This window comes from Shewanella sp. FeAMO (assembly GCF_053653955.1).
The window spans coordinates 4,200,144-4,315,486 of the sequence record NZ_CM132201.1 but is presented as its reverse complement, the minus strand read 5'-3'; the positions used below and the strand labels follow the sequence as shown (position 1 = coordinate 4,315,486).

94 protein-coding genes, 1 tRNA gene, 4 pseudogenes and 1 riboswitch (2 of these 100 cut by a window edge) are annotated in these 115,343 nt (G+C 55.6%); of the genes and pseudogenes, 52 read left to right on the top strand and 47 right to left on the bottom strand.

Going from position 1 to position 115,343, the window contains the following annotated elements:
- On the top strand, positions 1 to 1,114 hold the 3' portion of the coding sequence (locus ACWAU4_RS19340) for an ABC transporter permease (RefSeq protein WP_071238673.1). The gene continues 50 nt to the left of window position 1, outside the view; only the last 1,114 of its 1,164 coding nucleotides appear in the window; its start codon lies beyond the left edge, outside the window; it ends in the stop codon at positions 1,112 to 1,114.
- Here the strand turns inward: ACWAU4_RS19340 and hydF are convergent.
- The 9 genes from hydF to yjgA all read right to left on the bottom strand — a co-directional run bounded on the left by hydF (position 1,074) and on the right by yjgA (position 9,293).
- Positions 1,074 to 2,306: a [FeFe] hydrogenase H-cluster maturation GTPase HydF gene (gene hydF / locus ACWAU4_RS19335; protein WP_454290351.1), complete on the bottom strand. Its 1,233-nt coding sequence runs from the start codon at positions 2,304 to 2,306 to the stop codon at positions 1,074 to 1,076. The genes ACWAU4_RS19340 and hydF overlap by 41 nt on opposite strands.
- Positions 2,299 to 3,312 (bottom strand): [FeFe] hydrogenase H-cluster radical SAM maturase HydE, encoded by a 1,014-nt coding sequence (gene hydE / locus ACWAU4_RS19330; RefSeq protein WP_144220653.1) that lies wholly within the window; start codon positions 3,310 to 3,312, stop codon positions 2,299 to 2,301. The genes hydF and hydE overlap by 8 nt, the downstream gene beginning before the upstream one ends.
- The gene (locus tag ACWAU4_RS19325) at positions 3,309 to 3,920 is read right to left on the bottom strand and encodes a hypothetical protein (RefSeq protein WP_144161380.1); all 612 of its coding nucleotides are present in this window, start codon (positions 3,918 to 3,920) and stop codon (positions 3,309 to 3,311) included. The genes hydE and ACWAU4_RS19325 overlap by 4 nt, the downstream gene beginning before the upstream one ends.
- Positions 3,917 to 5,371 (bottom strand): [FeFe] hydrogenase H-cluster radical SAM maturase HydG, encoded by a 1,455-nt coding sequence (gene hydG, locus ACWAU4_RS19320; RefSeq protein WP_144380490.1) that lies wholly within the window; start codon positions 5,369 to 5,371, stop codon positions 3,917 to 3,919. Before hydG ends, ACWAU4_RS19325 begins: the two co-directional genes overlap by 4 nt.
- Before the next feature lie 69 nt (positions 5,372 to 5,440).
- Positions 5,441 to 6,106: a cytochrome b/b6 domain-containing protein gene (locus tag ACWAU4_RS19315; protein ID WP_025010222.1), complete on the bottom strand. Its 666-nt coding sequence runs from the start codon at positions 6,104 to 6,106 to the stop codon at positions 5,441 to 5,443.
- Positions 6,107 to 6,116: 10 nt separating this feature from the next.
- Positions 6,117 to 6,434: an iron hydrogenase small subunit gene (locus ACWAU4_RS19310; protein ID WP_025010221.1), complete on the bottom strand. Its 318-nt coding sequence runs from the start codon at positions 6,432 to 6,434 to the stop codon at positions 6,117 to 6,119.
- Positions 6,435 to 6,444: 10 nt separating this feature from the next.
- A complete protein-coding gene (locus tag ACWAU4_RS19305; protein WP_025888294.1) occupies positions 6,445 to 7,677 on the bottom strand; it encodes a [FeFe] hydrogenase, group A in 1,233 nt (410 codons plus the stop codon).
- 545 nt (positions 7,678 to 8,222) lie between these two features.
- Positions 8,223 to 8,627 (bottom strand): putative periplasmic lipoprotein, encoded by a 405-nt coding sequence (locus ACWAU4_RS19300; RefSeq protein WP_025010220.1) that lies wholly within the window; start codon positions 8,625 to 8,627, stop codon positions 8,223 to 8,225.
- A gap of 132 nt (positions 8,628 to 8,759) precedes the next feature.
- Positions 8,760 to 9,293, bottom strand: coding sequence for a ribosome biogenesis factor YjgA (gene yjgA, locus ACWAU4_RS19295; protein ID WP_093983809.1), 534 nt, complete (start codon positions 9,291 to 9,293; stop codon positions 8,760 to 8,762).
- 148 nt (positions 9,294 to 9,441) lie between these two features.
- On the opposite strand from yjgA, the gene pmbA reads away from it, so the two are divergent.
- Entirely contained in the window at positions 9,442 to 10,785 is a 1,344-nt protein-coding gene (gene pmbA / locus ACWAU4_RS19290; protein WP_082052621.1) for a metalloprotease PmbA, read from the top strand.
- Positions 10,786 to 10,856: 71 nt separating this feature from the next.
- Here the strand turns inward: pmbA and ACWAU4_RS19285 are convergent, their stop codons facing one another.
- The 3 genes from ACWAU4_RS19285 to ACWAU4_RS19275 form a co-directional block, all read right to left on the bottom strand.
- The gene (locus ACWAU4_RS19285) at positions 10,857 to 11,462 is read right to left on the bottom strand and encodes a hypothetical protein (protein ID WP_071238682.1); all 606 of its coding nucleotides are present in this window, start codon (positions 11,460 to 11,462) and stop codon (positions 10,857 to 10,859) included.
- Positions 11,462 to 11,809, bottom strand: coding sequence for a hypothetical protein (locus ACWAU4_RS19280; RefSeq protein ID WP_028780651.1), 348 nt, complete (start codon positions 11,807 to 11,809; stop codon positions 11,462 to 11,464). Before ACWAU4_RS19280 ends, ACWAU4_RS19285 begins: the two co-directional genes overlap by 1 nt.
- A gap of 119 nt (positions 11,810 to 11,928) precedes the next feature.
- Positions 11,929 to 12,777 carry a substrate-binding periplasmic protein gene (locus ACWAU4_RS19275; protein ID WP_071238683.1) on the bottom strand — a complete coding sequence of 283 codons (849 nt, stop codon included), beginning with the start codon at positions 12,775 to 12,777 and terminating at the stop codon, positions 11,929 to 11,931.
- A gap of 196 nt (positions 12,778 to 12,973) precedes the next feature.
- On the opposite strand from ACWAU4_RS19275, the gene ACWAU4_RS19270 reads away from it, so the two are divergent.
- Positions 12,974 to 13,198 (top strand): ribosome alternative rescue factor ArfA, encoded by a 225-nt coding sequence (locus ACWAU4_RS19270; RefSeq protein ID WP_025010215.1) that lies wholly within the window; start codon positions 12,974 to 12,976, stop codon positions 13,196 to 13,198.
- A gap of 37 nt (positions 13,199 to 13,235) precedes the next feature.
- Here the strand turns inward: ACWAU4_RS19270 and rimO are convergent, their stop codons facing one another.
- Positions 13,236 to 14,660: a 30S ribosomal protein S12 methylthiotransferase RimO gene (gene rimO / locus ACWAU4_RS19265; RefSeq protein WP_039033558.1), complete on the bottom strand. Its 1,425-nt coding sequence runs from the start codon at positions 14,658 to 14,660 to the stop codon at positions 13,236 to 13,238.
- Positions 14,661 to 14,895: 235 nt separating this feature from the next.
- On the opposite strand from rimO, the gene ACWAU4_RS19260 reads away from it, so the two are divergent.
- Entirely contained in the window at positions 14,896 to 15,603 is a 708-nt protein-coding gene (locus ACWAU4_RS19260) for an oxidative stress defense protein (RefSeq protein WP_025889598.1), read from the top strand.
- Positions 15,604 to 15,816: 213 nt separating this feature from the next.
- Positions 15,817 to 16,260, top strand: a complete 444-nt coding sequence (locus ACWAU4_RS19255) for a hypothetical protein (RefSeq protein ID WP_025889600.1) — start codon at positions 15,817 to 15,819, stop codon at positions 16,258 to 16,260.
- A gap of 73 nt (positions 16,261 to 16,333) precedes the next feature.
- Here ACWAU4_RS19255 and ACWAU4_RS19250 read toward each other — a convergent pair whose 3' ends face one another.
- Positions 16,334 to 17,161, bottom strand: a complete 828-nt coding sequence (locus tag ACWAU4_RS19250; protein ID WP_454290350.1) for a 5'-methylthioadenosine/S-adenosylhomocysteine nucleosidase — start codon at positions 17,159 to 17,161, stop codon at positions 16,334 to 16,336.
- A gap of 212 nt (positions 17,162 to 17,373) precedes the next feature.
- Positions 17,374 to 17,545, top strand: a riboswitch (Lysine riboswitch).
- 88 nt (positions 17,546 to 17,633) lie between these two features.
- On the opposite strand from ACWAU4_RS19250, the gene ACWAU4_RS19245 reads away from it, so the two are divergent.
- Positions 17,634 to 19,214 (top strand): Na+/H+ antiporter NhaC family protein, encoded by a 1,581-nt coding sequence (locus tag ACWAU4_RS19245; protein ID WP_454290349.1) that lies wholly within the window; start codon positions 17,634 to 17,636, stop codon positions 19,212 to 19,214.
- An 84-nt stretch (positions 19,215 to 19,298) separates the two neighbouring features.
- On the opposite strand, the gene ACWAU4_RS19240 is transcribed toward ACWAU4_RS19245, so the two are convergent.
- From ACWAU4_RS19240 to ACWAU4_RS19230, 3 genes and pseudogenes are all read right to left on the bottom strand, one after another.
- Complete coding sequence (locus tag ACWAU4_RS19240) at positions 19,299 to 20,429, bottom strand: HlyD family secretion protein (RefSeq protein ID WP_044735277.1); 1,131 nt, start codon at positions 20,427 to 20,429, stop codon at positions 19,299 to 19,301.
- Between the two features lie 314 nt (positions 20,430 to 20,743).
- Positions 20,744 to 20,978: pseudogene (locus tag ACWAU4_RS19235) on the bottom strand (DUF3302 domain-containing protein); the annotation flags it as partial.
- 123 nt (positions 20,979 to 21,101) lie between these two features.
- A complete protein-coding gene (locus ACWAU4_RS19230; RefSeq protein ID WP_025010209.1) occupies positions 21,102 to 21,623 on the bottom strand; it encodes a GNAT family N-acetyltransferase in 522 nt (173 codons plus the stop codon).
- A 208-nt stretch (positions 21,624 to 21,831) separates the two neighbouring features.
- Between ACWAU4_RS19230 and ACWAU4_RS19225 the strand changes: the two genes are divergently transcribed.
- Complete coding sequence (locus ACWAU4_RS19225) at positions 21,832 to 22,215, top strand: hypothetical protein (RefSeq protein WP_025010208.1); 384 nt, start codon at positions 21,832 to 21,834, stop codon at positions 22,213 to 22,215.
- A gap of 7 nt (positions 22,216 to 22,222) precedes the next feature.
- Here the strand turns inward: ACWAU4_RS19225 and ACWAU4_RS19220 are convergent, their stop codons facing one another.
- Positions 22,223 to 24,115 (bottom strand): alkaline phosphatase D family protein, encoded by a 1,893-nt coding sequence (locus ACWAU4_RS19220; protein WP_454290348.1) that lies wholly within the window; start codon positions 24,113 to 24,115, stop codon positions 22,223 to 22,225.
- 225 nt (positions 24,116 to 24,340) lie between these two features.
- Between ACWAU4_RS19220 and ACWAU4_RS19215 the strand changes: the two genes are divergently transcribed.
- Positions 24,341 to 25,633, top strand: coding sequence for an ATP-binding protein (locus ACWAU4_RS19215; protein WP_371873755.1), 1,293 nt, complete (start codon positions 24,341 to 24,343; stop codon positions 25,631 to 25,633).
- Positions 25,630 to 26,160: a response regulator transcription factor gene (locus tag ACWAU4_RS19210; RefSeq protein WP_025010206.1), complete on the top strand. Its 531-nt coding sequence runs from the start codon at positions 25,630 to 25,632 to the stop codon at positions 26,158 to 26,160. The genes ACWAU4_RS19215 and ACWAU4_RS19210 overlap by 4 nt, the downstream gene beginning before the upstream one ends.
- Before the next feature lie 118 nt (positions 26,161 to 26,278).
- Here the strand turns inward: ACWAU4_RS19210 and ACWAU4_RS19205 are convergent, their stop codons facing one another.
- Together ACWAU4_RS19205 and ACWAU4_RS19200 are read right to left on the bottom strand one after the other, a co-directional pair.
- Positions 26,279 to 28,324, bottom strand: a complete 2,046-nt coding sequence (locus ACWAU4_RS19205) for a TonB-dependent receptor (protein ID WP_144134090.1) — start codon at positions 28,322 to 28,324, stop codon at positions 26,279 to 26,281.
- Between the two features lie 106 nt (positions 28,325 to 28,430).
- Entirely contained in the window at positions 28,431 to 29,048 is a 618-nt protein-coding gene (locus tag ACWAU4_RS19200; RefSeq protein ID WP_454290347.1) for a response regulator transcription factor, read from the bottom strand.
- Between the two features lie 236 nt (positions 29,049 to 29,284).
- Here ACWAU4_RS19200 and ACWAU4_RS19195 point away from each other — a divergent pair, with 236 nt between their 5' ends.
- On the top strand, positions 29,285 to 31,051 hold the full coding sequence (locus tag ACWAU4_RS19195) for a sensor histidine kinase (protein ID WP_129586083.1): 1,767 nt from the start codon (positions 29,285 to 29,287) through the stop codon (positions 31,049 to 31,051).
- Positions 31,052 to 31,115: 64 nt separating this feature from the next.
- Here ACWAU4_RS19195 and ACWAU4_RS19190 read toward each other — a convergent pair whose 3' ends face one another.
- Positions 31,116 to 32,027, bottom strand: coding sequence for a LysR family transcriptional regulator (locus ACWAU4_RS19190; RefSeq protein ID WP_025889612.1), 912 nt, complete (start codon positions 32,025 to 32,027; stop codon positions 31,116 to 31,118).
- 119 nt (positions 32,028 to 32,146) lie between these two features.
- Between ACWAU4_RS19190 and ACWAU4_RS19185 the strand changes: the two genes are divergently transcribed.
- Genes ACWAU4_RS19185 through ACWAU4_RS19175 form a run of 3 tightly spaced genes read left to right on the top strand, consistent with a single transcriptional unit; the run spans position 32,147 to position 34,854 of the window.
- A complete protein-coding gene (locus ACWAU4_RS19185) occupies positions 32,147 to 33,253 on the top strand; it encodes an alkene reductase (RefSeq protein ID WP_454290346.1) in 1,107 nt (368 codons plus the stop codon).
- Entirely contained in the window at positions 33,250 to 33,831 is a 582-nt protein-coding gene (locus ACWAU4_RS19180; protein ID WP_454290345.1) for an ester cyclase, read from the top strand. Before ACWAU4_RS19185 ends, ACWAU4_RS19180 begins: the two co-directional genes overlap by 4 nt.
- Before the next feature lie 12 nt (positions 33,832 to 33,843).
- Complete coding sequence (locus tag ACWAU4_RS19175) at positions 33,844 to 34,854, top strand: polysaccharide deacetylase family protein (RefSeq protein ID WP_454290344.1); 1,011 nt, start codon at positions 33,844 to 33,846, stop codon at positions 34,852 to 34,854.
- A gap of 88 nt (positions 34,855 to 34,942) precedes the next feature.
- Here the strand turns inward: ACWAU4_RS19175 and ACWAU4_RS19170 are convergent, their stop codons facing one another.
- From ACWAU4_RS19170 to ACWAU4_RS19155, 4 genes are all read right to left on the bottom strand, one after another.
- Positions 34,943 to 36,085 (bottom strand): putative sulfate/molybdate transporter, encoded by a 1,143-nt coding sequence (locus ACWAU4_RS19170; RefSeq protein WP_071238692.1) that lies wholly within the window; start codon positions 36,083 to 36,085, stop codon positions 34,943 to 34,945.
- Positions 36,086 to 36,376: 291 nt separating this feature from the next.
- Entirely contained in the window at positions 36,377 to 37,777 is a 1,401-nt protein-coding gene (locus ACWAU4_RS19165; RefSeq protein WP_234520539.1) for a tetrathionate reductase family octaheme c-type cytochrome, read from the bottom strand.
- A gap of 12 nt (positions 37,778 to 37,789) precedes the next feature.
- A complete protein-coding gene (locus ACWAU4_RS19160) occupies positions 37,790 to 39,517 on the bottom strand; it encodes a DUF3373 domain-containing protein (RefSeq protein ID WP_221055495.1) in 1,728 nt (575 codons plus the stop codon).
- A 120-nt stretch (positions 39,518 to 39,637) separates the two neighbouring features.
- Entirely contained in the window at positions 39,638 to 39,964 is a 327-nt protein-coding gene (locus ACWAU4_RS19155) for a c-type cytochrome (protein WP_025010197.1), read from the bottom strand.
- A gap of 569 nt (positions 39,965 to 40,533) precedes the next feature.
- On the opposite strand from ACWAU4_RS19155, the pseudogene phsA reads away from it, so the two are divergent.
- The 6 genes and pseudogenes from phsA to ACWAU4_RS19125 all read left to right on the top strand — a co-directional run.
- Positions 40,534 to 42,303 (top strand): annotated as a pseudogene (phsA, locus tag ACWAU4_RS19150) (thiosulfate reductase PhsA); the annotation flags it as partial.
- An 89-nt stretch (positions 42,304 to 42,392) separates the two neighbouring features.
- Entirely contained in the window at positions 42,393 to 43,409 is a 1,017-nt protein-coding gene (locus tag ACWAU4_RS19145; RefSeq protein ID WP_039034405.1) for an IS110 family RNA-guided transposase, read from the top strand.
- Between the two features lie 270 nt (positions 43,410 to 43,679).
- A pseudogene (locus ACWAU4_RS19140) lies at positions 43,680 to 44,189 on the top strand (molybdopterin dinucleotide binding domain-containing protein); the annotation flags it as partial.
- A gap of 12 nt (positions 44,190 to 44,201) precedes the next feature.
- On the top strand, positions 44,202 to 44,774 hold the full coding sequence (locus tag ACWAU4_RS19135) for a 4Fe-4S dicluster domain-containing protein (RefSeq protein WP_129979947.1): 573 nt from the start codon (positions 44,202 to 44,204) through the stop codon (positions 44,772 to 44,774).
- Positions 44,771 to 45,715 (top strand): NrfD/PsrC family molybdoenzyme membrane anchor subunit, encoded by a 945-nt coding sequence (nrfD, locus tag ACWAU4_RS19130; RefSeq protein ID WP_025889627.1) that lies wholly within the window; start codon positions 44,771 to 44,773, stop codon positions 45,713 to 45,715. The genes ACWAU4_RS19135 and nrfD overlap by 4 nt, the downstream gene beginning before the upstream one ends.
- Positions 45,716 to 45,866: 151 nt before the next feature.
- Entirely contained in the window at positions 45,867 to 47,060 is a 1,194-nt protein-coding gene (locus tag ACWAU4_RS19125; protein WP_454290343.1) for a conjugal transfer protein TraF, read from the top strand.
- A gap of 2 nt (positions 47,061 to 47,062) precedes the next feature.
- Here the strand turns inward: ACWAU4_RS19125 and ACWAU4_RS19120 are convergent, their stop codons facing one another.
- A complete protein-coding gene (locus ACWAU4_RS19120) occupies positions 47,063 to 47,806 on the bottom strand; it encodes a sulfite exporter TauE/SafE family protein (RefSeq protein ID WP_144161324.1) in 744 nt (247 codons plus the stop codon).
- A 76-nt stretch (positions 47,807 to 47,882) separates the two neighbouring features.
- Positions 47,883 to 48,197, bottom strand: a complete 315-nt coding sequence (gene metJ / locus ACWAU4_RS19115) for a met regulon transcriptional regulator MetJ (RefSeq protein WP_025889629.1) — start codon at positions 48,195 to 48,197, stop codon at positions 47,883 to 47,885.
- A 215-nt stretch (positions 48,198 to 48,412) separates the two neighbouring features.
- Here metJ and metB point away from each other — a divergent pair, with 215 nt between their 5' ends.
- From metB to metF, 3 genes are all read left to right on the top strand, one after another.
- A complete protein-coding gene (gene metB / locus ACWAU4_RS19110; RefSeq protein ID WP_071238695.1) occupies positions 48,413 to 49,573 on the top strand; it encodes a cystathionine gamma-synthase in 1,161 nt (386 codons plus the stop codon).
- A gap of 16 nt (positions 49,574 to 49,589) precedes the next feature.
- Complete coding sequence (locus tag ACWAU4_RS19105) at positions 49,590 to 51,983, top strand: bifunctional aspartate kinase/homoserine dehydrogenase II (protein ID WP_107110486.1); 2,394 nt, start codon at positions 49,590 to 49,592, stop codon at positions 51,981 to 51,983.
- A 1,251-nt stretch (positions 51,984 to 53,234) separates the two neighbouring features.
- Positions 53,235 to 54,125 carry a methylenetetrahydrofolate reductase gene (gene metF, locus ACWAU4_RS19100; protein WP_208125144.1) on the top strand — a complete coding sequence of 297 codons (891 nt, stop codon included), beginning with the start codon at positions 53,235 to 53,237 and terminating at the stop codon, positions 54,123 to 54,125.
- Positions 54,126 to 54,188: 63 nt separating this feature from the next.
- Here metF and ACWAU4_RS19095 read toward each other — a convergent pair whose 3' ends face one another.
- Positions 54,189 to 56,036, bottom strand: a complete 1,848-nt coding sequence (locus ACWAU4_RS19095) for a methyl-accepting chemotaxis protein (protein ID WP_101058640.1) — start codon at positions 56,034 to 56,036, stop codon at positions 54,189 to 54,191.
- 353 nt (positions 56,037 to 56,389) lie between these two features.
- Between ACWAU4_RS19095 and slyA the strand changes: the two genes are divergently transcribed.
- The 5 genes from slyA to ACWAU4_RS19070 all read left to right on the top strand — a co-directional run bounded on the left by slyA (position 56,390) and on the right by ACWAU4_RS19070 (position 60,868).
- On the top strand, positions 56,390 to 56,857 hold the full coding sequence (gene slyA, locus ACWAU4_RS19090) for a transcriptional regulator SlyA (protein ID WP_025010189.1): 468 nt from the start codon (positions 56,390 to 56,392) through the stop codon (positions 56,855 to 56,857).
- Positions 56,858 to 56,867: 10 nt separating this feature from the next.
- Entirely contained in the window at positions 56,868 to 57,926 is a 1,059-nt protein-coding gene (locus ACWAU4_RS19085; RefSeq protein ID WP_028780629.1) for an HlyD family secretion protein, read from the top strand.
- Between the two features lie 8 nt (positions 57,927 to 57,934).
- The gene (locus ACWAU4_RS19080; RefSeq protein ID WP_025010188.1) at positions 57,935 to 58,963 is read left to right on the top strand and encodes a DUF2955 domain-containing protein; all 1,029 of its coding nucleotides are present in this window, start codon (positions 57,935 to 57,937) and stop codon (positions 58,961 to 58,963) included.
- Positions 58,964 to 59,251: 288 nt separating this feature from the next.
- Positions 59,252 to 59,806, top strand: a complete 555-nt coding sequence (locus ACWAU4_RS19075) for a c-type cytochrome (protein WP_243756890.1) — start codon at positions 59,252 to 59,254, stop codon at positions 59,804 to 59,806.
- Between the two features lie 9 nt (positions 59,807 to 59,815).
- Positions 59,816 to 60,868 (top strand): c-type cytochrome, encoded by a 1,053-nt coding sequence (locus ACWAU4_RS19070; RefSeq protein WP_144226224.1) that lies wholly within the window; start codon positions 59,816 to 59,818, stop codon positions 60,866 to 60,868.
- Between the two features lie 228 nt (positions 60,869 to 61,096).
- Here the strand turns inward: ACWAU4_RS19070 and ACWAU4_RS19065 are convergent, their stop codons facing one another.
- The gene (locus tag ACWAU4_RS19065; protein WP_025010187.1) at positions 61,097 to 61,492 is read right to left on the bottom strand and encodes a hypothetical protein; all 396 of its coding nucleotides are present in this window, start codon (positions 61,490 to 61,492) and stop codon (positions 61,097 to 61,099) included.
- Positions 61,493 to 62,137: 645 nt separating this feature from the next.
- On the opposite strand from ACWAU4_RS19065, the gene ACWAU4_RS19060 reads away from it, so the two are divergent.
- The 3 genes from ACWAU4_RS19060 to ACWAU4_RS19050 all read left to right on the top strand — a co-directional run bounded on the left by ACWAU4_RS19060 (position 62,138) and on the right by ACWAU4_RS19050 (position 64,127).
- Positions 62,138 to 62,518: a GFA family protein gene (locus ACWAU4_RS19060; RefSeq protein ID WP_208125142.1), complete on the top strand. Its 381-nt coding sequence runs from the start codon at positions 62,138 to 62,140 to the stop codon at positions 62,516 to 62,518.
- Complete coding sequence (locus ACWAU4_RS19055) at positions 62,515 to 62,727, top strand: cysteine-rich CWC family protein (RefSeq protein WP_081737167.1); 213 nt, start codon at positions 62,515 to 62,517, stop codon at positions 62,725 to 62,727. The genes ACWAU4_RS19060 and ACWAU4_RS19055 overlap by 4 nt, the downstream gene beginning before the upstream one ends.
- A gap of 62 nt (positions 62,728 to 62,789) precedes the next feature.
- Positions 62,790 to 64,127: a GGDEF domain-containing protein gene (locus ACWAU4_RS19050; RefSeq protein WP_208125141.1), complete on the top strand. Its 1,338-nt coding sequence runs from the start codon at positions 62,790 to 62,792 to the stop codon at positions 64,125 to 64,127.
- A 68-nt stretch (positions 64,128 to 64,195) separates the two neighbouring features.
- Here ACWAU4_RS19050 and ACWAU4_RS19045 read toward each other — a convergent pair whose 3' ends face one another.
- The 4 genes from ACWAU4_RS19045 to uvrA form a co-directional block, all read right to left on the bottom strand.
- A complete protein-coding gene (locus ACWAU4_RS19045) occupies positions 64,196 to 66,001 on the bottom strand; it encodes a DEAD/DEAH box helicase (RefSeq protein WP_037475015.1) in 1,806 nt (601 codons plus the stop codon).
- A gap of 169 nt (positions 66,002 to 66,170) precedes the next feature.
- On the bottom strand, positions 66,171 to 67,202 hold the full coding sequence (locus ACWAU4_RS19040) for a M28 family peptidase (RefSeq protein WP_208125140.1): 1,032 nt from the start codon (positions 67,200 to 67,202) through the stop codon (positions 66,171 to 66,173).
- 73 nt (positions 67,203 to 67,275) lie between these two features.
- The gene (locus tag ACWAU4_RS19035) at positions 67,276 to 67,626 is read right to left on the bottom strand and encodes a hypothetical protein (RefSeq protein ID WP_129586019.1); all 351 of its coding nucleotides are present in this window, start codon (positions 67,624 to 67,626) and stop codon (positions 67,276 to 67,278) included.
- 7 nt (positions 67,627 to 67,633) lie between these two features.
- Positions 67,634 to 70,456, bottom strand: coding sequence for an excinuclease ABC subunit UvrA (gene uvrA / locus ACWAU4_RS19030; RefSeq protein WP_167716905.1), 2,823 nt, complete (start codon positions 70,454 to 70,456; stop codon positions 67,634 to 67,636).
- A gap of 221 nt (positions 70,457 to 70,677) precedes the next feature.
- On the opposite strand from uvrA, the gene ACWAU4_RS19025 reads away from it, so the two are divergent.
- Together ACWAU4_RS19025 and ssb are read left to right on the top strand one after the other, a co-directional pair.
- Positions 70,678 to 72,045: an MFS transporter gene (locus ACWAU4_RS19025; RefSeq protein WP_208125139.1), complete on the top strand. Its 1,368-nt coding sequence runs from the start codon at positions 70,678 to 70,680 to the stop codon at positions 72,043 to 72,045.
- Between the two features lie 34 nt (positions 72,046 to 72,079).
- Positions 72,080 to 72,805 (top strand): single-stranded DNA-binding protein, encoded by a 726-nt coding sequence (gene ssb / locus ACWAU4_RS19020; protein WP_025010183.1) that lies wholly within the window; start codon positions 72,080 to 72,082, stop codon positions 72,803 to 72,805.
- Between the two features lie 63 nt (positions 72,806 to 72,868).
- Here the strand turns inward: ssb and ACWAU4_RS19015 are convergent, their stop codons facing one another.
- Positions 72,869 to 73,978, bottom strand: coding sequence for an oxidoreductase (locus ACWAU4_RS19015; protein WP_025010182.1), 1,110 nt, complete (start codon positions 73,976 to 73,978; stop codon positions 72,869 to 72,871).
- A gap of 125 nt (positions 73,979 to 74,103) precedes the next feature.
- Between ACWAU4_RS19015 and ACWAU4_RS19010 the strand changes: the two genes are divergently transcribed.
- The 7 genes and pseudogenes from ACWAU4_RS19010 to selB form a co-directional block, all read left to right on the top strand.
- On the top strand, positions 74,104 to 75,018 hold the full coding sequence (locus ACWAU4_RS19010) for a LysR family transcriptional regulator (protein ID WP_208125138.1): 915 nt from the start codon (positions 74,104 to 74,106) through the stop codon (positions 75,016 to 75,018).
- 674 nt (positions 75,019 to 75,692) lie between these two features.
- Positions 75,693 to 78,707 carry a formate dehydrogenase-N subunit alpha gene (fdnG, locus tag ACWAU4_RS19005; protein ID WP_123116983.1) on the top strand — a complete coding sequence of 1,005 codons (3,015 nt, stop codon included), beginning with the start codon at positions 75,693 to 75,695 and terminating at the stop codon, positions 78,705 to 78,707.
- Between the two features lie 2 nt (positions 78,708 to 78,709).
- Positions 78,710 to 79,633, top strand: a complete 924-nt coding sequence (gene fdxH / locus ACWAU4_RS19000) for a formate dehydrogenase subunit beta (protein ID WP_025010179.1) — start codon at positions 78,710 to 78,712, stop codon at positions 79,631 to 79,633.
- Positions 79,630 to 80,271, top strand: a complete 642-nt coding sequence (locus ACWAU4_RS18995) for a formate dehydrogenase subunit gamma (protein WP_025010178.1) — start codon at positions 79,630 to 79,632, stop codon at positions 80,269 to 80,271. The genes fdxH and ACWAU4_RS18995 overlap by 4 nt, the downstream gene beginning before the upstream one ends.
- Entirely contained in the window at positions 80,272 to 81,186 is a 915-nt protein-coding gene (gene fdhE / locus ACWAU4_RS18990) for a formate dehydrogenase accessory protein FdhE (RefSeq protein WP_044735252.1), read from the top strand.
- A gap of 63 nt (positions 81,187 to 81,249) precedes the next feature.
- Positions 81,250 to 82,671, top strand: coding sequence for an L-seryl-tRNA(Sec) selenium transferase (gene selA, locus ACWAU4_RS18985; RefSeq protein ID WP_028780621.1), 1,422 nt, complete (start codon positions 81,250 to 81,252; stop codon positions 82,669 to 82,671).
- Positions 82,668 to 84,503, top strand: a pseudogene (selB, locus tag ACWAU4_RS18980) (selenocysteine-specific translation elongation factor); the annotation flags it as partial. The gene selA and the pseudogene selB, both read left to right, overlap by 4 nt.
- A gap of 69 nt (positions 84,504 to 84,572) precedes the next feature.
- On the opposite strand, the gene ACWAU4_RS18975 reads toward selB, so the two are convergent.
- Positions 84,573 to 84,667 (bottom strand) — tRNA-Sec (locus ACWAU4_RS18975).
- A 141-nt stretch (positions 84,668 to 84,808) separates the two neighbouring features.
- Between ACWAU4_RS18975 and fdhD the strand changes: the two genes are divergently transcribed.
- From fdhD to ACWAU4_RS18950, 5 genes are all read left to right on the top strand, one after another.
- Positions 84,809 to 85,645 carry a formate dehydrogenase accessory sulfurtransferase FdhD gene (gene fdhD, locus ACWAU4_RS18970; protein WP_028780619.1) on the top strand — a complete coding sequence of 279 codons (837 nt, stop codon included), beginning with the start codon at positions 84,809 to 84,811 and terminating at the stop codon, positions 85,643 to 85,645.
- 300 nt (positions 85,646 to 85,945) lie between these two features.
- Complete coding sequence (gene yedE / locus ACWAU4_RS18965) at positions 85,946 to 87,160, top strand: selenium metabolism membrane protein YedE/FdhT (RefSeq protein WP_208125137.1); 1,215 nt, start codon at positions 85,946 to 85,948, stop codon at positions 87,158 to 87,160.
- Positions 87,160 to 87,393 (top strand): sulfurtransferase-like selenium metabolism protein YedF, encoded by a 234-nt coding sequence (gene yedF, locus ACWAU4_RS18960; RefSeq protein WP_025010175.1) that lies wholly within the window; start codon positions 87,160 to 87,162, stop codon positions 87,391 to 87,393. The genes yedE and yedF overlap by 1 nt, the downstream gene beginning before the upstream one ends.
- Positions 87,394 to 87,403: 10 nt before the next feature.
- Positions 87,404 to 88,441 carry a YeeE/YedE family protein gene (locus ACWAU4_RS18955; protein ID WP_208125136.1) on the top strand — a complete coding sequence of 346 codons (1,038 nt, stop codon included), beginning with the start codon at positions 87,404 to 87,406 and terminating at the stop codon, positions 88,439 to 88,441.
- A gap of 21 nt (positions 88,442 to 88,462) precedes the next feature.
- Positions 88,463 to 88,687, top strand: coding sequence for a sulfurtransferase TusA family protein (locus ACWAU4_RS18950; RefSeq protein WP_025010173.1), 225 nt, complete (start codon positions 88,463 to 88,465; stop codon positions 88,685 to 88,687).
- A 62-nt stretch (positions 88,688 to 88,749) separates the two neighbouring features.
- Here the strand turns inward: ACWAU4_RS18950 and ACWAU4_RS18945 are convergent, their stop codons facing one another.
- A complete protein-coding gene (locus tag ACWAU4_RS18945; protein WP_454290578.1) occupies positions 88,750 to 91,884 on the bottom strand; it encodes a M9 family metallopeptidase in 3,135 nt (1,044 codons plus the stop codon).
- A gap of 567 nt (positions 91,885 to 92,451) precedes the next feature.
- On the opposite strand from ACWAU4_RS18945, the gene ACWAU4_RS18940 reads away from it, so the two are divergent.
- The 3 genes from ACWAU4_RS18940 to ACWAU4_RS18930 all read left to right on the top strand — a co-directional run bounded on the left by ACWAU4_RS18940 (position 92,452) and on the right by ACWAU4_RS18930 (position 94,963).
- The gene (locus tag ACWAU4_RS18940) at positions 92,452 to 93,432 is read left to right on the top strand and encodes an NAD(P)H-quinone oxidoreductase (RefSeq protein WP_045283430.1); all 981 of its coding nucleotides are present in this window, start codon (positions 92,452 to 92,454) and stop codon (positions 93,430 to 93,432) included.
- 424 nt (positions 93,433 to 93,856) lie between these two features.
- On the top strand, positions 93,857 to 94,261 hold the full coding sequence (locus ACWAU4_RS18935) for a hypothetical protein (RefSeq protein WP_025010165.1): 405 nt from the start codon (positions 93,857 to 93,859) through the stop codon (positions 94,259 to 94,261).
- A 108-nt stretch (positions 94,262 to 94,369) separates the two neighbouring features.
- Positions 94,370 to 94,963 (top strand): hypothetical protein, encoded by a 594-nt coding sequence (locus ACWAU4_RS18930; protein WP_208125135.1) that lies wholly within the window; start codon positions 94,370 to 94,372, stop codon positions 94,961 to 94,963.
- 192 nt (positions 94,964 to 95,155) lie between these two features.
- Here the strand turns inward: ACWAU4_RS18930 and ACWAU4_RS18925 are convergent, their stop codons facing one another.
- From ACWAU4_RS18925 to cutA, 6 genes are all read right to left on the bottom strand, one after another.
- The gene (locus ACWAU4_RS18925; protein WP_025010163.1) at positions 95,156 to 95,554 is read right to left on the bottom strand and encodes a DUF2391 family protein; all 399 of its coding nucleotides are present in this window, start codon (positions 95,552 to 95,554) and stop codon (positions 95,156 to 95,158) included.
- Positions 95,551 to 96,582, bottom strand: coding sequence for an aldose epimerase family protein (locus ACWAU4_RS18920; RefSeq protein ID WP_208125134.1), 1,032 nt, complete (start codon positions 96,580 to 96,582; stop codon positions 95,551 to 95,553). The genes ACWAU4_RS18925 and ACWAU4_RS18920 overlap by 4 nt, the downstream gene beginning before the upstream one ends.
- A 32-nt stretch (positions 96,583 to 96,614) precedes the next feature.
- A complete protein-coding gene (galK, locus tag ACWAU4_RS18915; RefSeq protein ID WP_129979964.1) occupies positions 96,615 to 97,766 on the bottom strand; it encodes a galactokinase in 1,152 nt (383 codons plus the stop codon).
- Positions 97,767 to 97,972: 206 nt separating this feature from the next.
- Positions 97,973 to 99,592: a cation:proton antiporter family protein gene (locus ACWAU4_RS18910; protein ID WP_025887992.1), complete on the bottom strand. Its 1,620-nt coding sequence runs from the start codon at positions 99,590 to 99,592 to the stop codon at positions 97,973 to 97,975.
- 127 nt (positions 99,593 to 99,719) lie between these two features.
- Complete coding sequence (locus ACWAU4_RS18905; protein WP_208125133.1) at positions 99,720 to 101,525, bottom strand: protein-disulfide reductase DsbD; 1,806 nt, start codon at positions 101,523 to 101,525, stop codon at positions 99,720 to 99,722.
- A complete protein-coding gene (gene cutA / locus ACWAU4_RS18900; protein ID WP_145839159.1) occupies positions 101,522 to 101,854 on the bottom strand; it encodes a divalent-cation tolerance protein CutA in 333 nt (110 codons plus the stop codon). Before cutA ends, ACWAU4_RS18905 begins: the two co-directional genes overlap by 4 nt.
- 200 nt (positions 101,855 to 102,054) lie before the next feature.
- Between cutA and ACWAU4_RS18895 the strand changes: the two genes are divergently transcribed.
- Positions 102,055 to 102,684: an FxsA family protein gene (locus ACWAU4_RS18895; RefSeq protein ID WP_144220968.1), complete on the top strand. Its 630-nt coding sequence runs from the start codon at positions 102,055 to 102,057 to the stop codon at positions 102,682 to 102,684.
- Between the two features lie 107 nt (positions 102,685 to 102,791).
- Here the strand turns inward: ACWAU4_RS18895 and ACWAU4_RS18890 are convergent, their stop codons facing one another.
- Entirely contained in the window at positions 102,792 to 103,181 is a 390-nt protein-coding gene (locus ACWAU4_RS18890) for a winged helix-turn-helix transcriptional regulator (protein WP_144220969.1), read from the bottom strand.
- 100 nt (positions 103,182 to 103,281) lie between these two features.
- On the opposite strand from ACWAU4_RS18890, the gene ACWAU4_RS18885 reads away from it, so the two are divergent.
- A complete protein-coding gene (locus ACWAU4_RS18885) occupies positions 103,282 to 104,031 on the top strand; it encodes an SDR family oxidoreductase (protein WP_208125132.1) in 750 nt (249 codons plus the stop codon).
- A 44-nt stretch (positions 104,032 to 104,075) separates the two neighbouring features.
- On the opposite strand, the gene ACWAU4_RS18880 is transcribed toward ACWAU4_RS18885, so the two are convergent.
- The gene (locus ACWAU4_RS18880) at positions 104,076 to 105,161 is read right to left on the bottom strand and encodes an HD-GYP domain-containing protein (protein WP_208125131.1); all 1,086 of its coding nucleotides are present in this window, start codon (positions 105,159 to 105,161) and stop codon (positions 104,076 to 104,078) included.
- 340 nt (positions 105,162 to 105,501) lie between these two features.
- On the opposite strand from ACWAU4_RS18880, the gene ACWAU4_RS18875 reads away from it, so the two are divergent.
- Positions 105,502 to 110,532 carry an ATP-binding protein gene (locus ACWAU4_RS18875; RefSeq protein WP_208125130.1) on the top strand — a complete coding sequence of 1,677 codons (5,031 nt, stop codon included), beginning with the start codon at positions 105,502 to 105,504 and terminating at the stop codon, positions 110,530 to 110,532.
- A gap of 96 nt (positions 110,533 to 110,628) precedes the next feature.
- Here ACWAU4_RS18875 and ACWAU4_RS18870 read toward each other — a convergent pair whose 3' ends face one another.
- The 3 genes from ACWAU4_RS18870 to ACWAU4_RS18860 all read right to left on the bottom strand — a co-directional run bounded on the left by ACWAU4_RS18870 (position 110,629) and on the right by ACWAU4_RS18860 (position 113,609).
- Complete coding sequence (locus ACWAU4_RS18870; RefSeq protein WP_208125129.1) at positions 110,629 to 111,561, bottom strand: CPBP family intramembrane glutamic endopeptidase; 933 nt, start codon at positions 111,559 to 111,561, stop codon at positions 110,629 to 110,631.
- 79 nt (positions 111,562 to 111,640) lie between these two features.
- Positions 111,641 to 112,225 carry a DUF4274 domain-containing protein gene (locus tag ACWAU4_RS18865; protein ID WP_208125128.1) on the bottom strand — a complete coding sequence of 195 codons (585 nt, stop codon included), beginning with the start codon at positions 112,223 to 112,225 and terminating at the stop codon, positions 111,641 to 111,643.
- 19 nt (positions 112,226 to 112,244) lie between these two features.
- Complete coding sequence (locus ACWAU4_RS18860) at positions 112,245 to 113,609, bottom strand: MATE family efflux transporter (protein ID WP_096141062.1); 1,365 nt, start codon at positions 113,607 to 113,609, stop codon at positions 112,245 to 112,247.
- A gap of 248 nt (positions 113,610 to 113,857) precedes the next feature.
- Between ACWAU4_RS18860 and ACWAU4_RS18855 the strand changes: the two genes are divergently transcribed.
- Together ACWAU4_RS18855 and groL are read left to right on the top strand one after the other, a co-directional pair.
- Positions 113,858 to 114,148, top strand: a complete 291-nt coding sequence (locus tag ACWAU4_RS18855; RefSeq protein ID WP_025010152.1) for a co-chaperone GroES — start codon at positions 113,858 to 113,860, stop codon at positions 114,146 to 114,148.
- Positions 114,149 to 114,205: 57 nt separating this feature from the next.
- Positions 114,206 to 115,343: the 5' portion of a chaperonin GroEL gene (gene groL / locus ACWAU4_RS18850; protein ID WP_028780602.1), read on the top strand. 503 nt of this gene lie beyond the right edge of the window; 1,138 of the gene's 1,641 nt are visible here — the first part of the coding sequence; the start codon lies at positions 114,206 to 114,208; the stop codon falls past the right edge of the window.

The window sequence follows — 115,343 nt, the reverse complement described above, 5'->3', positions numbered from 1 at the left end:
CGCCTTGGTGCGTGACAAGGCGATCTCTTTGACCCTGTTTGGCGGCGTGCTCTTCTATGCCGTGCTCTATCCCTTGCCTTATCTGCATCAGGTGCCCACAGAGCAGCAGTTGGTGGTGGTGGATCACGATAACTCCTCGCTGTCACGGCGGCTTATCCGTCACGCCGATGCCAGTGCCCGTATTCAGGTCGTCGGTCGGGTCGGCTCCATCGACGAAGCCAAGGCCTGGGTCACCGATGGCCGCGCCCATGGTTTATTGGTGATCCCGTTTGATTTTCGCCGCGATCTGTTGCTGGGACGGGGCGCGACTTTGAGCTTCGGCGGTGATGCCAGTTACTTCCTGATCTATTCCGCTGTGGTTGAAGGTTTGGTGAGTGCCGGTATGGATGCCGGCAAGCAAATCCAGCTCAAGGGACTATTGGCCTCGGGCCAGAGCCCTGAGGCCGCGGCCCAGAGTCTGGCGCCGATTAAACTCAATGCCGTGCCCGCATTCAATAAAGGTTTGGGTTATACCCCCTATGTGGTGCCAGGATTGTTTCTGCTGATTTTGCACCAGACCTTGCTGATAGGCACAGGCATACTCGGCGCCGGTCAGTGGCGCCAGCCGGGCTATTGGAACCGGGTTAGCCCCTTGATGCTGGTCAGTGCCCGGGTGTTGGCCTTCGGCTTGCTCTATTGCCTGTTCAGTGCGCTCTATATTGGCTGGTGTTATTACTTCTATCAGGTGAGTCTGCAGGCGAGTCTTGGTCAGGTATTGTTGCTGATGTTGCCTTTCCTGCTGACCACTGCCAGCGCCGGGGTAGCGCTCAGCTGCCTGTTTGTCAGGCGCGAGTTGCCGACCCAGATCCTGCTGCTGGTATCCATGCCCATCCTGTTTGTCAGTGGCTTTGTCTGGCCCTTGGCACTGATCCCTGAGCCCTTGGTATGGCTGTCGCAGGTGATCCCGGCTGTGCCGGCGATTATGGGAATGCTGCAGCTGAACCAGATGGGAGCCGATTGGGCGGTTATTGCCCCCAAATGGTTACAGCTCTGGGGGCTATTGTTGCTGTTCTTCCCTCTGGCGGTTTGGGGCGTTAGTTGGCGTCGGCGTCAACTGGCAGCAGCGGCGAACTGACTCTTTCCAGCACGCCACTGGCCTTGGCCAACACCAGCCCATAGTTGGTGATGGCGACGCCGCGGCGGCGACATTCGAGAATGCGCCGCTGCATCTCCGCCCGCCCCAACATACAGGCGCCGCAGTGCACTACCAGTTTGTAGCGTTCCAAATCGGCCGGAAAGTCATGGCCGGCACAGACGCTGAACTGCAACTGTTTGCCGGTCAATTTGCCGATGGCCGCCGGGATCTTCACTCTGCCTATATCTTCATCCTGCACCTCATGGCTACAGGCCTCGGCGATTAGTACCCGATCACCATCCTCGAGCCTTTCGAGCATCTCGGCGCCTTGCAGCTGGGCCGGTAGATCGCCCTTGGCCCGGGCAAACAGGGTGGAGAAGGTGGTCAGAGGAATGCTGTCGGGTACCTGAGCGGCCACTTGTCTCACCGCCTGGGCATCGGTCACAACCAACGCCGGTGGCGTGGGCATGGCGGCCAAGGCCGTGGCCAGCTCAGACTCACGGCAGATGCTGGCAATGGCACCGTTATCCAGCGCTTCTCTGAGAACCTGCACCTGGGGCAAAATCAATCTGCCCTTGGGGGCCGCCGAATCTATCGGGGCGACCAGCAGCAGTTGCTCTCCTATGCGGTAACAGTCGGCGGCCAGCACGGGGTCGCAACGAAAATCTGCCGGCACCAGTTGAACCAGTTGCTCGACCAAGTCTTCCCGGTGTTTTGCCTCTTGGGTCGACAGGCATAAGAACTTGATGCCTTGGTCGTTGAGCCAGTGCTGATGCTCCGCGGGCAACGGGGCCAGATCTTGCTTGTTCGCTACCACAAGGAGCGGCAGCTGCCAGCTTTGCAGCAGTAACAGCCAGTCGCGGTCAAACTCATCCAACCCCTGTTCATCCAGCACATAGACGGCGATATCGGCCTGTTGCAACGCCCGGCGACTGGCGGCTATTCGCTGTAATCCCAGGGCGCCGGTATCGTCCAGTCCGGCGGTATCTATCAGGGTAGCCGGGCCGACCGGATGCAGTTCAAAGGGCTTGCGCACCGCATCTGTGGTGGTGCCCTTGGTCTCAGAGACTATGGCACTCTGTTGGTTGGATAAGTAATTGAGCAGGGAGGACTTCCCGGCGTTGCGACGACCACACAATACTATGTGCAGTCTGACCCCGCGGGGGGCTGCATTGGGGGCCGAATTACACATTAATTTGTCTCCTGGCGTTGCCTCTGTCCGCAGAGCAATGCAAGCCGCGGGCTTTAAGGCTGAGTCTGATATCGGCGAGACGCTGCTCCAGCGGGCAGCCGGAGGCATTCTTGCCGGGGTAAATAAGGTATTTGCTGCTGTCTTTCTGTGGCGTGAACGAGGGCATAAGTACATTGCAGCCGCGGCTCAGGGAGTCGAGCCTGGCGCCTTTTTGCAAGGCATCCAGGGCGCTGGTGGCCGGAATGTTGGCACCTGGGTTAAGCAATCTGAGTATGGCGCAGGCTCGCTGGCACTCAAGCACCTTGCCGTTGGCCGTGTTTGCCAGCGGGGTGTGTGGATGACTGACGAAGGGACCGACCGCCAACATCTCCAGTTCCATGGCTGAGAGCGCCAACAGGGCGTCAGCCAGGGCATCGCTCTTGCTGCCAGGCAGGCCACAGATAATGCCACTGCCGGTCTCATATCCCATGCTCTTGAGAGTTTCCAGTAGCCTTAGGCGTTTATCCAGCACTCTTCCCGGACGCAGGCGGCTATAGAGCTCGGCATCCAGGGTTTCCAGTTTCAACAGATAGCGGTCGGCGCCGTCTTCGCGCCAGAGCGCCAGCTCACTGTGGCTGCGTTCACCCAAAGATAGCGTGATGGCCAACTGGGTTTGCTGTTTGATGGTGCTGAGGATGTGGCTTATGCCATCCTGGCGAAAGCGGCTGTCTTCACCGGATTGCAGCACTAGGGTGCCGATACCGGCTTTATCTACTTTGAGGGCCGAGTCGATGATTTCTTGGTGGCTGAGCCGGTAACGCTCAATGTCGCGATTGGCGGCTCTCAGGCCACAGTAGTGACAGTCGCAGCGGCAATAGCTGGAAAACTCCACTATGCCTCTGAGCCAGATCTCCTTGCCAAAGTACTGGCGCTTGACCGCATCGGCGCGGGCAAACAGCCAGTCATCGGCTTCGCCGCAGAGCAAGGCTCTGATTTCTGCTGAACCCAGATTTTCGGCCGGTTTCATGCTTGGGATCCCGCTTGTTTCAGCACCTGCGCCAACTCATCGGCGTAGCGATACAGCGCCTGTTGCCAGGGCGTGGCAGCGACCTTGGTGCGGCCTTGCATCCTTTGCCATAGGCCCGCCGGTGGCAGCCCCAGCTCGCGGCTGTCCAACTTGAGCCACAATCCCAAAGGCGCCAGATGTGGGCTATGGGCATAGTGGCCGACAAACAGTTGATCATCGAGCAATAACAGCGGCGCGCTGGCGGCCAGTTTACTGCTGACCGCCGTCACCTGCTCGGGCCAGGAGGCGGCGAGTTGATTGCTCCAATGTTGAGACACCCGGTATTCCTCGAGGATTTCCGCCTCGGTGGACTCAGGACGCAACATTTTGCCAAAAGCCAGCCCGGCTTCGCTTTGTAACTCTTGTGTCACTATCAACAGCTGCGACAGCTGGCTGCTTTGCAGTCTTTGTCGCAGCAACTGATCTATCGCCCCTTCGCTGAAATTGGCATAGTGGCCGGCATGCAGGGCCACTCGCCGGGCGCGGCTGAGTGCCGATTTCAGCTGTTGTTTTGGCAGCCCGGCATAGAGACGGCAGCCGGGTGCCAGTACCAGAGTCTTGCCTTTCACAGATAGATGTCCCTCTCGCCCGCATCTGTGCGCGTGAGGCAGGCCTCGATATTACGTCTTCTGGCGGGGCTGAGTTTATCCAGCTCGGCAGCTATCAGTGCCTCACCGGCTTTGCGGGTCTGCTCGCTGGCGTAGTCGTTGAGATATTCCTTGAAGGTGATCAGGGCGTTGGGTTGGCAGAACTTGCCAATAAACTGCTGCTTGGCCAGGCCGATAAAGTGATCGCCGGTGCGGCCTTTGCGGTAACAACCGGTGCAGAATGAGGGGATGGAATGGCTATGCTTGACCAGATCCAATACCACTTCATCCATGCTGCGGTGATCGCCCAGGCTGAATTGAGCCGCATCGTCTTCCTGGTTGTAGCCACCTGGGGTGGTACGTGAGCCGGCGCTGATCTGTGATACCCCCAGGCTTAGGAGTTCACGTCTGAGTTCGGCACTTTCACGGGTGCTCATAATCAGCCCAGTGTAGGGCACTGCCAGGCGGGTAATGGCCACCAGGCGCTTGAAGGTGGCGTCATCGACGACATAGGGTGGCCGCTCCGACAAACTGGAGCCATCGGCGGGCTCAATCCGCGGGAAGGAGATGGTATGCGGGCCTATGCCGCAATCCAGTTCCAGTTGCTGTACATGGGCGAGCATGGCCAGCAGTTCGAACCTGTGGTCATAGAGACCGAACAGCACGCCAATGCCCACATCGTCGATACCGGCTTCCATGGCTCTGTGCATGGCGTAGAGACGATAGAGGAAGTCCTTCTTGCGGCCCTTGAGGTGCACCTGTTCGTAGGTCGTTCTGTGGTAGCTTTCCTGAAAACACTGATAGGTGCCTATGGCGGCCGTCTTCAGCAGCTTGAAATCTTCTGTGTCCATGGGGGCGCAGTTGACATTGATGCGGCGGATCTCACCGCCTTTGCCTTTGCGCACGCTGTACATGGTCTTGATGGAGTCGACTATGGCGCGGGCGTTATTGCGCGGGTGTTCACCGTAGACCGCCAGGATCCTTTTGTGACCCATATCTTCCAGGGTTTCCACCTCGGCGATCAGCTCCTGCTCGCTCAGGGTCTTGCGTGGCAGGTCATGGTTGTCGGCGCTGAAGCCGCAATAGCTGCAGGCGTTGGCGCAGTAGTTGGAAACATACAGGGGGGCGAACAGTACTATGCGATTGCCATAGATGGCGTCCTTGATGCCACGGGCAACGGCAAATAGCTCTTCGTCCAGGGAGGCATCCTGGTTTTGCAGTAAAACCGCCACTTCCTCCAGCGTCAGCCCCTGCAAGCGGCGGGCTTTTTCCAGCACCTGGCGCACGGTATCCGGGCTGGGTTGCCGGTTGTTATTGAGCAAGCCCCAGATGGCGTCATCATCGATAAAATTTACGGCGGGGTTATAGTCTTTGACTTGAATCGTTTCTGTATGGCCCGATACAAGCGGGTCTGATATCAAAGGGCCTGACATCTGTAGTGGCTCTCCTGTAGATAAGGAGCGCAGTCAAACTGCGCTCCTTGGAAAATGGAACTTATGGCGTTACTCGGCGCGTTTGGCGGCAACCGGAACGACCTCCTCCTGCACCCAGAGAGGGGTGTACTCGGCTGCGTCATGGTAGGGCACCTTGCCGTGCAGCATCATCGCCTTGAAATCGTCGAAGCGATAAACCGCCAGAAACAGATGCACGGGCAAAAACGCCGTCAGCAGCAGGCCACAACCCAGGTGGATCATCCCCAGCAACCAGGCGGTATCGCGTGGTATTGCATAGGGAACCAGCCACAGCGCCAAGCCCGTGATGATCAGTGCAGTACCACCGAGCAGGACACAAACTCCGAACAGTTTCTGTCCTGAGTTGTATTTGCGCATAGGAGGCACGGCGACCTTCTTGCCCAGCAAAAACTTCTGCGGATAGCCGCCAAGTACCTTGAACCAACCCACATCGTTGCCACCGAAGGTGAACACCCGGTTGGTGAACAGTACGACACGGTCGAATGCCATCAGGGTGAAGGCCACCGCATCCAGCGCCATGATGACACCGGCAACAATATGAATGTCATAGGTCAGCCCCATGGCACTGTCGCTCAAGGGTTTAAAGAACAACAACAGCCCGGTAGCCGCCAGTGGCAGGAAGCTCAGCAGCAAGATGTAGTGGAACACCCGAACATTCAGCGGGTGCTTGAGAATGGGACGATTGTCCTGATGCATAGCCGACTCCTTAGGATTTCAGTTGAGTGCGATCGACAAAATGGGTGTGCAACAACTCGTGCGACAGATGCCCCAGCGGCTCACCGCCAAATTCGCTGTAATAGCGGGCAATGGCCGGGTTGGCATGGCTGACACGGTACTTGGCAATGGCATCATCCATATAGAGGGCATCGGCCCTGGCCTTGATGTATTCGTTGCGCTTGGCGATACGGTTGCCGAGCCAGCCCACAGGCAGGGCCAGTAACGCCAGAATCGCGGCGCCCACGGCCATGAAACGGCGCCGTGACAACAGAAAACCATCTTCGGTAAATTGATACTTGTCTGTCATGAGCAACTCCTTACAGTTGGGCAACCCAGGATGTGCCTGAGCCGTTGATAGGTTGACCGCCACCATTGACGCAACCACCGGCGCAGTTCATCACTTCGATAAAGTGGTAAGGGGACGTGCCGGCCATCACCTGTTCCAGCAAGGGGCGGATATTGCGACCCATGTCGTGCACCACGGCGACTTTCAACTGCACATCTTGTTTGAGCTGTTGGTCATGAATGGTGAGTTCGGCTTCCTTGACGCCTTCCAGACCGCGCACCGGTGCCAGTTCCAGCTTGGCCAGCTCTTCACCTGTGAGCACCTTGTGTGCGGTACGCACCGCGGCTTCCATCACGCCACCAGTGTTACCGAAAATGGTGCCGGCCCCTGTATATTGGGCAAACAGGCTGTCACCCTTATATTCGGCCACATCCGGCAGATGGATATCGAGGCGCTTGAGCAGCTCGGCCATCTCGCGGGTGGTCAGCACAGCATCCACATCGGCGTAAGGGGCGGCATCGCTGCCGTGTTGCTGATGGAAGCGCCAGGCAGAGTTGAATTCAGGGCGCGAGGCCTCGAGTTTTTTCGAGGTGCAGGGCATAACTGCCACTGTGAAGATCTTTTCCGGAGCCATCTCATACACCTTGGCGCCGTAGGTCTTGGCCACAGTCCCGGCCATCTGCTGTGGCGACTTGGCGGTGGAAAGATGTGGCAGCAGGCTGGGGTATTCGTTTTCCAGGAAGCGAACCCAGCCCGGGCAGCAGGAGGTGAATTGCGGCAGCTTGCCGGCGCCTGGCTCCTGGCGCACATTGGCATGCAGCCTGTGAATGAACTCAGAGCCTTCTTCCATAATGGTCAGGTCGGCGGCGAAGTTGCAGTCGAAGATCCTGAATCCGGCCTGGTGCATGGCGCCGTAGAGTTTGTTGGTCAGCAGTTGCCCCTTGGGCAGGTTGAAAGCTTCACCTATGGCAACCCGTACCGCCGGAGCCAGAATACCGACCACCTGAGTATCGGGATCCTTGAGCTTGGTCAGCACAGTATCCAAGGCACTCTGGGTTTCATGAATGGCGCCGAACGGGCAGTTGATCAGACACTGGCCGCAGCTCAGGCAACGCTCTTCATCAATCTTATGGGGGGCACCGGATGCGCCCTCAATAGCATGGGTGGGACAGAACTGTTTGCAGGCGTCACACCCTTTGCATTTGAGCGCATCTATCTGGATCAGTCCGCGGATCTCTCCCGGCTGATAGCTGGTTGCTGTCATGGCAATGCGTTCCTTTTTACGTGATAATATTCTTATTTTCTAATTGCTTATGTAAAAGCTATACCCCTTGGGAAAGGGCGGAGGGATTATAGGGAATGGCTTGTCGCTATCTGTGATCCAAAGCAGATCAGCCTTGAGATTTCACAAGTTTTTACATGAAATATGATGAAATTAGCCGGTGAAACAGGGGCATGGGACTTTTTGACTTAGGGAAGGTGCAAATAAGTCCTCGTGGCACTCTGGCTTGCACAGCAATTGGCGTTCAAGGCATCTGACTGAAGGCATGCCGAGGCCTGTCGAAGTCGGATAACGCAGAGAGCCGGTTGCTGTGAAAGCCCCGAAGGGCGTGGCTTACAGGCCTGCCTGCTGTGTTGTGCTTCTTGCAAAGGACTAGGGCCATTTGCTGCGAACCACGCCTTGCATCCAGGCCTGTAAGCCGACGCAGAGCACACATGGGACTTGTTCGCACCTTCCTTAGGCACAGCTTCAGCCAATTTCACAGATGTGGTGCGGGATAACACGGACACATCTAGCTGGGTTGAACGTTAGAAATAGAGGTTTTCGACGGCTTTACCGTCAACCAGGATTTCGCACTTGTCGCCGTTGCTGGATTTTGAGGATTGCACCGCGCTGGCAATAATGCCAAAGGCGCCGCCCTGACTACCGAGCACGGAGCCGAAGTAGCACTTGCCGTCGATCTCCATCTCTTTATAACGGCCACCCAGGTTTTGGGTTGGGGTATATGGAGGGAAGGTGCCGCGCATTATGGGGTCACCGTTGACTGTCAGTTCCAGTTTCTTTTTATCGGAAAAATAGCGTCCACCGAGCTTCAGCGTTTGGCCTTTCACTTCGACGGTTTTTTCCTGGGCTATGATGGGTTGTGGGGTTGAGCTACAGCCTGCCAGCAGTGCGCCGGTACAAGCCAGTGAGGCAAGAGTCAATTTACGCATTAATCCGTCCTTTATTGGATGCGATATCTGTGGGGTATTACTTTTCCGTGTTATCCGCGCCGGATTATAACGTCTTGGCAACAAAAAACGCCAGCATCAAGGCCGGCGTTTTTTATGGTATGGTAGACTGAATCAGTCTTCCAATTCGCTGCGCAAATACTTGAACAGCTCGGCAGAGGACTTGGACTGAGGCCCCTTGGCCAGCTCTTTGTTGGCCTGACGCACCAGTTGCCTGAGTTTTTGTCTGTCCAGTTGCGGGTGCTCCTCCAGCAAGGACTGCACTTCGGCATCGCCACCACTGAGCAAACGGTCACGCAACTTCTCAAATACCTGAGCCTTGGCGGCCGCTTCGTTGTTCTTGTTCAGTACCCGCTCAAGCGAGGTCTGAATCGCCTCGAGATCTTCGTTGCGCATCAGCTTGCCGATAAACTGCAACTGACGACGGAAGGCCTCGGTATTGGGCTTGATGTTCTTGGTTTGCATGATGGCATCAAACAGGGACTCACCCAGCTCAATTTTGGCCAACTGACTCTTGCTCAGCGCTGCCAGCTGTTTGCCCAGATCCTGAGCCTCTTCACTGTCGCGTTTGAGCGAGGTCTTGCTGATATAGTCCTCGTCCTCATCATAAGGCTGTTTAAAATGCTCTGAATCGCCAACTATTTTCATAAAGTCTTTCCTCTGATACTGGCGCTGATTGTAGCATCCCCCTTGGCGCTTCGTCTTCTACGGCAGCAAAATTGATCTGTCGTGGTTATGTGAATAAAGCCGGCTTTTGTTATGCTAGGGGCAGTTTAGCCAATTCAAGAGTAAACCTGTGTCTGCAAATTTTATTGATAGTGAACTGAGTGCGTTGAAAGACGCGGTGGCAATGGCGCTGGAGTATGCCAATAGCCTGGGCACCAGTGCTGCCGAGGTGGCCATCAGCAAGCAACAGGGTCTGAGTGTTTCCACTCGCCTCAAGGAGGTGGAAACGGTCGAATTCAACAAGGATGGCGCGCTGGGGATCACCCTGTATCGCGATGGACACAAGGGCAGTTCTTCCACTTCGGATCTGTCGCCGGAGGCGATTCGCCAGGCGGTTAAGGCCGCCGATGGTATCGCCCGCTATACCAGTGAAGACCCTGCCAGCGGGTTGGCCGACTCTGAGTTGATGGCGAAAGATTTTCCCGATCTGGATCTCTATCATCCCCGTCACACCAGCCCGGAAGAGTTGGCCGAGTTGGCCATTCGCGCCGAAGCTGCAGCGCTGGACAGAGACCCGAGGATCAAGAATTCGGATGGTGCCAGTGCCAACGCCCACAACAGCGTCAAGGTCTATGGCAACAGCCATGGTTTCCTGCAGGGTTACTGCAGCTCGCGCTACAGCCTGAGCTGTGTGGTGATTGGCGCCGAAGAAAACGGCGATATGCAGCGCGACTATGACTATGGTATCAACCGCCGCTTCGACGCCTTGTTGAGCCCGGAGCAGGTGGGGATTAAGGCCGCCGATAAGACGGTTGCCCGTCTCGGTGCCCGCAAACTGGCAACCGGCAAAATGTCCGTGCTATTTGCGCCCGAAGTGGCCACAGGTCTGGTGGGGCATCTGGTCAGCGCCATCAGTGGCTCAAGCCTGTATCGCAAGTCCAGCTTTCTGCAGGATGCTATCCACACCCGGATTTTCCCTGAATGGTTCAGCATTGCCGAGCAGCCGCATCTCAAGGGTGCCCTGGCCAGTGCCAACTATGACAGCGAAGGGGTCGCGACCCGTGAGCGGGACATAGTCCGTGACGGCATACTGGAGAGTTATCTGCTGACCAGTTACTCGGCGCGCAAGCTGGGACTGGTCAATACCGGCCATGCCGGCGGCATCTATAACTGGACGCTGGCCGATACCGGCCACAGTTTTGATGAGTTGGTGCGTTCCATGAGCCGCGGGATCATAGTCACTGAGGTGATGGGCCAGGGCGTGAATATGGTCACCGGCGACTATTCCCGAGGCGCCGCCGGCTTCTATGTCGAGAATGGCGAAATCCAGTTCCCGGTCGAGGAGATCACCATAGCCGGCAACCTGAAGCAGATGTACCGCTCCATGCAGGCGGTTTCCAGCGACAGGGATTTGCGCTCCAGCATCCGTACCGGGGCAATCTTGCTCGATGAGATGAAGATAGCCGGTAACTAAGCCTGCCAAAGACTGAAAGCTCGCAGTTAAAGCGGGCTTTTTTATCAACTTGGATTACTGTTTTTGAGGGATTACTGCGCCATGCTTGGCTGTTTTGCGGACGACTTGGGAAGCAGTTCACTGGTGTAACGCTCAATGACCAGGCTAAAGGGCTTGTCATCGGCTCGCAAAAGCAGCGCCTTGTGTTGCAATACAAATGGCGGCAGCACTTTGCTCCCTTGCCACAGCTTCAGGCTCTGGAGGTTTTCTCTCCTGAAGTCCAGTGCCTTGACGGCGGTGCCGAACGGGGTTTTTGTAAGCTGTAACTGTTGATTCATCTCCTGGGTAAGGAGCTCGGGCACATACCAGTTGTCAGCGACAGATAACACTCTATCGCCACAGATAAGACGCACCTTGCGATGGCCTAGTCGGCTTCCCGGCGCCACTTTAAGCTGACGGTAGACCTCCTTGGGAGCATCATGAATAAAATGCTTTTCTCCTTCGGCGCGAATGCTGGCGTCTGTGGCCAGTTGATATTCATCACACCAGTCGCTCAAGGTTTTGGTTGCGCTGCGGCTGGCGAGCAGCCGCTGATCCAGTTGTAACAATAACTCGGATGTGCTCTGGTCGGGAGTGACTTGGGGTGATTTGCTCTGGGCCTTGGAAGCGGGAATTAGCGCCAAGCCACAAAGCAGCATTAAACCGGCCGATATTGTTCTTCGCAGTGGGCATTGTCCTGAATGGCGGGCTGTAGGCATTGGCTGAGTTCTCTTAGGTTATTGCAGATGCTGTTGGCTCTTTGCTCGTCTCCCTGATGCAGCATGGTGAACAGATGTTGCAGTGCCATGGCATTGAGATAGTCCTGATGAACCGGCGGGAAGATATCGGCATCGATTTTGGCCCGTTGCAGGCGTTTTGTTATCGCTTGCTGACTGCTGTGCAGTACCAGCTCAAGGGCGTTTTGCAGGCGCTGCTCCTCTTCGGCCATCAAGGTCATGGCCAAGTCCAGCTGTGCCTGTGGCGTCAACGGCTTGCGGGAAAACATATTACAACTCTTTGCGACCCAAAAGCAGTAGTGTACCCATTAGATGCTGGACTCAGGCTGAATTGATCCAAAATGTATCAATGGAATAGGGGGCAATACTCCTTGTATGAACAGGGGAATTAGGGCACAGCCGCCGCTTGTGATACCTGCTGCATATAGTATTGATAACGCCGCTCGGTTTCACCGCTTTCGGCCATGTCTTGCAAGGCCTGCTGCAGTGCGTAGGCCAGGCTGTCCGGCTGCAACTCCCAAGGGCTGTTGTCAATGGATATCGGCCTGTCGGCAATATAATTTGGATTGGCTCCGGCACTGAAATAACGGCTCTTGCGTGAGAAGCCCAGGTGTCCTTGTCGCCTGTGATCGCAGCAGTAGGGATGCAGTTTCAGCCCGTGCTGAGGATGGGTTTTCAGCCAATATCTCAGGGTTGATTCATCGTAGACATAGAAATCACCCTGATGCTGTTTGAGAAAGGCTATCGCCGAGTCTGTGCTCATGTCCGGAGGCTTGCGCACTATCAATTTGTCCGGTAAACCACCCAGCTGATAGCTGCCGGGGGAGATAAGCAGCACCAGCTGCTTATCCACCAATTGCTGCAACGAGGTGATGTCACTCAAGTCGGCGCGGCTGACGCCGATATAGCGTTCAGACAGGCCGTTGGCGATGAAATGCGCGTAGTCGTGGCGCTCTTTGGAGAAGGCCAGCCCGGGATAGAAGTCGATATTGCCCTTGGCAATTTCCCAGAGAATGCGCTTTTTCGGCGCTCGTACTACCTTGAGACTACAACCTATTCTTGCCGCCGCCTCTTGATACAGGCTGAGATAGAGGCCACTGTTATCCGGTGCTTCAGCAATATAGGGGGCCCTGGCATTGGTGCGATACCCCATGGTCAGCTCACAGGTTTCTGCGGCAAGCAGCTGTGGTGAACAAGCGAGTGCCAGCAGCGCCAGACAACAGAACCTGAATATCACAGAACAAACCCTCCCGGATTGACTGAAACAGACTGAATAGTGATTGTTTTTAATAACATGAATAAGGCGAAACGCGACATTGTACTTTGGGCCAAGATTAAGATATTTGGTTATTGGTACAAAAGGGAGTAGTATTTGCGCGATTTTTGTCCGGTATGGTCGGGCAAGTCTCATTCCACTGAAATAAGGAGCCGATATGGCCAAATATATTAAGCAGACCGCACTGCTGGAACATGAATCCGGTCGTGGACAGATCAAAGATAACGCCCTCAAGGCCGTGGTGACCAGTTCACTGTTTCGCTGTCGCAGCGAGAAGCCGAAGAAGGGCAAAGGATCATACAGTCGTAAAGGACGCAATGGAAAGGGGCAACAGGGTGTTGCCCCTTTTGATTTTATGACTCTAATCTTTTCACCCTGCTGACACCTCAAGAAAGATTTCCCCAAGGTGTTGGGAGAGTTTATTCCGGCATCTGCACCAGTTCGGCCCACAGATCGTGCTCATCAGAATGAGTGATCAGTGCACGCACCATGTCCCCTGGGCTCAGTTCCACTTCCCCGTTGAGGAATACCATGCCGTCGATTTCAGGCGCATCGGCATAGCAGCGGCCAATGGCGCCTTCCTCGTCCACATCATCGATAAGGACATCCAGCTCACGGCCTACCAGGCGCGCCAGCCGCTCGGCACTGATCTCGGCCTGCACCTGCATGAAACGCTCATAGCGGTCCTGCTTGACCTCTTCACTGATAAGCTCTGCCAAGGTATTGGCCACGGCGCCATCGACTTCCGAGTACTTGAAGCAGCCCACTCGGTCCAGTCTTGCTTCACGCAGGAAGTCCAGCAGGATTTCGAAATCCTCTTCGGTTTCACCGGGGAAGCCAACGATAAAGGTTGAGCGGATCACCAGATCCGGGCAGATTTCTCGCCATTTCTTGATGGCGTCCAACTGGCGGTCGACCCGGCCGGGGCGCTTCATCATCTTGAGCACACGAGGGCTGGCGTGCTGCAGTGGCAGATCCAGATAGGGCAGGATCAGTCCTTCGGCCATCAGCGGGATCAGCTCATCGACCCAAGGGTAAGGGTAGACATAGTGCAGGCGTACCCACACACCCATCTTGCCCAGATGGCGGGCCAGGGTAGTGATATCCTGCTTCACCGGCATGCCGTTCCAGAAGTCGGTGCGACCGCCCTTGTCTTTGCCGTAGGCCGAGGTGTCCTGGCTGACGACCAGAATCTCCTGAACGCCGCTTTCCACCAGGCGTTTGGCTTCATCCAGCACGCTGCCGACACTGCGGCTGTCCAGATCGCCCCTCAGCGCCGGAATGATGCAGAAGGTACAGCGGTTGTCGCAGCCTTCGGAAATCTTCAGGTAGGCATAATGCTTGGGGGTCAGCTTAACGCCGGCTTGCGGGATCAGCGAGGTAAAGGGGTTGTGCTCTGGCTTGGGCACATACTTGTGCACATGGTTCAGTACGGCTTCATAGCTGTGGGGGCCGGTGATCTCCAGTACATCCGGATGCACTTCGCGGATCTGGTTTTCCTTGGCGCCCAGGCAGCCGGTGACTATCACCTTGCCGTTTTCTTCCAACGCTTCACGCACGGCATCCAGCGACTCTTCCACCGCGGCATCAATAAAGCCACAGGTGTTGACTATTACCAGGTCGGCATTGTCATAGCTGTTGGTGACCTCATAGCCGTCGATGCGCAGTTGGGTGAGGATCCGCTCGGAATCCACCAGGTTCTTGGGGCAGCCCAGGCTGACAAAGCCGATGCGATTGCCGCTGGTTTGGGCCTCGGCAGGGCTGTTTTCCTGTGCCAGAGTCTTGGCCGGAGTGTCCAGAGTCGTGGTCTGCTTGGGATCAAAAATGTCGACTGATTTCTTCAAGAGCTGTTTTCCGCAATGCTAAAGCTGATGGAGCACGCTTGGGTGCCGGTAAAATTGGCGGCGATTATACCTCAGCCATAGAAAAGGTACAGTTGGGCTGGTTAATTTATGTTCTATGTTGCCATCTCGGTTGCCGCTTCAAAACGTCGTTGAAAAATTTTTTGATTTTTTTAACCCTTTTGTCAGCCGGCTGCGTTTCTATGGTCAACGAAAGCGAACTTTTTGGAGAACCAAGATGAAAAAATCTCTGCTGAATCTGGCGCTGATAGGCGCACTGTTACCCGCTACTCTGATGAGCCACTCGGTACTGGCTCAGGATAGACCTCTGTTGGAAACTACAGGTGTCAGCCAGATACAGGTTGAGCCCGATATGGCCGAAATCAATGTTGAAGTGTCATTAAGCGAATCTGATGCCAAGGCGGCCAAGGCCGCATCCGACAAGGCTGTGGCCGCTTTTATCGAGCGCCTGCTCAAGGCCGGGGTCGCCAAGGAGTCGATTGCCGCCGCCAATCTGAATCTGCAACCTGAGTATGTTTACCTCAAGGACAAGGCGCCTGAGCTCAAGGGGTATCGCGCCAGTCGCAGTGTGACAGTGTTGGTGAAACAGTTGGATCAGCTCAACCCCATACTGGACTCGGCGCTAATAGGCGGGATCAACAAGGTGAACCAGATCAACCTTAAGTCCAGTAAAGAAGCCGAGATGCGCAAGCAGGCGCGGCAGGCGGCCATTGAAGATGCCAAGCAAAAGGCCAGTGAGCTGGCGGCCGGATTCGGCGAGAAACTCGATGGCGTCTGGTCGATTCGTTATTTCGACCAAGGCCCGGTGCGCCCTGTGATGTACAAGGCCGCCATGATGGCTGAAGGCGCTATCAACCAGAGCTATGAGTATGGTCAGGTAACTTTCTCCGACAGGGTCGAGGTCAGCTACAAGCTGCGTGACTAAACCCAAGTTATCCTGTCTGACAGTTATGATGCGGGCCCCCTGGTGGTGCCCGCATTGTTTGTTTTATCTGCTAATATCGCTTGTTTGATGTTGGTGAGTTGTAGGTGATTTTGAAACAGCAGATACAATTTGTTGCTCCTTTGAGGCAGTCTCTGGACGCTTTTTATGCTTGAATGAGCCAGAGCCAATCAATCTTGCATAAGGAGTGTGCCGATGAAATTGACCCGTCTGACACTACTGGGAATAGGTTTATTCAGCCTGGTCGCCAGCCCATCAACCGTATTCGCCAATGTTACAGCGCAAGTCGGAAAGACCCACAAACAACGACTCTGCCTGGTGAATGAGACGGAATACACTGTGCCCGGCAGCGAGATTCAATCCCAAATTAATGACAAGGATTTCGATACGGGTTTGCAGGTGTTTATTCGGTATCGCGGCCAGAGCTGTGCCGAGAGCAAGCAGACTTTTGCCAGCCTGTCATTGCCGGAGCCAGAGTCACCAACGATGGATGACTACCGCTTGGTTATCCAGCGAAAACAAGCACCCGAGTCGGAAACCAAGGTTTGGGAATACCGTTACCAGCAAGGCTATTCGAAACTGGGCTGGCAGACACTGGCCAAAGAGGTGGAGGCCATTTTCTTATCGCCGGCGAGCTAGCTTAAGATGAGGGCCTGAAAAAACAAAAGCCGGTGGACAATATCACCGGCTTTTACTTTGAAGTCCTCGCGACTTATTTACCTTCCAAACCTGCGATCAACTTCTTGGTGTACTCAATGACAAACTGCTGACAGTGGATAGCGGTTTGTGGCTCAAACTCTTCGCCGTGCAGGTCGGTATTGGAGAGTACCCGAATCCCGATAAAAGGGATCGCATAGGCCTTGGCAACCAGGGCGGCCGCAGCGGTTTCCATCTCTTCGGCCGAGGTTTGATAAGTTTGGTGCAGCCACTCGATGCGGTCGACTTCGCGGTTCCACTCATCGGCACTGCCGATCACGCCGGTCACTACCTTGCCATGGCGATAAGCTGACGCCAGTTGTTGTCCCAGAGCCAGCAGCTTGGGATCGGCATCAAAGCGCTTGTGTTCCACCAGCTTGCCATCCTGACGCAAACGCATGGTGACATCGAAGTTATGCCAGCGTTTGGGATCTATGCCCTGGCCTTTGGGGTGTAGATCGCTGCGATAGGAACCCATATTGAAGCTGTATTTCCCCAATACTATGTCGCCGCGGTGCAGCGCCGGGTCGTGGCCGCCGGAGGTGCCCTGGTTGATAATAAAACCGGGTTGAAATTTTTCTATCGCCAGTGTGGTGGAGGCGGCGGCATTGGCCATACCTATTTCAGTACGGGACACTATGACAGGATAGCCATCCAGAGTGCCTTGCCAGAAAGTCCAGGAACCAAGAGTTGTCTGTTTGGGGTCTTTCAGGGCCTGAACCAGGGTGTCGACTTCGACATCCATGGCGCCTTGCAGCAGTATAGGTGACCGGGTGGGCGTTGCCATGGAATGGCTGGAGAACAAGGCACAGAGTGCCACACAAAAACGTTGTAACAGAGTCATTTGCACACCTTTAATTGTTATTTCAGTGTCGCGGTAGGGGAGGGCGATCCTAGGTGTAGCTGTGGTTGCCGTCAACAGCCGGAGTTGGCATTTGCGAGCCCAGACATGAGTCACTTGCCAAAGGCTTAATGCCAACCGGGAGGGATATTTACCGCCAGAGGCACAATCTGGCTTGCTATTGGGGCCGTGATAGTTAGAATGCCAGTCGAATACCTTTGAGTAGAGGCGCGCTGCCTAAGAGTAACCGGGAAGAGGGTGATGCCTTTGAGGCCCGGGGAAAGGAGTCGGCGCCGAAGTAGCCAGGCCATCAAACCTAGCTGCTGGTTCTGTATCTAACAGGTGCAGGACTGCCATAGTCATCCACTATGGAGCGCTACCTGAAGGAGCTGAGAAGTTTCTGCCCTCCTTGGTCTGAGTTTCTTCGATCCTATCGGTAGATCTCCACCTTAGTTGTTTTAGGTGTAAAGAGATCATGAATATCATGCATTTTGCGGACTCTCCCTGGTCCATAGTTCCTCCTCTGCTGGCGGTTGCGCTGGCGATCATCACCCGTAGAGTACTGCTCTCCCTCGGGGTTGGCATAGTCGCCGGCAGCCTGATGTTGCAGCAGTTTTCACCGCTGCAATCGCTGCGCTACCTGTTTGACAGTGTGCTGAAAATCTTCTGGGTCGATGGTGCTCCCAACAGCGATAACCTGAATATGCTGCTGTTTATGCTGCTGCTGGGTGGGCTTATCAGCTTGATGACCGCCTCGGGTGCGACCCGGGCCTTCGCCGAATGGGCCGCCAGGCGCTGCCAGAGCCGCAAGAGCGCCAAGTCGCTCACCGGCTTGATGGTGTTTGCCTTCTTTATTGACGACTTCTTCCACAGTCTGTCGGTGGGGCCCATTTGCCGCCCTGTGACCGACAGATTCCAGATCTCCCGCGCCAAGTTGGCCTATCTGCTGGACTCAACCGCGGCACCCGTGTGCGTATTGATGCCCATCTCCTCTTGGGGGGCCTATATCATCGCCCTGGTGGGCGGCATACTCGTGGCCCATGGGGTGACAGAGCAGAGCCCGATCGCCGCCTTTGTGCAGATGATCCCCATGAATCTCTATGCGGTATTTACCCTGATCATGGTGGTGGTAGTCATCGCCTTCCAACTGGATCTTGGGCCGATGCGACAGCATGAGCAGCGGGCGCTCGAAGGCAAGCTCTGGGATGAATCCAAGGGCCGGCCAATAGGGCTGGATATGGAAGCCCCGGCCGACAGCCGCGGCGGCATGCTGGATATGGTGTTGCCGATAGTGACACTGACGGCGGCGAGTATCTATTTCATGCTGGACTCCGGGGCTCAGGTATTGGCCGCCAATGGTCAGGCCTTCAGTGTGCTGGGCGCCTTTGAACATACCAATGTGGGTTCGTCTTTGGTTTATGGCGCCCTTTGCAGCCTGGCGGTGTCCGGCCTGTTGGCTCTGCGTCTCGGTCTTGGGATATCCACTTGGCTGCGCGCCGCCCCCAGAGGCGTCATGGCCATGTTGCCGGCGATCAACATACTGCTGTTTGCCTGGACCATAGGCGCCGTGGTGCGTGACATGGAAACCGGCAAATATCTCGCCAGCCTGGCCAACGGCAACCTGCCCACAGGGCTGCTGCCTGTGGTGGTGTTTGTGCTCTCCTGTGCAATGGCTTTTGCCACAGGCACCAGCTGGGGCACTTTTGGTATCATGTTGCCACTCGCCGGTGATATGGCCGCCGCCAGCGATATCCAACTCCTGCTGCCCATGTTGTCGGCTGTGCTGGCCGGCGCTGTGTTTGGCGATCACAGCTCGCCCATCTCCAGTACCAGTATTTTGTCGGCCACCGGCGCCGGCTGTCACCATATAGATCATGTGCTGACCCAGTTGCCTTATGCCCTGACCGTCGCCTTCGGGGCGGCGCTGGGGTATCTGGCCATGGGGCTGCTGCATTCCACCCTGGCCGGTTTCCTGGTGAGTGCCGCTTGGTTTGCACTCTTCTGCCTCTATCACGCTAGGCGCTTCCAGGCGGCTCCCGAGGCCGCCATCAGCTGAGGCTGAGATGGGATACAAAAAAGCCCCGGGAGTGTTCCTGGGGCTTTTTACTCTTGCCAAAGGCTTTTGCGTCGATAAGGAATATCAGTGATCCAGATAGAGATAGTTCTGCCAGCTTTTCATCCTTATCAATACTTTACGCATGATTGATACATGCTCAAAGCTATCGGAATAGATGGCGATCTCCACATTGGTGCCCAGTGGCAAATGATACTGACTCAGATCATCCAGCGGCTTGAGTTTTACCAGTGGCCGGCCGTTGAGGCGAATTTGTGACGAGCCATAGAGCTGCCCCTGCGCCTGCACCTGAGATTCACCTATGGCCGGCAGCACTTCGATCACTTCGGCTTGAAACACCTTGCCCGGCAGGGCGCGGAAGATCAGCTCGGCCTTGAAACCGGGTTTCAGCCGCAGCAGCGAGTTTTGCCTAAAGGCGCCGACAAAAAAGCGCTCCTCTTGATGGACAAAGGTCATCACAGGCCTGAGGGGCATGGGCACCACCATCATTCCCGGTCTCAGGGTCAACTGGGTCACATAACCGTCTGAGGGGGCGCGCATGCTGGTTTCTTCCAGATTGAATCTGGCTTTTTCCAACATGGCGGCAATTTCGGCCACCTGGGTGTTTTGCCCCTGATACTCGGCTTCCAGTGCCAGCTTGGCGCGCCGGGCTTCGGCCTCGGCCGCCTCTACTGAGGCCTGGGCGCCGAGATAATACTGACGACGGTTGTCGACATCGGCGCGGGTAAAGGCGCCTTTTTCAAAACCGCTGCGGTAGCGCTCATATTCCAGTTGGGTTCTGTCCCGTTCGGCCTCGGCCTTGATGCGACTGGCCTCGGCGGCCTTATAGGCGGCGTCCAGCCCCAATACCGCCTGTTTGGCCTGCTCCAGGCTGGCCTCCAGCCGGGTGACTTCTGTCTGATAAGGAGTCGGATCGACCCGGAACAGCAGCTCGCCCTCCTTCAGCAGTTTGTTGGGGATGACGGGTACTTCTATGACCTTGCCGCGCACCGAGGGGATCAGCGGGGTGGTGACATACATCTGGCTGCCCATGGCGGTATGGGGATGGTTGTAGTTCATCAACAAAATCAAGGTGCCTATCAGTACTACTCCGCCGAGCACGGCGGTGGGCACACTCCACTTGTTGAGCGGGATGCGGAAAATCTTGAAGATGGCGACGCAGATGGCGGTATAAGTTAGGATAAGCAAGAGATCCATTTATCTGTTCTCCCCATTTTTGTTATTGCTCTGGGTCTGATTATCTGTACCTGGAATGTCGGCCGAGTCTGTTGCCGTATCCAAGTCCACGCCGCTGGTGGGTTTGGGGGCGGCTGGGGGCTCTTCTGAAGATGTTTGGACTTGGGTTGGGGCTTGGTTTTGGCTTTGGACTTGGACTTGGGCACTCGGCGCTGCAAGAGCCTCTGCGGCATGCTTTTGGGCTTCCAGGGCGGCGACTTTTTCACTCAATAGCTCCAACTGTTGCGCCAGGAGTACGGTTTCATGGTGCAGTGATTGCTGCTCCTGTTGGATTTTGTCAAAGCCCCAGCCCCTGTCCTCGCGCCAGAGTGTGGCCCAGATCCACAGAAACGGCCACAGCACATGCAGGGTAAACAGGCTCACCCAGCCGGCATAGTGAATGGCGTCCTGATGGGGGTGGTTGCGTTTCTTGGCCAGCTCGTAGGGGATGTCGTGGATCACTATCACCCCGTAGAAGATCACCAGGGCGACAAAGATCAGCATCCCCAGTGCGATATAATCCAGTGTCATCTAATCGGGTTCCCTTATTCGCAAATACGCTTGAATAAGTGTAGATGGCTGCTGGCGGATTGCCCGGGAATGATGAATTTTTTCAGGGGTATAAGACGAAAATCGACTCGCGCCAGAATAGAGTTAGTTCTCTTTGGGCTCGGCAGGTCCCGGCAGCATAAGCTGATAAAACGCCAAATCCAGCCAGCGACCGAACTTATAGCCCACCTGGGGTAGGGTGCCTGAGTGTTTGAACCCCAACTTCAGGTGCAGGGCGATACTGGCCTGGTTTCCGGCATCTATGGCGCCCACCATGGTGCGCATGCCGCGCTCCCGGGCCTGGGTTATCAAATGCTGCATCAGAAAGCGCGCTACCCCTTTGCCTCTATGCTCCGGGTGCACATACACAGAGTGTTCCACCGAATAGAGATTGGCCGGATAGCCGCGAAAGGGGCCTAAGCTGGCAAATCCCAACAGTTGTCCCTGCTCATCCTCGGCGCCCAGAATCGGCCAGTTGCCTTGCTGTTTGGCGCCGAACCAGTCGCGGATCTGCTGCTCGCTCCTTGGCTGGTATTCATAAAGGGCTGTGGTATGGGCAATGGCATGGTTGAAGATGGCGCGTATCGCCTCGCCATGTTGCTCAAGTTGGCAGTGACACAGATGCATCTTAGGCTCCCAAGGTGGTTTCGCCTGAGTATGCCACAAGCCGGTCGATGCGCCATTACTTCAATGGGAACATATGAATTGGAGCAGGTAGCCATTCAGTGTGTTGTATTGCAGTCGAGAGGTGGGTGCTGTACTTGCTAGAGATGGTTAACATTAGCCAAAGTAACAGTTATTTTGATTGTATTAGGTCAATAAAAGGATGTGACAAATGAAAGTGGAGCAAAGGAGTCGTAAAGCCAGAGAAGTACATGCGGAAACCTTAATTAAAATAAGTACTAATCTGTTGACTGCTTTTGGTGTAACCATATTGATCTTGCCCTTGTCCGGTTTGGCCGGTATCGCGATCAAGAGCGGTGATACCGCTGAGCTTTGGGATCTGTTCCTTAAGTTGTTTGGCTCTTGGTATGGTGTTGTGGTGATTGCACTGGAGTTGCTGATAGGTTACATCGTGCTTTCTTTCCGTGATAGGGCGCTGGATGTCTATGATGAGCTTTATCCAGACGCCTGTGCCTCGGAAGTTGTCAAGGAGACGATAACCACTCCTGATATCAATCCGCCGAAAACGACTCCAAAGGCAGGTGAGCAAGCTTGAGCCTTTGTCAGTCGCGGCTCTCTTTGGGCGCTTGAAACTCGGTCAGGCTCATATCGGCATGCAGTACGGCTATCCGCTTGGGGGCGCCGTTTTCTGCCAGTTCCAGGAGGCCGATACCGCTTTGGTTGACCAGGCGTTTGCTGCGTTCCCCATTGGGGCGGCGGCCGCGGATCGACATACGTTTGCGTTTGGTCAGCAGATTGAGCGGCGAGAAATGCCCATAGAGCCAACCGTTGAGCTTATCAAACACAGGCAGCAGCTTTTCCGGGAACTGATTTTTGATGCCGCTGGCGGTGATCTGGTAAATGTTGGGACTGGCGCGGCGAAAGCGGATCCCTATGTCATAAGCAAAGGAGTAGTGCACATCGCCGGAGAGGATCACAAACTCCTGCGGGGTACGTCTGTGCATGAAGATCGACAGCAGGGCGTTGGCGGCGCCAGGGTGCGCCATCCAGTTTTCGGCGTCCACCAGCAGCGAAGCTCCGATCAGGGTGGCCGTGCGCTGCACCGCCTCAATCAGTTTGACCCCGAAAATCGGTGCCGCCGACACTATGATGACCTTATCCTGCCCCAGCAGTGCCTGCTGAAGATCCATCAGCGCCTCCCAATCCATCAACCCGGAAGGCTTGGCCAGGTTGGATTCGCTGCGCCAGCGGCGGGTACGGGTATCCAGTACCACCATTCTGGGTTGAGTATCCAGGGTGTAGTGCCAGTTCTCACACTTGAGCAGCTTGTCTATCAGGGCATCCTGGCGCTCACTGTCGGCCAGATAGAGGCCGCTCAGCTCTTCGAAAAAGTCGGTAAACCTCTTGGGTTGATTGCCGAGAGCCTGAAACAGGGTGTAACCCAGCAAGGCATTGCCTATGATGCGCTTGGAGAAGGCGTGGCCATAGGCGGCCTCTTCCCAGCGGGCCGTCAGGTTCCAGTCGTCGGTAATGTCATGATCGTCGAAAATCATATAGGTAGGCAGATGCGCCAAAAGGCGCCTAACCTTGCCAAGGCCAGCCTTGAACTCCAACAGATGTTGCCACTGGGCCTGCCACTCCTGTGCCCGTTTACCGCTCAGCCCGGGCAACTGTTGCGGCAGTTCCAGTTGCTGCCACAGTTCCGGCGACCAGATTAAAAGATACAGGGCAGTAACTTCGGCGAAGCTCAGCAGATGGTTTTCTGCCATCGAGGAGGTGAATATGGGGTGGTTGATATACCAGCGCCAGAGTGCTGTCTTGGCCGGATACTGGGTTCGGGGCAAGAGCTGCTTTGGCCGCAGGTAGAGGGAGTCTGGGCCATAATCTATCTGCGCCGAGTCTTTGAGCGGGGCGTCGCTAAAGCTTTCCTGTTTTAGTCCCAGCAGCGCTATTACCTGGGCAATGGCCACCAGGGTGGGGCCAGCCACATCATCGACATAGAGCTGATCGCCGCTCAACATCAGCAGCGCCGGTCGCTCGGCAGGGGCATTGTTCTGCTCCAGCAGAGTATCGGCCGCCACCAGTGCGTCGCCGCTGTGATGATGCGGGTTGCGACAGGAGCCGTGCAGCAAACGATCCAGCCTGGGCTGCAGCACCAGTTCGGGGGTGGATTTATCCGGATAACACAGGCCTTCGATATCGGCGAACAGCGACTGACCATCGGCATCTTCCAAGCTGTAACCCACGGCTTGCCCTTGGGGCAGCAATCCGGGAACCTCCAGGTGCAGCAGATACTGCCAGGCATGTTCGCCCAGTTGTACTCTGTGCACTTGTTCTTCATTCAACGGCAAGGGCGCCGACTTGTGACTCAACTTAAGCGTCAATTGCGGGCTCAACGGCTTGCTGCTGACCCACCAGAGGGTGAAATGGTCCCAGTCGCAGTGGCGCAATATCGGGCCGGCCAGGATCAGCGGCAAGGAAGAGGAAGTGGTCATCGGCGGGTTCTGCAGCCTCTCAGGAATGAAAAAAGGTGAATCCACAGGGTAAACAAGTGCTTTGGCTTTGAAAAGTCCCTAAAATGTGAAGCCTTGTTAATGATGTAAAGCAGCTGTGCCAAGGCGATAGCGGTAGGCATTGATATCCCTGAGTCTTGTGACACCACAGCCAACTTGGCATATCTGCCGCCTCAACGCCTTTGCAGGTTTTCGGATAATAGACGAATGAAAAGCACCCGGATGGGAATGGATGGCATATTTGGTCGAACCGGTGGCCTGGCGGCGGCCGATCAACTGGCGTTGCTGCGGGTTTTGGGGTTGCTGCTGCAACTGGGGCTGACCCTGCTCGGCAGCGATGCCTTTGGCCTGACGCTGCAGCCTGAACCCTTGTGGTGGGTGTTTGGGCTGGAAAGCGCCTATCTGGCCTTGACCCTGTGGCTGCGTCATCCCCTCTATCGCCAGAGTGCCGGTATCTTTATCGCCCTGTTGCTAGATACCCTGTTTTGGATCTCCTGGCTGTGGTTTTCCGGTGGGGCCACCAATGCCTTTATTTCGCTGCTGCTGGTGCCGATTGCGCTGGCGGCGGTCACCTTGCCCGCCTGGGGCAGTTGGAGCCTGGCGGCGCTGTCGACCCTGGCCTACAGTCTGATGATCTTGAGCTTGCCGGAAGGGCATATGCGCCATCACGGCATGGATATGAGCTCTCACTTCCTGGGGATGTGGCTTAACTTTGTGGTATCGGCACTGGTGTTGACCACCAGTGTCGCTCTGATAAGCCGTCGTCTGCGGCGCCAGGATACCGAGCTTGGTTGGCTGAGGGAAAATCAGCTGCGGCAGGAACAACTGCTGGCGTTGGGCACAGCTTCGGCGCAGATGGCACACCAGTTGGCAACGCCGCTGGCGAGCCTGAGATTACTGCTGGATGAAGCCATGGAAGAGGGCCTGGATGCCGAGGCGCAGGCGCAAATGGGCCAAGCGCTGTCCCGCTGTGAAGTCACTCTCAATGAACTGCGCCGCGCCACCGAATCGATTCGTGAGCGCCGCCGTCAGGCCGTGACATTGGCGGCACTGGGGCAAAATATGCGCCAGCAACTCATGCTGTTGATGCCCGAGGTGGATTTCAGCCTCACCCTGCCTGCTGGCCTGACTGAACGTGAAATTATCACAGATGCCAGTCTATTGCCGGCGCTGCTGGCGCTGGTGGATAACGCCGCCAAGGCCAGCCTCAACAATACAGGCGAGCCCAAGGTTGAAATTGGCTTCGACTCCCTCGGTGACACTCGGCTTGAAATTAACATCAAGGATTATGGCCGAGGCATAGAGGCGCATCTCTTGGGCGAGCTTGGGCTGATGCCAGTGGCGAGCCGCACAGGTATGGGGGTTGCCGTGCTCTTGAGTCACGCCAGCCTGGAGAAACTGGGGGGCGAGCTGGTGTTGCACAACGGCCCACAGGGCTGTGAGGCGCGTATCAGTCTGCCCTTATTGCCGGTTTCTGCCGGTAAAGGAGATGCGGCATGAAGCGGTTATTGATAGTTGAAGATGACCTGGCGCTGGCAGCCATTCTGAAACGGCGTATGCAGCGGCATGATTTCGAGTGCTGCCATGCCGAAGATGCCAGCCAAGCACTGCTCAGCGCCCGCAGCTGGCAACCGAGCCATGTGCTGCTGGATATGAAATTGGCGCAAAGCAACGGCCTCAACCTGATAGTGCCGCTGCGAGCCAGCTTGCCCAAGGCCTGTATTGTGCTGCTAACAGGCTTTGCCAGCATAGCCACTGCGGTGGAGGCGGTGAAACTGGGGGCAGACAACTATCTGGCCAAGCCGGCCGATACCCGGACACTGCTGGCGGCACTCAAAGTCGAGCCTAAATCCCACACGGCTTCATCCCTGCCTGATGAAACCCCGCTGCACCCCAAGCGCTTGGAGTGGGAACATATTCAGCAGGTACTCAATGCCAATAAGGGTAATGTCTCGGCCACCGCCCGCCAGTTGGGAATGCATCGCCGCACCCTGCAACGCAAGCTGGCCAAGAAGCCTGTTGCTTAAAAAAATCCCGGCCTTTCGAGACGAGAAAAGGCCGGGGCAGGTTCAATTGCAGTGGAAATCTCAACGGCCTGCGGGAGCACGGTGAGGATGAACCCTTAAGCGGGCAACCGGGGCGCCCTTAAAAACGGTACTCGCCCATGACCCAGGCGTTGAGACCGGGTTGTGGCAAACGCTCGCCAACGGCGATATCACCGCCCATTACCCGGTTATAACCGGCGAGATGATCGACATATTCTCTGTCCAGCAGGTTATCGACCCCGGCCTTGAGCATAAAGCTGTCACCGCGGTAACCGGCCGCCAGATTCACCAAGCCGTAGCCTGCAGTTTCCTGCTCCAGCTGAGTGGCCGACACCTTATCCTGGGCGGCAACCGCTACTGTCTCCAGGCGGGCAAACCAGCTGCCCTGATCCCAGTTGAGTCCCAGAGTCAGGTTGGGTGGGGCGATACGGTAAAGCTTGTCTTCCACGTCGCGGCGCTCACCATAGGTATAGGCTGCCTGCAGATCCAGGCTCCACTGTTCATGCAACTGCCAGTGGGCGTTGACATCCATGCCGTAGAGCAGGGCGTCGGTATTGCTGAACACCAAAGTGTTGGCATCGCCGGCGGCGATAACGGCGGGGTCATCCGTGGGCAGGCCCTGAATATAGTTGTCTATCCTTTGGACAAACACCCTAGGGGTCAGGTTGAAATCCTGACGGTGTAAATCCAGCCCCAGCTCCAGTTGCCAGGCGGTTTCCAGCTCCAAGTCCATCTGGCCCACATAGGTACGGCCATCGGCCAGGCCGCCGGTGGACTGCATCGGCACCCAGAGATAGCGCTGTTGATAGCTGGCACTGGCCTGTTTACGCGCCAGGCCGATTATGGCATCCAGCTCACTGTCGATTTCAAAGCGGCCGTTGATCACCAAGTCCAGCCCGGTATCGTTTTGGCTGCGATCGGCCTGATTGAATCTGTCCATCAGGGTCTTGATTACCGGTTTCATCGCCGCCATAGAGTGACTCACGGGATCGGCATCAAACCTGTAGTGTTTCACCCGGCTACCCAGTTGCCAGCTCCACCGGCCAAAATCCTGCTGCCATTGGGCGTAGAGGCTGTAAACACTGTCGTTGACACCGTTGAAGTTATCCACCCGGAACTTGCTGTTGCTGGGGTCTGTCACCACAGTGTCGTGCTCGGCATGGCGCCAATCCAAGCCAAATTCCCAGCTGTCTTTCGCCATTTGCCAATGGCCGTCGAAACTCTTGGAGTCGGCTATGGTGTAGCGCGGTGCCATGGTAGGCATTTTCATTCGCAGACTGAAGTTGTCCATGCCGTGACGGGCATCGCTGTAGCCCAGATGCCAGCGCGTTTGCCAATCGGCCAGCAGGTGCTCACCACTGAGCTTGAACCTGTCGGTGCGGATATAGTCGATATCCATCGGCAGCGCCGGGGTGGCGGCATCTGTGGTTTCCAGATGCTGGAACGAGAAGGCTATCGACTCATCATCGGCGTTGCTGTCGGCCAGGTTGAACCTGTATTCACCACCGAACACCTGCTTGTCGTAGACCCCTGGCAGCAGTGGGTGGTTATCGCCGCTCTCGGGCACATCATTGCCCTTGAACAAGTCGCCATACAACATGAGTGCCTGACGCTCGCCGCCGAAGTTGCTCTTGACGCCGATGCGGCTCTGCTCGCCATTGTGCTGGTATTGGCCGCTGACCAGGCCGCTGACTTCATCGAAACGTGCCTGGGACTCCACTACCCGGATGCTGCCACCCAAGGTATCGACGCCGCTGGCGACCGGGGCTATGCCGCGATCCAGCTCTAACTGCTCTGTGATCACAGGTACGGCATAACTCAAGGGGGTATCCATGGCGTTGGGACCGGCACCGGCCATACTCATGCCGCCGACCTGGGTTTCGACTCTATCGCCAAAGAGGCCACGATACTGGGCTATGCCGGTAAGCGGGCCGTTACTGTTGACGTTGGCGCCGGGCAGTGACTTGAGCAGACCACTGATATCGGCCTTGGGCGCGGTGGCTTCAGGCGAGGTCTGCAGCACGCTGCTCTGTACGCTGCCGCGTACCACCAGCACTTCCATGGGAGAATCACTGGCCTTGGCGGCTGAGCCCAGACCGATTATTGGCAGTAAAGCCAGAGCGAGAGGAGAAGGTGAAAAGCGCATATCTTATTGATTTTGGTTGTTTTGAATGACCCATTTTGGGTCTTGTGCGCGGATGGGGCAAAGCTAAACAGCCAAAGTGCGACAAGCTGTCGCACCCGGGAGAGGGTCAAACCAAGGGGGTGAACTTAATCAGTTCGGCAATACTGTGAACACCAAGCTTTTTCATGATCTTGGCGCGATGCACTTCTATGGTTCGCAGCGACAGATAGAGAGCTTCGGACATCTGTTTATTGGTCATTCCCTGCACCAGCAGCTGCAGTACCTGCTGCTCACGCTCGGTCAGGGTGGCGTATTTCTGCTGTAGTTGCTGCTGTTCATGGGTCTTGAGGCTGTAGTCGAAGGCTTTTTCGATGGCGGCGGCCAGCGCCTTGCCGGCAACCGGTTTCTGGAAAAAGTCGCAGGCTCCCTGACGAAAGGCGTCACCGGCCATCGGCAGATCGCCATGGCCGGTGAGAAATATGATCCCCAAGGGGCTGTTGGCCTCCAATAATCTCTGCTGTACCTGCTGGCCGGTGAGTTCCGGCATGCGGCTGTCGAGGATTACGCAGCCAGGCGCCTCCAATTCGGCGGCCTGGAGAAATGCCTGGCCGCTGTCAAAGGCTTGCAGCCGGTAACCGAATTGGCTCAGCATAAAGCCAAGTGAATCCCGGACGGCGGCATCGTCGTCCACCAAATAAAGCGCTGTGTCAGTCACATACTTGCCTCTCTCGGGTGAATAAGCCAATCCTAATCTTTGTCGCGACTGGGCTCAAACCCGGTTGTTGGCTTTTAGAGCCAGATCACTGAGGTGTTGGCCGACATTTGCCCTCCATCAAGTTATTTTTTCGCCGTCTGTATTAGCTTATCTTCATGGATGAAAGGGGAGTTGGAATGGCCAGAATATTAATCTTGATACTGTTGTTGGGGGCCGGGTGTGCTTCGGCTTCGGCGCAACTGTATGAACCGGCGACCGATGCCGAAATGGGTGACGAGCCCATAGAGGCTGTGTTTCGGGTCGGGGTACTGGCCAATCACGGGGTTGCCCAGGCAAAAGAGAGATGGCGCCCCATGATGCGTTATCTCAGCCAACAGCTGCCCGGCAATCGTTTCGAGGTGGAGCCGCTGACCTTTGATCAAATGAGCCAGCAACTGCTGGAGCACAGGATCCACTTTATTGTGACCAACCCGGGGCAGTATCTTAGTCTCAGCAGCAAGCTGCCCCTGTCCTGGCTTGCCACCATGCGCAGTCGCAAGCATCAGGGAACCACCTTTGCCATCAGCTCGGCGATCATAGTGCGGGCCGACAGCCCGGTGCGTAATATTGAAGAGCTGCGTGGTGCCACTGTGGTGGCCAGCGATCCTCAGGCGCTGGGGGGATATCAGGCGACAGTAGGCTTGCTGAATAAGCGTGGCTTTGCCGCCAAGCGTTTTTTCGGCGAGGTGCGTTTTCTGGGGTTTCCGCTGGAGCCTCTGGTTTACCAGGTGCGTGACCGCACAGTGGATGCCGCCATCACTCCCTTCTGTACCCTGGAAGAGATGGTGGAAACCGGCTTGGTGCAGCGCCAGGACTATCGGGTGATCAACGGCGTCAAGCCCGAGGGCTATGACTGTGAAACCAGCAGTGCCCTCTATCCCAACTGGTCATTTGCCGCCTCGGACCTGGTGCCCAGCCATATCACCCAGTCGGTGACCCGGGCGCTGTTCGACTTGCCTTCCGACTCTGAAGCGGCGATCAAGGCCGACACCATGGGCTGGACAGCTCCTATCAGTCAGCTCAAGGTGATCAAGCTGTATGAGGAGCTGGATCTCCACGGCGGCCCACCCCCTTTGTATGAAGCCGCCATCGACTGGGTACGCAAGAACAAAGAGTGGGGCGGAGCGCTGCTGTTACTGTTCCTGATCTCCACTCTCTACCACCTGTGGCTGGAGTACAAGTTCCGCCAGAAGAGCGAATTCTTGCTGGCAACAGAGCGACAGCTGCGGGATAAAGAGTTGCAACTGGAACGAATGCAGAGTGCCGCTATTCTGGGCGAAATTGGCGCCGGGCTGGCGCATGAGCTCAACCAGCCGATTGCCGCCATTACCCAATACAGCGAAGGCGCCATGATGGTGCTGGAGCAGCGCGCCGCCGAGGGCTGTGGCGAGCGCGCCGATGCCATGCGTGAGGTGCTGACCAAGATCAATAATCAGTCTATCCGCGCTGGGGCCGTGGTGCATCGTATTCGCGGCTTGTTGCGTCGGCGCCGGGCAGAATCTGAGCCTGTGGTGATAGAGTCGCTGCTCAGGGATGCACTGGCGCTGTTTCAGCGGCCGATGGAGCAGCAGGGCGTCGAGCTCAAAATAAGTCGTCGCGGGCCGGAGCGGCCATTGCTGGGGGATGCAGTGGGGCTGAGTCAGATGCTGGTTAACTTGCTGAAAAATGCCATGGATGCCCTGGATGCGGTATCGGGTAAACGGGAGATCCAACTCAAACTCGACTATCAGGCCGCGCCCCCAGCCGCCGGGACCAAGGGAGAGTGGTTGCTGTTGGAACTCTTGGATACAGGCACGGGGTTGAGCGCCTCGGCGGCGGAATTAATGCTGTCTTTCGCCACCACCAAGGAGGATGGATTGGGGCTGGGATTGGCTATCTGCCGCGACGTGGTGACCCAGCATAATGGTCATCTGGAGCTGGAAAACCGCCGCGAGTGCCGCGGCTGCCGAGTGCGGGTGTGGCTGCCTCTGGGGGCAACAGCCCTGAGCGAATAAAAGCCCAGAGCGAATAGAAAGTCCGGCGCTAATCCCGACAACACTGCGCAAGAATGGGCTAGGTTCAAATCAACGGAAAGCGCCGCTCAAATGTCTGAAACCTGTCGGCCAGAAAATCTATCACCCGCCGCACCTTGAAGCTGGGGTAGTCGGTATGCAGGTACAGGATTTGCAGCGGCACAGTCTCGCATTGCTGGGGCGAAAAAAGGTTAATCAGCCGCCCGGCATGCACATCTTCGGCGACATCCAACCAGCTCTTGAAGGCGATGCCCTGGCCCTCCAGGGCCCAGTCGCGAATGACGGCGCCATCATTGGCTATTCGCCTGCCTTTCACCTCGACGGCCAATGGGTTACCGGCTTCCGTGAAGCCCCAGCGTTGCCAAGGCTCGCCGCCACGATTGAGGATCAGCACCTTATGTTGGCTCAGTTCATGGGGCGTCTTGGGCCGACCATAATGGGCCAGATACTCAGGCGAGGCCACCGCCACCCTGTGCACATACAAGAGATGCCGCCGCATCAGGCTGGAGTCGCTCAAATGGCCGTACCTCAGTGCCAGGTGAACATTCTGGCCGATGAGATCTGTCAGCTGATCGCCGAAGAAATACTGCAGTGACAACTCGGGCGCCCCGGCCATCAGTTGGTCCAGCCAGGGACGTATCAGGCTGCGGCCCAAGTCCGAAGGCAGTGCCAACCTGACTTCTCCTTTGAGCTCGCCGCGGCTTTCCGCCAACGCCATGGCGGCGTTGTCCAAAAGCCCCATCGCCTGACGGGCGGCATCGACAAACACTTGTCCCTCTTCGGTGAGCTGCAGTCGCCGGGTGGAGCGGGCAAACAACTGGCTGCCCAGCTTCTTTTCCAGCCGCTGCAGTGCGGCACTGGCGGCGGCCGGGGTCATGCCCAGCTCGCGTCCGGCGGCAGACAGGCTCTGAAGTTCGGCCACCCGTAAGGCCAGTTGCAGATCATTGAGATGATACATTCAAAAATTATTTGAAAATAAGTTAAGTAATAGCCCAATTATCAATCAAGTTCGAAAGATAGACAATGAGCCTGTGAAGTGTTCCGGCGAGCTCGCCATTCAGTCATCAGGAGTTTCATATGTCACTGTTCGTTCCATATTCCCTCAAGGGATTGTATCTGTCCAATCGGGTGGTCATGGCCCCCATGACGCGTTCGCGCACCAGTCAACCGGGCAACATTCCCAATGCCATGATGGCGGAATACTACCGTCAGCGCGCCTCGGCAGGGCTTATCATCACAGAAGCCACCCAGATTTCCGACGACAGCCAGGGCTATTCCTTTACACCCGGGATCTACACCCAAGAGCAGCTGCAGGGATGGCGTTTGGTTACCCGCGCCGTGCATGACGCCGGTGGACGAATCTTCAATCAGCTTTGGCATGTTGGCAGGGTGTCTCACCCCGTGTTCCAGAAGGGAGATGCGCCGATAGCCCCTTCGGCCATAGCACCGACGGCGACTCAGGTGTGGGTTTCAAACGGCAGTGATGGTGGCCAGATGGTGGATTGTCCGGAACCCAGAGCCATGACCCAGGCTGATATCGACCGGGTTGTGAATGATTTTGCCAATGCCGCAGTCAATGCCGTTGAAGCGGGTTTTGATGGCATTGAGGTACATGGTGGCAACGGTTATCTGATCGATCAGTTTCTGCGGACCAACTCCAATAAGCGTAACGATGCTTACGGCGGCACTAAGGCCAACAGAGTGCGTTTCCTGCTGCAGGTGGTAGATGCCATCGCCGAACGCATAGGCCCGGAGCGGGTGGGGATTCGCCTGGCGCCCTATGTCACCTTTAAGGATATGGCTTGCCCGGAAATCGTCGACACCATACTCCTGGCGGCGGCCGAGCTTAACAAGCGAGGAGTCGCTTATCTGCACTTGTCTGAAGCCGATTGGGACGATGCGCCTGAGATTCCCGAAAGCTTTCGTCGCAGCCTGCGTCATGCCTTTCCAGGCTGCATCATAGTGGCCGGTCGCTACGATCTTGAGCGCGCCGAGACAGTATTGGAGCAAGGCTATGCCGATCTGGTGGCCTTTGGTCGCCCCTTTATCTCCAACCCGGATCTGCCCAAACGTTTACAGCTCGGTAAGCCGCTGGCGCCGCTCGGCATTGGCCCACTGTTTGGAGGCGGCGCCGAGGGATACACAGATTATCCGGCGTTGCAGCCTCTTGAGGTGGGTCAATGAAGCGGGAAAGCCCGGCGCTCAATGCGTCTCGGGCCTTGAGCCGCGCCGCTATTTGGCCGGCCTTGCTCTGTAGCGCTTTGGCCTTAAGTGCTGCATCAGTAGTGGCCAGACCGGCTGCTTTGGCAACAAACCTGCCTGTGCCCAAGGTTCTGGTGACAGATGGCAGTCAGGCTGAGGCCGAGATTGTTCAGGCGGCCCGTCTTTACGCCGCATTTTGGAACAGTGGCGATCCGGCCTTTGCCCGTGCAGCCCTGAGTGAGCACTTTGTCGATCGTACACTGCCAAGCGGGCGGCCCCAGGGACTTGGCGGGGTATTACAGGCATCAGAGGGCTTCAGACAGGTGGTGCCGGATCTCAGCGCTGAGATTGAGCATCTCCTGGTGGCCGATGACTATGTCACTGTGCGTCTGAGGTTTCGTGGTCATTTCAGTGGCCAATTTGGCGAGCAGCAGGGTCAGGGGCAGGCGATAAATTTTCAGGCGGTGGATCTCTACCGGGTTAAGCAAGGCCGTATTACAGACAACTGGCATCTGGAAGACTATCAGAGTCTTTTCTCCCAGATGAATCTCAAGCCTTAAGGAGCAAAGAGTATGCATTCACGCAGACAATTTTTAATGGCCGGTGGCGCTCTGGCTGCCGGTTTGGGTCTAAGTCAAACCGCCGTGGCCGCTGGTGGTATGAGCACGCCCATGTTGCTTCCAGGGGCAGCGGCCGCTGATGGCAAAAATAACCCAGCAGGCAAGCGCCATTTCTGGCCCAATGGTGAGCGCCTGGTTATCTCCATCTCAATGCAGTTTGAAGCGGGAGCCCAAGGGGCAAATGCCGAAGGGCCGTTTCCCCCCATGGAGCCGGGTTATGTTGATACCATCACGCCGACTTGGTACGCCTACGGCATGAATGAGGGGATCCCCCGGCTTTTGCGACTGTGGGACAAACACGGTATCAAGGTGACGTCGCACATGGTGGGGCGGGCTGCTGAACTGGCTCCTGAGCTTGCCAGAGCCGTGGCCGAGCATGGTCATGAGATCTCCGGCCATGGTCAGAGTTGGACGCCGCAGTACAGCATGAGTGAAGCCGAAGAGCGCGGCTCCTATGAGCAGAGTATTGCCACTCTGGAGCGGATCACCGGCCAGCGGCCGTTGGGGTTCAACGCCTTTTGGATGCGGCATACCCCCAAGACGCTGGAGATACTGCAGCAGCTCGGTTTTATCTATCACATAGATGATCTGGGCCGCGACGAGCCGTCGCTGCTCCCTGTCAAAGGAAAGCCGTTTGCCGTGGTGCCCTATAGCCTGCGCAACAACGATATAGGCCGCTTCGGCGGCAATACAGCCATGACAGCCGCGGCCTTCCTGCAGGAACTCAAGGATGAATTTGACTGCCTTTATCTCGAAGGGGCAGACCGCAGACGCATGATGTCCATCAGTGTTCACGACAGGATAGGCGGTGCCCCCGGAATCGTCAGCGCACTCAATTCCTTCCTCGAGTATGCCAAGTCTCATGCAGATGTCGGTTTTATGCGTAAGGATGAGATTGCCAGGTGGGCCTTGAGCCAAAACGATGTGCCGCTTAATCCGCCGCGACGCTTTCCGGCAGGCTAAGTGGCCCGGCAGATAACGCCTGCCATCGAGTCTAAAGCCACCATCCCGGGCTCAGTTTGAACCGGGATGACGGCTTTGTGGATTGAGATCAGCGCAGTGCGCTCAGGGTTTGCCACTGACGGCGGCCGAATTCCAGCACCACACCTACAGCCAGACCGGCGGCGGCATTGACGGCCAGGCTCACCACAGCGGTCGCCAGGATAACAAAGATACAGAAAGGCTTGCCGTCCAAGAGGCGTTTGGACCAGGCCAACTGCAAGCCGGCGGTGGACAGCAGACTACCGAGAATAGCCAGCGGAATAAGGCTCAGCAGCCAGGCCACGTTTTCCCCCCAGGAGAGGGCTATTAGCAGGCAACTGCCGCCGAAGATCAGCGGCGCCCACAGGCGGCGGGCACCGAAATGGTATTGCACCGCCAACCCACCGGCACCGTGGCACATGGCCGAAGCACCGAAGGGGCTCAGCAGCAGATTGGCCAGGCCAGAGCTGGTGGCAAAGGCCTGGGGGCTGAAACGCTTGCTGTCTTCGGGGAACTTCTCTTTGGCCATTACTGAGGTGGCGATAACTGCATTGGTCAAAGTCAACGCCAGTTGCGGCAGCACCAACAGGGTCGCCGCGGCGCCCCAGTCATTTAACTCGGGCCAGCTCAAGTGCCAAGGCGTATTGTTGAACACAAAGCTGCTGTCGCTGCCGCCTTGCTGGTATTGCCACAGCATGCCGAGGGCAATCACCAAGGGCATGGCCAGATAGCGCAGCGGGATAAAGCGGGCAAAGAAAATCAGTGCGAAGGCGCCGAATCCCAGCACAGGCTCGTCGGCCATCATCTTGAAACCCATCCACAACAGTTGCAGCCCTATGGCCAGTTGGATACCGACACTGACAGCCTGGGATATTTGCCGCGACAGCCAACTGATGGCGCCGGAGGCCGCCAGTAACAGCAGTATTACTCCCATCAGCATGGCGCTGGCTTGCATCATGCCGGGTGTCAGCCCTTGGGCAATGACCAGGGCGGCAATCACCTTCATGGGTTGCACGGGAATGGGGCGGCGATAAAACAGGGCGGTGGCCAGGGCAAAGAGACCGAAACCGAGAAAAATGCCTTGGGGGGAAAACTGATTCAGGGCGATTAGCCCAAGCACAAGAGGAAGAAAGGTTCCCAGATCGGCAAAGGCGCCGCTGAGCTCACCCAGGGAGCGGTTTAATGAGGAAAAAGTCTTGCCGTTTGTTGTCATTGCACTTGCCACAGAAAAGGATACCCAGACAACGCAAGAAAAATGCCATTTTTTGTAGGGAGTTGCATCATCAATGACCCGAATTTACCGTCATAGTCTAATTCAGTGTAGTGCCGCTTGGACACTTTGGCCCGATTCTGGGTCTAAATGTCTTTTTTAGGGATAAGTGGCATCTCGTTTGGAGAGTACCAGATGAGAGAGTACCAGATGAGAGAGTGGCAGATGAGAGTGACCGGCTCCCGGGAGGCAGGGAGATGCGGGAGCCGGTCTTCAGGGCTTGCCTGAATCTGCTCAGCGGGCGTGGCGAGCGCCGCCTTTGTGTTTCATGGGGTCGTCCTCATAGCCCAGCGCCTGCCAGTCGAGGCGGTCACCGCCGTTGTGGCAGTCGGCGCACTTGAGAGCTTCACTCTTGGGCGAGACCATGTGGTTGATACGCCACCACATTTCGGTTTGAGCAAAGCCGTACTGACCGCTGTAGCTGATACCCTTGGCCTGCATGGGCTCACTGGCGGCCATCCCTAAGCGAATCGCCTTATCCCAGTCAAACTCAGACCAGAAACCGCCCTTGCCATAGGTCTTGGGATTGAGCAGCACCTTGTTGACCTTGTCGTACACCTGCTTGCCTGTGTGCACCTTGAAGGGGTAGATCTTCGCCTTGGGATCCTGAATGTCACCCAAGGGGAAGGTCAGACGGGTGACCTGCTCGGGATCCATCTTGTCACCGGCCATATAGGCATCGGCGCGGCCGTTGTACCAGGCGTAGCTGGGCTTGACCATCTTGCCCCAAACGAAGCTGCCCTTTTTCTTGGCGTAGCTGTGACGACCATATTGATCCAGGCTCTCTTCCCTGTCTTCACCGGCAGTTGACCAGTCCCAGTGCAGCTTGGTGGGTTCATGGCGGGCAAAGAAGGGAATGTGGCAGGTCTGACAGGCCACAGTGGCTGCGTGCTTGTTCAGCTGTTTGTTGCCGTGTGGTGCACTGTCGTGGCAATTGTCACAGCCGATATGATCTTCACCGCCGGGGGACACACCCATGGCGTTACCGCCGATCATATGCTTCTGGGTGGTGTGGCAGTCCTGACACTGGAAGTCGTTGCCATCGCTGTCCATGTGCACATCCGTGGCCTTGTCCGGGTAGGCCATGGAAGAGTCGAGGTCGCCATGCTTGACCGCATCTCCGCCGCCACCGTAGAAGTGGCAGCTGCCGCAGTTATCCCGCACCGGCTTGCCGACATTCTGGGCGACCCGCAGCAGATCCACTGTCTTGAATACCTCTCCGGCCGCGACGGGATCTTTGACATAGGTGCCCGTGGTGTCATGGCACACCAGGCAGTCCACCTTGGTCTTGTCCTTGAAGTCGAAGCTGTTGTCTTTCCAGCCGTAACCGGCATGGCAGCCGGTACAGCGAGGTTCGTTACCGGCAATGGAAACACAGAAGTTGTTGATGGAGTTTTTCTTGCCCCGTTTGACTGTGCGTCCGGGCAGTTCCTGCTCCAGCTCCCAGGTCCAGTGGGATGACAGCATAAAGTCATCGGCGTCTTTTTCATGGCACTCAAGGCAGGCCTGGGTCACTTCCGAGCCTGTGTTGAAGGGGCCCTTGAGCACTTCTTTGTGGGGGCCGCCGGCCTGGGCTGGGCTCAGGAGGCCGAGCCAGAGTGCCGTGGCTATAAATGGCAGATAAAATGTTTTCATCTGTGTTCCTCCCTAGAAATTCACTGTCAGTGAGGCGTTGATATCCAGCGCCGTATCCACCACGGGCAATAACGAATAGGCGCTGCCGTCCAGCACATCATCCACCTTCACAGGTGCACCCACGGGCGTGCCCGAGCCAGTGTATTCATAGTCGTAGTAGAGCCCCGCCAGCTTGATAAACATCCTGGGATTGATGTCGAAGATGTAGTAGGCCTCGGCCACATGGCCGCGGGTGGCCAGCTTGCTGCCGACCGGGTCGTCCTGGGCCTGGGTGAAGGGCGTCCAGTACTTGGAGCCATAGTTGTATTCCAGACCGAACTTGCCGTAAGGCGCCGGGATCTGCATGCCGATATAGATGCCGTAACCATCGTGGGAGGCATCGGACTCGGCGCTGGATGGCACCAGCAGCAGTTCATCGCCACTGCTGTTGAGCTCTGCCTGGAACACGGCGTCGGTCAACATGCCGCCGAACATGCCGGCGTTGCCGTTGCTCTCGCCGCGGGTCCAGCCGAAGGAGGCAAACAACTTGAGATCGTCATCGGATTCATAGGCATAGCCCAGGCCGCCGAGGTACATGTCGCCTATGACCCCGCTGGGTTGCACCCGGGTAACAAAGTTGAAGTTGTCGAATTTCTGCAGATCGCTGTAGAGGGTGGGGGCGAAAATCCCGGCCAACTCGTTGGGGAAGGCCATGGTGCCCTTGAAGCCGTCGTTGATATCCCGCGCGGCAAATAGGGTCAGCTGCAGGAAGTGGTTACCGTCGTTGATCACATCAATGTTGAAACCGCCCAGATGGGTGTCCTTGCTGACGGTATCGCCATAGAGCTCGCCGTTGCCCCATTGGGACTCAAAGCCCTGACCGTAACAGAAACGCACCACCTGGCCTTCTATCCCTGTGAGCTCTCCAAGCTTGTAGCCCAGAGTGGCGCCGTCAAAGTTGAAGTTGACCAGGTGCCCGGAAGGGGTGCCGCCACGCTTTTCATTTTCCCGGTAGTGGCTCGGCGGACCATAGGTGGAGGGGCGACGGCCGACAGACAGATAAAACTCGCTGCCGCCGATGTTTTTCCAGTCAAAGTAGGCGCGCTCGACCCGCAGCCAGTCGCCGCTGGGATTGCCTGAGTTGGTGCCGTCCATGGTGAAGGAACGCCAGGAATCAAACACCTGCACACCGGTGGAATCGCCCCAGTCCTTGAACATTGTCAGGCGTCCGGCAAAGCTGACGTTGTCCCACACCTTGGCCTTGAGATCGAGCCGCAGCCGGGTGGTGTAGAAGATGTCATTGTCTATGTCGCCACTGCTATAAGGCGCCAGCACATAGGGCATAACGCCTTGCAGTTGTCCCTGGGCAAAGGCGTTGGCCAGCTCAGGGTTGGCGGCCATCATCTTGCCAAGGGGCGAGGTGGGGTCCATGGGGTTGCCCAGTTCGCCGGCCATGGCTTTGGCGCCGAAGTCGTTGAAGTCCATCTTGATCGCCGGATGCCAGGTGACATTGCCGTAGTGCAGCGAGTGGGCTCGGGTGCGAAAGTCGCCGCTGATCTCCAGTCGATCGAGCGCCGTGTGCCGCTCTGTCTTGTCCACCCGGCTGTTGAGTATATCCAGCTCTTCGGTGATCTCCTGCAGTTGCTGTTTAAGCTCGCGGATCTTGGTGCTGTCATCCAGTTCCCCGGCCTGGAGCTGGGGGCTGCCCAGCAGAGCCAAACCCAGTGCCTGGGCCACCGCCAGTGCGATAAGAGTGCGCATAGTTGATTCTCCTGACCGGCCTTGCCGGTCGTTTTCAGGCAGCAAGCAGCCCTGGGGTAACCCCATACTTGGCTTGCAAGCTGTAAATTTAGTTAAGTGATTGGCGCCTATGCGCTCGGATCAACCGCAGGTCTGGGGTTGATCCGAGTCGGCGGCATGGTCGTACAGGAACTGTTGAATATCCTTGAGTTCCTGCTCAGTTAAAGGCTGAAACGCCTCGGGTTTGGCTTTGTGTTTGTCTCTGGCGAAGAATCTGTCCCATTGGCTCATGGTCTTGCTCATGGGAGTCAGTTCGCCACCTATGCCTGCTTTGCTGTGACACTCTTTACAGACTTTCTTGTACAGGTGTTTGCCTTTCTTGGGGTTGCCGCCGTCGGCTGCGGTGGCGCCTGTGGCCAATGCACAGGCTAAAAGCAGAAGGCCGAGTTTGCTGCTGGTGTTCATCATCTATTCCTCTGGGGTGACCGCCCGCTCCGTTAATGGGCTGTTATTTTATGTGTCCTTGCGGTTGTCAATTTAGCAATCCTGAGGTGCGTCAGCTTTGAACTGGATCACCTTCATAAAAATAATCTAATTGATAAAAATATCATTGAAATAAATCTAATGGATTGGATGGTTTTATACTTGCAATGTATTGATTTGTTTTGTTTTTAATCTTTATCTGTTGACCTGTTAGAGAAGCCGTGAGTGGGATTTATAGCGGTTTTTTAGGCGTGATCAGCTTAACGTTTGTGAATATTTGTCGCGGCTAAAGTTGCATTTGTTAACTCTTGGAGTGCATCTACAGACTCTTTTCTCATCAATCTGGGGCAGGATTCCCTTCACACTTTCACGCCCTTTCCGGCGTCTTTGCGGGGGCTGGATCACACTCGCTCCCCCTATGTGGTTTACCACAATACCCACAGAAATTTAATGGGTAAACAATGAGCTCAAGCCGCTGTAGTCAAGCGGAATCCAATTCAAACAATAACCTGTGTGAGCGACCTTTTCCCAAGGGGGAGAGGATGGAGGTAACCATGATAGAGCTTGATAGGCGCACCTTTCTGAAAGGGGCTGGAGCCGGAGGGGCAACCTGTGCCCTGGCCGGAGTTCTGCCCGGTTCGCTGGCGGCTTTGGGGCGTAGCCCACTGACCGGCAGTGCCACTGAAATTGCCAGTATGTGTGAGATGTGTTCAACTCGTTGCCCGATTTCGGCGCGGATTGTTGATGGCAAAAACGTCTTTATCAGCGGTAACAAAGAAGCCAAATCATTCGGCGGCAAGGTCTGTGCCCGTGGTGGCGCCGGTCATAGTCTGCTGTACGATCCACAAAGGATCGTCAAACCACTCAAGCGCGTCGGTGAGCGCGGCGAAGGCAAGTGGGCCGAAATCAGCTGGCAGGAAGCCTATCAAACCATCGCCAGCAAGCTGAATCAAATCAAGGCCGAGCATGGCCCTGAAGCCGTGGCGTTTTCCTCCAAGTCAGGCTCGCTGTCCGGACACCTGTTCTATTTGGGGCAGGCTTACGGCAGCCCCAACTCCTTTACCCATAACACCACTTGCCCAGGTGGTTATGTGGTCGCCGCCAAGGCGATGTTCGGTACCAAGGTGAAGCGGGATCTCTCCAACTCCAAGTACATCATCAACTTCGGTCATAACCTCTATGAGGGGATCAATATGTCCGAGACCCGAGGTCTGATGAAGGCCCAGGCCGACAAAGGCGCCAAGTTGGTGGTGTTTGAACCCAGGTTCTCTGTGGTGGCCGATAAGGCCGATGAGTGGTATGCCATTCGTCCCGGCTCGGATGTGGCCGTGGCCCTGGCGCTGTGCCATGTGCTGATTGCCGACAACCTTTATGACAAGGCCTTTATCGAGCGCTATGTTGAAGGTTTTGAGGCCTTTGCCGCCGAGGTTAAAGCCTACACCCCTGATTGGGCTGAGAAAATTTCCGACGTACCCGCCGCAGATATCCGCCGTATTGCTCATGAGTATGCCGCCGCTGCGCCCCATGCCGTGGTCGACTTTGGCCACAGATCTACCTTCACTCCGGAAGAGTTCGATATGCGCCGGGCGCTGTACGCCGCCAACGTGCTGATCGGCAACCTGGAGCGTAAGGGTGGCCTCTACATGGGTAAGAAGGCCGGCAGCTACAACAAGTTTGCCGGTGAGGCTGTGGCCCCTGAGCTGGGTAAGCCGGGCGTCAAACTGCCCAAACCGCAAGCCAAACGCATCGACCAGATGGATGAGCAGTTTGCCATGGCCTGGTCCGGCGGTGGTATCTATCAATCAATCATAGATGCGACTCTGGAAGCCAAGCCTTACCAACTGCGAGCCTGGGTCATGAGCCGCACCAACCCCATGCAGACCATGACCGACCGCGCCAAGGTGGTTGAGAGCCTGAAGAAGATGGAGTTTGTGGTTTCCTGTGATGTTTATATCAGTGAAACCGCTGCATGGGCCGACATCATACTGCCCGAATGCACTTACCTGGAGCGGGATGAAGAAGTCGCCGACAAGTCCGGCAAGAACCCGGCCTACTACCTGCGTCAGCAAGTGGTGGATGTGATTGGCGATGCCAAGCCTTCCTGGCAAATTTTCCGTGAACTGGGCATAGAGATGGGCCTGGAGCAGTACTATCCCTGGGAAAACATGGAAACCCTGCAATTCCTGCAGGTGAATAAAGACGCCAAGTTGCTGCAGCACATCAAGGACAAGGGCTTTGTCAGCTACGGCAAGCCGTTGATGCTGCGCGAACCCAAGATGGTGGCCGATTTTGTTGCCGCCTACCCCAACGCCAGAGCCATGGATAATGGAATGGACCCATCCCCTTTTAACCGGCCTCGCAATGGGCCACGATGAAGTTGTTGAAAGTCATCTGGAAAGAGGATGGGTCCACTATGAAGATTACAACCATCGGTTTGGATATCGCAAAGTTGGTGTTCCACGCTGTTGCGGTCAACAAAGCAGGTAAGCTGGTGCGCAAGAAAATGCTTAAACGAAAAGAAGTGCTCGGTTTTTTCGCTAAGTTGGAACCTTGCCTGGTCGCGATTGAAGCCTGTGGTGGCGCTCACTATTGGAACAGGGAAATTACTGCCCTTGGTCATCAGGTTAAGTTGATCCCTCCTCAATATGTCATTCCCTATCGGCAGGGAAATAAAAATGACTACAACGATGCCCTTGCCATAGCGGAGGCGGCTCAGCGACCAAACATGCGCTTCGTGCCCGCCAAATCTATCGAACAACAAGATGTGCAGATGTTGCACAGGGTTCGTGAGCGACTCACACAGCAAACCACCGCCTTGGTGAATCAGGTTCGAGGCATGTTGGCCGAATATGGCATCGTGCTGGCAAAGGGAAAAACGGCCTTTCGCAGTCAATTGCCCGACATTTTGGAAGACGGTGAGAATGCACTCACAGCCAAAGGTCGAGCGATTTTCCATGGACTGTATAATGAGTTTGTCGAACTTGAGAACAGGCTGAAAGGGTGTGAAAAGCAGGTATTGCAGGAAAATGCTGATAATCCTATCTGCCAACGATTAGGCACCGTCTTGGGCGTTGGTCCTGTCACTGCGACGGCATTTTATGCCGCTGTTGGGGAGGGGAAGGCATTTCACAATGGCCGCCATTTTTCAGCTTGGTGCGGTCTGGTGCCCAGGCAGCACAGCAGTGGCGGCAAGGATAATCTGCTGGGGATCAGTAAGCGAGGCAATGCCTATCTACGAACCTTGTTCATTCATGGTGCCAGGTCCATTTTGCGTCACTGCGAGCACAAAACCGATAAGCTCAGCCTGTGGGCGAAGGCCCTCGTGGAGCGTCGAGGCTTTAATCGCGCCTGCGTTGCAGTAGCCAACAAGCTTGCCAGAATTGCCTGGGTCATAGCGGCCAAAGAAGAAACGTATCGGCCGGCGACATGAAGCTTATAAATCAGGTTGTGAAGTAAGATAATGCAAACCTATCACCAAGTTGCGGTGACAATTGATTTGATGATGAGACAGTCAGACTGTTCTACTTAAAACCTGTTGAATCCATAGGCTCATCGTGAAGCCGCAAGGATGATGAGGAAAGTAGAAGCACATATCCATCAGGGCCAGAGATTTAACTCAGTAACAGGCCGAATATATGGGTGCAATGAACTCTTCTCAAATTGAAATCAAATGTCTTGCAAACGGGATGGGTCCATATATGAAGACGGTACCTACGGCAGCGCGCTCAAGTTCAAGACCCCCAGCGGCAAGATTGAACTGACCTCCGCCAAGGTGGAAGAGATGGCGCCTGGACGTGGCACTATCGCCTATCGCGAAGTGACCCTGAAACAGCCGGACGAGCTCTACTTTATTCAGGGCAAGGTGGCGGTGCATACCAATGGCGCGACCCACAATGTGCCTATGCTGGCCAACCTGATGTCCGACAACGCCGTCTGGATCCACCCGGACACCGCCGCCAAGCATGGCATTGAGAATGGGGATGCCATTCGCCTCACTTCCAGTGTCGGCAGTGAAGAGGGCCATGCGCTGGTGACCAAGGGCATACGTCCCGACACTGTTTTCGCCTACATGGGCTTTGGCTCCAAGAACAAGGAGCTGGCACGGGCGACCGGCAAGGGCGTGCACTGCGGCAACCTGCTGCCCAACGTGACTGCACCTGTGTGCGGTATGAACGTACACACCACAGGTGTGAAGCTGGAAAAGGCATAAGGGGAGGCGAAGATGACTAAAAGATATGTGATGGTGCACGACGAGAATAAGTGCATCGGCTGTCAGGCCTGTAACGTCGCCTGCCGCAGCGAAAACGGTGTACCTGAGAGCGTAACTCGCCTGCAGGTACGGGTAGAAGGTCCATTCGGGGATGCGCCGCATCTGCACTTCAAGTATCACAGGGTGTCCTGTCAGCAGTGTGAACATGCCCCTTGCGTCAAGGTCTGCCCTACCGGAGCGGCCTATGTGGGTGAGGATGGCATAGTCTCCATCAAGGCGGAAAAGTGTGTCGGTTGTATGTACTGTGTGGCAGCTTGCCCCTACAAAGTGCGCTTTATGAACCCGGAAACCAAGGTGGCCGACAAGTGCAACTTCTGTAAGGACACCCGACTGGCGCGCGGCGAACAACCCGCTTGTGTGACAGTATGTCCCACAGACGCCCTGGTGTTCGGTGATGCCAACGAGGCCGGCAGCGAGGTGGCGACTCTGCTCAACACCCGCGTGACTTATCAGGACAAGACCCATCTGGGAACCAAACCCAGAATCTACCGTATTCCTGTCAAGAGAGGGGGGATCCAATCATGAACAATACTTGGGGCGATATGACGCAATACGACCCTGTCACCTGGCACTGGGTCATAGCCGTTTACCTCTTCTTGGCGGGGTTGTCGGCGGGTAGTCTGTTGATTGGGATCGGGCTGCGTTGGGTGCAAAACAAGACAGAGGGTGACAGCGGCATTCTCAAGGCCGCGGCCTTGATTGCGCCCGTGGCCATCTGTCTGGGGATGCTGTGTCTGGTGTTTGACCTGACCAAGCCATTCCACTTCTGGCTGATCCTGATCAACTATAACCTGACCTCTGTAATGTCCATCGGGGTGTTGGCGCTGTTGGTATACATTCCGCTGACCTTTGCCTATGCGCTGGTCGTGCTGAAAGATGATCTCGGCAACTGGGGCCTGGGTTTCCTCAAGGGGATTGCGGAATCACTGACTGGCCTGCGCAAGACCATGGAAGTGCTGCTGTTCGTGCTGGCAATTGTAGTGGGTGCCTATACCGGCTTCCTGATCTCCGCCATGAACGCCTACCCCATGCTGAACACTGCCGTCTTACCGGCACTGTTCCTGGTGTCCGGCTTGTCGGCAGGTGCGGCTGCCAACGCGGTAGTAGCGCTGCTGCTGTTCAAGACAGACAAGCACTGCTCACAGCTGGGACGGATGCACGGTTTGGAATTGCCGGTAATGGCGGCAGAAATCCTGTTCCTGTTTATGCTGTTCTGCGCGCTCTACTTCAAGGGTGGCGCTGCTGCCGCCGCGTTGGCATCACTGACAAGCGGTGTCTGGGCCAGCGTGTTCTGGATTGGGGTTGTGGGTATAGGTTTTGGTATCCCGCTGCTTTCCATGCTGTTGCTGCCGGCGAGTACCCGTCACACCAAGGGAGCCATGCTGGCGGTAGCCTGCTGCAGCCTGACCGGGGTGCTGGCACTTAGACACTTTATTCTCTATGCAGGTCAGAGCTATCTTGGTTAACAAGCACTTCTGAACCTGTTTGAGCCTCAGCCCGTATCATTTGGTACGGGCTTTTTTGTGTTTGATGCCATAGTTTCATCGAGATTTGGACTATCTTTAACCCAGGTAACCGGTTGCGCCAGGTTACAGATAAAAGCAAGAGGGTGATGAGATGAAACTGAGTCTTTTGACACTGCTTATGACGGGGTTTGCCAGCACGCTGGCACTGGCAGGTCAGGATGTTTATGAGGCCCGCTCAGATGCCATGGGCGGGGTTGCCGTGGCAGCCGGTAATCGTGAGGCGGCGGCCTTTTCCAATCCGGCACTGCTGGCTTTGCCTTCGCGCCGCAGCAATGACTTCAGTTTACTCATTCCAACCATCGGCGCCGATGGCGCCGATAAAGATCAGATGATCGATAAGTTTGATGCCCTGCAGGATAACTATGACGCCCTGGTTAATGCCATAGACGCCGCCGACACAGCGGCTATCGATGACTACCGAAAGCGCCTCAGTGGTGACTTGAAATCGCTGCAGGGCAATAGCGCTTACGTCAGTGCCGGTATCAATATGGCTTTGGTCATGCCCTCGGATGGTTTTAATTATGCCTTTGTATTCAAGAGTTATCTCGATGCCTTGGGAATAGCCGAAATCGCCGCCGCGGATATTGATGCCCTGGATAATCTGGACCCCAATAATCCGCCGGAAATCCAAGATTTGACCTCCCAGGGGCGAGTGGTGGCCGGGGCGGTTTCCGAGCTCGGGGTTGCCGTGAGCTATCCGCTATCTATCGTCAATATGCCGGTGACAGTGGGAGTTACCCCCAAGCTGCAACGGTTGGACAGTTTTAACTATGCCGTCAGCGCCAACAACTTCGATGCCGATGACTTCAACGATGATGATTATCGAAGCGATGACACAGGCTTTAACCTGGATATCGGTCTGGCATTCCAGCCATTGGATGGTTTGGTTATCGGTGTCAGTGGTCGCAACCTCATCAAGCGGGACTTAAGCAGCATAGAGGCCGGCGGCGTGCAGCTTACCTATCAGGTGAAACCTATGGTTACCGCAGGGGTGGCCTATGACTGGGCGGCCTTTTCGCTCAGCAGCGACTTGGATCTTACCGACAACGACAAGTTTGCCGAGCTTGAGGGCAGCCGCTATTGGCGTTTAGGCGGTGAATACCGGCCTGCTGACTGGGTTGCTTTACGGCTCGGTTATCGCCAGGATCTCAATGATCACACCGCCGATCTTTATTCACTCGGGACAGGGTTCGCCATAGGCAACAGTTTCCGGCTGGATCTCACCGGCATGTTTGGCAGCGATGACGCCATAGGCGGCGTACTGCAAACCAGCTATCACTTCTAAAATTAACCGTTGATGAGCGCCAGGCTTGATTTGATGGTCAGCAACAGGGCGCTCAACGCGCACAGCGCCAGCGTCAGGACTCGGGTCTTCTCTTTATCCACCCGGCCCACCAAGCGGCCAGCCACCAGAAAACCGAGAAATACCGAAGGCAGCAGCAACAGCGAAAGCCATAGGTGCCTCAGGGTCAAGAGGCCAAAACAGCCGAGAATAATCAAGGCTATCAATGAGCTGAAGATGAAGAAGGCCGACAGCGCTGCGCGGAACTGACTGGCATCCTTACCCGCCAGCAGTAGGGCCATCGGCGGTCCGCCTATGGCGGCCACGGTACCGAAGATCCCGGAAAATATCCCGGCGATAAACAGGCTGAGGCGGTTGATCTTGATGCTGTACTTTCTAAGGCTGAGGAATACGGCTACGGCCACAATCAGGGCTATGGTCAAGCCCAGAATAGGCTGCGGCGCCAGCAACAGCAGGGTGGCGCCAATCAGGCCGCCGGGGAGCCTCCCCAACAAGGCATATTGCAGGCCGTTGAATTCCAGGTGGCCACGCTCGCGTACCAGTGTCAGCAGGGCGATGGAAAACCCCATGGCGATAACAGGGGCAGGAACCAGTTCCGGATCGACGATATACAGCAAAGGTGTGGCTACCACGGCCAAGCCAAAGCCTATCAACGACTGGGTCAGGGCGCCGGTAAATATGATCATGGACGCCAGTAGCAGGGTGACGGGATCTATCAGTGACAACATTCGCAAGCCCCAAAAAAGACAAGGATCGCACCGCGATCCTTGTTCAACTATAAGGTAATTCTGAGGGACAACACACTTACTCCATGTCTTCCCATTCTATGCCCATGGCATCCATCATGCGCTTGGCCTCTTCCGGGATGCTGTCGGGTTTGTCTTTGGACAAATCCCCATCGTTGGGCAGTGGCTGGCCGGTATAGGCATGCAGGAAGGCTTCGCACAGCAGTTCGCTGTTTGTGGCGTGCCGCAGGTTGTTTACCTGGCGCCGGGTGCGCTCATCGGTCAATACTTTCAGCACCTTCAACGGAATAGAGACAGTGATTTTTTTCACTTGCTCGTTCTTCTTGCCGTGTTCGGCATAAGGGCTGATGTATTCGCCATTCCATTCAGTCATTGATTCACCTGTGATCTCACTAATTCGCAGCAGATTTTAAACCCTTACAGGATACAGTCAAATGATTGCCTGCAAAATCTGTGCAATATGAACAGAAATCCATACATTTGGACGTCCAAACGTCTTGATGCCTATTGACGGCTGGATGGTCATTGGTTAGATTTAGACGTCCAGACATCTTTATGGTGTCGAACCTCAGCATTCAGGAGTCGATTATGACAGAGCGGCGATTAGCAACCACAGCGGTCCGGCAGGGCATCGAATCAGACAGCCAGCACGGGGCCGTGGTGCCACCCATCTATCTGTCGACCAACTATGCCTTTGATGGCCACACTCAGCCAAGAGCCTTTGATTACAGCCGCTCGGGTAATCCTACCCGCTCCATTTTGGGGGATGCCTTGGGGGAGCTGGAGCAGGGCTGCAGTGCGGCAATCACAGCGACCGGTATGGCGGCCATTACTCTGGTGGTCAACCTGCTGGGGCCGGATGACCTCTTGTTGGTGCCCCATGACTGTTATGGCGGTAGCTATAGGCTGTTCACCAATCTGGCTGCCAAGGGCCAGTTTCGCTTGCAGGTTTTGGATCAAACCGACCCGCAAGCACTCGCCGCTGCCATGGCGCAAAAGCCGCGCATGGTGTGGCTCGAGACTCCGTCCAATCCGCTGCTGCGGGTAGTGGATATTGCCGCTATTGCCGAGGCGGCCCACCAGCAGGGCGCATTGGTGGTGGTCGACAACACTTTTTTATCGCCGGCGCTGCAACAGCCTTTACTGTTGGGGGCCGACATAGTGGTGCACTCGACCACTAAATACATCAATGGCCACAGCGATGTGGTGGGCGGCGCCGTGATTGCCAAAGATCCTGAACTGGCAGAGCAGCTGCACTGGTGGTCCAACACGCTCGGGCTGAGCGGTGGCGCCTTCGACAGCTACCTGACCCTGCGTGGCCTGCGTACTCTGGCGCTGAGGATCCGCGAGCATCAGGCCAATGCCGAGCGCATAGTGGCGCTACTGAGCCAGAGTCCCGTGGTAGACAAAGTTTACTATCCGGGGCTTAAGAGCCACCCAGGTCATGAAATTGCCGCCAGGCAGCAGAGTGGCTTTGGCGCTATGCTGAGTTTTGAACTCAAGGGTGATGAGGCGCAGGTGGTTGCCTTCCTTGGCGCGCTCAGGCTGTTTTCCGTGGCCGAGAGCCTGGGAGGGGTTGAGAGCCTGGTGGCCGTGCCCGCCACCATGACCCACAGAGCCATGGCGTGTGATGCTCGCGCCGAAGCCGGCATTAAAGACACGCTTATCCGCTTGTCTGTGGGCATAGAAGATGGCCGGGATCTGCTGGATGATATCGCCGCCGGATTGGCTGCAGCCGCAAACTGTTGAATTGAAGGAGCTTGAGATGGCACGTTGTCACCTACATAAGTTTGGCGGTTCCAGTCTCGCCGATGCCGATTGCTACCGACGGGTCGCCCATATTTTGCTGACCCATGGTCATGCAGATGATCTTGTAGTGGTTTCCGCCGCCGGCAAGAGTACCAATTTTCTCTATAAACTGCTGAACCTGAAGGAATCCGGCGCTCTGTGGCAGGAAGAGCTGCAGGTGCTTGTCGGTTATCAGCAGAATCTGATTGAACAGCTGCTGGGCAATGAACAGGCGCGTCAACTGCGGGAGCGTCTGTCTACAGATAAGGCGCAACTGGCCAGTTTGTTGTCCTTGCCTGAACTCAGCGAATACCAATGCAATCAGGTGGTGGGTTTCGGTGAACGCTGGTCGGCCAGACTGATGGCGGCGCTACTGAGGGAGTCAGGTGTCGCCGCTTCCCATGTGGATGCCCGCAGTTTGTTGATTGCCGATGAGGGCGCAGTACCCAGGATTCGCCTCGATGAATCCCGTGAAAGGGTACAGCGACTGCTGGCCGAGCATCCCGATGAGCGCCTGGTGATCACCGGCTTTATCTGCGCCAATAGCCAAGGCGAAACTCTGTTGCTTGGTCGCAACGGCTCCGACTTCAGTGCCACCCTGATAGCCAGCCTGGCCGATATCGACAGGGTGACTATCTGGACAGATGTCGAAGGGGTGTTCAATGCCGATCCCAACAAGATTGCCGATGCCAGGCTACTGAGCAGTATGTCGCTGGCTGAGGCCGACCGCCTGGCGCGGCTCGGCTCACCGGTACTGCATTGCCGTACCCTGCAGCCGCTGTTTGATACCGAGGTCAGCCTGGCGGTGCGTTCGAGCTACGCCTCGCATACCGACTTTACCCTTATAGCTCCCAAGAGTGATGCCGCAAGCGCCCCTGTGGTGACCAATCTCAATCAGGTGTCCCTCTTGAGCCTGGAGTTCAATGGCACCCAGGCTCAGACGCTTGATGCGCTCAATGAGGCGGGTTTGACCCCGCTGGCCTACTGGTCTCAGGGGCAACACAAACTTGAGCTGGCCTATACTCCCGAATTATCCCGCCAAGTCTGGCAGCTACTGGAAGCGCAGACATCCGAGCTCAAAATTCAAAGCATTACCGAGGACAGAGAGCTTGGGCTGGTGGCCCTGGTAAGCAGTGGCGCCGGCAGTTATCGCCGCAGCTTTGCCCGCTTGCTGAGCCGTGAAGCGCGACCTCTGTATCAGGACCAACTCAGCCTGGTCACCCTGGTGCCCAAATCGCAGGTGAACCTGCTGACCCAGAAGGTGCACAGGCGCTGCGCCGGCCCCCGCAAACGCATAGGCGTTATTCTGCTGGGGGTGGGTAACATAGGCGAAGCCTGGGTGGAACTATTTAGCCGAGCCCGCGACGGCCTCAAACGTGAGCTGGAGGCCAGTGTTGAACTCCTGGGCTTGGCGAGTTCGAGCCGTGCCTGGATCTGCAATGAAGGGATCTTTGGGGAAGACTGGCAGGCAAGGTTTGAAGCCGAAGCCTCCCCTTGGCAGTATGAACATCTGTTTGAACAGCTTGCGTTGCTGCAAGCCGATGAACTGGTGGCGCTGGATATCAGTGCCAGCGCCGGACTGACACTGCAGTATCCCGAGTTTTTTGCCCGTGGCATTCATATGGTCAGTGCCAACAAGTTGGCCGGCTCCGGGCCATTGCCTTTCTACCGCGAGCTGAAACAGCAGTTGGGTAACCGCCGACTGTTCTGGCGTTACAACGCCAGTTGCGGCGCCGGGCTGCCGGTGCAGCACGCGCTCAATGATTTGCACAACAGCGGCGACAGGGTAGAGGCTGTTGGCGGTATCTTCTCCGGCACGCTCTGCTGGCTGTTTGAGCATTTCGATGGCGTCAAACCTTTCTCCGAGCTGGTGTTGCAGGCCAAAGAGCTGGGGATCACTGAGCCGGATCCCAGGGACGATCTTTCCGGGCGTGACATGCAGCGCAAGCTGTTGATCCTGGCTCGTGAAATAGGTCTGGAACTAGAGCTTGAGGATATTCGCTTAAGCTCACTGGTGCCTGAGGCGCTGGCCGATATTCCGTTGGATGAGTTCTTGCAGCGGATCCCCGAATTGGATGCCACTCTCGCGCAGCAGTTTGCCGCCGCGGCTGAGCAAAACAAGGTGCTGCGCTATGTGGCTTCATTGGAGCAGCAAGATGGCCAGGTTAACGCCGAAGTCTCTCTGCAATGGGTCGAGCGTCAACATCCATACGCCAACCTGACCCCGGGAGATAATGTGTTTGTCATCCGCTCGGCCTTCTACCAGGGTAATCCGCTGATCATTCGCGGCCCAGGTGCCGGCAGGGAAGTGACTGCCGCAGCAGTACAGTCGGATCTGGTGCAGATCTGTCGCGATCTGCTGCAGGAGTAGGACTGGTATTAGCGTCATATTTGAAGCTGGTGGGCTCTTGGCTAGGAAAAGCCTGTGTGAGTGGCCGTTCTCGGACGTGCTGTCCTTCACTGTATTCGGGCTTTCAGTCTATCCGCACCGCGGGTGACGGGCTTGCGGTTTAGCTGGAAGCTGAGATCAAGTTCATTGGTGAGCTTTGGCTTAAAGCCATGCTAGCCGCTGTGCCAGCGGCGTAAAGTCGTGGTGTAAATGCCTCCATGCATAAGGGCCAGTTCGCCATCCTTGGCTCTCGCTCGAAAGCACGTTGCTACGCAACTCTCGCCAAACCACACCGGGCAAGGGGCTTTGCTTGTCCAAAGCCCCTTGCATCCCCAAGGACACCCCCGACGTAGCCGAAATCCCCGCTGGCTTATGAAGCACATTGGCTACACTCAGGACTCGCATCCTTGCTCGACCTTCGAGCCTCGACATCCCTGTCTCGGTTACGCCAATTTGCAACAACGCCCGCGGCGGCTCCGAAGGGGGAATTGGTGCAATTCTTTCCACACAGAGTTGTTTTAAACTGTAGATATATGCCTATTTTCCAGGCACTGGCGGAACTGTGACCGTCGAAAACAGGGACGTTTTCGTCGAGCGCCCAGGGATGGGTCCACAGCGAGTCACAGGATCGCCTGTGCGAAAAGCGCACCGCAGGTGATGGGCTGCATCATGGTTCAGAAGCTCGACCAATACTAACTTAGATACTCTTAGCTGGAAGCTATGATAGCCGCTGTTCCAGCGGCCTAAAGTCGTGGTGTTCCACACCACACCGGGCAAGGGGCTTTGCTTGTCCAAAGCCCCTTGCATCCCCAAGGACACCCCAACGTAGCCGAAATCCCCGCTGGCTTATGAAACAAATTGGCTACACTCAGGACTCGCATCCTTGCTCGACCTTCGAGCCTCGACATCCCTGTCTCGGCTACGCCAATTTGCAACAACGCCAGCGGCGGCTCCGAAGGGGGAATTGGTGCAATTCTGCAATCATAGCGTTGCTTGAAATTGCTTATATATCTGCAGAGATACGCCTATTTTCCAGGCACAGGATCACCTGTGCGAAAGCTCTCCCCAGGTGTAAAGCCGAGGCTTTGCAGAAACACTCATTAGTGGCTTTTATACTGATTAAGATAAATACACCTTTGAAGCCATCTTTGGGCTTGACTTCAATGACAGTTTCTCTAGTATGTGGACATATAGACGTCCAAACGTCCAGATAGACAGTTGAGGGAATTTTCAATGGCTTTTCATCACGCACAACATGCGCACTCGCTGAACCAGAGCTTGTCCGAGCTCAACGGCGACATCAATGTTTCTTTCGAGTTCTTTCCGCCCTCAACGCCTGAGATGGAAACCTTGCTGTGGAACTCAATTCAGCGCCTGGAGCCACTGAATCCCAAGTTTGTTTCTGTCACCTATGGTGCCAACTCAGGAGTGCGGGATCGCACTCACAGCGTGATCGAGCGGATCCAGCAGGAAACCGAGCTGGTGGCGGCGCCGCACCTGACGCTGGTGGATGCCAGTGATGAAGAGTTACTGGAGTTGGCGCGTCATTACTGGAACAGCGGTATTCGTAACATAGTGGCGCTTCGAGGCGATCTGCCGGAAGGCAGCCCCAAGCCGACACGTTTTGCCTCAGATTTGGTGCGTTTGCTGCGCTCGGTCGCCGACTTTGATATTTCGGTGGCTGCCTATCCTGAGGTGCACCCGGATGCGGCCAATGCCCAGGCTGACCTTATCAACCTGAAGCGCAAGATTGAGGCCGGTGCCAGCCGTGCCATCACCCAGTTTTTCTTCAATGTGGAGTCTTATCTCAGGTTCCGCGACCGTTGTGTGGCCGCCGGCATTGATGTGGAAATTGTTCCCGGGATATTGCCTGTGGGCAACTTCAACCAGCTCAAGCGTTTCGCCGCCATGACCAATGTGTCTTTGCCGGGATGGCTGCACCGCCAGTTTGAAGGTTTGGATAACGATCCCGGCACCCGGGCGTTGGTGGGCGCCAACGTGGCCATCGACATGGTCAAGGTGCTTTCCCGTGAAGGGGTGAAAGATTTCCACTTCTATACCCTGAACCGCGCCGAGCTCACCTATGCCATCTGCCATACACTGGGAGTGCGTCCCGGCAAGTGATGGCCTCTCAGTGAACCTTTGATAAAAGGAAGCCCACCAATCGGTGGGCTTGTCTTTAGTGAGTTAAACCTTGAATTGGCTGACCAACTGCTTGAGGCGTACCGACAGCTGCGCCAGCTCTTCACCGGCGACGGCTATCTGGGCGGCGCTTTCACTGCCCTGAGCCACGCCATCATTGATATTGTTGAGATTGCGATTGATCTCTGCCGAGACGGCGCACTGCTCATTGGCGGCGCTGGCTATCTGGATATTCATCTGGGTGATGGCGGAAACCGCGGCGCGGATCTCATTGAGAGCCGCATCGGCGTTTTGCACTTCGGCAACACACTTATCCATGGTTTGATTACTGCTTTGCATCACACCGACGGCTGATTGCGCCCCTTGTTGCAGGGTTTCAATCATCTGCTGAATTTCGGTTGTCGATGCCTGAGTGCGGCTCGCCAGGGTGCGTACTTCATCGGCTACCACGGCAAAGCCCCGCCCCTGCTCGCCGGCCCTGGCTGCTTCAATGGCGGCATTGAGTGCCAGCAGATTGGTCTGATCGGCAATATTGCGGATCACTTCCAACACAGAGTCTATCGCCTGACTGTCCTGCTCGAGCTTGTCGATAGCAGCCGCAGCGCCGCGGATCTCTGACTCCAGCCCGGCCATCAGCTCAACCACACTGTTGACCACCTGTTTACCCGAATCTGTGGCGGCATCGGCTTGCTCTGCCGAGTCGGCGGCAACAGTGGCATTTTGGGCGACCTCCTGAACCGTGGCAGCCATCTCGTTCATGGCGGTAGCCACTTGTTCGGTTTCCCTTTGCTGCTGCTCGGCGCTGTGGCGGCTGTCGCTGGTGATGCCGGACATCTCTTCGGCTGAGGTTGCCAGTGAGTCTGTGGCTTGAGTCACCTGCTGAATAGTTTGCTGGATTTTGGCTACAAACAGATTGAATGCCCGCGCCAGATCGGCAATTTCATCCTTGCTGCTCACTTCGATACGCTTGGTCAGGTCGCCTTCCCCTTGAGCGATATCTTCCATGGCGCTGGTAGTTTGCGCTATAGGGCGGGTGATGCTGCGGGCGATAAAGAAGGCGATAACGGCGCCCGCCAACAGCGCTATGGCACCAATGGCCACCAACTTGAGTTTGATATACCAGAGGCTGGCTTCCGAGTGGCTGCGATCCATGGCGATCGCCAGTACGCCAATGGGATTATCGGAAAAGTCAGTCACCTGATGCAGGTAGAGGACATGACTATTGTTATTCAGACTTATCAGAGACTTGTCAGCTTTTCCCTGTTGTACTTTCTGCAGCAGCGCCGTGTCTTTGAAAGCCGCGGTTTCAAAGGTTCCGCCAAAACGGCGGTAACCGCTGCTGTCAGGTGTCAGCAGGGCAATTTCGGCCTGGTAATTCTGTTTGAAGGCATCGAAGAAAGGCTGGCCAAATGACATGCCAAACTCAACCGAACCTGTGTGTTGTCCCTGATAAGTCATTGGAGCCAGGCCACGGATCCCGAGGCCGGCCACACCCTTCTCGAGCCCCATTATCGGCTGCTTGCTGTTGTTGGTCTGCACTACGGTTTGGCGAAACCCTGAGAGATCGTCACCGAACTTTTCCGGTTTATGTACCCTGAGGAAAGAGGTGGCCGGTGGCAGATGGAACTGAAACTGCTGCACGGCAAAATCCCGTTTCAATGGGGTGAACAGTTGTTGGCTGCGGTTGTTGAGTGAGTCCCTGTCGCCGAAGGCGAATTCCTGCTGCATTTCCGGGGTGTTGGCCACCACTGTGGCCAGCGCCTCGGCCAATCTGCCTGAAGAGTCAATTTCAGCAATCGCAGTTTGATACAGCTTATGCAGTTCACGCTGCTCGGCATTGTCAATTTGGCCGGAAAATTCCGACAGTACCAAGGGCATGATAAAGCTCATCATGGCGATAAGCACGGCGCAGATCCCCAGCACGATTCGAGTGCCGATTTTCAAATGTGAGAACAAGTTAGCCTCCAGGCATGGGAGTGATTAAAACGAGGGCGCAGGATCTCAATAGCCTTGTAATAGCCACCGACCTTGCGCTGGGCTCATTGTACCTTCACCGGGTCAAACAAGGTTGGAAAATTATAGTGGCCCTTGTGTTAACTGATTGCGACGTATGACAAATTTTTGTCTCGATCCGTTTACTTACTGAACAGATGTGCGAGGCAGATCGGGTTTATTTTCGATCGGCTATTTACTTAGCAGGCTAAATAAATAAAATACTTAGCCTGCTAATTAATCAGTTAATTAAGATGCACAGATATATAGAACAGCTGACCGAGACTTCTCTGGGAGAGCGCTTGGGGCGTTTACACAGGTTGTGGCGCATGGTCGCCGATAACGAGTTGGCGCCTCTGGGGCTGACCCATCCTCGCTGGACCGCGCTGTGGAAGCTGAGACGCATGGGCGACCACATCAGTCAGAAGCAGCTGGCCGAGTCTCTGGAGATAGAGCTGCCTTCTTTGATGCGTACTCTGGGGCAGTTGGAGCAGCAGGGGTTGATCACCCGCCACAGCTGCGAGCACGACAAAAGGGCTCGCATCGTTTCCATGACGGCCCAAGGAGAGGAAGTTATTCGCTCCATGGAAGCCAGAATCATCCAGGTGAGGGCCAAGCTGCTGGTGGGTATAGATCCGGATGAGCTGGCCCATTTTGAAGCCGTGATCACCAGGATTTGCGATAACGCCCAGCATCAGCTGCAGCAAGAACAAGATAAATGAGAGAGACTTTATGACGCCAGATCAACAATTTGCCAGACTCGTTAAAATTTCCATGGCAGGCTTTGTGCTGGTCTTTGCCTATTTCATGTTGGCGGATCTGGAGATGCCGCTGACGCCGCAGGCGATGGCGACCCGCACTGTGGTCAAGATAGCTCCTCAAGTGAGCGGCCCGGTGCAATCTGTGGCCGTGGCCAACAATCAACATGTAGAGGCCGGTCAGTTGCTCTTCGCCATAGATCCGGCCCCCTTTGAGCTCGCGCTTGAGCAAGCCAAATTGGCGCTGGAGCAAGCGATGCAGGATAACGCCGAGCTGGATGCCGCCATAGAGGCTGCCAGAGCCGATGTCAGCGCCAATGAGGCCATGTTGCAACAAAAACAACGTGAGGCCAGGCGCCTGGATGCACTCTATGCCAGCAATGGTGTGTCACGCCAACTCAAGGATCAGGCAGATACCGATGCCAGTTCGGCGCTAGCCAAGTTGGCAGCCTCCAAGGCGCAGTTGGCCAAACTCAAGGTTTCCCGGGGAACAGCCGGGACAGAGAATCTCAAGTTGCGCCAGGCCCGCAGCCGTTTGGCTCAGGCGGAATTGGATCTGAGTTACACCAAGGTGCTGGCAGAGAACGAAGGCATAGTGACCAATCTGCAACTGGCCAGTGGCAGCATGGCCAACAAGGGCCAACCTGTATTAGCCCTGGTGTCGGAACAGCTGGACATCATTGCCGATTTTCGCGAGAAAACCCTCAGGGGAGTCGAACCGGGCACTGAAGCCTGGGTGGCGTTCGATGCCGAGCCAGGCAGACTCTACCCCGCCAGGGTCAGCAGCCGCGATGCTGGTGTCAGCGCCGGACAATTCGACGCCAATGGCATGTTGGCGACACCGACCGAGTCGGATCGTTGGGTGCGGGATGCCCAGCGTCTGCGTTTGCACTTTGAACTCCTGGGTGAAGAACACCCCATGTTGGCCGCCGGCTCCCGTGCTACGGTACAACTACTGCCGGACAATAGTTTCTACCGTTTCATGGCCAAGCTGCAGATCAAGGCAATCAGCCTGCTGCACTACATCTATTGAGGTGGCCGATGATCCTGCGTCACCACCCCTTGACTCAGAATGAGCTGCGCCAGTGCCTGCGCATAGCCACCGGCGCCAGCCTGGGCTTTCTGATCTGTAAGCTGATGAATTGGAATTACGGGGTGTTTTACACTGTCACCCCCATGTTGTTGCTGGGACTGGTACCTGTTATGAACGGCCATGCGGCGCGTCAGTTGCTGGCCGCTGCGGCCATCTGTGGGATTGAGGTTGGCATCATAGGCGGTTTGCTTGGCAGCCATCCGGCACTGATGACCTTGATTGTCTTCGTACTGTTTCTGTATCGCTTTGCCTGTATGTCCCGTGGCGCTCTGTTTCTATTTGGTGCCAATGGGGTGATCAGCCTCAGCATCATGCTGCATTTTGCCAGCTATCCGGATACCGATCTTAACGATCTCATCTTCGGTAACTTTTGGGCCAGTGTACTGTCTGTGTTGATAGCTTATTTGATGACAGTGTTGATCCCGGATGTTGAACCTCGCAGCGCTTATGTGCCCGGGCCCAAGCAGCCCCACAGAATGCGCCATGAAGCGCTGATGGGGGCCAGTGTTGCAACCCTGTCCTTTCTGATATTCCAGGCTTTTGATCTGCGCGACTCCATGTCGGCTCAGGCAACTACCTTACTGTTGCTGTTCCCCATGCATTGGAATGGGGCTCTCGACTACGCCCGCAAACGGGCAATGGGCACTGTACTCGGGGTGGTATACGGGATGGCGGTGCAGCTGTTTCTGTATGATTGGTCCGGTGTGCTTTTGTTGGTCGTACCCATGCTCTGGTTTGGTACCCTGTTGTTTGCCCAAGCCCATGTCAAAGAGGCCAGCGGCTCGGCGGTGGGCTTTGGTGCCATGACCACTTTGGGAATACTGTTCGGCCAATACCTGACTCCGGGGAATGATCTGATCTTCAGTGCCCTGTATCGGGTGAGCAGCATTCTGGTGGCCATAGTCGGTACTTTACTGGCCTGTTACCTGTTACATCATTTTCTCAATAGTTTTGAGGCGACCCGCTTTGGAGAGTAATTACCTCTAAACGAGAATCGTTATCCAATACATTGTTAGAAAAGGGTTTTTTATAAAACTCAAATCGTAAGCAAATATTTCAAAGCCTGGGATTTATTTGAGCTGCAAACCTTATGGCATCTGGATTGTGCCCGGTTACCCTGGTTTTTTGATATTTATCGCAAACTTCTCATATATGTGATTTGGATCTATGCTATAGCCCTTACTCATAATGGGGGATAACAGATGAAATCAATCACGCTCGCCGCAGGTGGCCTGCTGCTGTTGGCTCAGTCCATAGGGACAGCCATGGCAGCACAACCGGCTATGCCACCACAGGCCGCGCTTTGTGGCAGTTGCCACGGCCCTCAGGGACAGGGCGTAGAGCCGCTGGGCCCAAGGCTCGCCGGACTTTCCAGCCAATATATTCAACAACAGATCAAGCTGTTCCAGGCGGGAACCCGCCAAAACGCCACTATGATGCCGATGGCCATGACTCTGCAGGGGGATGAGGTTATCGGCCAGGTGGCGGATTACTTCTCTGCCCAGAGCGTCGCCGAGGTCAAACCCAAGCTCAGAGGTGAGCAAGTGGTATTTGCCGATCCGACTGAAAAACTGGTGTACCAGGGCGATTGGACCCGGAACCTACCCGCCTGTGTAACATGCCATGGCCCGTCAGGTCTGGGTGGCGGCACTTTCCCAAGGCTTGCCGGTCAGCAAGCCAGCTACATCAAGGCTCAACTGCACGCCTGGCAGGATGGCAGCCGTAAAGGTGATGTCGATGGCATGATGGAGCATGTTGCCAAACAGCTCAATAGCGCCGAAATCGACGCCATCGCCAGTTATTTTGCCAATCTCAAGTAAGGACGCAGCATGAAAAAATCTACTCTGTTTATCATGGGTGCTGTGGCCGCAATGACAGCTCAGGCCCAGGCCGAGAATCTTCCCGATCGCCAGGCGCAATTGCCTTCTTCTCCCAAGGTGGAGGGACAGGAATATCTTATCCCCAGACCGCTGGATACCATTCCGGCCGGTGCCTTTGGTGACAAGGTGCGCAAGGGCTATCAGCTGTTCGTCAATACTCAGCAACTGCGGGATAAATACGTCGGCAATGAGCTGAACTGTGTCAACTGCCACATGGATGCCGGCCGTAAGCCCAATGCTTCTCCTATCTGGGGCGCTTACTTCGCTTATCCTGCTTATCGGAAGAAGAATGATAAGGTCAACAGCTTCGAAGAGCGTATCCAGGGCTGTTTTACCTATTCAATGAACGGCAAGGCGCCAGAGAGCGGCAGCCCTGAGTTGGTGGCCTTGTCTGCCTATGCCTATTGGCTTGGGGTAGGTGGCTTGATGGATCAATACGGCGTCAAAGGCGAAGTGCCTGAATTGGCCGATGCCGAGCTTATCAAGGGCGGCAAACGGGAAGACTTCTCTATTCCTGAAGCCATTAAGCAGCAATTGACGGTAGAGCAACGCGCCAATCTGCCGGGCCGGGGTTACCCTTCAATCCCCAAACCTGAGCAGGCCTATGACCCTGCCCGTGGTGAGCAGGTTTATCAGGCCCATTGTCAGGCATGTCATGGTGCCGATGGCCAAGGTCAGGCGATAGCAGGTGTATATGCCTTGCCACCTCTTTGGGGGCCTCAGAGCTTTAACTGGGGCGCCGGAATGCACAGGGTTAACACGGCTGCCTTCTTTATTCACGAGAATATGCCACTGGGTAAGAGTATGCAGCTAACCACTCAGCAAGCCTGGGATGTGGCTGCCTATATCAACTCCCATGAGCGTCCTCAGGATCCCCGCTTCAAAGGAAAACTCGAGGAAACCCAAGGCAAGTATCACAAGCATGCCGGTTACTATGGTAAAGAAGTAAAGGGTATCTTGCTTGGCAAAGAGGCTTATCCAGTCTTCCCCAAGAAGCAGTAAGCTCAGAGCCTTAATCTATTCAGCGCGCCTATAGGCGCGCTTTTTTATACCTGACTGCAAGGAGTAGGGATTGCGGCTCTGCTGGCTATAGACCGCCGAGGGGACAGGCATTGAATAGCCGGGAGGGCATAGAAAGAAATAGAAAGGCCGGTCTCAGGGGATGACCGGCCTTTGATACTGATGGGCTCAAGCGGAGATGAGCCCAGGCATTATGCTCTGCTTAGATGATCAGAGATTATTTTCCAGGTACTGGCGGATAGCTGTGTCGTTAAAGACACAGGCGTGGTTGCCGCCGAAACCGACTTCGAGTGCGAAAACGCCATCGCCGATACGCATGTTCTTGGCTTCTTCGGCATTGTCGTTGATGTTCTTGATATGCAGGGTCTTGATCTGCGCAACAATCTCTTCCTTGGCGTCCTGGTCGTTGGCGAGTTCTCTGAACGCGGATTTGACACGATCCAGTGCATAGGTGGGCACGTACATGATCTCTTTGGCGCTGTCGAAGCTATCCCAGTCAAAGGTTACGTCCAGGTCGGCATCCAGAATGCTCTTTATGTCCTGCTTGAACTCAACCACATACTGCTCTTCGATAGAGCGCTTCCATTGCTTTTCTTGTAAACCCATTATTTCCTTCTCTATAAGTTGAGGAGAGCGCGTACTGGCCACTCAAGCAACCGATTTACGCCCCCAAATCATATCCCTTGGTTTGTTTCCAAGGAGGTAAACCGGGGCCAGTCTACCTACTTTGTGGCATGGGATCCATAGGGTTATGACCGAAAAATGCTTCCTTAAAAATAAATTAAAAGCTCAGCTAATCAATGAGATTGGTTGTTTCGCTCCGATAGTATGCTATTTGTTCGCTATCAGAAACATTCGTTGGCACCCTCTCGGCGTTGATGACAAATCCTCGGTGCCATAGGGGCGGTAAGCCGCCTGATAGCGCTATTATCAATAGAGCAACCATTATCAACATTATCGGTTCAGGCATGGATTTGAGAACTTCAGCTTCAGGAACTCGAAGCCGAATGTTCCATTATGGCATCTGGAATAGTGGCAATTTACTGTAACAATATTGGGTGAAATGCTTACCCATTGGCAGGAGGATAAGCATAGAATGAATGCCTGAACGGAGAATTATTTAGCTTGGCAGTTCAGCTTCTGTCTATTGGCAAGGGTTTTTCCCTGGGGCAAGATGAAATAAGCCGTATGCCGTTTTGCTTGAATTTTCAGCATAAGCTTGCCCGATAAAACAGGATTACAGGGATTGTCATGACTCAGACTCACTATATTGCCCGTTGCCATTGTGGCGGGATTCGGTTGGCGCTCACTTTTCCCGAGGGAGTCAACAATGTTCGCCGTTGTGATTGCTCCATGTGTCGCCGCCGCGGCGCGCCGGTAGCCTCTGTGTCCTTGGCCAATCTCAAGCTGGTGAGCGGCGCAGAGCTGCTCAGCTGTTATCAGTTCAATACCCATGCCGCCAAACACTATTTCTGTAGTCGCTGCGGTATCTATACTCACCATCAAAGGCGCTCAAACCCACAGGAGTACGGCATTAATCTGGGGTGCATCGACGAGTTGGATCCCTTTGCCTTCAAGGATGCTCCCGTGATGGATGGCATCAATCATCCCGCTGACAGGGAGGCCTTATGACAGATAAGTCTGCCGCCCTGTGCCCCGTCTGCAGGCAAGCCAATCAATGCGCCATGGCGGCAGGTACAGATCCTGCGCTTTGCTGGTGCATGCAGGCTGACTTCAGCTACCTGGAGTTGGCGCTGCGGAATATCCCACGCCATAGCTGTATCTGTAGTCGTTGCCTGCAGGAGTTAAAGCAGGAAAAATCCACTGTTCCAAAAAGTTAGGCATGTTAACCTAGGTCAACTACAATGACCTCAGCGTAATGGGCAAGGAACTGCAAATCAGCGTGAATTCAGTGTATTTGGCGTATTTGGTCAACCTCCTCCTCTTCTCGATTCCTCCGCTGTATCTGGCAACTTTGCCGCCCATGGTGCGCAGGGTAGGTCTATATAGCTACTTGTCCATTATTCTGCTCATTGGTGGGGTATTGGGCGGCGTATACGCCTTTCCCCTGGCCGATGGCCTGACACTTTCCGGTGGCAGCATGGCTTACGGTGCCTTTATGATGACGGCCGTCATGCTATTAATCACCGAACGGCGCGAGTATGTTTTTCACTATCTGCTCAGGTTGCTGATATCGGTCAATCTATTTGTCTTTTGCGGTTTCGAGTTCCTGCTATGGGTGCTGGAAAGCCCGAGTATGGTCAATTTCAACAATCTGAACCCGGATCTGTTTCGGGTTTCGTTGTGGATGATGTTGCTGGGCGGTACCATGATAGCCCTGCAATTTCTGCTGATGATGCAGCTGTTTATCTGGCTCAAGAAATGGCTCAAGACCTTGGCCGCCGTGACCGGAGTCTACACCTTGGTGTTTATTCTGGTGCTTTGTCTCGATGGGGTAGTGTTTCCCTTGATCCTTGTCGGACTGGAGCCTGAGTTAATCGAAAAAATGATCAGTAATCTGCGCGGAAAGCTGGTGCTGGCCATCTCTTTCAGCTTGCCTTTACTGCTGTTTTATTGGCTGTTTCGCAATAATTTGCGCGCCTTTATCCGCACGCCACTCACTATGCGCAAACTCCTGTATGTGAGCCGGGATCAGCTTATCCGTGAGCTCAATGCCAGCCACTCAGAGGCCAGTCGCCTCAAGGAAGACAATGCCCAACTGGCGAAACAGTCGCAGCAGGATCATTTGACAGGCCTGTCCAATCGCCGCCATTTCGATGATAGATTCCAGTATTACTGGCTCCATAGTATGCAGGAAGGGGAGCCTTTCTCACTGGTGATCGGCGATATCGATTTTTTCAAGCGTTACAACGACAGATATGGCCATCAGCAGGGGGATCGTTGCCTGCAGCAGGTTGGTGCGTTGTGGCGGCGCTATCTCTTGTCTCATGGTGCTCTGGTCGCGGCCAGGATAGGCGGTGAGGAGTTGGCGGCGCTGTTTCCGGGTAAGAATGAAGCTCAGGTCAAACACTTGCTACAAGGGTTTATTGAGGCGCTGCTGGCGCTGGGGATTGAACATAAAGACTCTGACGCGGCCGCTGTGGTAAGTATGAGCCTGGGAGTTGCCTGCCACCTGCCAAACCAGAATCATGCCCCATCAGAGCTGTTTGCCCAGGCCGATGAGGCCCTTTATCGCGCCAAGACATTGGGGCGTAACCGGGTTGAAGCCACATCCGGCTGATGTTTTGTTGTTAACAGTGAAGCCGATACAAAAAACCACCCTTGAGGGTGGTTTTTCATTGGCGGATATCAGCCGCGGTCGTCACGACGACGGGGCTTACGATCCGGACGGCGCTCTCCAGAGTGCTTGCGAGGGCGACGAGCCGGGCGCTGTTCACCTTCGAAGCTCTGGCTGCCGGCTTCACGGATATTGATAGGTTTGCCACATACCCGTACTTTCTTCAGGTGTGCCAGTACGTCTTTAGGCATGCCGGCGGGCAGATCGACTGTGGTCAGGGTATCGAACAACTGGATCTGGCCTATGTAACGGCTGTCTATGCTGGCTTCATTGGCGATGGCACCAACGATATTGCCTACACCTACACCGTGTTCACGACCTACATCCAGCACGTAACGGCACATCTGCAGATCCGGGTTGTCCTTCAGGGAATCGGCCTTGCCGAGATCGCCGGGAACCGGACGAGAGTCACGACGGCGCGAACCACGCTCTTCCCGTGAACCACGATCGTCGCGTGAGCCGCTGCGCTCATCACGGCTGTCACGCTGACGCTCCTGGATCGGAGGCAACTGCAGCGGACGCTCCTGCTGTACCTGGTGCAGCAGTGCAGCAGCCAGAATATCTGTGTCCACTTCCAACTGCTGACACAGCTGAGCCACGGCGCCTTTCATAAAGTCCAGCTCTTCGTTGGCTATGATGGCAGCAACCTGTTCGCCCAGGCGTGACAGACGGCGCTCGGCCACAGTCTCGGGGCTTGGAACCTTCATCGGGGAAATACGGCTGTTGGTGGCACGCTCAATGGTGCGCAGCATGCGCATCTCTCTGTGGGTCACAAACAGAATAGCCATCCCGGTACGACCGGCGCGGCCGGTACGACCAATACGGTGTACATAGGCTTCGGTATCGTAAGGGATGTCATAGTTGACCACGTGACCGATACGCTCAACGTCCAAACCACGGGCGGCAACGTCGGTGGCAATCAAAATGTCCAGCTTACCGGACTTGAGTTGATCCACGGCGCGCTCACGGGCCTGTTGGTTCATATCACCGTGCAGTGGTGATGAGGCGTAACCGCGGGCTTCCAGCTTTTCGGCCAGTTCCACACAGGAGTTACGGGTACGCACAAAGATGATGATACCTTCGGTGTTTTCCACTTCGAGCACACGTACCAGGGCTTCCAGTTTGTTGTGCTGAGACACCTGTACAAAACGCTGCTCGATGGAGTCGACTGTGGTGTGGCTGGCGGCAATGCTGATGGTGGCAGGGTTGTTCAGGTGCTTGTTGGCAACCCGCTTGATCTGCTCAGGCATGGTGGCAGAGAACAGTGCCAGCTGACGCTCGGCCGGAGTATGATCCAAGATCCACTCGATATCGTCAATAAAGCCCATTTTCAGCATTTCATCGGCTTCATCCAGCACCAGAGCCTTGAGGCTGTCGAGCTTGAGGGTGCCACGGCGCATATGGTCCATGACCCGGCCTGGAGTACCAACAACTACCTGAGGGCCGCGACGCAGCGCCTGCAACTGTTGGTGCATGCTTTGACCGCCATAGATAGGCAGTACGTGGAAACCTTTCATGAATTTGGCATAGCTTGAGAAAGCTTCAGCTACCTGTACCGCCAGTTCGCGGGTTGGTGCCAGCACCAGAATTTGCGGTGCGTTGAGGTTATGATCTGTTGCATTAAGCAGAGGCAGAGCGAAGGCGCCGGTTTTACCCGTACCTGTCTGTGCCTGGCCGAGAATATCCTGGCCCGCCATCAGGGGGGCGATACTCGCAGCTTGAATTGGGGTCGGGTTCTCGTAGCCGAGCTCATCTAGAGCACGCAGCAACGCCTCGGAGAGGCCGAGTTCTCGGAAAGTTTTTTCACTGGATGACATGGGTTGTAGCCTTGTGGACGCGTCTGGATGACGCAGAAAGTTTCACAGACAGAAAATCAACCCCGTGTCGATTTCCCGCACCGAAAACGCCAGATTATAACAGCGAAATCTGCTTCTTTCCACGGCTAAAGGAATTTTTATGGCAAATTTAAAGCAAATAGTAGGCCAACTATCGGTTTTGTAACTGCTTAGTTGGCAGTCGCAGCAACTGTTCCGCCGCCTCGGCCACGGCGCCGATGAAAGGATAATCCAGTCTGTCTGCCGTGTCGTCACGGGTATGGTACTGGGCGTGGGCGGGAACGCCGAAATAGAGCCAGGGGATCCCAGCCTGGTGGAAGGAATAATGATCCGAGGCCCTGAGCCAATCGGTACGCTGCACGCTGCGACCAATAGGGCGCGGATGACTGGGGCGAATGCACAGCCCAGTGCCGGCCATCAGATAGGCGCTGAAGTCATCATAGTGGCGGAAATAGCGGCTGCCTTCGAGGTAGATGGCATAAGGAAGCCCGGGCCTGCCTATCATGTCCAGATTGACCGCCAGCGAGATGTGCTCGGCAAAACCGCTCTGTTGTAATGCGCTCACCAAGGCCTTGCTGCCATAGAGTCCCGGCTCTTCGGCGTCACTGGCAATAAACAGCAGGTTGTAGCGACTGGGCGCTTGTTTGACTCTCTGGGCGATGGCCAACAAGGCCGCCACGCCAGAGGCGTTGTCGTCGGCACCCGGATAAAAGCCCGGGCCGCGATCGCCCAGATGATCATAGTGGGCAATCAGCAGGCGCCACTCAGTGGTCGGCTGGGCTGCCGGCAGCCAGCCCAGCAGGTTGATGCCCCGAGCGTCGGCAAAGCCATCGACATAGTTGAATGAGTGTTGAAAGCCGCTCAGAGTCTCGGCCAGGGGCGGAAATACCGAAGTGGGTGGCTGCAGGCCGATTTGTTCAAAGCGCTCCGTGAGGTACTCACGGCTGAACGACGCCCCTTGGGTGCCGCTGCGCCGACCTTGCAGCCTGGGCGAGGCCAGCACTTCGACATCCTGTTGCAACTGCTTCGTCTCGGCCCAGCTCAGCAGAATCTCACCGCCGCAGCGTTCGGGCGAGCTGCTGCAACCGGCAGCAAGCGCCGGCAATATCAATAGGAGTGCCCACAGCGGGGGAGGGATAGAGAGTCCCCACATCTGCGGGCGGATAAAGAGTGTCATCGGCATCCTGCCTCCGGCAACGGCAATCAACTCAAGCTATGTTGCAGTTTATACCATTCCCCAAGACGGGTTTGCCTGCTTATTTGGCGAGTTGTGCCATGCCGCCCTGATAGCCGGGCGGTGGGGTGTTGCCACCGCGGCTGGCGGAAGGTGTCTCAGTTTCCGCTCGGCCCTTGAGCTTGAACACCTCAATACCCGACACCAAATGACGCTTGGCGCCTATGGTGACCAGAGTCGCCGGGGGCAAGGCACTGGGTTCAACCAGCGCCGTGCGGCCATCGGGCAGGGCAACTGTAGTGCCGTCCGGGCCGGAATGCACTACTTCACCCAAATAGCGTTTGCAGTTACCCACCAAGGGATCAAAAGCCGCCAGCAATAAACCCGCCATACAGATAACCAGGGCTAATAACAGCAGTCTGTTGCCTGTCACAGTCACCTCACAGCATAGGTTTAAGGAAGCGGGCGGTATGGGACTCTGGATGCTCGGCTACCTGCTCCGGGGTGCCGGCCACCAGAATGGTACCGCCACCCGAACCGCCTTCCGGCCCCAGATCCACTATCCAGTCAGCGGTTTTGATCACATCCAGATTGTGTTCAATCACCACTATGGTGTTGCCCTGGGACTTGAGCCTGTGCAGTACATCCAGCAGCAGCTGGATATCGGCAAAGTGCAGCCCTGTGGTGGGTTCATCCAGAATATAGAGGGTCTTGCCGGTATCCCGCTTCGACAGCTCTTTAGCCAGTTTGACCCGCTGAGCCTCGCCGCCGGAAAGGGTCGTGGCGCTCTGGCCCAAACGTATATAAGACAGACCAACATCCATCAGGGTTTGCAGTTTACGGGCAATGGCCGGCACCGCATCGAAGAACACACGGGCTTCCTCGACCGTCATCTGCAGCACTTCGTGAATGTTCTTGCCCTTGTACTTCACTTCCAGCGTTTCACGGTTGTAGCGCTTGCCCTTACAGACATCGCAAGGCACGTACACATCCGGCAGGAAGTGCATCTCTACCTTAATAAGGCCGTCACCCTGACAGGCCTCACAGCGGCCGCCCTTGACGTTGAAGGAGAAACGCCCCGGCTGATAGCCGCGGGTACGGGATTCCTGAGTCGCCGAAAATAGCTCGCGGATCGGGGTAAATATGCCGGTATAGGTGGCCGGGTTGGAGCGCGGCGTGCGGCCGATGGGGCTCTGATCTATATCTACCACCTTGTCGCATAGCTCCATGCCCTCGATACGCTCATAGGGCGCCGGCTCTTCGGCGGTGGCGCCGTTGAGCATGCGATGGGCAATCTTGAAGAAGGTGTCGTTGATCAGGGTGGATTTACCCGAGCCCGATACCCCGGTGACACAGGTCAGCAGCCCGACAGGGATCTCCAGATCCACCTGCTTGAGGTTGTTGCCACTGGCACCGAACAGTTTGATCATCTTGCCGGGATCGCAGGGCACCCGACCTCCGGCCACAGTGATCTTTCTCTTGCCGGACATATATTGGCCGGTGACAGACTCTTCACAGGCCATGATGGCGTTGATGTCACCGTCACAGATCACTTCACCGCCATGAACCCCGGCACCGGGGCCGATATCGATAATATGATCCGCCATGCGAATGGCGTCTTCATCGTGTTCGACCACTATCACAGTGTTGCCCAAATCCCGCAGGTGAGTGAGGGTGTTGAGCAGGCGCTCGTTGTCGCGCTGATGCAAACCAATCGAAGGCTCATCGAGTACATACATCACCCCAACCAGACCGGCGCCGATTTGGCTGGCCAGGCGGATCCGCTGCGCCTCGCCACCTGAAAGGGTTTCTGCCGAACGAGACAAACTCAGGTAGTTGAGGCCGACATTGACCAAGAAACCCAGGCGATCGCCCACTTCCTTGAGGATCTTCTCGGCTATCTGTGCCTTTTGCCCCTCAAAGCCCAGGGTGGCGAAGTAGTCGCTGGCCTCGCCAATGGACCAGGTGGTCAACTCCGGCAGGTTGATATTGCCGATAAACACGTTGCGGGCCTCTTCGCGCAGGCGTGAGCCGCCACAGCTGGAACAGGCCTGGTTGCTGATATATTTGGCCAGTTCTTCCCGCACCGAGTTGGACTCTGTCTCCCGGTAGCGTCTGTCCATGTTGTTGAGGATCCCCTCGAATGGATGGTTGCGAACCACTACATCGCCGCGGTCGTTGATATAACGGAAGGCGACATTCTCTTTGCCTGAGCCATAGAGCACTATCTTCTTCACTTTGGCGGGGAGATCGCCAAAGGGTGTTTCCACATCGAAGCCGTAGTGCTCGGCCAGTGAGGTGAGCATCTGGAAATAGTAGAAGTTGCGTCTGTCCCAGCCACGAATGGCGCCGCCGGCCAGCGACAGCTCGTCGTTGGTGATCACCCGATCGGGATCGAAAAACTGTTGCACCCCGAGGCCGTCACAGGTCGGGCAGGCACCCGCGGGGTTGTTGAAAGAAAACAGCCTGGGTTCCAACTCGGCCATGGAGTAACCACAGTGAGGGCAGGCGAAGTTGGCGGAGAACAGCAACTCTTCATTGCTGCCTTCCTCCATGCTGGCCACAGTGGCCACACCGCCGGAAAGCTCCAGTGCGGTTTCGAAAGATTCCGCCAGCCGCTGCTGCAGATCCTCGCGCACCTTGAAGCGATCAACCACCACATCGATATTGTGTTTTACGTGCAGATCCAGCGCCGGAGGGTCGGACAGATCGCACACCTCGCCATCGATACGGGCGCGAATATAGCCCTGGGCCGCCAGGTTCTCCAGTAATTTGACATGCTCACCCTTGCGGCCCTGCACTACGGGAGCCAACAGCATCAGGCGCTCGCCTTCGGGGCGTTCCAGCACCTTGTCTACCATCTGGCTGACGGTTTGTGCCGCCAGCGGCTGGCCGTGAACCGGGCAACGAGGCTCACCCACACGGGCAAACAGTAATCTGAGATAGTCGTAGATTTCGGTAATGGTTCCCACGGTAGAACGGGGGTTGTGGGAAGTGGACTTCTGTTCAATCGAGATCGCCGGGCTCAGGCCTTCGATATGATCCACATCCGGTTTTTCCATCAGGCTCAAAAATTGGCGGGCATAGGCCGACAGGGATTCCACATAGCGCCGCTGACCTTCGGCGTAGAGGGTATCGAAGGCGAGAGAAGATTTACCCGAACCAGATAAGCCTGTAATAACAATGAGTTTGTCTCGGGGAATGGTCAGATTGATGTTCTTGAGATTGTGGGTTCTGGCACCGCGAATGTCTATCTTGTCCATCAGTCTCTACTTTGGCTAATCACTGGAGAAAAAGAGCACAAGTATCACATATTTTGCGCTGTGCCGATAGCGGCGGCGCATTTGTCCTACTGACACCATACTGTCAGTAGCAAGCCTTCAGCCGTGGGCTGAGGGCGACTTGGGTTTTTCTCTTTGAGCTGTTCAAAACCTTCGTGGTAACATGCGCTCCCTTAAAAAATTCTTAATCCAGGGCAAAAACTATGGCCAACGGTGGACTTTCCGGCACAGAAAGAAAAGTCGCGTTCTCATTAGCCAGTGTATTTGGGCTGCGCATGATGGGCTTGTTCATGATCATGCCTGTCTTCGCGCTCTATGGACAAGATCTCAAAGGCTTCTCACCTCTGTGGGTGGGTATTGCCATCGGCGCCTATGGTCTGACTCAAGCGATACTGCAGATCCCCATGGGGATACTGTCAGACAGAATTGGCCGCAAGCCGGTGATCCTCGGCGGCCTGTTGGTGTTTGCCCTCGGCAGTGTCCTGGCGGCTATGTCCGACAGCATTTACGGCGTTGTCGCCGGCCGCGCCTTGCAGGGTATGGGTGCCATCGCCGCCGCTGTGCTGGCATTGGCGGCAGATCTCACCCGGGATGAGCAACGCACCAAGGTGATGGCCATCATAGGCATGTGCATAGGTTTTTCCTTTGCCTTGTCGCTGCTGGTGGGGCCTGTGGTGGCGCAGCATCTTGGGCTATCGGGCTTGTTTGCCCTGACTGCGGGCCTGGCGCTGCTGGGTATGCTGATAGTGCAACTGCTGGTGCCCAACCCTGTGGCCCATGCGCCCAAGGGCGATACCATGGCGGAACCGGGCAAGCTGAAAAATATGCTTAAAGATCCGCAGTTGTTTCGCCTCGATGCCGGTATTTTTATTCTACATTTGGTGCTGACGGCGGTATTCGTGGCATTGCCGCTGGACTTGGTGGACGCAGGTCTTGTTAAAGAAAAGCACTGGATGCTGTATTTTCCGGCCTTTGTCGGCGCCTTCTTTTTGATGGTGCCGCTGATCATCATCGGCGTGAAGCGCAACAATACCAAGGGGATGTTTCAGTTTGCTTTGTTGATCATGCTGGCCTCTTTGCTGGCGATGGCGCTGTTTTCCCATACTCTTTGGGTGCTGGCGGTAGCCATAGTGGCCTTCTTTACCGGCTTTAACTACTTGGAAGCCTCGCTGCCCAGCCTGATCGCCAAGTTTTGTCCCGTAGGCGCCAAGGGTTCGGCCATGGGGGTGTATTCCACCAGTCAGTTTCTCGGTGCCTTCTGTGGCGGTTTGCTCGGTGGTGGTGCCTATCAAATCATGGGCGCTGCCGGGGTATTTACCGTGGCGGTCGTGCTGTTGATTATCTGGCTGGCATTGACCTTGGGAATGAAAAATCCAGTGCTGCTCAAGAGTTACACTCTGGAGGCCCAGGTGAACGGCCGCGAGCATGCGCAGAAGATGGCCGCCGAGCTGTCTGCGCTGCAAGGGGTTGCCGAAGCCATAGTGGTTTTGGAAGAAAAAGTCGCCTACCTCAAGGTGAACGATCAATTCGATTTAAGACAAGCCAGAGCTGTGTTAGGCTCTGTCAATTAAGCTAAGTATTACGTGAAAATCGCAGGAGATTTCGATGGCCAGTCGTGGTGTTAATAAGGTAATTCTGGTGGGCAATCTGGGACAGGACCCAGAGGTGCGCTACATGCCAAACGGCAACGCCGTAGCGAATATCACAGTGGCCACCAGTGAGTCATGGAAGGACCAACAGGGCCAACAGCAAGAGCGTACCGAGTGGCACAGGGTTGTCATGTTCGGCAAGCTGGCTGAAATTGCCGGTGAATATCTGCGCAAAGGCTCGCAAGTGTATCTGGAAGGCAAGCTGCAGACCCGCAAATGGAAAGATCAGAGCGGTCAGGACAAGTACACCACTGAAGTGGTTGTCGATATGGGCGGCACCATGCAGATGCTGGGTGGCCGTAACCAAAATCAAGGTGGTATGAGCCAAGGCGGCAATCAGGGTGGTATGAACCAAGGTGGTATGAACCAAAGCCAAGGTAGTTACGGTGGTGGTCAGGCACAGTCTCAATCTCAATACAATGCGCCACAGCAGTCCGGCGGCTATCAGCCCAAGCCTGCCCAGCAACCGCAGCAGCCACAACAGCCACAACAGCAGTACAACGCGCCGCAGCAGCAAAGCTATGGTCAGCAGCAGAACTCAGGTTATGCGCCCAAGCCACAGCAGCCAGCGCCGCAACAACAGGCAGCTCCGCAACAGCGGCCGGCACCACAGCCTCAGCCACAACAGCAGAACTACACGCCGGATCTGGATGACGGCTGGGATGATGATATCCCGTTCTGATATCGGCACTTGTGCTTGATACCGCAAAAAGCCACTGCAACTGCAGTGGCTTTTTTGTTGGAGTTAGTTTTTCCTGGCTTGTTCTGTCAGTGCCGGTATCTTCACCAAATATTCCAGCGCCTGCTCGGTGAAGCCCAGCTTTAATAGATGCTCACGGCTGAATGGCGCTTGCTTAAGAGGTGCTCCGGAAAGACTGCGCTTGAGCCAATCCGGGTTGCCTATGGCCGCAGAGCCGATGGCAACCAGTTCGGCACCCAGGTTGAATGCCCGTTCGGCGGTATGGATATCTGTGATAGCTCCGGCAAACATTAACGGAACATGGCCATGATAGCCTTGGCGAATCTGTGTCAGCAACGGGCCTGCCTGTTTGTCTTCATTGGCTTGTTTGAAGCTGTTCCCCATGGAAAAGTGCAAATAGTCGAGCGCCTCTTCGGCCAGTAGGTTGGCGACTTCCAATTGGTTGGCCAGGCGGATGCCGCTCACATTGGCGTAGCTCTCGGGAGACAGGCGTACACCAATCAAAAATGAGCGCGGCAGACGCTGCCGGATACCGCGAATAATATCTATGATGATCCTGGCGCGATTGCGGCTGCTGCCGCCCCAAATATCCTCGCGCCGATTCACCTCTGGGTTAAGAAAATTACACAGCAGGAAATGGTGGGCGGCATGCAGTTCCACACCGTGCAGTCCCGCGGCATAAGCCCGCTCGGCAGAGTTGATAAAAGCTTGAATAAGCTGCCGGATTTCCTCATCCTGCAGCTGTGCTACCCCACTTGGATATCTTGTTCCCTGTGCTATTGCTGAGGGGCCTTTGGGGCCTTCTGCGTTCAACTCGGGGAGGGCCCGCAGGCCGCCATGGTGCAGCTGCACCAACACCTTGGCTTGGTTGGCTTCGGCAGAGCTGGCCACGGGGAGCCAGGATTGCTGCTGCGCCTCAGTCATCAGGGCCGGTTGTCCAGACCAGCAACGTCCACCGGGCAAAACCTGGGTGGCAGGGGTTATCAGCATGCCAAAGCCCCCTTGGATACAGAGCTGCAGCCACTGCAACTCGGCTTGGGATGGGTCGCCATTGGCTGCGCTCATATTGTGGGTCAATGGCGCCAATACCGCACGGTTTTTAAGGCTCACGCCGGCGTTGCCAAAGAGGAACTCGTGTTTCAGTGAAGCTGACATCTCACTTTTCCTTTTGTGTCCAATCTATGCCTCTACTGTACATCTGTCGCTATGGGAAATAATCTGTCATTCAGGAAATGTATTCGCTCCTGGTGGGAATGAATTGGCACTTGAGGGGAACAACAATGGATCATCATAAGCTGGACAACCTTTATCTGATGCGGCTTTTTACCCTGATTGTCCGTCTGGGTTCCTTTGCGGCCGCCGCCCGCCAGCTACAAATCACTGCCGGTAAAGTTTCCAAGGATATTCACTTTCTGGAACAGCGACTGCAAACCCGGTTGTTGCACCGCACAACTCGCAGCCTGACGTTGACCGATGACGGTGAGCTGTATTTTCAACAGGCCGAGCGGATCCTCGAGCTCAATGAGCAGCTGCTCGATAGCCTCCGTCGGCGCAGGCATGAACTGGCCGGCGAACTGAGGATTACTGCCCCGGAACTCTGGGGCGAGCTGGTGTTGACTCCCGTGCTGCTCGGCTTCAAGGCCAGGCATCCGCAGGTAAGCATAGTGGCCGAGTTTTCCAATCGAGCGGTAGACCTGCTGCAAGATGGGTTTCATATCGCTTTTCGCAGCACCCAGCTCTCGTCAGAGCCCTATATTGCCAGGGAACTGGGGCAGGACGAGTCGGTTCTCTGCGCTGCACCGGCTTACTTGGCATCACGCCTTGCTCCGGCTCAACCCGGCGACTTGTTGCAGCATGAGTTGGTCACTTTGGCGCAGGGAAACAGCCGAAATGAACTTTGGTGTTTTGAACATTCCGCAGGCCAACAGCAGCTTGAGGTTCGGGGCTCTTTGGTGTTCAACAACAAGAAAGCTATCCATGCCGCGGTTTGTCATGGGTTTGGTATAGCCAGATTGCCCAGGTATCTGGCCGAGCCCAGTCTGAAACAGGGAAAGCTGCAAACCGTATTGCCCGAATACAGGCTCAAGAGCGCCACTTTTTATGCGCTCTATACGCAGCGCCGCCGAGAGTCGGCACTGATCCGGGCCTTTATTGATGCGGTAGAACAGGCTCTGTCATTGCAAGCGCTCGCTTGATATGAAGCTGGCGGGAATTTATCGCGGCATCTTTCGCCCGAAAAGTTCCCTCTGGCCCCATAGCCGTGGGATATTTTTCAGCTGAAATTGGCAATCTTTACATTTGTAATCTGTTTGTGCCCTGCCTTGGTGGTGGGCGTTTTTCGGGCAGTGGGTCAATTTGACTTGATGACGGTTATTCTGTTTCCCCGGCTGTCCATTGCAGATAGTGTGAAAGTGTTACTGATGTAATACTTTGTTTTATCTGTTATATTCCTGCGTTCTGTTATTTCCCCTTGTGCTTGTTGCCGGCTTTTTTAGCGCAACCCTTTTCTATTTCCCGTCGATTGAGCCTCAGTTAATGGTGCTTTATCCTGCCTTTTTCGCTGTTGGGACAAAATTTACCTATATGTTTGGACAAAATGTCTTTCAGTGTATTTTTTGTTCATTTTGGTTTTATAAACTGCTTTTTGTTTGTTTGTTGGCTTTTTATTCTGGCTGGTTTTGTTTTTGTGGTTCAATTTGTCATAGCTATTCCTTTGTGATCTCTGTCTCGTGTCATTATTTGTTATCCTGAGTTTCTTTAAGGATAATCTTACACAGAGTGTGGTCTTTGGTTCGACTGCACTTGGCAGGTCGCAGCCAAGGGCTGCGACCCCAATCAAAACTCATAACGACAAGAGTGTGAGGACGCTATGAACAGACGTCAGTTTTTCAAACTGTGCGCTGCCGGGGCGGCAACTTCAGCCATATCTGCGCTGGGGTTGTTGTCCGAGAAGGCTTATGCCGCAGTTCGGGAATTCAAACTACTCAGAGCTAAAGAGACCCGCAACAACTGCCCGTATTGCTCGGTGGGTTGTGGCTTGCTTATGTATAGCCAAGGCAGCGGTGGCAAAAACTCTGAACATGCCATTTTTCATATTGAAGGTGATGCCGATCATCCGGTAAACCGCGGGGCGCTCTGCCCTAAAGGCGCAGGCCTGGTGGACTATGTTAACAGTCCGCACCGTCTGCAGTACCCTGAGTATCGCGCTCCGGGCACCAATGAATGGAAGCGCATCAGCTGGGGCGAAGCTTACAAGCGTATTGCCCGTTTGATGAAAGACGACCGTGATGCCAACCTGATTGAGAAAAACGCCGATGGCGTTACAGTCAACCGTTGGTTGACCACAGGGATGATGACCTCATCCGGTATGGCGAACGAGAGTGGTCTTGCGACTCAGAAGTTTGCTCGTTCTCTCGGCCTAGTCGCCATCGATACCATTGCACGTAACTGACACTCCCCAACGGTAGCAAGTCTTGCTCCAACATTTGGGCGCGGTGCCATGACCAACCATTGGATCGACATCAAGAACTCTAATGTAGTGATAATTATGGGCGGTAATGCTGCAGAAGCGCACCCTGTCGGTTTCGGCTGGGTCACAGAAGCTATGCAACATAACAATGCCAAATTGATTGTGGTTGACCCTCGCTTCAACCGTAGTGCCGCTTTGGCCGATCACTATGCTCCTATCCGCTCAGGCACAGATATTGCCTTCTTGCTGGGTGTGATCCGCTATCTGATCTCCACCAACCAGATCAACTTCGACTATGTGAAGGCCTATACCAACGCCAGCTATCTGGTGCGGGAAGACTTTGAATTCCACGAAGGTCTGTTCTCCGGTTTCGATGAAGAGAAGGGCGACTACAACAAAGAATCCTGGTTCTATCAACTCGACGAAGACGGCTATGCCAAGGTGGATGAATCCCTTGAGCACCCACGTTGTGTGTGGAACCTGCTGAAAGAGCACGTAGAACGTTACGACTTTGCCACTGTCAGCAACATCACAGGGACGCCGGTAGATGACTACCAGGTGGTCTGTGAGGCGATTGGCAGCACTTATACCAAAGACAGGGTTGCGACCTTTATGTATGCCCTGGGTTGGACTCACCATAGTAAGGGTGCGCAGAACATTCGCACCATGGCCATGGTGCAGTTGCTGCTGGGCAATATTGGTCAGTTGGGTGGTGGGGTTAACGCCTTGCGTGGTCACGCCAACGTTCAGGGCTCAACCGATATGGGTCTGCTGGCGCAGAGTCTGCCTGGCTACGTTAAACTGCCCAACGACAATGAACCCACTTTGGCCGCTCACCTAGCAGCGCATACGCCCAAGCCTTTGCGTCCGGGTCAAACCAACTACTGGCAAAACTATCCCAAGTTCTATGTCTCTTTGCTGAAAGCGTTCTGGGGCGATAACGCGACCCCTGAAAACGACTTCGGTTACGACTGGTTGCCGAAATGGGATCAGATGTATGACTTTGGCCGCTACCTCGACATGATGTATCGCGGTCAGATCAACGGTTGTATCGTGCAAGGGGTTAACGCGATTAACTCTATGCCCAACCGTAACAAGAACCTCAAGGCGCTGAGCAAGCTCAAGTACTTGGTCGTGCTGGACAACTTGTCATCTGAAACCGCAACCTTCTGGCAAAACGAACCCGGCTTCAACGAAGTCGATACCGCCAGTATCCAAACGGAAGTGTTCCGTCTGCCCACAACCTGTTTTGCCGAGGAAGAAGGTTCCATCGTCAACTCGGGTCGCTGGATGCAGTGGCACTATAAAGGCGCCAATGCTCCCGGCGAAGCCATGGCCGACTCGGAAATCGTTGCCGGCATCTTGCTGGAGCTGAAAAAGCTGTATCGCGAAGAGGGCGGTAAACTGCCTGAGCCTGTGGCTGCGGTTAACTGGGAATACACAGATGCCCATAACCCGAGCTCTGTTGAGCTGACCAAAGAGTTGAACGGATACGATGTTAACACCGGCCGTCAACTGAGCAGCTTTACTGAACTCAAGGCCGATGGCAGCACCGCCTGTGCCTGTTGGATCTATGCCGGTTCCTGGACCGAGCAAGGCAACCAGATGGCACGCCGCGACAACCACGATCCGTCAGGTAAAGGTATTACCCCTGGATGGGCATTTGCTTGGCCTGCCAACCGTCGGGTGCTCTACAACCGTGCCTCTTGTGATGTCAACGGTAAGCCATGGGATCCAAACCGCACCATAGTCGAGTGGAAAGATGGCAAGTGGGAAGGCATAGACGTGCCTGACTTCAACGCCAAGCTCAATCCACAGGACAGTGCACACCCATTCATCATGCAGCCGGAAGGGGCGGGCCGTTTGTTCGCGCTGAAACTGCTGAAAGAAGGGCCGTTCCCTGAACACTATGAGCCGGTGGAATCACCAATCGGTACCAACCCGTTGCATCCGAAAGTGGTGCACAGCCCAGTGCTGCGTTGGTTTGAGGGTGTGAAAGAAACCATAGGTACCAAAGAGGAGTTCCCATACGCCTGTACCACTTACTCGCTCACAGAACACTTTAACTTCTGGACGACTCACTGCCGTTTGGCGGCGATATCCATGCCAGAGACCTTTGTGGAAATGAACGAGCAGTTGGCGGCAGAAAAAGGCATCAAGAATGGCGACTGGGTGAAAGTGAGCTCCAAGCGTGGCCACATTCTTACCAAAGCCTTGGTGACCAAGCGTTTGCGTCCACTGCAGGTCAATGGTCAAACGGTACACACTCTGGGTATTCCACGTCACGGTAGCCATAACGCCCTCACCAAGAAGGCTTATAGCTGTAACGTGCTGACTACCGAAATGGGTGATGCCAACACGGGTGTTCCTGAGTACAAAGCGTTCCTGGTGAACGTTGAGAAGGCGGAGGTCTGATAATGGCAACACAAGATATTATTCGACGCTCCGGCACCTCAGCGGCAACGCCGGCATCGCAAACTCGGATTGGTGACGTCAAGCAGGTCGCAAAACTGTTTGATGCGACCAAGTGTAACGGCTGTAAGGCCTGTCAGGTGGCGTGCTCCGAATGGAACGATCTGCGCGAAGAAGTGGGCAGTTTCGAGGGAAGTTATCAAAACCCGATGAAACTCTCAGGCCAGGTCTGGACCCTGATGGAGTACAACGAGGTGATGGACGAGCGCAATAAGCTGCGCTGGCAGTTCACTCACTCTGCTTGTATGCACTGTGCCGATCCCGCCTGTCTCAAGGCGTGTTCGACCGCAGGCGCCATTGTGCAGCATGTCAATGGGGTGGTGGACTTCGATTCAGACAAGTGTATCGGTTGCGGTTATTGCGCCAGCGCTTGTCCGTTCGATATCCCCAAAATCGATCCCAAGGACAACAAGGCCTACAAGTGCACCATGTGTTCCGACCGTCTGGCGGTCGGGCTGGAGCCTTCCTGTGTCAAGACCTGTACTACAGGCGCGCTGCGTTTCGGTACCCGTGAAGACATGTTGTTCTATGCCGATAAGCGGGTGGCCGAACTCAAGGAACGCGGCTTTGCCAAGGCCGGGCTTTACAACCCTGAGGGTGTGGGTGGCACAGGGATGATGATGATATTGCACGATGTCACTCAGCCTGAAAGCTACAACATGCCGGAAGATCCGCAGATCCCACTGTCTGTCACTCTGTGGCAGGACTGGGTCAAGCCTCTGGGTACAGTTGGGATCCTGGCAACAGCCGCTGTGGCTTGTCTGCACAAGATCACCGTTGGCCGCAACATAGTCGAAGAGGATCAACCCGGTTATCAGCCGCCTGAAGAAGATCAGCAAGCGGCTCAGAAAGAGGAGGACGGCAAATGAGCGAGCATCACAAGCAAGAGATGATAGTGCGTCATAAGCTGTTCGACCGTATCTGCCACTGGTTTATTGTGGCGGCAGGTTTAGTCACTTTCCTGACCGGTTTTTCGTTCTTTTATCCTTCCTTCCAGTGGATGGGGGCTATTGCAGGCACGCCTCAATTGGCGCGCTTTATCCACCCCATTGCCGGGTTGTTTATGTGTCTGCCGCTGATGCTGATGTTGGTGCGTTACTACCATCACAACAAGTGGGAGAAGAACGACCTGAAATGGATGCTGGCCATCAAGGACGTGATGTTTGAGAACGAGGACAAGATCCCGCCTATCGGCCATTACAACCCTGGGCAAAAGGTGCTGTTCCGTGCGTTTGTGGTGACATCTATCGTACTGACTGTCACCGGCTTCATTATGTGGCAGCCCTATTTTGCACCTTACTTCTCAGCCACTACTGTGGGCTGGGCCATTCTGCTGCACGCCGTCTGTGCTCTCATCATGTTGATTTTCGTGATGGTGCACTTCTGGATGGCGACCTGGGTAGAAGGTTCGGTCGCGGGCATGCTCTACGGCAAGGTCTCCAAGGCCTGGTGCCGTAAGCACCACCCCAGAATGCTGGAAGAAGATTCGGAAGCGGAGAAACATTAAATGAGTCATACAGCCGAGATACCCCTGGCCCCCGGCAGCGAGTCGCCGCTGGAGCTCAAACCACTGAAAGCCGCCGACCCTGCCAGCGTCTATCTGCGCAGAGCCAAGCGTTTGGAAGTGTTGGCCAAGGACTCGCCGCTGGCTGATTACCTGGAGCTGTGTCGCCGTTTGGTCGCTGTACAGGCCAAACTGGCGGCGAAGGAAGACTTCGGTCTTCCTCCAGCCTGGGACAAGTCCGAGGGGCAGCCCCTCACCGACTTGGGTCCCAGCGCCGACAGTTACTGGCAGAGCTTGCTGCAGCAGTTGCTCAGTGAACTCCTGCCGCAGGTGGATGAGTCGGTCGCCCGGGTGCTGCGTCTTTTGATGCAACAGGCACCCGAGCAATTGAGTGCCTGGGGGCAGGCGCTGCGTCAGGGCAACCTGAGTGCAGTGCCCGCCAGGTTCAGTCTGTTTCTGTGGGCCGCTATGGGGCTTTATTGGTCTCATTGGGCGCCGGCAGTTATTCAGCGCATGGATCAGCGCAGGGTCGAACAGCAGAGCCTGTGTCCGGTCTGTGGCAGCCATCCGGTTGCCAGCGTGATAGTCGATGAACCCAGAGCCGGTTTGCGTTATCTGCATTGCAGCCTGTGTGAGAGCGAGTGGCACTACATACGTGCCCACTGCACTTGTTGCGGGCATGACAAGGAGATGAACCTCTGGTCTCTGGACGACTATCAGGCCAATGTTCGCATCGAAAGCTGCGAGGCTTGTCATGGTTATACCAAGATGATGTTCCTCGAAAAGGCGCCGCTGATGGATGTGGCCGCCGATGATTTGGCGACCCTGATGCTCGACAGTCAGCTCAATGAGAAAGGCTATGGTGCTACCACAGTCAATCCCTTGTTGCTGGCCCACGAGACAGAAGACAGCGAGTAACCAAGCCAGTAAGAAAGCCGGGAGGGCTCAGGCCCTCCCTTTATTCAGTCAATGATGAAACAGATGATGACCCAAACTGCCGATACTCTCAAAGACCTCTATCGGGCTTTGCCTTCCATGGATAGCCTGCTGGCCGAGCCAGCTCTGGCCCCACTGCTGAGCCGCTTTGGCAAGGCCGCCGTCAAACAGGCGCTGGATGGACAACTTCGGCTGGCAAGAGCCGGGATAGGCAGCGAGCAACGCCTGCCTGAGTGGTGTCACTCACACCAAGCCTTGTATGGCATTTTGGTTGATCAGCTGTCCAGCGATTATCGCCACAGTTTAAGGCCGGTATGGAACCTCACCGGCACCCTACTGCACACCAACCTGGGACGGGCGCAGCAATCCGAGGCGGCCATCGAGGCCGTCACTTCTGTGATGCGTTACCCAACTCCGCTGGAGTTTGAGTTGCAGGCCGGCAAGCGCGGCCACAGAGATAATGCCGTCAGCTCGCTTATTCACCGCCTCACAGGTGCCGATGCCTGCTGTGTGGTCAACAATAATGCCGCCGCCGTGCTGTTGATGCTGTCGGCGGTGGCGGCCGGTAAAGAGGTGATAGTTTCCCGCGGTGAGCTGGTGGAGATAGGCGGCGCCTTCCGGATCCCCGACATAATGCGTCAGGCTGGGGTTACCCTGGTGGAAGTGGGCAGCACCAACCGTACCCATCTCAGGGATTACGAGCAGGCGATAACCGAAAACACCGCTGCCATCATGAAGGTACACACCAGTAACTACCATATTCAGGGCTTTACCGCCTCGGTGGAAGAGTCGCGGCTGGCGACACTGTGCCGCGAGCACGATATTTCGCTGATCTCGGATCTCGGCAGCGGTTCGCTCACCGACTTGCGCCGCTTCGGGCTCAAGCAGGAACCCACTCCCCAGGCGATGCTGGCCGATGGGGTCGATTTGGTAAGCTTCTCCGGCGACAAGCTGCTCGGTGGCCCTCAGTCGGGGCTGATTGTTGGCAAACAGTCGCTTATCAATAAGTTGCAAAGCCATCCGCTCAAACGGGCGCTGCGCTGCGATAAGCTGATTCTGGCGGCGCTGGAAGCCACACTGATCCATTATCTCAACCCGGAAACCCTGGATACTGAACTGCCTATGATGGCCAAGTTCGGCCGCAGCCAGCAGCAACTCAAACTGCTAGGCAGCCGTTTGCACCAGGCGTTGCAGCCCCTGTTTGCCCCCGGCTATCAACTGGAGCTGGTGGAGTGCCGCACCCAGGTGGGCAGCGGCTCACAGCCGGATACCTTCCTGCCTTCGGTGGCACTGGCTTTCAGTGCCAATCCGGGCGCTAGCCTGATTGAGCTTGAGCAACACTTCAAGCAGGCCGAGCGGCCGGTGATCGGCCGGATCAGCAATGAACAACTGCTGCTGGATCTGCGCGGGGTCGACGATGAAGCCGAGTTACTGGCCGAGCTGAGCACCCTGGGAGTGTCGCTGTGATCCTGGTAACCGCCGGCCATGTAGACCATGGCAAGACCAGCCTGATTCGGGCCCTGACAGGGCAGAATACCGACAGATTGCCGGAAGAGAAACGCCGCGGCATGACCATAGATCTGGGTTATGCCTTTATGCCGTTTGCCGACGGCCAGCGACTGGCCTTTATCGATGTGCCTGGCCATGAAAAGTTTATCAACAACATGCTGGTGGGCGTCAGTCATGCCAGACACGCGCTCTTGGTACTGGCCTGTGATGATGGCGTGATGCCGCAGACCCGTGAACACCTGCAGATTTTAGCCATGTTGCCGCTTAAGAGCCTGACACTGGTGCTCACCAAGAGTGACCTGGTGGAGCGGGCCCGCATTGATGAAGTGGCTGCAGAGAGTGAGGCGCTGCTTTGTGAGTTTGCCCTCAAGGCCTCTGGTGTGTTTAGCGTTTCGGCCAGCAATGGCCAGGGGATCGATTCACTCAGAGAGCATATTCTGGCGCTGGCATCGAGCGAGCTACAGCTTGAGAAGGCTGGCGTCGCCGCAGACGCGCAGCAGGCCTTTCGCATGACCCTGGATCGCGCCTTCAGCGTCAAAGGCGCCGGTTGGGTGGTCACGGGTACAGTGATCAGTGGCAGTGCCAATGTCGGTGATAACCTCTACAGCTCGGGTCAGAAAGACAAGCTGAGGATCCGCGGCATTCACTGCCAGGGGCAGGAGTCGCAGACGGCGCTTCCGGGCACCCGGGTCGCCCTCAATCTCAGTGGCGTCGATAACCACAGAGCGCCGCAGCGCGGTGATTGGCTCAGCAACTTGCCGCAGCCGGACGCCTGTGGCCGCCCTGTGGTGCAGATCCGTGCCTTTGAGCCAGTGACTCACTGGCAGAGCGTGCATTGCCACCACGGCGCCGATCATACTCTGGGACGCATATCCCAACTGACCGAGGCCGATGAGCGCGGCTACTGCCTGGCTGAACTGGTGCTGGATAAGCCACTGATATTGTGCCAGGACGACCCCATAGTGCTGCGTCATGCCAGTGGCAAGCATACCCTGGGCGCCGGCAGAGTACTGGCACTCACAGTGCCCAATCGCAAGAAACGCACCGACGAGCGGCTCGCTCTTCTTGGCCGTCTCGCCGACGCCGAAACTCCGGCCGCGGCTCTTACCCTTCTAGGCCGGCAGCAGGCCTTGGCCGTGCCTGACTTGGCCTGGCGCTGGCAGTTGACCGAAGCCGGTTTGAGTCGGGTCATCGAAGAATCCGGACTCAGCCGCCATGGCGGTTTCCTGTTGGCACCGGAACTGCTTGAGGCCGAGCAACAGCACTATCTGTCCTTGCTGGAGCAATACCATCAGCAGCACCCGGATCAATTGGGGCTGGGGCGCAACCGCCTGCTGCGCATGAGTCACAGCAAGTTGCCATCGCCGCTGGCCAGTCTGATCCTGGAGCGCCTCTGTCGCGACCGCCGCATGGTGCTGCGCGGCGCCTTGCTGCAGTTACCGCAGCACAGAATGACCTTGGATCCCAAAGCCGAAGCCTGTTGGCAGCGTTTATCTCCTTGGCTGGAGCAGCAGGATACCCCTGTGTGGGTCACGGAAATGGCCGAATATCTTGAGCTGGAGCCGGGTGAGCTGCGGCCGCTGTGTTTCCAGTTGGTGCAACAGGGGTTTATCACCGCAGTGGTGAAAGACAGATATCTGCTCAGCAGTAAGCTGTGCCACTACGCCGATCTTATTCGCGGTCATTTAGAGCTAAAGGGACAACTGGAAACCGCCGAGTTCAAGGCGATGGTAGGTCTTGGCCGCAAGGTAAGTATTCAACTGTTGGAGTTCTTCGATCGCAGCGGTTTTACTCGCAGGAAGTATCGCAGTAACAGTCGGGAGATCCGGGACGCTGAACTTTTCTGGTCCCATGAAGATTGGCGGAAGAACATAGGAGTCGAACCTACCCGGGACTGCTGGCAGCCCCACCCGGATTTGAAGTCCGGACGCCTCACCGGAGACGACGTTCTTCCATCGAAAGACAGAAGGATAATAGAAAATGAATGCAGTTGAAGCAACCCTGTTTTTATTTACTTTATGAGTTTGTGATATAGCTCTTATTTTATTTTAAAGTCTGTAAATTTTTATTATTTAGATAGGTTCAGAGGGTACTTATGGATTATTATTCGCATGACGTTGTCACCGAGAAACAAGTCACCCTTATGGAACAAGGGCAGGCTTCGGAATTAACTGACTACTTAGCGAACGAAGTGAGAATCGCCCTGGTATATAACGGCATTGCCCACACGGTAATGTTGGCCAGTCCGCAGGATCTCGAAGCCTTTGCAATCGGCTTTACCTTGTCGGAGCGCATAGTCAGAAACATAAATGAAATCAAGGGTGTTGAACTTGAATATACCGAAGAAGGTGTACTGGTTCAGATTGAGATAACCCAAAGATGTTTCATGGAATTAAAGCAACAAAGACGCAATATGGCCGGTAGAACCGGTTGTGGACTTTGCGGTGTTGCCCAACTTGAAGAAGCGGTTAAACCTGTTATTCGAGTTGATGATGGTGCCAAGTTTAATATCAACAATTTAAAGGTTGCTTTGAATTTTGTTAAGGACAATCAACAGCATTTTAAATTAACTGGCGCCACCCATGCTGCCATGGGGTTAAATAAAGAAGGGCATATTATTGATGCCTATGAAGATATTGGAAGACATATAGCACTGGATAAGTTAATCGGTGCCTTTTCACAGAAACATGCCGAGCGGCCAATCGCGGTTTTATTGACCAGCAGAGCCAGTTTCGAGATGGTGCAAAAGGCTGCCAGTGCCAATATTCAGATTCTTTTTGCCATGTCCGCCGTGACCTCACTGGCGTTGGAGTTGGCCGAGAAGAGCAACATCACGCTGGTGGGCTTTTGCCGCAACGGTCGTGCGACGCTCTACACCCATGGTCACAGACTGACGGGGTTGAGCCGCGATCGCCTGGCCAAAGCCATTTAGGGACGCTGCGAATAAGGCCTCGAAGTACTCGGGCTTCTTCCCTGGCACAGCGCTTACTGTCTGCTCATCATCGTTGTTAAACACTGTTTATGACCGGTCGGAACCCAGTTCCAGCCGGTCTTTAGTGCTTTGATGATGGCAGACAGCCGGTCGTTTGCTGCACTCCAGCGATTTTATCGCCGTAAAGGCATACATAAGATGCGACAGGTCAGTTTCTGCGGGCTGCCTGTTCGCACCTGTAATGGTTGACGGACACGCCTGTGTCCGTTTAGACAAGGTCTCGTTCATTAGGGTAATGACATGACATGGCAACAATTTAAACAACAATATCTGGTCCGTTTCTGGGCTCCCATGCCGGCTGTTATCGCTGCCGGTATTCTCTCCACCTACTATTTTGGTCTTACCGGAACCTTCTGGGCCGTGACCGGCGAATTTACCCGCTGGGGTGGGCATTTACTGCAAATGCTTGGTGCCGAGCCGGAAAACTGGGGTTACTTCAAGGTGATAGGTTTGGCCGGTACGCCGCTGGATCGCATCGACGGCATGATGATTATCGGCATGTTCGGTGGCTGTATCGCCGCGGCGCTATGGGCCAACAACGTCAAGCTCAGAATGCCACAGAGCCGGGTGCGCATCATGCAGGCCCTGGTTGGCGGCATCATAGCCGGCTTCGGCGCCCGCTTGGCCATGGGTTGTAACCTGGCGGCCTTCTTTACCGGTATTCCGCAGTTCTCGCTGCATGCCTGGTTCTTCGCGCTGGCCACTGCTGCCGGTTCCTACTTTGGCGCCAAGTTCACCTTGCTGCCCATGTTCCGCATTCCGGTGGCGCTGAAGAAGGTCACCAAGGCCAGCTCGGTCAAGCAGGACGAAAACCAGGCCAGAAGGCGTTTTCGGATCGGCATGCTGGTGTTTATCGGCATAGTCGGTTGGGGACTCCTGACCCTGTTCAACGCACCCAAGCTGGGTATTGCCATGCTCTGTGGCGTCGGTTTCGGTCTGCTGATTGAAAGGGCACAGATCTGCTTTACCTCGGCATTTCGCGACATGTGGATCACCGGCCGTACCCATATGGCCAAGGCGATCATCATAGGTATGGCGGTCAGTGCCATAGGGATTTACAGCTATGTGCAACTAGGGGTTTCACCCAAGATCATGTGGGCCGGTCCCAACGCGGTTATCGGTGGCTTGCTGTTCGGTTTCGGTATAGTGCTGGCCGGTGGCTGCGAAACCGGTTGGATGTACCGCGCCGTGGAAGGGCAGGTGCACTTCTGGTGGGTTGGCCTGGGTAATGTTATCGGCTCCACCATTTTGGCCTACTACTGGGACGACTTTGCCGAACCACTGGCCACCAGTTGGGACAAGGTCAACCTGCTTTCCAGCTTGGGGGACAAGGGCGGCTTGCTGGCCACCTACCTGACGCTGGGCCTGGCGTTTGCCGCCATGCTCGCCTGGGAAAAACAATTCTTTGCCCGTAAAGCCAAACGGGATGCACAACTGACTGCGGAGGCCGTGTAATGAGCCAATATACTCCTGATTATCAATTGGATATGGTTGGTGAACCCTGTCCTTATCCCGCCGTTGCCACCCTGGAGGCCATGCCCCAGCTCAAGCCCGGTGAAATTCTGGAAGTGATCAGCGACTGCCCACAGTCGATCAACAATATTCCATTGGATGCCAAGAACCACGGTTACAAGGTGCTGGAGATAGAACAGAACGGCCCGACTATCCGTTATCTGATCCAGCGCTGAGGAGCCGGTTATGCTGACGATTCTCAGTGGTTTGGGCATAGGTCTGGCCATGGGGTTTGTGATGCAGCGGGGGCGTTTCTGCATGGCGGGTGGCATACGTGACACCTTCCTGCAGAAAGACTTCACCATGGTGATTGCCATATTGATCGCCATCAGTATCCAGAGCCTGGGGCTGTTTGCTTTTTATGAGCTGGGTTGGGTCAAGTTGCCGACGGGGCATTTCCCCTGGTTGGCAACTCTGATTGGTGGCGTGCTGTTCGGCCTGGGTATGGCAGCGGCAGGCAGTTGCTCCACCGGAGCCTACTACAGGGCGGCCGAAGGCTTGGCTGCCAGTGTGATGGCAGTGCTGGGCTTTATTGTTGCCAGTAAACTGGTGCGCACGGCCGAGCTCAAGAGCATGCTGGCCCCCATCAAACAGCAACAGTTGGCCGATCAGACCCTGTATCAAAGCCTGGGGGTTTCGCCCTGGTTGGTGAGTATCGCCCTGGCGCTGCTGACCTCCGTACTGGCGATGCGCTATCTCAAGCGACGCAAGCGCCCTGTGGCCCTGATGACCCCGAGGCGCAGCGGCCTGGCACACCTGTTGTTTGAAGCCCGTTGGCACCCCTTCGTGAGTGCGCTGAACATTGGCGTGCTGGCTCTGCTGGCCTGGCCTGCGAGCCTGGAAAGCGGTCGTGTCGGTGGCGTTGGTATCAGTGGCCCCAGCGCTCAGCTGTGGGATCTGCTGACCACTGGCAACACCAAGTTCTTCGGCTGGCCGGGATACTTCCTCATCGGCTTGTTTGTCGGGGCCTTTATTGCCGCCCGCGGCAGTTCGGAGCAGCGTTGGCGCTATCCGGGCCACAAGACGGTATTGTTTGGGCTTATCGGCGGTCTGTTGATGGGCTTTGGCAGCGGCATTGCCGGTGGTTGCATGTTGGGCAATGCGCTGGTGGGTACCGCCTATCTGTCCTGGCAGGGCTGGCTGTTTATTCCGGCCATTCTGCTTGGCAGTTACTGCTTCAGTTACTTTACCCTGATCCGGCCCATGCGCCTGGCTCAGATCTGAGTTTTATCCAAGGAGTTGTATATGAAACATGTTCTCGATACTACCGGCAAACTTTGTCCTTTCCCTTTGATAGAGCTGCAGAAGCTGATAAAGGGCATAGAAAAAGGCGACGAAGTGGTACTGGACTATGACTGCGCCCAGGCGACAGAAAACATTCCTCGCTGGGCCGCCGAAGAGGGCCATGAGGTGACTCACTTTGCCCAGAAGGGCGATGCTGCCTGGACCATGACCATCAAGAAGGGCTAATGGCCGTAAAGGTAAAAAAGCGCTGCCGAGGCAGCGCTTTTTTCATCCAAACTGTAACGCTATCAGCGAGCCTGCATCTGGATGCTGACCCCTTCGGCATTGGCACCATCCAGCATCAGATAGTACCAACCTTCGCTTGGCGCCTGCAGCAGTATACGTTCTGCGTTGCCTTGCTGGGTGGATACCTGTTGATAACTGTTGGCCGTAGGCCAGCTAGTGCCACCATAGAGGCTGACATCGCCGCTGCCGTGGCCTGTGACAACTTCAATCTCCTGAGTACCTTCGGCAATATAGAAGTAGAAGTCTCCCCGGCCACTGGCGGCGCAGATGGCCGTGCCGGATTGCAACTCGCTGTAACTCTGTGGAGCCTTGGTGGCGCAGGCATTTTCGAGGACACTGGGCTGAGGTTCACCGGCCGTGGCCACTTTCAGGCTCAGGCTGACACCGGCATACTGGCTGTCACTCTCCACCGCCAGGTAACGCCAGCCGCGATTGGCCGTGACTGTTAGTGTCTCGCTGTTGCCTGCGGTCTTGGCGAACGCATCATAGTGAGCTGTACCTGCCCAGGTATCGGCAGCATAGTAGAGATCGGCGTCACCACTGCCGCCGCCGAGGCTGAAGGTCAGGCTAGTGTTATCTTCCTCAACCCAGACATAAAAGCTGGAACGGCCACCACTGAGGCATTCATTCTTGCCGGCCTGCAACTGGCCATAGTCTGTGCTCGGAGCACCGCAATCCACCGGCTCGCTGCCATCGCCATCACCGCCGCCTTGGGCCGGGTCCGGGTCGGCTTCGACTTCTGTGGTCGACAGCAATAGATCCACGCCGCCAAATTCACCGGCCAGAGTCAGGTAATGCCAGTAGCTGTCGGGGTTGAGGCGCACCTTGATCACCTCGTGATTCCCATTGCCTATACCTAAGCCCTCGTTGTTTTCGGCGCTGGCCCAGCCTTGGGAGCTGAAATAGATATCGGCATCACCCCAGCCGTCACCCACCTTGATCCACAGCTCTTGGTCGGAACGCTGCTCATTGGCAAACACCAGGCTGGCGCGGCCGTTTTTCGAGTCGATACACTCGATTGGCACATCCAGCAGCGGTGTCATGCCTTCCTGATAACGATAGGATTCGTCGCTGACCGTGCAGGGGGCAAAGTCGCGGCTGATATTGCCGCCCGGGCCACTCCAGTTACCTTCACGGCCGCTGGGGGCGGCGTCTATGTCGCTGGGGCCCTTATCCACTATGCCGTTGTCCGCCGTGCTCAGGCCGCTTGTCAGCCAGTTGTACCACTCATTGTCATAACGACTGCCTATGCCATCTATCAGGGCTTGATACTCGCTGTAGTTGTCGCTGCGCAGCAGACTGAGGATCTGGCGAACATCATCCATATGGCGCTCGAACATAAAGCGCACCGCCAGATAGCCCCAGCGATAGACTCTGTCTTGTCCCGAGTCATAGGTGTTTTTGAATATTTGCGACAGGGCAAATGCCTTGGTTTCACCAAGTGCTATGGCTGCGGTGTTGGCATCCCGGTAGGAGATGTATTCAGCCAATCCTTCAACCCACCAGATGGTGTCGGCCGACATGCCGCGGGCAAAGTCGCCGTGGAGGTTGAAGCGGCCATCCAGGTAGTGCACATATTCATGCTGCAGGTTCCAGACATGGAAATCGGGGCGGCGCCACTCGGCTTCATAGGCGATAAAACGGGCCTGATTTTTGAGCCCGGCCGGCGAGCCTTCAAGATACATGCCGCCGTTGTCTGTGTTGATGCCGAAGAAGCTGCCGGCGAATGACTGGTAGTCGCCGGAGGAGTTGAAGATCACCAGCTCAAGATCGTCGTTGTTATCTTCGCTCACCGGAGTATTGCCGGTTTCCAGCTTGCTGTGGAAGTAGGCTTCCTGGCCGCTGAGCACTTCACAGATCCAGCTTGCCTGATCCTGATACAGATCCTGGGCGCGCATCTTCAGGGTATCCGAGCACTTCCAGTTGAAACTCAGGGTGTCCTGCTCCAGTTGGTATTTGAAGCCGCAAATGCCGTAGTAGTCGCACTGGCTGCGGTCATAGTAGTCGGCCATTTCTGCAGCGGCGAGCCAGATGGCGCGGCTGCTGTCCTCTTTACTGCTGCTGTCGATTACCGCCTTGACCAGAGTCGTGACCCTGGGCTTCATCGCCTCTATGTAGTAGAGGCGGGACATCTCACGTACCGCATTGACCAGCAGGTATTCGGCGTTGGTTCCCAGTAGTTGGCGCTGCTCAAGTTGAAACTGATTGAGGGCATCGAGAATGCTCTGATCCCGGGCGAACAGCGCTTGCATTTCGTCGTTCCACTGAGCCCGGAACAGGGTAGTAAACACAGCATTGGCGGCGGCATTCATGCCAAACAGCGCCTGCCAGTCGCTGTCGTATTCGTTGAGAACCTTGATGGTTACCCAGTTGAATTCGGCACCCAGATTGGCCGAATCCACCAGGATCAACGCTTCTTTGAGAACCCCGGCATTGGCCTCGGAAACTGTCCAGCTCTTGGGATTGTTGAACAGACTATCCAGTGCGCCGCTTAACGCCGTGGTTACCGAGGCATCATAGGCGGGCACATCTTCCGGATGATAAAACTGCACATAGAGGGCGGCGCGGACAAAGTTTATCAAGGACTCCAGCCCTTGGGTGTCAGTTCCTGTGTAGCTTTCGGCGCGGCCGTCTATGGCATTGGCTACCGCCAGCACATTGGCCTGGCTGAAGCTGGCGGTGGCCTGACTGCCCACCTGGCTGTAAAAGGCACCGACACAAGCAGGCGTGGCGGCGCTTAATGCATCGACCAGTGCCTGACCATTGAGGCCTGTCAGCTCATCACAGCTGCTGTCGGCCTGCATCTGCAGATCGCCGGCCGCCGAGCGGCTCATCAGGTTGAGGCTTACGACGGCTTGGTGTTTTTGGGGCGTTTTTTTGTCAACGGCATATCCTTCAATTACCTGGTTCGCCACCGCCTGACTGCTAAAGGCCTGCGGCGGCGCCGGCAACGAAGCCTTTGTCTGCCTCTCCGCTTGAGAGTTGGCCTCACGCTTAAGCCGCGCGTGAGAGGCCAGTCTCGCCTGCTCGTTGGCTTGAGCGGGCAGTAAGGGATGACCGTGCAGCCTGGCGGCGGGATGAGGTGAGGAAGCTTGGGGGGAGGAGGGCTGTGCAAACGTCTGTTGGCTGAATGCCATGCCGGAAAGCAGGCCGATACTGGCGACCAGTGGGCTGATCTTCATTGGTTTTCTCCATTTTATTTGAGTCTGCTGTTGCAGATCTTTAGTGGTTAAAGTGACCTCCTGCGCCGTTTGCCGATACTGCCTGACTGTGCACAACACTTTATTCAGGGTAAATCAGTGTTTCATCATAGAAGTAAAAGAATAAAATATACAATATAAGATTGTCTATTTTTTATTCCAAGGGAAAACAGCGAGGATTTCCTTGGTCACCGCGAGCTAGGATAGATTTATAACGCAATGAAATTAATAGAATTTACATTTAAATTCGCCAAGGCTGAATTTTGCCTGGCGGCTTTGTTGTGCTTCTGGCAAAAGACTGAAGCCATTTGCTGTGAAGCACGCCTTGCATCCAGGCCTGTAAGTCGATGCAGTGCATAGATGGGACTTTTTCGCGCGAGTATGAGCCTGAGGCGGCTTCTGCTACTGTGTTGGCTACAGGTATCAGTCTCTGCCAGGCTTGGCCTCTGGATTAACGTCAGAGGCAAATTTTTCGGCAGTGGCTCAGTTATCAAGGAGCAGTGTATGAGACAGGTGACTTTCGACACACCCGGGCAGCCCGAGGTGCTTTATCTGACGGATGTGGAGATCCCCAAACCCGGTCCGGGTCAGGTGCTGATACGGGTAGCGGCGGCCGGGGTCAATGGCCCGGATCTGGCCCAGCGTAAAGGCAACTATCCGCCGCCGGCAGACGCTTCCCCCGTGCTGGGGTTGGAAGTGGCCGGCGAGATAGTGGCGCTGGGGCAGGGCGTAGCACAATGGCAGACCGGGCAGGAGGTCTGTGCCCTGGTGCCGGGAGGCGGTTACAGTGAGTATGTGCTCACCTGGGCCGATCATTGTTTGCCTATTCCCAGGGGCTGGAGTCTGGAAGAAGCCGCGGCGATTCCCGAGACTTTCTTTACTGTGTGGGGCAATCTGTTTATGCGAGCCGGGTTGCAGCAAGGCGAGACAGTGCTCATCCACGGCGGCTCGGGGGGGATCGGCAGCAGCGCCATAGCGCTGGCCAAGGCCTTTGGCGCCAGGGTACTGGTGACTTCCGGCAGTCCTGAGAAATGCGCCTGGTGTCAGCAATTGGGGGCCGAACTCGCGATTGACTACCGCCGACAGGACTTTGTCGAGCCTGTGTTGGACTGGACCCTGGGCAAGGGTGTCGAGGTGGTGCTGGATATGGCAGGCGGAGACTTTGCCAACAAGAATCTCAAGGTACTCGCCTGTGATGGCCGCATGGTGTCCATTGCCATGCAAAGGGGGGCCAAGGCTGAAGTGGATATCTTTCGCCTGATGGCCAAACGTATTGTTTGGACCGGCTCGACTCTGAGGCCTCAAAGCGTAGCGGCCAAGGCGGCGATTGCTGCCGAGCTCAAGGCCAAGGTCTGGCCGTTATTGAATGAAGGTGCCCTGAAGCCACATATTTTTGCCAGTTTCCCGCTGCAAGAGTGCATTGCGGCACACCACTTGTTGGAATCCGGAAGTCACTCGGGCAAGGTCGTGCTGACACTGAAGTAAGTAGCTACTGACGCTCAACACCCTATGGCTGCTGAACACTCGCTCGGCAGCTTTTTCTCTGTCGCCGCTGTTTGGCTGTAACATGCAGCCTTAAGGCGTTTGCGTGCAAAATTCAACTTGCCCTGATGGAAATTTGGGCTAAAGTCCTTTGTGAGAGCACTCGAGGGTGCTGTCATGAAAAATTAATCGTTATTTAGTTGGAAAAATCACGGTTTGTAGCATTGATTCTCGGAAAGATTCTGTAAGAATACGCACTTGAAAACTCCACCTCCCAAAGGTGGAAACCTATTGTGGCAAAGTGAGCAGTAGTGCGCTTCTTTGGCCGAAAAACTTTAGGGAAGGCGCGAGCAAGTCCAGGCACTATGCGCAGCGACTTATTGGCAACTTCTCTGGTGTATGTGTTGATTTAAGGGTATTGGCATATATGTATAACACTGCAAAGAAACAAGTTTGGTATGGCGAGCTCAGAACCGCACGTGGCAATGCTATCGTCGTCCATGACAATCAGTTACCCGAGGCATCTCCTGGACGTATCTACCTGTTCAACTCTCAGCGTAATGCGATTATTGAATACGTGGAAGATATAGTTAAACCCAACCTGCATGATCTGGGTGAGGATGAAGCCAAGGCTGCCGAGCGTGAGTTCGGTAGTGCATTCAAAGCGGTCCGCAGCGAGTTTATGCAAAAGCAGCAGGCCAGAGTCAATCTGAACAACGTCAAAGACAGCGCTCCCGCGCGTAAGCCCAAGCCGGAACCTGAGGTCGAGGTCGAAGCCGACAACATGGGTGATGATTTCGATGACGATTGGGATGACAGCTTCGACGACTGATATCCCTATGCCCGGCCGTCCGACTTCAGTTCTCTGAAGCGATGGTCCGGGTATACCGGAAAGTCGAACGCTGACATTTTAAGACGATGATTTATAAGTTGGAGAATAATGATACCAGATATTAACGAAGAATATTATGTACTGATATGTGGCTCTGGAAAGGTGCCTTCCCCTTATGTTTCCTGCAGTAAAAGTCATTATTTAACTTTTAGACAACCGACTTGCCTTAAAATGCCTATTCAGGTTGAATCTGGGGCAGATGATAATGAGGCTATTCCGCTGATCGAAGCAATGACTGCATTAAGTGATCCATTACTGTCAAACAGAATAAGTAAAGTGCTGGAATACTTTGATCTTTATCAGGTTCAGTTACTCCCAGCTTTATATACTCATAATGATGGAAATGTACATTCATATTCAATTTTAGTCGTAGATAATGATATTGATGCTTATGACTTTGATAATGGAAAATACACTGGGATTTTAGAGGATGGTGAAGTAATAAATCCAAGGAATTGCCGACTGGACTATAATAAGTTATCTAAAGTACCTCTTGAAAAGAGATGTATTTTCCAAATTCCAGGGATGATGGATTATTTGGTGCATAAGTCAATCGCAGAGCCATTAATCGCCTTGAACGCCAGTGGTTTGCATTTGGTTCCAGTACTGGAATGGAATCTTAGCTTTGGTATGACAATTTGATAGCTGGGTTAAAGATGAATAATTGTCCGATTTTTCATCACAGCAAATACTGGCAGAAATTAAACTATACAACCCAAGCCAATATGGGGTGAATGATGTAGGTTTAACCCGATCTTCCTTTATTGATGATGAAATTTTAAATTGAATTTTGATGTCAATGAAATACGACAATCAATATCCGGCGATAGTCGATTATTCTTTATCGAAGCTATCGACTATGATGGCGCCCATAGAGGCCGGCATGGCGATCAGCAGGGTGCGCTTCAGCGCCAGTAAGGGATCGCTCAACAATGGCCATTTATCCAGGGCCAGTAAGACGACACTCACCACCAGCAAGGTCAGGGCATAAGCCAGCAGGATCCGCAGCCAGAACACCCACACCCTGGCCTTGATATTGGCCTGAAACACACTCTGATAAGCAAACAGGGCGATAAAGCTCAGGCTCAATACCACCACCAGCACCAGATTCACCATCGGCAGATTGGCCGCCAGCATCCAGGCCTCCTCGGAAAAAGAGATGGGCACGGACAAGGCAAAGGCGCCTATGCTGATCTGACCGAGATCCTCGGCGTTGAAATAGAGTTTGGTCATGCCTGGGTATCGAACTCGTAGCGGCTCAAATGGTGATAGACTTGTCCGGGTGTTATCCAGGGATCGCCGTGCAGCTGTGGCTGATTGGCGCCGTCCGGCAGCATTTGCGGCTCAAGACAGACACCCTGCCAGGCCTTCATCGCCTGGCCCTTACGACCCTTGACGCCTTCGAGCCCGGCGCCGGTGTAAAGTTGCACTCCGGGTTGATTGGTATACAGTGTCAGGCCGCGACCCGATAGCGGCGCGCTCAAACGGCCCACACGCCAGAGCTCATCTTTCTGTTGCCGGCTGATAAAGCAGTGATCCAGCCCTTGGCCGGCGGCTAGTTCCGGCTGCCCCAGCAGCGTCTTGAGTACCTTGCCCTGACTGAGATCCAACATGCTGCCTTGGGTATCGACTATGCCGCAGGGAATGCCTTCAGAGTCGGTTGCCAGGGCTTTGTTGCTATCGAGTTGCAACTGGTGCTCAGCGATATCCGCCCGGCCATCGAGGTTGAAATAGCTGTGCTGGGTCAGGCTCACCGGGCAGTCTTGGCTGCTTGAGGCCATAAACTCAACAAACAGGTTGTTGCCCGCCAAACGATAGTCCAGCTGTACCCGGCATTCACCGGGAAAGCCCATGTCGCCATCCGGGCTTATCAGGCTAAGGCGCACCCCGTCCGGCAGTGTGCCCAGTTGCCACAGGCGCCGATGAAAGCCTTCGCGGCCGCCGTGCAGGCAGTGGCCGTTGAAGTTCTTATCCAGAGAAAAAGCTTTGCCGCGGCCGTGGATTTGACCTTGCTTGATGCGATTGGCGTAACGCCCCACAGCAGCCCCCAAACAGGCGTCCTGGGCCAGATAATCGGCTGCAGAGTCACAGCCAAGCACGATATTGGTTCGTTCACCGTGGCGATCCGGCGCCCACAGTGAGCGAATAATGCCACCGAGACTGAGCACTTCCAGCGCCAGAGTACCGTTGTCGATTCTGATTCTTTCTATCTGGCCGCCGCGGGGATCTTCCCAACTGTCGAGTGCGCTGAAACGTATCATCTGCTAGTTCCTTTTGGCTTTAGGGCTACAACTCAGTCCAGGCGGCTGGCTCCGTCGCTGGGGCTGCATAGGTACACACTGGCCTCCAGCTCGGTTTTAGCCGGATATTGCTGCTCGACGGCGGCTATCACCTTGTCGGTCAACTCATGTTCCACCAGGGCGATGACGCAGCCGCCAAAGCCCTTGCCTGTCATCCGTACTCCGCCGCGTTCGCCGACGACTTCGGCTATCAGCTCCACCAGGGTATCTATCGCCGGATGGCTGATTTCAAAGTCATCGCGCATCGATCGGTGTGATTCGGCCATCAGTTTGCTGAGCCTGGCGATATCGCCCTGCTCCAGGGCGCGGCAGGCGCTCTGGGTGCGTTGGTTTTCACTGATCACATGGCGGGCACGGCGAAAGGCAACCGGGTCCAGTTCATCTTCGGCGCTTTGCAACGCCCTGAGTGACAAGTGGCGCAGGGTATCCAATCCGAAATGACCGGCCACCTGCTCGCATTGCAAGCGGCGCTCGCCAAACTCTGTGCTGTGGGCGATGGAGGGCAAGCCGGAATTGATGATCAGCAGGCTGAGATCGTCTGGGAAGGGCACGCTCTCGCAGTCCAGATCCAGGCAATCGATCAGCAGTGCCGACCCGGCTTCGGCCATGGCACAGGTGATCTGATCCATGATGCCGCAGCCATAGCCGACATAGTGGTTTTCGCCCCGCTGCGCCAGTTGTGCAATCGCCAGCGGCGACAAGTGCAGTTGACTGGTGTCATTGATGGCGGTGCCGAAGGCGATTTCCAGCGAGGCCGATGAGGCCAATCCGGCGTTGGCCGGCACATTGCCGATCACTGCCAGGTCCAGGCCGCGAGCCGGCAGGCCACTCTGGGCCATGGCCGAGGTAAAGCCCTTGAGATAACTGACCCAGCCCTCATCCTCGCTCATGCTGCCTTCATCGCCATAGTGCCATTCAAAAATGCCGGGAAAGGCAGCCGATACGGCGCGAAACTTGTCATCGTCACGGCGTTTGACTGCAATTATGGTGTGAAAGTTGATTGCCGCCGGCAGCACCAGACCTTCGTTATAGTCTGTGTGTTCCCCGATAAGGTTGACCCGCCCGGGGGCCTGATACAGGGCATCCGGCTTGGTGCCGAAGGTTTTGACAAAGAGTTTGGTAACGCTGGGGGCAGGATTCGACATGCTCTTATGGATTCCGCAAAAAAACGCTCGAACAGCAACATAAATGACTGCTTTTCTGTTGTTATATCATTTCTGTCACTGAGGTGTAAGTGAGATTTTTATTCGGATTGCGCCCAAGGGCAGATTAAGGAGATATCTATGGGAACAAGAGAAAAGCCTCACTCGCCGTTAGCGGACTGAGTGAGGCCAAATTATGCCGAAAAATATCAGGATGCGGCTTCCTTGGCGGGCGATTCATTGACGGTTTCGGCCGCCAGCAGTTCACAGACCACATGCTCAACGAAACCGGCACCGGCGGCCTCGTAGAGGTTATAAACGCTGTGAACGCCGGATTCGCGCAGGGCCACGGCATCATCACCATACTGCACTATGGCGCTGATCTTGCCTTGGTAATCCAGTTTCTTGAGCTGTTCAACCGCAAACATGTTACCCGCGTGGTACGGCATTGCCAGCAGCACAAGTTCCAGCGCCGGAGCCCGGTCGAGTTTTTCCCAGAAGTCGGTATCCGAGGCATCGCCCTGTACCACATTACGCCCTTGTTCGCGGTGGAAGTCCACCAACTCCTGTTTATGTTCTATGCCGAGGATCTCACCATCAAACCTGGCCTTGAGTTCATCGTAGGCGCCTGAGCCTATGCGCCCCATACCCAGAATAAGAAAGCGCGGATTGCCCACGGGGATCTGCCTGTCTTCCGGATGCAGTGGGTGCTTCTCGAGCTTGACCAGCTTCTGCTGATACTTCTGGTAGATGCTGCCCACCATGGCATTGAGCGGCGCCGCCAGCACGAAACTCAGACTCAGGGCCACGGCAATGATCACCAGCCATTGGGCGGGCAGCCAGCCTTTGCTGGTGGCCACGGCAGCCACAATCAGACCGAACTCGCTGAAGTTACCCAGGTTGAATGAGCCCAGCATTGAGGTACGGGAACGCAGTTTGAAGCGGGTAAGGATATAGACAAACAGCAGAATTTTCAGCGGCACCAGAGTCACCAGCAGCACCGCCAGCATAATATCTGTCATGCTCGGCAGGCCGTTGAGGCCTATGGTGAGGAAGAAGGCCACCAGAAACAGTTCTTTAAAGTAGAACAGCGATTTGGCCAGCTCGGATGCCTTCTTGTGCCCAGCCAGCAGTATGCCGATGATCAGCGCGCCGAGATCCGGTTTCAGCCCCACGGACTCAAACAGCCAGGCGCCGACCACCAAAGCCATTACCAGGCCGAAGAGCACCAGGAGTTCACCGTGGCCGACCTTGTCAAAGGCCCTGTATATCAGCGGCTTGGCCAGAGGCAGCAACAGCAGTGCCAAGGCCCATATCGACGGAAATTCGCCCTTGGAAATAGTCAGGAATAATACGGCAAAGATATCCTGCATGATCAGAATACCTATGGCGACCCGGCCGTAGAGAGATTGCATATCGCCTTTGTCTTCCAGCACCTTGACCGCAAACACAGTACTGGAAAAGCTCAGGGCAAAGGCCAGCAGGGTCAGCTGTTCGACCGTGAGATTGGTCAATTGCACCAGACCAATCAAGCCCAGCAGCTTGAGAATGGGGACAAAGATTACCATGGACAACATCAGGTGCAGGCTGGAGCCTGCCCAGACTTCGGCCTTGAACAGGCTGCGGATATCCAGCTTGAGACCTATGGCAAACAGCAGCAGGGTCACACCCAGACTGGCCAATTGGTTGAGCAGCGGCAGGCTTTCATTTTCTATGCCCATGGTATAGAGCACAAAGCCGGCGGCCAGGTAGCCGATAAGCGGTGGTAAATTGATACGGTTGACCAGCATACCGCAGGCCAAGGTAATAACGAGAATTGCAGGTTCCATTTTGCTCTTTCAGGAAGGAGGCTAGCTGTTTAAAGAGTATTCTATAAGAAGAGCATTAAATTTAAATAAAAAAGCGAACTTATCTGCTGATAAATTCGCTTTTTCAGAAATGTCGGCGTGTTGAACGCTAGTTTTTGAGCAAAATATCCAGGTGGGCGGCAAACTCTTTCGGGCCCATGAAACCTGTCACTCTCAACTCATTCTTCAACTGGCCCTGTTCATCGATAAACAACAGTGTCGGCAGCCCCAGCACATCGTAGGCCTCCAGCAGAGCGACATCGGTTTCATCCATGGCGGTCACATCGGCTTGCAGCAGCACCATCTGTTCCATCCGCTGTTTAACCTCGGCATTCTTGAAGGTGATCTGCTCAAACTCCTTACAGGCCACACACCAATCGGCGTAGAGATCCAGCATCACCGGCTTGCCGGCCGCCTCGGCATCCGCCAGTTCGGCCTTGAAGTCCTCAAGCGACTTGATGCGCTTAAAGGCATGATGCTCGGCTTGCTGTTGCCCCATGAAGTGGTAACCCATGGCGCTCATTACCGCCTGGAGGCCATAGGAAAAGCTCGACAGCAGCAGAAGGGTCAGGATCACGCTGCGCACCGTCTGTTTCCAGTTGAACTGGCTCAGCTTGTTCTGGTGCATCAGGTAGCCGACAAAGACGATGGCCCACACAGACCACATGAGATCCGACACCAATCCAGGCCAGATGCGGCCCAGCATTATGATGGACACGGCCACCAGCAGGAAACCGAATACATGCTTGATGATGTTCATCCAGGTGCCGGCGCGCGGCAGCAACTTACCGCCCGAGGTGCCTATCAGCAGCAGCGGCAGACCCATGCCCATGCTGAGAATATAGAGGGTCAAAAAGCCTTGCAGCAGATCGCCGGTTTGCGCCACGTACACGAGTACTGCCGATAAAGGCGCCGTGGTACAGGGCGAGGCCACCAGGCCCGAAAGTACACCCATGACAAATACGCCCAGCAGATTGCCACCCTTTTGTTTATTGGAGAGGCTGTTCATCCTCTGCTGCCAACTGGCGGGCAGGCACAGCTCATAGAGGCCAAACATAGACAGACTGAGTACCACGAACAGCACGGCTATGGTGATAAGCACGGCCGGATGTTGCAGCGCCGCCTGATACTTGAGACCGGCCGAAGCCACTACCAGCCCCAGCAGCGAATAGGTAATAGCCATTCCCTGCACATAAGCCATCGACAGGGTAAAGGCTTTGCCGGTAGAGACTTTCTGCCCCTGGCCGACAATAATCCCCGATAGAATGGGATACATGGGGAACACGCAGGGAGTCAGCGCCAGACCTATCCCCAACACGAAGAAGGTCAGATAGTTGAGCAGGGTGCTGTCACCGGAGAGCAGTTTATCCAACAGGTTATCCTGTTGGGTCACCGCCTGGCCCTTGGGAGCCGCCTGGGCATCTGCGCCCTTGTCGGCATCGGGCAGTATGCCATCATTGGCCGCCACAGGTTTAAGCAGGGCGTCACGGGTGGTGGGCGGGAAGCAGAGCTTGCCCTCGGCGCAGCCCATAAAGGTTACGGACAACTTGGCGGCTTCACCCGCCTCCTTAATGGCAACTGGAATCTCGATAAAGGAGTAGTACACCTGCTGCTCACCGAAATACTCATCCGTGTGGCCCTCGCCCTGGGGCAGGGCTATCTCGCCCAGTTCACCGCCATCTATGCTGAACTTGAGTTTGTCGCGGTACATGTAGTAGCCGTCGGCTATTACCCAACTGAGCTTGACCTTATTGCCTTGCTGACTGAAGTCGAAGGCAAAGGCCTGATCCACGGGCATCAGCTCAGGTTCACTCTTGAGAAAATCGAATTGCTTGTTGCCAAAGATCCCATCGGCCTGAACCAGAGGGCTGAGAAGCAACAGGCTGCCTAGCAGCAGGGTAAGTATTTTCTTCATAGCTTAGTGTTGTCTTTTATCCAATCCAGATAGGCGGGCAGCCCATGGCTGATGGGCACAGCAATAATTTCAGGTACTTCATAGGGATGCAGTTCGAGTATTCTCTGCTCCAGCTTGGGGTAGGCGCTGGCCAGACACTTGAGCTGCAGGCTGACTTCAGTCTCCTGGCAGAGTTCGCCCTGCCAGACATAAAACGAATCCACAGTCTGGCTCACCTGAGCACAGGCCACCAGCGACTCGCGCACCAAGGTTGCGGCCAGGCTCTTGGCACTGTCTGTATCCGGGCAACTGCAAAAAACCAGCAGCGCTTGTTGAGATTTTATGTCCATAATGAGCGGGTTAAATTAAACCTGACTTAAGCCAAGGGGATTAAAATCGAGCGTCTACTTTACGTGTTTTGCCGCAAGCTTGCATTAAGGCTTTGCTGAAACAGTGAGCTCAGGCGTCAAACCCGGGGCAGGCTGCGGACTTGAAATCAGACCGAGTTATCCCCATTTAGTTTTCAACTACTGCAAAAAATGAGGCCTACATGCCATTTCTGATAATGTTTATCATCTTTGTGCTGATCCCTGTCGTCGAACTCTCGGTGCTTATCCGGGTCGGCGAAGTTCTGGGCAGCTGGAACACAGTGGCATTGGTGATCCTCACCGCGGTGGTCGGTGTTTCTCTGGTTCGCAGCCAGGGCTTGAGTACCCTGATGTCGGTACAGAAAAAGTTGGCCGCCGGTGAAGCGCCGGGGCAAGAGATAGTCGAGGGCATGATGCTGGCCATGGCTGGTATTCTGCTGCTTATTCCAGGGTTTGTTACCGACCTTATCGGCCTTATCCTGCTGACTCCAATCACCCGGGCACCGCTGGCGCGTTATTTCTATCAGCGGATGCAGCTCAAGGTGGTTGCCGGTGCTCAGTTCAGAGCCGGTGCCAACCCCTTTGAGCCGCCACATCAAAGAGGCCAGGGCGGTGATGTGTTCGAAGGTGAATTTGAGCGCAAGGCTGACCCTTCCGATAAGCGTCCTGAGAGCCATCAGCTGGGTGGGGAGAGCCATCAGCTGGAAGAAGATAGCCCTCAGCGAGGTGAAAATGGCCCACAGCGAGGTGAAAACGGCCCTCAGTCGCAGGATACGGAAAGCCAAGACGATGATCGGCCCGGTAGCCGGTGATCAGCACAAACACTGATAAAAAAGACCTTCCGCTCGGAAGGTCTTTTTTTCTCATAGCCGGCAAACAGCCTGTTGCCTCAAAAAGTGAAGAGGCCGGCAGCGTATTCTCAACTATCGTCAGCCAAATCTGCGCCCTTGGTTCGCATCCAGTCGGCCAGTGAATCCAAGGTAGGTTTCAAAGACTTCCCCAATAGGGTTATTCGATACTCCACACGCGGCGGCACTTCGGCGTAAACCTTGCGCTGCACCAGTTTGCGACGTTCAAACAGGCGTAATTGCCGCGTCAGTTCCTTCTGCGTAATGGGGGCTACGGCCCGCTGCAATTCACTGAAGCGTACCGGAGAGTCGATCACTATCAAGCGATAGAGAATGGGGATGGCCCACTTACCCGAAATGAGATTGACAAAGCTCACCATAGGACAGGGTTCAGAGCTATCCAACTCATAGGAGGGCGCGGCCGTTAAACTTGTTTTCTGAGAACTCTCTGCGGTAGACATAGCTATCCAAATGCCTCTTTAGTATCAAAAGGGTGCCTACTATACAATGGATACTATTGTAAATAAAATGCGCCCTCCAACAGTGTAGAGGGAGGTATGCATGAAACGACTGCAAGATAAGTTCGCCTTGGTTACCGGGGGGACCAGTGGTATAGGCCTGGAAACCGCACGACAGTTTCTTGCCGAGGGGGCCAAGGTTGCCATTACTGGGCGCGACATCAATGCCCTCAACCGGGTTCGGGAAGAGTTGGGGGGTAACACCTTGGCCATTTGCTGTGATGCCGGCGATATAAACTCACAACGGGAATTGGCACAAACGCTCAGCCGCCAGTGGCCGCGTTTGGACGTCTTGTATGCCAATGCCGGAAACGTTACTCATCTGCCATTGGCGGATTGGGACGAAACCGCCTGGGATAGATTGATGTCGGTGAATCTCAAAGGGCCGTTTTTTCTTATCCAATCACTCTTGCCTCTGTTGGCAAACCCGGCCTCTGTCATCCTCTGTGGTTCAACCAGCGCGCATATCGGCCTGGTGCAAAGCAGTGCCTATGCCGCCAGTAAAGCGGCGCTGCTGTCGCTGGCGCGAACCCTGTCGGCAGAGCTGCTTGGGTCTGGCATCAGAGTCAACTGTTTAAGCCCCGGGCCGACAGAGACTGCGGCTTTGGGTAAGTTGGGGCTGGCTGCTGAAGAGCAAAAGGCACTGCAGCAGGAGATTCGGCAACTGGTGCCCATAGGTCGTATGGGAACGCCCTGGGAAATCGCCAAGGCGGCCGTGTTCCTCGCATCCGACGAGTCGCGTTTTGTCATCGGCACCGAATTACTGGTCGATGGTGGCGTTGCCAATCTCTAAGGAAGGTGCGAGCCAGTCCCATGTGTGCTCTACGTCGGCAGAGACTAGGCCGAAAGGGCTTCGACAGGGGGCTGTATCAGCTTGCCTATTTTGGGCCCTTGCTGTTGCTCGGCAAAGCGCTGTTGAATGTCGAGCAATTCAGCTTCGCAGGCACAAAAGGCTGCCACCAACTGTGGGTCGAACTGGCCTCCGGCCTCCTTCTTGAGGTAGGCAAAGGCTTCCTGGTTGCTCCAGGCGCTCTTGTAAGGCCGCTCCGAGGTCAGGGCGTCGAACACATCGGCAATGGCGGCTATGCGGGCGCTGAGGGGAATGGCATTGCCCTGCAAACCCTCGGGGTAGCCATTGCCATCCCAGCGTTCGTGGTGGCTGCGGGCCACTTCCGCCGCCATTTGCAGCAAAGGTGAGGCATCATCGCCGAGAATATCGGCGCCTATCTTGGTATGCCCCTGCATGATGCGGTACTCCTCCGGCGTCAGCTTGCCCGGCTTCAAGAGAATATGATCCGGAATACCTATCTTGCCGATATCGTGCATGGGCGCGGCATTGAACAACAGCTCGACCCAGGATTCAGAGGCGCCCAACTGCCGGGCCAATACCCGGCAATAGTGGCTCATGCGCTGCACATGCAGGCCGGTTTCGTTGTCACGATATTCGGCGGCGCGCCCCAGGCGGTTAATGATCTTATGACGGGTCTGTTCCAGCTCCCGGGTGCGCAGCTTCACCAGTTGTTGCAGTTGCCTGGCCTGATTGGCCAATGCCAGCTGGTTGGCGATACGTACCTTGAGGATAGCCGGACTGATGGGCTTGGAGATGTAATCCACGGCCCCCAACTCAAAGCCGGTTTGCTCGTCGATCACTTCATTCTTGGCGCTGATGAAGATCACCGGGATCTGCGCCGATCTGGGGTGCTGTTTCAGGCGGTGACAGGTTTCAAAACCATCTATGCCGGGCATCATCACATCCAGCAGGATAAGATCGGGCTCCAGCCCCTGATCCAGCATGGCCAGGGCCTTTTCACCGGATGTGGCGGCGCGCAGACTATAATCCTTGGCCAGTACTGCATGGATAAGTTGCAGATTGTCGGCGGTATCGTCCACGGCCAGAATGCAGGCCTTGTCGAAAGTTTGCATATATCTCCTCAGTGCCCAATGGGGCGGTCGAGTTAGTGTCTGAAACTTCCTGTCACCACCTTGTTATATTGAATATCCTGTCACATTCTATTTACCTTTTATGCCATATTCATCTGAAAGGCGCTGAGATTTTGGCACTTTTCAGCAGTTAATGTTGTATCAGTTTGTTTCTTTGGGGCGATCCACTTCACTAAAGCCAAATTATCTTTGGCATCCATCGCGGCTTTCGCGCAAGATATGCGCCTTTTTTAGACAGCTGATGCCCGAATTGAGGCAGTGTCAGCAATCTGACACCCGACTCCGTTTTACTCTGCTTGGCACAAGCACGAAGGAATAAATAATGGGAAAATCCCTGTTGCTGTTTTGTCTGCTGATTTGCATGAGCCCCTTTGGGTTTTCCAAGGTGGGCGATCTGCCGCTGCAGCTTGATGATGGGACACAGTCGGAAACGCCCAAGGTGGTGCTCTTGCTGGAAGACGGCAGCCCATTTTGGCAGCGGGTAGAACGCTTTACCCGAATGGCGGCGCAGGATCTCAAGCTGGATCTGCAGGTTCGCTTTTGCGATGCCAAGGGGCGGAATCAACTGTCTATCGGGCGCGAAGCGCTGGAGCAGGGGGCATCCGGGCTGATCTTTTCCCCTTTTGGTGAGCAGAGTAAAGAGTTGTTGGCATTGGCAGACAGTTATGGTGTGCCGACAGTTACCATCAAATCCTCCTTTCCCGAGTCGACACACAAGCCCCATGTAATGCACCGCAACTGGATTGGCAGTGTCACGGCCAACAGCAAGGTGCTGGGCAGCATGCTGGCCCGGCAACTGCTGGAGCAAGCCGATCCTGAGAAACCCGAATTGCAACTGCTGGTGATAGCCGGGCCTGAGTCCGACCCCGAGGTGCAACAGCAACTGGCGGGGATCCGCGCTTATCTGGATATCCTGCCGCAGCCGGTGAAGCTAACGGTGAAATACACCCAATGGCGCGCCAGAGATGCCGAGCGAGCCTTGAAGCAAGCGCTGGTTCAGCAGCAGGGCCTGGACGCGGTATTGGCCATGAATGCGGTGATGGCATTGGCAGTTGCCAAACAAGCCGAGGAAGAGGGGCTGCTGCTGGGTACCAGTAATTGGGATGCCGATATTGCCGAGGCGATGCGCGGAGGCAGAATCCACGCAGGCATTGGTGGGGTGGAGTTTCAAGGTGCCTTTGCCCTGGTGATGCTGGCGGATCATCTGCGCGGCGTGGATCTGTCCGGGCAGGCGTTCAATCAGTATCTCAACCTGATCGCCATTAATGGCGAAAACCTCAATCGTTACTGGCAACTGTTTGATGTCAGCAACTTCAATCCCGACTTTTCCCAGATCTCCATGGCCGCTAACCCCAGGATCATGTCGCTGGATTTTCGACTGGAAAACCTGATCCCGGATCTGGACGTGCACGAATTTATTGCCCGTTTGAGCCCGGAAGAACTGCAGTTTTTGCAACAGCATCAGGTGGTGGATGTCGGGGTTGCACCGGATGCGGCGCCGGTGGACTTTCTCAGCCTGAAGGGCGTACATCAGGGCATGATGGCCGACTTTCTCTACGAGATAGATCGCTTCCTGCCGCTGGTGTTCAATGTCCGCAATGAGCTCAGTTGGGACAAGAATATCCGGGCGCTGAAGGATACCGAGGTAGACATGCTGAGTCTGGCTTCGCCTTCCAGCGAGCGCCAGGAGCATATGTTGTTTACCCGGCCGCTGGCCGAATTCCCCGGAGTGCTGCTTACCCGTCACGATGCCAAGAAGATCAATGGCCTTAAAGATCTGCAGCAGCAAACTCTGGGCGTACTCAAGGATGATGTCACCGAAGAGGTGATGCGGCGGGACTATCCGCAGATGACATTGCGGCGTTTTCGCTCCATCGAAGCCATGATGCGGGCGGCGGAAAAAGGCCAGGTCGCTGCCGTATTTACCAACCTGCCCACGGCCAATCACTATCTGGGCACTCACCTCAACAGCCCACTCTGGCTCGCCAGCGATACCGAGTATAAGTTCCAGGTGGCGATGGCGGTGCGCAAAGACTGGCCTGAGCTGGCATCTATTCTCGACAAGGCCCTGGCACAGATCCCAACCTATAAGTCGCAGGAGATCCAGAACCGCTGGATCAACGTCAAGTACGACTTCGGCATACATCACAGTAAGGTGCTCAAATGGAGCCTGGTGGCAGCGGCGCTCACCATCACCTTGCTGTTGCTGTTTTGGCGCTGGAACCGGCGTCTCAACCGCGAGGTGCAGCAGAGGCTGAGAGTGGAAACCGAGTTGAAGGCCAGTATGCAGAGGTTTCAGGCGTTGTTTGACTCGGCGGTGGATGCCTGTGTGCTGGCCGACAGCCAGGGAACTATCCTCGACTGCAACCAGGCGATGCTGGCACTGCTGGGGCGTGAGGAAAAATCCCCCTTACTGGGGCAAAAGCCGGACTGGTATTACTACCCGGCGCCGGGGAATCGTCAACAGGTGGACCAAAGGCTGAAGCAGGTCTTGAACCAAGGTAAAGTGTGCTTCTATGGCGACTTGCTCGGGGTTCATGGGCGCAGGGTTCCGGTTGAAGGTACCTTGGTGCGGGTGATGCTGCAGCAACGCTCGCTGATCCTCTGCTCCTACCACGACCTGACCCAGAAGCGGCAGATGCAGCAGTCACTGGCGCGGGAGCGGGACATTCTCAAGAAGGTGCTGGGCAACAGTCCGGTCGGTGTGTGGATTGCCGTTGACGGTGTGCTCAGGTATGTCAACGAGCCCATGACCCGGATGACGGGAATGCGCCTGGGGCAACCGCTACAGCCCTGGTTCCCCGAGCCGGAGGCCTACACTGAAGCGGTGCAGCGGCTGGAAGGGGAAAACGATGTCGTGACCATAGAGACCCGTATCTTCTCCGACGAGGGCGGCTTTCGGGATGTGCAGCTGAGTCTCTATCGCACCGAGCTGGACGGCCAGGCCGCCAGCCTCTGCTGGGTGGTGGATATCACTCAAAACAAGCAGGTGCAGACTCAAATGGCCCATGCCAAAGAGTTGGCCGAAGCGGCCACTCGGGCCAAGTCCGAGTTTCTGGCCAATATGTCCCATGAGATCCGCACGCCGATGAATGCCATTCTGGGCATGTCCTGGCTGGTGTTGCAGACAGAGCTGGACGGTCGTCAGCGTAACTATCTCGACAAGGTGCATCAGGCGGCGTCGTCGCTTTTGGGGATCCTCAACGACATTCTCGATTTTTCCAAGATAGAGGCCGACAAGCTGGAACTGGAACAGCGGCAGTTGGATCTGTTTGAACTTGTGGGGCAACTGGTGGGGGTGATGGGCTTCAAGGCCGATGAGCAGCAGCTGGCACTGCGAATGGAGCTGCCGCTGGATATGCCGCGCCTGTATCTGGGGGATCCGCTCAGGCTCAATCAGATCTTTACCAACCTGCTGGGCAATGCCCTCAAGTTTACTCCACAAGGCGGCGAAATCTGCCTGCGGGGCCGTTTGCTGCATCGCCAGGGGGACAAGGTGCGGCTGCAGTTTTGTGTTCAGGACACCGGCATAGGTATTCCTGAGGACAAGCTGGCAACCCTGTTCGACTCTTTCGAGCAGGTGGATGCCTCCACCTCCCGCAAGTATGGTGGTACCGGGCTGGGGCTGGCTATCTGCAAGCGCTTGAGCGAGATGATGCATGGCCGCATCTGGTGTCAGAGCCGCGAAGGTGAGGGCAGCCGCTTCTATCTGGAGCTGGAGCTCACGTGCCGGAACGAGTACCACTATCTGGCCGATTACGCGCCACTCAGAGGTCATGAGGTGACTCTGGTCAGCAGTGATGACGGCGAGTACCGACACTGGCATTGGCTGTGCCGCCAGCTCGGCATCAGGCTGCAGCGTTTCCATAGTTTGCAACAGCTTGGCGAATGGTTGGGCGGCCTCGAAGCAGACAGAAAAGCCAAGCTCAAAGGCTTGCCGCTGCTGCTGGATATGAGCCGCGAATGCCCGGACGCCCTGGCGGCGTTGCCATTGCCAAGCCATGCCGGAGTCTGGCTGCTGGGGAACTTGAGTCAGGATGAACAACTGAGCCGTATCGGCGGTGAGCAGAGATTGCTGCGTCCCTACACTCCCTGTGGTCAGTTGACGGCGCTGCGATCTTTGCTGGCGCTGTCCGGCGAAACGCCTTGTTGCTCCGACGAGCCGCGAACACATGTGAACATAAGGCAACAACTCAAGGGCGCCCGTATCCTGCTGGTGGAAGATAACCCGCTCAATCAGGAGTTGGCGCTGGCGCTATTGAGTCAGGCGGGGATGCAGGTCAAGCTGGCCCAGCATGGGCAGCAGGCGCTGGAGCTACTGCAGCAGCAAGACTTCGATGCCGTGCTGATGGACTGTCAGATGCCTGTGATGGATGGCTATCAGGCGACCCGGGCTATTCGTGCCAATCCGGCGCTGAAGGGGTTGCCTGTGCTGGCTATGACGGCTAACGCCATGGTGGGGGACAGGGAAAAGGCGCTGGCGGCAGGCATGGTGGAGCATATCACCAAGCCGATTCAGGCCGAGGTGCTCTATGGGGCGCTGGCGCGTTGGGTCAAACCCAGGCAAGAAAATCCGGCAGCGGCATTGCCTGCTGAATCTATACCTGCGAGTGGCTTACCCGAGTTTCCCGGGCTGGACAAGGACGCCGGGCTCAGGTGTTGCAACGGCAATGAGGCGCTTTACCTGCGCTTACTGCAACTCTTTTGCGACACTGGCAAGGGGTTGGCAACTGAATTGGCAGAGGCGATGCAGCGCCAGGACTGGCCGCAGCTGCAGCTTCTGAGTCACAGTATCAAGGGCTCGGCCGCCAATATCGGCGCCATTGAGCTGGCCGAGTGCGCCGGTGCCCTGGAGTTGGCACTGAATAGCCGGATAGCCACAGCACTCGGCTCGCAGTTTGGTCAGCAACAGGAGCAGGATAATCCAACCGACTTGCCGCAGATACAGACTCGGCTGGACAGTCTATTGCAAGCTCTTGAGGCATTGGTTCTCGCCCTGGAAGCCTTGCCCCAGCTGTCATCTCAGCCGTCGTCTCAGCCGTCATCGCAGCTATCATCGCAGCCGTCATTAAAGCCGTCATTAAAGCCTCAGACGTTTGAGACACTGTCTCCAATAGGCAGTTCCAGCTCAAGTGCGTCTGCGACCACACTTGCCGCCCAGTTCGATGCCCTGCACCAGAGCCTGGATGAATACAACACAGAAGCCCTGGAGCAGGTCGATGCCCTGGTTCAGCATTCGGCACTGCAGCCTTGGCGCGAGTCGCTTGAGCGGCTGCAGCGGGCGGTGCAGGCCTTTGATTTCGAGCGCGCCGCGACTGAACTTGCCAGGCTTCGGCAGTTGGCCCGGGTTTGATGGTGCAGCCATCCCTCTCAAGCGGCAGCTTGGGTAAAGCCTGTTTGGTAAAAGCCTGCTGCACTAAAACCTATCGCCCCAAACCTTGTGGCGCGGCTAGCGCGGCAGCGCCATAGGGTAGCTGAACAGCAGCAGATGGCAGAAGTTGAGGCAGAAGTGGCACAGCGCCGCCAGCCACAAACGGCCGCTCAGCTGGAACACCAAACCATAGAGAACACCGGCGAGGGCGGCGAACAGCACCAGAGTCCACCCCCCGGCCAGATGCGCCAGCCCAAATAGCACGCTGGCTAGCGTTACCCCAAGCAGGGCGCCGCCGCGCTTGACCAGATACTGCTGCAATGCGCCGCGAAACAGCACCTCCTCGGCGACGCAGGTCAGCAGCAGGTTATTGAGCGCAAACAGCCACCACCAGCCCGGCAGCTTGGGATCCCAATTGATGGCGCCGCTTAAACTTGCCAACCCCAGCAGCGCGGGCGTGGCGGCAAACAGCAAGGCCAGCAGGACTATGTTTCGCCTTGGCAAAGATGTCGGCGTACCCGCAACCAGCGGCCAGGCCAGCAGCAACAGGAACAGGCTCAGCGGCTTATCCAGGTTGAGATACATGCTGAAAGGCGCACTGCCGCTGCTGGCTTGCACTTTATCCAGCAGCTTGAGGTTGTCAAAGCCCGGCAGCAGATGCACTGTGAGTGCCACGGCGCTCAGCAGTATCAAGCCCTGGGCGCCATAAACGGCAAACTGCTTGAGCCGTATGTGGCCCTGCTCGTTTGCCTCATTATTCGCCGCCGTACTCTTGGCTGAATTTGCCTGTCGGCAAAACCGCTGGCGCCATTGTGGCAACTTGAATGCCAACGCCAGCAATAGGCCCACAAGTATCAGAGTCGGCGCCGCAATGCGGCCCAAAAACAGCGCCAGTAGCAGGCTGGTGGCGAGCAGCAAGAGTGCGATGGGAAAACGGCGCAGCAGCGCAAAAGGCACCGCCAACATCAGTGCTAGCCAGATAAGCAAATCGACAGAAGGCACAAAGGGCATGGGGAAGGCTCCGAAAAAGCGGCGATTAAAGCTGTATAGAGGATACCGGGCAAGCGCCGCTAACAGAGATCGGACTTGTTCAGCCTTTGCCGAGCAATTGATTAACCCAAGTCTGATAGTCGCCCTGATAGGTGGCTATCTCCATGGTGCTGTAGGGCGCCAGTAAGATGCCAGGAAACTGCCAGCCACGTTGCTGCATCTGTTTCAGAGGTGGCAACATGTCTTCTTTGATGGCATCAAAAGCGATGCGATAGCTGGCGAAATCCCCCTGGCAGAAGCGGGTTATCAGGCGGTCGAACAGCGCCTTCTCCTCCGGCTCAGCGTCTGCCGGGTTGGAATGGAAAAATCCCTGCCCATACCAGTAGAGCAGCAAGGCAGTGCCGGCATCACAGAGAGGGTGATTGAGTATGGCGGCCGGGCTTGCAAGGCCGTTGTCCCAATTGAGATTGGCGGCCACATAATGCAGCTCTTCCATGCTCTGCAGTTCGGCTATGGTCATTAGGCTATCGGCAGTCTTGGCAAATTCACCGGCAATAGCCGCCAGTGCGGCGCCGATTTCCGGGTCTGCCAATTGTGCCTTTAACTGCTCGGTATCGCAGATGGCGCCGCTCTCGGCGCATTCAAAGGCCCTGAAAAACTGCTCTTGGGTCAGACGTTTGGCCATCCTTGTCTCCTGTCCTTTATCATCCCTCATTGGGGCAGGGGGATTTGATTTTTTGCGGTTCGCTGATGTTGCTGGCCAGATAATAGCTGGCAATGCCCATGAGTATGTTGGTTACCGGCAGTGCCAGCATCAGGCCTTTTACCCCGCCGAGGAAGGCGCCCAGCGCTGCCAGCGGCAGCATCAGCAGGAACAGGCGACACAGATTCAGTACCAGCGAGGCCATAGGCCTGTGATAGGCGTTGAGCGAGGTGGCCACTATGATCACCACGCCCAGCGGGCCATAGGCGGCGGGCAACACCAGAACATAGAAACTGAGCCATTCCAGCACCTGAGGGTCGGTACTGAACAGGGCGGCAATTTGCGGCGCCAGCAGCGCCAGCGGGATATACAGCAGAGTCTGGAACAGGAGCACAAACTTCAGCGCCAGCAGCAGTGCCTCGCGGGCGCGCTCCTTTTGACCGGCACCCAGGTTCTGGGCGATAAAGGGCACCAGGCTGGAAGATAGCCCCATCACCACAATCAGCAGCAAGGACTCCAGCCGGGTTCCGGCACCGAAGGCGGCCACGGCGGCGTGATCTATCCGCGCCAGCATCCCCATAATCGCGGCGTTGGCCAGGGGGTTGATCATATTCATCAGCGCCGCCGGTTGGGCTATATGGGCCAGCTGTTTCCAGTTATCGACAAAGCGGCTGAAACACCAACCCGCGGCCACCAACATATGGCGTTTGACCACCAACAGGTAACTGGACAGCGACAGCGCCACCAACCAGGAGATCAGGGTCGCCACTGCGGCGCCTTGAATTTCCAGCCTGGGGAAGGGGCCGATACCAAAGATAAGCAGCGGATCGAGGATCAGGTTAATCAGCGCCGCCAGCGACAAAATTGCCGCCGGTGAGCGGGTATCGCCGGTGGCCCTCAGGCCCTGATTGCCCACCATCAACACCACCAACAGCGGCGCCCCCAGATACCAGAGATTCATATACTGATGCACCAGCGGCAGTATGTCGTCTTTGGCGCCGAGCAGGGAAAACAGCGGGTCGATACACAAGCTGCCCAGCAAGGATAGCCCGGCAGTCAAAATAAAGGTCAGCAGCAGGGCGTCGTGCAGAAACACCTTGGCCTTGGGGGCGTGCCCGGCGCCTATCAGGCGGCCAAGATTGGTGGACACCCCGGCGCCTATGCCTATGGCAATACTGGACACCACCAGGGTCACAGGGAAGGTGAAGCTGATTGCCGCCAGCGCCTCTGTGCCCAGCTTACTGATGAAGTAGGTGTCTACCAGGTTGAAGCCCAGCACGGTGAGTATTCCTAACATGTTGGGAACACTCATATTAAGCAGTACACGACCTATCGGCTGACTGAGCAGCCCGTGTCTGTCTCTCATGGCCCGTATCTGCCTCTTGTGAAATGGATGAAGTAAATCGTGCGGAAGCGCGATTCTAACAGGATTGCCCCGGCTTTAAAAAACGAGGGTCAAAAATTTTCAAAAAATTTTGACCTGTCCCCTTGGAAGTGCCAAATCCGGCCCCATATAAGCCAACATCAAGCGGCTAAAGCCTGTTGGCCTGGCCGTCTTTTACATAAACCATGAACCGCCTCATATTGGGCAAAAATCATTAGGAGAATCCATAGATGAATATTCGTCCATTACATGACCGCGTGATCGTCAAACGCCTGGAAGTTGAAAGCACTTCGGCCGGTGGCATCGTACTGACCGGCAGCGCAGCCGAAAAGTCTACCCGTGGTGAAGTACTGGCTGTTGGCAATGGCCGCATCCTCGAAAACGGTGACATTAAGCCATTGGACGTGAAGGTAGGTGACGTAGTGATCTTCAACGAAGGTTACGGTGTCAAGAAAGAGAAGATTGACGGTGAAGAAGTCCTGATCCTGTCAGAAGCTGACCTGATGGCCGTAGTGGAATAAGCCACTCGAACCATTGAAAACCTTCCAAAGTAATCGAAAAATTTAAGGATAATCAACATGGCAGCTAAAGAAGTAAAATTTGGCAATGACGCTCGCGTAAAAATGCTGGCGGGCGTAAATGTTCTGGCTAACGCAGTAAAAGTGACTCTGGGCCCTAAAGGCCGCAACGTTGTTCTGGAAAAGAGCTTCGGTGCACCACTGATCACCAAAGACGGTGTTTCAGTCGCCAAAGAGATTGAACTGGAAGACAAGTTTGAAAACATGGGCGCGCAAATGGTTAAGGAAGTTGCTTCCAAGGCCAACGACGCTGCCGGTGACGGTACCACTACCGCCACAGTACTGGCCCAGGCTATCGTGACCGAAGGTCTGAAAGCCGTTGCCGCCGGTATGAACCCAATGGATCTGAAGCGCGGTATCGACAAGGCTGTAATCGCCGCCGTTGCCGAGCTGAAAGCCCTGTCTCAGGATTGCTCCGACTCCAAGTCTATCGCTCAGGTAGGTACCATCTCTGCCAACTCTGATGAGTCTATCGGTGAAATCATCGCCACCGCGATGGAAAAAGTGGGCAAAGAAGGCGTGATCACAGTTGAAGAAGGTCAGGCGCTGGAAAACGAACTGGACGTAGTTGAAGGTATGCAGTTCGACCGCGGTTACCTGTCTCCTTACTTCATCAACAAGGCTGAAACCGGCTCTGTTGAACTGGACAACCCATTCATCCTGCTGGTTGACAAGAAGATCTCCAACATCCGTGAGCTGCTGCCTATCCTCGAAGGTCTGGCCAAGACAGGCAAGCCACTGCTGATTGTTGCCGAAGACGTTGAAGGCGAAGCCCTGGCGACTCTGGTTGTCAACAACATGCGCGGTATCGTTAAAGTGGCTGCCGTTAAGGCGCCTGGTTTCGGTGATCGTCGCAAGGCCATGCTGCAGGATATCGCTATCCTGACCGGTGGTACTGTTATCGCCGAAGAGATTGGCCTGGAGCTGGAAAAAGCCACTCTGGAAGACCTGGGTACCGCCAAGCGCGTGGTTATCACCAAAGACAACACCACCATCATAGATGGCAGCGGTGAAGAGTCTCAAATTCAAGCCCGTGTTGCCCAGATCAAGCAGCAGGTTGAAGAATCGACTTCAGATTACGATAAAGAAAAACTGCAAGAGCGTATGGCCAAGCTGGCCGGCGGTGTTGCGGTAATCA

Bases quoted from the DNA above. Each gene is read 5' to 3' on its own strand.
- ACWAU4_RS18910 (WP_025887992.1), bottom strand. From the start codon at position 99,592: ATGGAACCTGCAATTCTCGTTATTACCTTGGCCTGCGGTATGCTGGTC.
- ACWAU4_RS19080 (WP_025010188.1), top strand. From the start codon at position 57,935: ATGATCCTGCGTCACCACCCCTTGACTCAGAATGAGCTGCGCCAGTGC.
- ACWAU4_RS18930 (WP_208125135.1), top strand. From the start codon at position 94,370: ATGATACCAGATATTAACGAAGAATATTATGTACTGATATGTGGCTCT.
- hydE (WP_144220653.1), bottom strand. From the start codon at position 3,312: ATGAAACCGGCCGAAAATCTGGGTTCAGCAGAAATCAGAGCCTTGCTC.
- ACWAU4_RS18895 (WP_144220968.1), top strand. From the start codon at position 102,055: ATGCCATTTCTGATAATGTTTATCATCTTTGTGCTGATCCCTGTCGTC.
- selA (WP_028780621.1), top strand. From the start codon at position 81,250: ATGATGACCCAAACTGCCGATACTCTCAAAGACCTCTATCGGGCTTTG.
- ACWAU4_RS18995 (WP_025010178.1), top strand. From the start codon at position 79,630: ATGAGCGAGCATCACAAGCAAGAGATGATAGTGCGTCATAAGCTGTTC.
- yjgA (WP_093983809.1), bottom strand. From the start codon at position 9,293: ATGAAAATAGTTGGCGATTCAGAGCATTTTAAACAGCCTTATGATGAG.
- ACWAU4_RS18905 (WP_208125133.1), bottom strand. From the start codon at position 101,525: ATGAAGAAAATACTTACCCTGCTGCTAGGCAGCCTGTTGCTTCTCAGC.
- ACWAU4_RS18870 (WP_208125129.1), bottom strand. From the start codon at position 111,561: ATGCCCTTTGTGCCTTCTGTCGATTTGCTTATCTGGCTAGCACTGATG.
- ACWAU4_RS19190 (WP_025889612.1), bottom strand. From the start codon at position 32,027: ATGTATCATCTCAATGATCTGCAACTGGCCTTACGGGTGGCCGAACTT.
- ACWAU4_RS18885 (WP_208125132.1), top strand. From the start codon at position 103,282: ATGAAACGACTGCAAGATAAGTTCGCCTTGGTTACCGGGGGGACCAGT.
- ACWAU4_RS19180 (WP_454290345.1), top strand. From the start codon at position 33,250: ATGAAGCGGGAAAGCCCGGCGCTCAATGCGTCTCGGGCCTTGAGCCGC.
- ACWAU4_RS19135 (WP_129979947.1), top strand. From the start codon at position 44,202: ATGACTAAAAGATATGTGATGGTGCACGACGAGAATAAGTGCATCGGC.
- ACWAU4_RS19270 (WP_025010215.1), top strand. From the start codon at position 12,974: ATGGCCAAATATATTAAGCAGACCGCACTGCTGGAACATGAATCCGGT.
- ACWAU4_RS19075 (WP_243756890.1), top strand. From the start codon at position 59,252: ATGGCAGCACAACCGGCTATGCCACCACAGGCCGCGCTTTGTGGCAGT.
- fdxH (WP_025010179.1), top strand. From the start codon at position 78,710: ATGGCAACACAAGATATTATTCGACGCTCCGGCACCTCAGCGGCAACG.
- nrfD (WP_025889627.1), top strand. From the start codon at position 44,771: ATGAACAATACTTGGGGCGATATGACGCAATACGACCCTGTCACCTGG.
- ACWAU4_RS19160 (WP_221055495.1), bottom strand. From the start codon at position 39,517: ATGCGCACTCTTATCGCACTGGCGGTGGCCCAGGCACTGGGTTTGGCT.
- metF (WP_208125144.1), top strand. From the start codon at position 53,235: ATGGCTTTTCATCACGCACAACATGCGCACTCGCTGAACCAGAGCTTG.
- ACWAU4_RS19280 (WP_028780651.1), bottom strand. From the start codon at position 11,809: ATGTTTTCCCGCAAGCCGTTGACGCCACAGGCACAGCTGGACTTGGCC.
- ACWAU4_RS18925 (WP_025010163.1), bottom strand. From the start codon at position 95,554: ATGACCAAACTCTATTTCAACGCCGAGGATCTCGGTCAGATCAGCATA.
- ACWAU4_RS18955 (WP_208125136.1), top strand. From the start codon at position 87,404: ATGCTGACGATTCTCAGTGGTTTGGGCATAGGTCTGGCCATGGGGTTT.
- ACWAU4_RS19070 (WP_144226224.1), top strand. From the start codon at position 59,816: ATGAAAAAATCTACTCTGTTTATCATGGGTGCTGTGGCCGCAATGACA.
- ACWAU4_RS18935 (WP_025010165.1), top strand. From the start codon at position 93,857: ATGTATAACACTGCAAAGAAACAAGTTTGGTATGGCGAGCTCAGAACC.
- uvrA (WP_167716905.1), bottom strand. From the start codon at position 70,456: ATGGACAAGATAGACATTCGCGGTGCCAGAACCCACAATCTCAAGAAC.
- ACWAU4_RS19095 (WP_101058640.1), bottom strand. From the start codon at position 56,036: ATGATGAGCTTTATCATGCCCTTGGTACTGTCGGAATTTTCCGGCCAA.
- yedE (WP_208125137.1), top strand. From the start codon at position 85,946: ATGACATGGCAACAATTTAAACAACAATATCTGGTCCGTTTCTGGGCT.
- ACWAU4_RS19155 (WP_025010197.1), bottom strand. From the start codon at position 39,964: ATGATGAACACCAGCAGCAAACTCGGCCTTCTGCTTTTAGCCTGTGCA.
- yedF (WP_025010175.1), top strand. From the start codon at position 87,160: ATGAGCCAATATACTCCTGATTATCAATTGGATATGGTTGGTGAACCC.
- ACWAU4_RS19285 (WP_071238682.1), bottom strand. From the start codon at position 11,462: ATGCTGCTTTGTGGCTTGGCGCTAATTCCCGCTTCCAAGGCCCAGAGC.
- ACWAU4_RS19065 (WP_025010187.1), bottom strand. From the start codon at position 61,492: ATGGGTTTACAAGAAAAGCAATGGAAGCGCTCTATCGAAGAGCAGTAT.
- metB (WP_071238695.1), top strand. From the start codon at position 48,413: ATGACAGAGCGGCGATTAGCAACCACAGCGGTCCGGCAGGGCATCGAA.
- ACWAU4_RS19175 (WP_454290344.1), top strand. From the start codon at position 33,844: ATGCATTCACGCAGACAATTTTTAATGGCCGGTGGCGCTCTGGCTGCC.
- ACWAU4_RS19045 (WP_037475015.1), bottom strand. From the start codon at position 66,001: ATGTCATCCAGTGAAAAAACTTTCCGAGAACTCGGCCTCTCCGAGGCG.
- ACWAU4_RS18860 (WP_096141062.1), bottom strand. From the start codon at position 113,609: ATGAGAGACAGACACGGGCTGCTCAGTCAGCCGATAGGTCGTGTACTG.
- ACWAU4_RS19225 (WP_025010208.1), top strand. From the start codon at position 21,832: ATGAAAGTGGAGCAAAGGAGTCGTAAAGCCAGAGAAGTACATGCGGAA.
- ACWAU4_RS19245 (WP_454290349.1), top strand. From the start codon at position 17,634: ATGAATATCATGCATTTTGCGGACTCTCCCTGGTCCATAGTTCCTCCT.
- ACWAU4_RS18920 (WP_208125134.1), bottom strand. From the start codon at position 96,582: ATGATACGTTTCAGCGCACTCGACAGTTGGGAAGATCCCCGCGGCGGC.
- ACWAU4_RS19305 (WP_025888294.1), bottom strand. From the start codon at position 7,677: ATGACAGCAACCAGCTATCAGCCGGGAGAGATCCGCGGACTGATCCAG.
- ACWAU4_RS19255 (WP_025889600.1), top strand. From the start codon at position 15,817: ATGAAATTGACCCGTCTGACACTACTGGGAATAGGTTTATTCAGCCTG.
- ACWAU4_RS18875 (WP_208125130.1), top strand. From the start codon at position 105,502: ATGGGAAAATCCCTGTTGCTGTTTTGTCTGCTGATTTGCATGAGCCCC.
- ACWAU4_RS19010 (WP_208125138.1), top strand. From the start codon at position 74,104: ATGGATCATCATAAGCTGGACAACCTTTATCTGATGCGGCTTTTTACC.
- ACWAU4_RS18865 (WP_208125128.1), bottom strand. From the start codon at position 112,225: ATGGCCAAACGTCTGACCCAAGAGCAGTTTTTCAGGGCCTTTGAATGC.
- ACWAU4_RS19220 (WP_454290348.1), bottom strand. From the start codon at position 24,115: ATGACCACTTCCTCTTCCTTGCCGCTGATCCTGGCCGGCCCGATATTG.
- fdhE (WP_044735252.1), top strand. From the start codon at position 80,272: ATGAGTCATACAGCCGAGATACCCCTGGCCCCCGGCAGCGAGTCGCCG.
- ACWAU4_RS18890 (WP_144220969.1), bottom strand. From the start codon at position 103,181: ATGTCTACCGCAGAGAGTTCTCAGAAAACAAGTTTAACGGCCGCGCCC.
- ACWAU4_RS19240 (WP_044735277.1), bottom strand. From the start codon at position 20,429: ATGGATCTCTTGCTTATCCTAACTTATACCGCCATCTGCGTCGCCATC.
- ACWAU4_RS18940 (WP_045283430.1), top strand. From the start codon at position 92,452: ATGAGACAGGTGACTTTCGACACACCCGGGCAGCCCGAGGTGCTTTAT.
- ACWAU4_RS19120 (WP_144161324.1), bottom strand. From the start codon at position 47,806: ATGTTGTCACTGATAGATCCCGTCACCCTGCTACTGGCGTCCATGATC.
- ACWAU4_RS19230 (WP_025010209.1), bottom strand. From the start codon at position 21,623: ATGCATCTGTGTCACTGCCAACTTGAGCAACATGGCGAGGCGATACGC.
- slyA (WP_025010189.1), top strand. From the start codon at position 56,390: ATGCACAGATATATAGAACAGCTGACCGAGACTTCTCTGGGAGAGCGC.
- ACWAU4_RS19185 (WP_454290346.1), top strand. From the start codon at position 32,147: ATGTCACTGTTCGTTCCATATTCCCTCAAGGGATTGTATCTGTCCAAT.
- hydF (WP_454290351.1), bottom strand. From the start codon at position 2,306: ATGTGTAATTCGGCCCCCAATGCAGCCCCCCGCGGGGTCAGACTGCAC.
- cutA (WP_145839159.1), bottom strand. From the start codon at position 101,854: ATGGACATAAAATCTCAACAAGCGCTGCTGGTTTTTTGCAGTTGCCCG.
- ACWAU4_RS19250 (WP_454290350.1), bottom strand. From the start codon at position 17,161: ATGACTCTGTTACAACGTTTTTGTGTGGCACTCTGTGCCTTGTTCTCC.
- ACWAU4_RS19260 (WP_025889598.1), top strand. From the start codon at position 14,896: ATGAAAAAATCTCTGCTGAATCTGGCGCTGATAGGCGCACTGTTACCC.
- ACWAU4_RS19205 (WP_144134090.1), bottom strand. From the start codon at position 28,324: ATGCGCTTTTCACCTTCTCCTCTCGCTCTGGCTTTACTGCCAATAATC.
- ACWAU4_RS18880 (WP_208125131.1), bottom strand. From the start codon at position 105,161: ATGCAAACTTTCGACAAGGCCTGCATTCTGGCCGTGGACGATACCGCC.
- metJ (WP_025889629.1), bottom strand. From the start codon at position 48,197: ATGACTGAATGGAATGGCGAATACATCAGCCCTTATGCCGAACACGGC.
- ACWAU4_RS19310 (WP_025010221.1), bottom strand. From the start codon at position 6,434: ATGACAGACAAGTATCAATTTACCGAAGATGGTTTTCTGTTGTCACGG.
- ACWAU4_RS19215 (WP_371873755.1), top strand. From the start codon at position 24,341: ATGAAAAGCACCCGGATGGGAATGGATGGCATATTTGGTCGAACCGGT.
- ACWAU4_RS18950 (WP_025010173.1), top strand. From the start codon at position 88,463: ATGAAACATGTTCTCGATACTACCGGCAAACTTTGTCCTTTCCCTTTG.
- ACWAU4_RS19315 (WP_025010222.1), bottom strand. From the start codon at position 6,106: ATGCATCAGGACAATCGTCCCATTCTCAAGCACCCGCTGAATGTTCGG.
- hydG (WP_144380490.1), bottom strand. From the start codon at position 5,371: ATGTCAGGCCCTTTGATATCAGACCCGCTTGTATCGGGCCATACAGAA.
- ACWAU4_RS19060 (WP_208125142.1), top strand. From the start codon at position 62,138: ATGACTCAGACTCACTATATTGCCCGTTGCCATTGTGGCGGGATTCGG.
- ACWAU4_RS19170 (WP_071238692.1), bottom strand. From the start codon at position 36,085: ATGACAACAAACGGCAAGACTTTTTCCTCATTAAACCGCTCCCTGGGT.
- ACWAU4_RS19105 (WP_107110486.1), top strand. From the start codon at position 49,590: ATGGCACGTTGTCACCTACATAAGTTTGGCGGTTCCAGTCTCGCCGAT.
- ACWAU4_RS19145 (WP_039034405.1), top strand. From the start codon at position 42,393: ATGAAGATTACAACCATCGGTTTGGATATCGCAAAGTTGGTGTTCCAC.
- ACWAU4_RS19085 (WP_028780629.1), top strand. From the start codon at position 56,868: ATGACGCCAGATCAACAATTTGCCAGACTCGTTAAAATTTCCATGGCA.
- ACWAU4_RS19300 (WP_025010220.1), bottom strand. From the start codon at position 8,627: ATGCGTAAATTGACTCTTGCCTCACTGGCTTGTACCGGCGCACTGCTG.
- ACWAU4_RS18855 (WP_025010152.1), top strand. From the start codon at position 113,858: ATGAATATTCGTCCATTACATGACCGCGTGATCGTCAAACGCCTGGAA.
- ssb (WP_025010183.1), top strand. From the start codon at position 72,080: ATGGCCAGTCGTGGTGTTAATAAGGTAATTCTGGTGGGCAATCTGGGA.
- ACWAU4_RS19210 (WP_025010206.1), top strand. From the start codon at position 25,630: ATGAAGCGGTTATTGATAGTTGAAGATGACCTGGCGCTGGCAGCCATT.
- fdhD (WP_028780619.1), top strand. From the start codon at position 84,809: ATGGATTATTATTCGCATGACGTTGTCACCGAGAAACAAGTCACCCTT.
- ACWAU4_RS19125 (WP_454290343.1), top strand. From the start codon at position 45,867: ATGAAACTGAGTCTTTTGACACTGCTTATGACGGGGTTTGCCAGCACG.
- ACWAU4_RS19025 (WP_208125139.1), top strand. From the start codon at position 70,678: ATGGCCAACGGTGGACTTTCCGGCACAGAAAGAAAAGTCGCGTTCTCA.
- ACWAU4_RS18945 (WP_454290578.1), bottom strand. From the start codon at position 91,884: ATGGCATTCAGCCAACAGACGTTTGCACAGCCCTCCTCCCCCCAAGCT.
- ACWAU4_RS19055 (WP_081737167.1), top strand. From the start codon at position 62,515: ATGACAGATAAGTCTGCCGCCCTGTGCCCCGTCTGCAGGCAAGCCAAT.
- galK (WP_129979964.1), bottom strand. From the start codon at position 97,766: ATGTCGAATCCTGCCCCCAGCGTTACCAAACTCTTTGTCAAAACCTTC.
- ACWAU4_RS19040 (WP_208125140.1), bottom strand. From the start codon at position 67,202: ATGCCGATGACACTCTTTATCCGCCCGCAGATGTGGGGACTCTCTATC.
- ACWAU4_RS19195 (WP_129586083.1), top strand. From the start codon at position 29,285: ATGGGTGACGAGCCCATAGAGGCTGTGTTTCGGGTCGGGGTACTGGCC.
- ACWAU4_RS19165 (WP_234520539.1), bottom strand. From the start codon at position 37,777: ATGAAAACATTTTATCTGCCATTTATAGCCACGGCACTCTGGCTCGGC.
- ACWAU4_RS19015 (WP_025010182.1), bottom strand. From the start codon at position 73,978: ATGTCAGCTTCACTGAAACACGAGTTCCTCTTTGGCAACGCCGGCGTG.